Below are 115,343 nucleotides of genomic sequence, written 5' to 3' on the forward strand. Positions count from 1 at the left end.
AAAACGTATGCTTGGAAATCAGCAAACATTTGGTTATCATTTTGAGTTGATTTACTGTCAGTATAACCATCAGAATAAAACTTAAAGTTTTTTCAATTTTCAGGTTTACTAATTACATCAATTAAGGGGTTGTCAACCTTTTTGTTTTTGTCGTCAAAATAACCTAAATAATTATTTTGGAAAACCATTGATGAAAAATCAGTAAACACGTTAGTTAAAACTTGTCTACGTTTGTAGCTATCAGCTGTTCCACCATTCGGGTCAAAAAGGTCTGTTTGTCTTCTGATCTCAAAATTTCTTCTAAACTGATTTCTTAGTGAAGTGGTTTCACTTTCAAGTTTAGTTTCAGCATCCCTTTCTCAACCTCGATATTTTTGCACAATGCTGTTTGAAGCATTGTTGGTATATCAATCTGCTAATGAATTGGCAATTAAGAATCTAGCAAAATCATTGAAACCTTGATCAGTTTCTAATGAATTTTGCAAAACAGCATTAAATGAGCCTGCACTAGAGTTGCTAAAATTTTCGGGATGTTGTTTGGTTTTAAATAAACCCTCAACAACCGGATTATTAGCAGCGCTAGAACAACTACTAGCCACCATACTTACTACAGTTACACCGCTTAACAAAAAGGAAGCTGCAAGAATTTTGTGTTTTTTGTTTTTAAACATAAAACTAGTTATCTACATATACAAATAAATGAAGAAACGCTAAGGATTCTTCAACTATATGATTTTAATTATACTATAACACTTATTTTAAGTGGATTTATCAGCGTAAGCGTGATAAGTTAAAAAAGTTCTGTAAATAAGGCTCTGAGATCTTAATTAAAGCAATCACACAGATGATTAGAATTGCTAATCTTAAGGTCTCTTTGATCACTCTTGGAATTAAGTAAGCACTTAAGATAAAGTCTCTTGTTTTGGGCTTTTGGTGCACAACATTAATTAAGAATTCGTTAATCGAAATTGTTCCCAACACTAATGAATACAAGATTGATAAAGTAATCATCATTGTTGAAACATATAAGAACAATTTAATTGACTCTTTGGTCTTACGATGTTTTAGATATAGCAATCAACTAATCAGTTCAGCAAAGACAAAAAATAGTGCCATAAAGACCATACTTAAAGTTGTCCCAAAAGAATTGTTTCTAACTAAGAATCTATCTGTATCAGCATTGTTATACAAAGATAAGAAGATAAAACCAGAGATACAAAAACCAACAATTAAGATCTGTTGAAAAACAAAATCCCAAAAGTTTGAAGCATAGTTTTTTCTAATTCGGTAGATTGAACCAAATAAAGCAGCAGTAAAGATAATCAGTGGTTCTTGAACACCATACAGTCAATACCAAACACCCCCACCACCTAAAAAGAATGATAAAGTATCAGTTAAAAACCCAATCGGGATCGCTACCACTGGACCAAAGATTCAACCGATTAAAGCTAATCCTACTCAAGAGATTCCTAAACTAATTGTAGGTCCAATACGAACAACAAAAATCCCTAATACGATTTTAAGCGCAATAAAAAGCGCTAAAAAAGAGATTAGGTAAATGTTATATCTTAGTTTTAAAGGTCAGAACGGTAAAAAAACTTGATGATCGCTGATCTGTCAATTGACTTCTTTGTGACACCTAGTTGTTTTTGTAATCTTAATTTTTGCAAATCTAGAATACTCCTGATTTAGATGTATCTGTTGTGCTTGCGCGATCAAATAAAGAAGTGATTTCACCTGTTGCTGAATTAATGTATGAGATTGAAGTCACCACACTCGCAGCAATTAAAACCGCTGCTGATATGAAATTTGGTGTTGCAAAGATTGGATATGAATTTTTATCAAATTGCGATACAAATGTCGGTATTGCTTGTCTTTGAAACAATACGAAGTATCAGATCATTAAACTAGCGCCTAATAGTGTAAACAATTAGCTTATTTTGTTTTTGATTAACTAACCACAAAGACTCTAAGTCTTTTTAGGTTGATGTCTCTTCCTTTTTGAGGGCTATTTACCTCGTAGAAAGTTAATACGTCAAAGTAGTTATCATTTTCGTTAAAAGTTACTGTAGTTGAATAACCATATGAACCTCTATTTATGGTGTAAATTGGTTCAAGGGTTCTAGGATTATTTATATCAACTAGATAAATTTTTCCACCACGATTATCACTAGCTGAGAAAATTAATTTCTCTCCTAGTGCTTTAATGTTAAAGATAGTAGATCCAATAAATTGTCCTGTAAAAATCCCTCTTTTAGCGTTAAAGATTACTTTTCAGTTTTTTCCACCGTCTTCTGATTTAATAAGTGTGAAAACTCTTCCATCAGATCTTCTGGCAAGTCATCATAAATTACCTTTACTATCTTCACTTATAGATGATTCAGAAGCTCCAGGAGGAAGAAGTTTAAATGGATAATCTGCAAGTTCATATCAGGTTTTTCCACCATCTTTAGTTGCCATTAATTTAGAACGTTCTAGCTTTCTTTTGTTAGCAAAATAGAATGGGAAAACTGCTATAACATCTCCATTTGAATTACGTTGATGATTAAGTTGAATTCCGTTTCCAACACCATTTATGTATCATCTTTGATCTTTTCTATTTAAAAATGGAGATACGTTTCTTAAATTAGTTCAGGTTTTTCCACCATCGATACTTTCAACTTGGAAAGTTCATAAAATGTTATCAAAGTAGTATCTAGAATTTGCAAAGTAAGCATTTTTTTGCATTCTATTAAAAACAAAGTAATTTGGTCATCTTTGATCTCAAATTGAGTATTTTGATATATATTCTGAAATTTCTGATGATCTTGAATTTCTACCAGGCTCACCGAAAGTGCTAAAGATATTACTTGGAACTTTATCGTAGACATTTCCAGTTATAGTTCCGTTTTTCAATGAGTTATCAATTATTATATTAGCTTCGTCAAGCTGGGTTCTATCATCAATATCTTTTCATTGAACACGAGAACTATTTTTAACTTTAAATACTTTAAATCAGTTACTATCACCATCGACTGTAATAGGTTTTGCTACAAATTTTTGATTTAGATTTTCTTTATCAATAAATAGCATTCACTTATTGTTATTTACTAGCCCTGAAGTATTTCCATCACCTCTAATGGTTCATTCATCGTGAACTGTATGTAAGTAACTAGAAACTCCAAAAACATATAAAAGTTTATGCTTGTTAATGCTTTTATCAAATACCTCTAACATGGTTCCGTCAATTACTTGACCTTTATTTGCACCATCTTTGGTATTTTTAGCTGAAATTCTAACAATAGTTTGAGGATTTGATCAGGTTTTTCCACCATCTTCAGATACTCTTATGTCTTGTTCTAGATGCCCACGGTCATCTTTATTGTTAACCCTTTTATCAGCGTTAAAAATTAGTTTATTATCATGAGTTTTTATAACTCCAGGTATTCTTCAAGTATTTACATCTTTTGTATAGTAGACGAATTTATCACCTGGAGGAGACATGTTAAAGAATAAATATTTTCCGTTAACAAGCGGACTTTTATTAAATGAAAAGTCGGTATAAAATACTTCTACAGTTCTATCGACGGTATTTGCGATAGTTACTTTAACTGGAGCTTTATTTTGTTTAAAGCTTTGTAGGTATTTTCTTTGGGTTTCAGATGATGCTTTAGTAAAGGTATCTAAATTAGGTTTAGATATAACAACTTTATGTTTATCATCGTAGGTCATTCTAGTTAAGTAACCGCTTGATATTAAGTTGCTGTTATCTAAAAATGATTCAACGTTGTCAAAGGTTTGTGCTGTTTTATTAACGTAGTATCCTAGTTTAAAGTCTTGCCCTTTAACTACTAAATCATCAGGAACGTTATAGAATTGATCTAAAGTTTCAATACTGGTTGAAAAGTTTTGAACCTCTTCAAGGTTTTTAAAAATTTCTTTTGATTGAAGTTTTTTAAAGTCAATGTCATCAACATCACTGTATAAACTTGAAATTGAATTTATTTTTTTTAGTCATAGATTTAATTTTCCATTTAAGCTAAATGGATATAAGTTTCCGTAAAATACGTCATTAGCTGCCGGTATTTGTCATGTAATTTTATAATCCATTACATATGATGCGATAGTGAATTTAACAGGATTGCTTAGCGTAACTACAGCTCCGGTATATAAATTTAGCGGAACGTTATTTTTATCAAAAAAAGTTAAATTAAGCTTATCTTGAAGCTCTGATAGTGAAATATTATCTGCATTATTTAAAAAGCTTTCAAGATCTTCTCTAGTTTGAAACTCGCTAGTGAATTCTTTAGTGTTATTTTCAGGTTTAATTAAAAATGTTGTCACGTTAGGATCGAATAATTTAACTTGTGAGTTTTTAAATTCTAGTTTAAATAGTTTAACTGCATCTTGATATTTTTTAGCTACTTTAACATTAGGTTTTACTGAAGCTTGAACATAAACTCAACCAGTAATGTAATTAACTCCTGCTAGTTTTAAATTTAAATCATCAATTGAATATTGTTTGTTGTTAAAAAATGCATTAACAAACTCTGGAAGGTTATCACTATTTATCTCTGAGATAAATCTTGAACCATTTAAATCATCTTTAATATTAATTTCAAGATCCTCTTCTATATTAAGAGGAGCTCAAATTCATTTTAATGAAAGCGGAATTAAAAAAGAACTTATAATTGTTATGCTTCCGATTAAAAATGTAAAGGTAAATCAAAATCTCTTTTTAAATTGCGATTTTTTTTGTTGATCTTTTTGAGCTTTAGTTTTTTTCATTGTAATGACTTTTCTTAAGATGATTTGCTATTTAAACAAAAAACTGACATATAAATTTATATACATCAAATTAATAATCATAAGCTTTTTAGTAAAAATCTATTTACTTTTAGTTTTGAAAAATACAAAAAAAACATCAAACTAAATTCAAAAGAAAAAAAGTTTGTTATTTTTTTGATTTTTAATTATAAAGAAACGAAGTATTCTAGAACTCTAACTAATTGTGATACGTATGACATTTCGTTATCGTATCATGCGAATAGTTTGTATAATCTTCCGTCTTTTGATTCAACAAAGTTTGTTAGTTTTGAATCAAAAACTGATCCGTAGTGAGAGTTAACGATATCTGATGATACTATTTCATCGGTTTCAAATTTAAATGATTCATTAGCAGCTTTTTTAAAGGAAGCGTTAAGCTCTTCTACAGAAGGAGATTTTTCAAGTCTAACGCTTAAATCTATCAAAGATCCAGTTAAGGTTGGAACTATAATAGCAATACCATCTAAAACGTTAGATGCTTGAGGAACTACAAGGCCAATTGCTTTTGCAGCTCCAGTTGAAGTAGAAACGATATTCTCAGCAGCACGCGCTCTTCTTAAATCTTTATGTAGAGCATCTTGAAGTTTTTGATCAGCAGTATATTAGTTAACGGTCGTCATATATCCTGATTTTAGACCGAATTCTTCAACTAAAACTTTTACCACAGGCGCAAGGGGTTTGTAGTACATGATGCAGCAGAAATCACGATATCACTACTTTTTAGAGTTTTATGGTTTACGTTATAAACCACAGTAGGAAGATCGCTTCCTGCTGGCGCTGAAATTAAAACTTTTTTTATCAAAGATCTGATCTAATCCACCGTTGATATTTTCATTGGTAAACACTATCCGTGAAACTAAGTTCGGATTTTCTCGTTTAACTCATTGATCAAAAACGTATGCTTGGAAATCAGCAAACATTTGGTTATCATTTTGAGTTGATTTACTGTCAGTATAACCATCAGAATAAAACTTAAAGTTTTTTCAATTTTCAGGTTTACTAATTACATCAATTAAGGGGTTGTCAACCTTTTTGTTTTTGTCGTCAAAATAACCTAAATAATTATTTTGGAAAACCATTGATGAAAAATCAGTAAACGCGTTAGTTAAAACTTGTCTACGTTTGTAGCTATCAGCTGTTCCACCATTCGGGTCAAAAAGGTCTGTTTGTCTTCTGATCTCAAAATTTCTTCTAAACTGATTTCTTAGTGAAGTGGTTTCACTTTCAAGTTTAGTTTCAGCATCCCTTTCTCAATCTCGATATTTTTGCACAATGCTGTTTGAAGCATTGTTGGTATATCAATCTGCTAATGAATTGGCAATTAAGAATCTAGCAAAATCATTGAAACCTTGATCAGTTTCTAATGAATTTTGCAAAACAGCATTAAATGAGCCTGCACTAGAGTTGCTAAAATTTTCGGGATGTTGTTTGGTTTTAAATAAACCCTCAACAACCGGATTATTAGCAGCACTAGAGCAACTACTAGCCACCATACTTACTACAGTTACACCGCTTAATAAAAAGGAAGCTGCAAGAATTTTGTGTTTTTTGTTTTTAAACATAATTTAAACATAAAACTAGTTATCTACACATACAAATAAATGAAGAAACGCTAAGGATCCTTCAACTATATGCTTTTATTTATACTATAACACTTATTTTAAGTAGATTTATCAGCGTAAGCGTGATAAGTTAAAAAAGTTCTGTAAATAAGGCTCGGAGATCTTAATTAAAGCAATCGCACAGATGATTAGAATTGGTAATCTTAAGGTCTCTTTGATCACTCTTGGAATTAAGTAAGCACTTAAGATAAAGTCTCTTGTTTTGGGCTTTTGGTGCACAACATTAATTAAGAATTCGTTAATCGAAATTGTTCCCAACACTAATGAATACAAGATTGATAAAGTAATCATCATTGTTGAAACATATAAGAACAATTTAATCGACTCTTTGGTCTTACGATGTTTTAGATATAGCAATCAACTAATCAGTTCAGCAAAGACAAAAAATAGTGCCATAAAGACCATACTTAAAGTTGTCCCAAAAGAATTGTTTCTAACTAAGAATCTATCTGTATCAGCATTGTTATACAAAGATAAGAAGATAAAACCAGAGATACAAAAACCAACAATTAAGATCTGTTGAAAAACAAAATCCCAAAAGTTTGAAGCATAGTTTTTTCTAATTCGGTAGATTGAACCAAATAAAGCAGCAGTAAAGATAATCAGTGGTTCTTGAACAGCATACAGTCAATACCAAATACCCCCACCACCTAAAAAGAATGATAAAGTATCAGTTAAAAACCCAATCGGGATCGCTACCACTGGACCAAAGATTCAACCGATTAAAGCTAATCCTACTCAGGAGATTCCTAAACTAATTGTAGGTCCAATACGAACAACAAAAATCCCTAATACGATTTTAAGCGCAATAAAAAGCGCTAAGAAAGAGATTAGGTAAATGTTATATCTTAGTTTTAAAGGTCAGAACGGTAAAAAAAACTTGATGATCGCTGATCTGTCAATTGACTTCTTTGTGACACCTAGTTGTTTTTGTAATCTTAATTTTTGCAAATCTAGAATACTCCTGATTTAGATGTATCTGTTGTGCTTCCGCGATCAAATAAAGAAGTAATTTCACCTGTTGCTTTTTTGATCTCTTCAGCGTATTTATTAATTGTTTCTTCTAATCTTTCGTTATCAATTTTAGGTTTAAAGAAGAATGATACAACGATTAAAAACAGGATTACTAGAGGTAATGTCATTAATGAAATTCAGATAACTTCAGTAATTTTACTAACGATCTCTGGAGTGATCGTTGCATTAGTAACGAAATCAATTCGCGCAGGCACACTGTATAAGCTAATAATTCCTTGAAGTAGTGAACCACCTGCAAATGGTGTTAAAAACGGAGAAAAAGAATAAACTAATAAGAATAATATGAATAGTACTAAAGGTCTGATCTTAAAACTATACTTAAGGTTGTCGTTTATTTGAGGAACCTTAACTTCCTTATTCATATATGTGCTAATTAAAGCAACTGCATTCTGTGCTCTTTTAGGTGGTGTTTTACCTGTTGCTGAATTAATGTATGAGATTGAAGTCACCACACTCACAGCAATTAAAACCGCTGCCGATATGAAATTTGGTGTTGCAAAGATTGGATATGAATTTTTATCAAATTGCGATACAAATGTCGGTATTGCTTGTCTTTGAAACAATACGAAGTATCAGATCATTAAACTAGCGCCTAATAGTGCAAACAATAGGCTTATAACAAAAGCAAAATAGTTTAATAATGGCATTAATTTTAATTTTTCTTTATAAAGAAAAATCTTACCAATATCTAGTTCTGATTTAACTACGATACTAGCAAACTGACGATAATCAGGTTGGCCAATCGTTGTAAAGATCTTTTCTAAATTGTCTTTTAGATTAATAGGTGAGTTAATTCCACCATTAAAAGGAATTGATCTATTTGGTTTGATCTCATCCTCTTCAATATCTGAAACTGTTGGAGTCGCAGCTTCAACTTTATTCTCTACTGAACTTTTAGAATCAGTGTTCTTATCTGGTGTTTTATCGTCTTTAACAATTTCGTCAAAAGACAAGTTAAAGGTGTTTAAAATGAAGATGTCAAGATAACGAATGTCATCCATTGCATCGTCAATTTCAGTGTAAGTAGCCAATTCATCAGCAGTTCTCTTGTCAGATGAATGGTGGTTTAATCTTTCTAAAGCTACATCAACATACTCTAGGTTTTGTGATGAATTTTCAGCCTTAGTTGCTAAGTACTTATAAGCTGCTATTTGTTTGAATAAAACATCTCTAAAAGCTTTATTTTTAAGCTCGTGAGCAAATTTCTCACTATTAAAAATAGTGTTAAGCTTATATTTAATGTTATCTAACGTTGTATTAAGGTCTATTGACATATTAATTAACACCTTTTATGATAAAGAACTTCAGCGTTTGATACGAATCAGATAAGTTTCTTTTATTATTAATATCTAATTCTAACAAATTAACAATAAAATTTTTGATAACAGCTGCTGATTTCACGTAAAGATCTCTATAGGTATATTTTACCCAATAAAGATTGACTCCCATTTTTTTAGCTATTTCTTCATCAGATAATTTCATGCTTTTTCCCAACAACATTAAATAAATCTTGCTAAGCATAGTTATGAGCATCGAAATAATCTCTGTAGGTTGTCGTTTATTTTCAATTAAATCCTCATAGATAACTAAGATTTCTTCTACTTTGTTGTTAATAATTTCTTTGGCCAGGTTATAAATCTTTTTATCTGAATGATCAATAATGATCTTTTCTATTAATTCGCTATCGTATAAAGTTTCTTTATCAACGTATTGTAATTTTTGAATTTCGTTAGCTATTAATCTAGCATCTGAATTAGATTTATCGTTTATTAAGTAAATTAATCAATTAGGGTAGTCAGTAAATAAATTGTCCAGTTGCTTTTTAATAAAACCAATTTTGTAATCATTATTTTTATCTAACGATTTTATCTCATTTTTACCGGCTATTTTTAAAAATTTCTCTTTTTTTGAATCGTAATTTTTATTAACTAATAAATAAATATTTTTAGATGAATTGTTGATATTATTAATGATGATCTTACTTTCATTTAAGTTGAACTCTTTAGATAAAAAACTAGGGTTAATAATAACCAGATCTTTATTTGAATTAGTATCAAACAAACCAGAACTTAAATATGGAGCTAGATTAGTATTTTCATTGTAATTAACTCACACAACGTTTTCTGGATTTAGTTTTTGAGTTAAATAATCTTGGGATAAATAAAAGTCATCACAAATAATCAGATAATTCATTAATTAAACCTTTTGATTCACATATAGCTGATAAATAGATAATAAATTAATAAATAGTAATAAGGGATTCAAGTTGCTAATTGTTTGAAATTTATAAGAAACACATTTATTTGAAAAACTTTTATAACTCTTATGAATCCTTCGTGAATAAGTGCTAGAAATGGTCACAGTACACTAAAAGGAAACAAGAATAGGTTTATAAAATACATACCTATAATAATTGGACTTAGAATAATTGATCAAAATATCGTTAATAAATTGATTCTTCCATAGCCATTAATTATCAAGCCACTCAAAACAAAGTTAATAACAACACTAGCCAATATAGACTTTACAAAGTTGTTTAGTTTCTTGATCTGAAAAATTGCATAGATTACTAAAATGCTTAAATAACTCAAAATGTATGAATAATTATTAAAAGCATAAGGGTTCAGAAACAATAAAATGATTCCAGAACTAGCTATACTTATTAACTTATAATTCTTATTTTTGAAAAACCTTTTAAAGATTAAATTTAGAACTAAACATAATAAAACCCTAAGTACACCATAACTAAAATTTAAAAGGTAAGAATAAAATAATAAACACGAAAATGATACAAAATTACCGGTGATTTTGTAATTTTTAAAAATTCTCAAAATCAATAAATTGATTAGAGATAAATGTAACCCACTGATTACTAATAGGTGCGCAATTGATAAGTTTAGGATATGGTTATAGAGTAAACGATTATCGTTATTTTTGATATTAAATAACGTTAATAATAACAAACCTCTAGACTGCTTGTTTGGGTTGGTATTCAGATAGTCTATTATGACCATTCTTAAATCATATTGCTTGGGAATTTTATCTAATAGATTCTTAAAACTAATCCCTTCTAGTTGAAAGTATCCATAGACAAAATAATAGACTACAAAAAGCGAAAAGACCAAAATTATCGGTATGCTAATTTTGTAACTAAATAAAAACAAATGTATACCACAAAAGACAGCACTTAAAACTAATACTAAAATTAGTTGCTGCCTAATAAAAACATATCCCAATAGCCATATGGAAATTAAACAAAATAATAAGGCTAATCCATAATTTTGCTTAATACTTTCTTTTGAAGTCTGTTCCATATCCAAGATATGGCAAAAATTCTTATTTTAAAGAATTTAGTTTATCTTGTTTTAGTTTAAGTTCTTCTTGATAGTTGCTTAACTTCTTTAGTTCAGCTTCATATTTCTCTTTAGGAGCTTTCTTTTTAAAGTTCTCGTTATTAACGATATTTGAACTTCGTTCAACTTCTTTTTCAAGTTTAGCTATCTCCACAACTAACTTATCTACGATCTTAGTTTTATCTTGAGTATACACAACATAAAACTCATTATCTTCTGTTGCAATTAAGAATAGATCATTAAGTTTTTGATCAGATATCTTAATTAAATTTACATTCTCAGTTTTTAAATATTTAGTTAGATCCTTGATATAACTAACCTCATTTTTATAAAGTAGATCTAAAGTATCTTTATTCTTAAGATCAAAACTTTGCTTAAAGTTTCTAATCTTGATAATAAGATTAAAGATCTGATCAAAATGATCCAAGGCATTTTCAATCTTGATTAAACCTGGTCATTTTTCAAGAATAATTGAAGGTTTTGAATCACTAAACTCAAAAGTGTTATAGATCTGTTCGGTAATAAACGGAACAGAAGGGTGTAGCATGATCAAAAACTTTCTAAAGATATCGTTAGCTAACTCAAACTTAGCTTTTGATCATTGTGCCTTTTTATTTAACTCAATATAAACATTAGCAAAATCATCCCAAATAAAATCGCTTAATTGTTTATTTGATAAGGCAAAACGATATTCTTTTAATTTATCTTGAATTCCCGCATTAACTTCGTTAAAACGGTGAATAATTCAATGATCTAAACTATCTAATGGTTGATCTGTTAATTTGCTTTGATCGATCAACTTTAGATATCTAGCTAAGTTTCACAACTTATTTAAAAATGAAGCTGCAGCATTGATCTTTTCTACATTATATGAAACATCTTCACCTGGTGAGGTATTTGATGTTAAAAACAATCTTAAAGCATCAGCACCATACTGGTCAATAATCTGAATTGGATCAACCCCGTTGTTCAAGCTCTTTGACATCTTGCGGTTATGTTCATCTAAGATTAAACCGTGTAATAATAGATCATGAAATGGAATCGATTTTTTTAATAACCAAGACATGAAGATCATTCTTAAAACCCAGAAAAAGACGATATCATATGCTGTTACTAACAACGAGTTAGGGAAATTAGCATTAAACTCTTTTTGATCTAAACCATCATCAAAACAGATTAATGGTCAAAGTGCTGATGAAAACCAAGTATCAAGCACATCACTATCTCTATAATAATCATCACCTGGTGAATTAATACTTACTATCACTTCATCAGGATGATCTTTATGATACCAAGCAGGGATCTGATGACCCCAAACTAATTGTCGAGAGATACATCAATCTTGATTATGATCTAATCAGTTATTAATCGTATCTAAAAACCGCTTGGGATAGATCTTAATCTGATCTTCATTATTAACCAACTTTTTAATCTCATCAACAAACTTTGTCGTGATTAAAAACCATTGTTTTGATAACAATGGTTGAACTATCACATTAGATCGATCTGAGTAACCCACATTACTAGTAATCTCTTCAAATTTAACGTACTTATCTTCACTAATTAGCTTCTTAACTATTAACTCTCTAGCTTCATAGAGATCTAACCCACTAAACTCTAAAGCTAGCTCGTTTAAAGTTCCATCAAAGTTAATACAACTTAATTCTTCTAATTGGTATTTCTTTGATAAGGCATAGTCATTATGATCATGCCCAGGAGTACATTTCATAACAGCACTCCCAAACTCCATATCAATATATTCATCAACAAGGATTGGGATTAACTTATTATTTAATGGGTTAATCACCATCTGGTTGTGATACTTCAGATATCTTTGATCATTGGGATTAACAAAAACAGCAACGTCAGCATAAATCGTTTCAGGACGAGTAGTTGCGATCACTAAATAGTCATTACTATCTTTTAGATAGTATTTGATGTAATGTAGTTTTTGTGTTGTTTCTTTGTTAATTACCTCAATGTTTGAGATTGCGGTATTAAGTTTAGTATCCCAATTAACAAGGGTATATTTTTTAACAATATAACCTTGTTGATATAGTTTTACAAATACGTCTAGAACGTATTTGTTTGATTCTTGGGATAAAGTAAACTTTTCTTTCTTTCAATTAAGTGCTAAACCTAGTGATTTAGCTTGATTCTTAATTGTTTGCGAAGATTCTTGTGATCATTGATAGATATTATTAAAGTGCGTAGTTCGATCATCTTTTTTATAATTGATCTCTTTAGTTCTTTGAATTGATTCAAATTTAGTTTGGGTAGCAATACCTGCATGATCAGTTCCAGGGATCCAATTGATCTTACCCATTACCAATTTTTGATAACGAACGATTAGATCTTGAATTGATAGATTTCATGCATGCCCAATGTGCAAGATTCCCGTTAAATTGGGTGGGGGCATGATAATGCTAAAAGGTTTAGCATTAGGATCACAAAAATCTGAATCTTGGTTAGCATAATCAGTGGTTAACCAAAAATCCACTACCCCTTCACTAACAGTTTTATGATCGTATTTCTGATTTAGATCAATCTTTTTTAATCGCTTCATAATTTATAAAAAAATATTTAAGAAATCACATCAATTATCTTCAGCATTAAATTATTTAAGTTTTGTTTGTTCTTAGCACTAATTAAAAGAATTCTGTCTTCATTAACTTTAAGAGCATCCAAAATCTTTTCTTTATTATTGATATAAGCTGACTTGGGGTACTTATCAATCTTATTAAAAACGATATAGTACTCAACATCTAAAGTGGTTAGTAAGCGCACAATCTCAATATCTTGATCAGTAATCACCCCAAGATCTAAGATCAAAAAGATCCCAACTAAATTTTTGCGGTGATTTAAGTAATCACTTAAAAATAACGAGATCTCTTCTTTTTGCGATTTTTTAATCCGCGCATAACCATAACCAGGTAGATCAACAATTCGTTGATTGCTGATCTCATAAAAGTTCATCGTAACTGTTCTACCTGGTGTTTTTGATGTTTGAGCTATCTTTGCATTCGCTAGACCGTTGATAATTGTTGATTTACCAACGTTAGAACGACCGATTAAACATACCTCTTTTTTAGAATCGTTAATGCAGTCCTTTAAACTAGTTGCACTTTTAATAAAACGATTCATGCTCGTTATTTTGTTTCCTTAGTATAAGCACGCATCATTTGTTTTACTTGAGCTTCAGAAGGCTTACGTCCCATTTGAGCATATAAGCTACGGATCTGTGCTTCTGTAATCGGTGGGTTCTTACGCATCTGACGCTTGAACACTTTCATTGAGACAAAATAACCAACAAAAGCCCCAACAATTAAACATAAAGGAATACTTAAACCTAACGCTAATCCTAATACCATCTTTTTTTAACTCCCGATCATTATTTTAATTATTCAAATCAATTGTTGATTTGAAATTTCTTCTAGTTTTTTTGTTAGCAACTTTTTTAACAAAGTTAAAGAAAATTATTGTTTATCTTCTTTAGTTGCGTTAAGTTGCTTATTTGACTCATCAACTTTAGTTTTATTATCTAATGTTTTTATTTTATTATTACTTTTTTGTGCACGTCTTGGTTTCTTAATATAAGTCGTGTTTTCAGTTGATTTATGATCAACTTCTGGTTGGTTTTGTGACAAAACATAACCCCAAGCAACTTTATCTGCTCTTGAGATAAAATAGCTCGGTAGATTTTTTAGTAACACTGATTTAGAAACAGCATTAATCTGATCAAAATCAGTTAATGAGATTACTGAAACGATCCTTGCAGTAATCTTATTTTCTAAAAGCTGTTGCCTTAAATCTAACGCTTTAATTAGATCACTCCCTGCAGTGACAATGTTAACTGTAGCATAACTATCACCATACAGTTCATACCCGCCAAAATTGATCTTATCTGCTTGTATACTAATCAGATCATCTGATGAAGGTAAGATAATATATGTTTTATCTTTGTTCTTGGCCTTGAAGTTACAAAGCGAATATTTTAATTCTTCATTTGTACCTGGTTGAAGAACGATCCCATCTTTTTCTCGCGAGATCAGATCGATAACTTTGTTAACGTACTTTCTTGAAAGTTCTTTACAATTATCAACTAAATATAAGATCTGATCTTTCTTTTCTTCTAATTTTAAGTTTTGAATCGTTTTATCAATCAGATTAATATCAAGATTAATCACTGGTAAGTGAATCTTGTTGTCACTAATTGCATTAGCAATTATGATTGCCAACTCAATTCAGTTTCCTAATAAAACGATCCGGCTAGGATCGATTGCTTCAACTTCACGTTCGAATTCATCATCGTGATCACTTACATTTAAGAGAACGCTATTAGATTGGCACCTAATTAAATCAGCTTTTAATTTAGCCAACGATTGGTTGGCATCAATCTGATCTTCAGATAATGCTCAATCCTTAAAAGCTGATAAATAATTAGGAATTACAAGATTATTTTGTTTTAATTGATCAACTTGATCAGCAATCAACTCTTTTAATTTATTAACACGTTCTTTAATATTAGGATAAAGATCATTAGCAGTCTCATAAAGCACCATAAATTCTTCACCCGTGTATTCAAACCTTTTAGTTAATTGATCAAGTTGATCTTGAGTTAAAGAGCTTTTTATTACTTCTTTAGTTCCAGCTGAATCATAACCATGTCCTACGATCGTGTTGATATCAATAAATACAGGTTTTTTTGAATTAACTGCATAATGAAAACCAGCATCAAGCTTTTCGATATTATTCCCATTAAAGACATTGATATATTTAAAACCCATATCTTTAACTAATGAAGAAAAATCAGTAACCAAATAATCCTGGTTTTCACCTCGTTCTTCAAAATGATTATTATCATAGATAATAATCAGATTATTTAATTCTTGGTTAGCTGCAGTTTTAAGAGCTGCTAATCCATAGCTAGAATTCAGATCTGCAGCACTCACGATACAATAAATTTTATTGGTAATTGTATCGTGAGATTTTTGGTTTACCAACTTTGCATCGATCGCTAGACCAACTGCATAAGCTAAGTTATAACCTGGTTGGTAAGTTGAAAAATCATAAAGATTTCTTATCTGCTTTTCATGTGAAAAGCTCATTAGATCTTCAATCTTAATATCAGGATGTTTTAATAAATAAAAACATGCCCTGATATTTGATCCACCAAGTTGCTTTGATACCACCAACTTATCATTGTAATTGGCATCAAGATTATCCAGGTCCATAACAAAATAGTTACGGAATAAAACATAAAGATAACTAGCTGCACCAAACCCATATGCAGCTGAGCCAACAAAGTTATTGTTGACTGTATCAAACATTAAAAATCTAAAGTTATTAACGATTGAGTTCGAGTTTTTAGGAAAGGGTTTATTTTGATAAATCAACTTAATAACCATCTGTTTATAATTTAGTAATTATCTGAATAATCGTTTATTTTCACCGCTTTTTAGTTTTTCTCTAAGGTTATTAGGCACCTTAAAAATATAGTTAGAAGCCATATATTGGTTTCTTAACGGAATGATAATATTTTGCTCAAATTTCTCTCTTAAAGATGGAACTGAGCTGCGATATTCAATTCTTACTTGATCTATTATATTGGTAATTATACTAGATTTAAAATCGTTTAATCGGTCTTTAATGGGCACGTAATTGCTGAACCATTCCACCATTCTTGGGAATTGATGCAAGATATATCGATACTTAGCTTCTAAGAATTTAAAACGCTCAAAATCGTAGTAATTATCAGACTCAATGAAATTGATTGTTGGCTTTCATACGACTCTAAAGAAGTCACAGTTAGCTAACATATCATATTTAATATAGAAGTCTGGAATATATGGGTTTCTACCATAACGCATATCTAGAGCTTCAAAAAATGACTTTTTGATTAACATCCCTTGGGTGTAGAAAGAATTGCCAAAGATGTAATCGATTGAATTGCGATCTGAAATTTTCTTATCATTGGTTGGAATATCATACATCCCCTTCATTGGGTTAGCTGTATTCCCCACCATGTTTCTACCAATAACGATCTCAGTAAATTGCTCTACTACAGAAACCATGTTTTTAATCGCATCTTGATTTAAGGTATTAGGTGTTTCTAAAAACATAAAGAAGTGACCTGATGCATATTTGATCAACTGATCATAAACAAAACCCTTACCCCTTTGAATTGGGTTTCGATAGATTCTAATATTTTGTTCTAGTGTTTCAAAACGTTTCAATACTTGGTAAGAGTTATCGCTTGAACAATCATCAATACAGATAATCTCAACGTTTTTATAGCTTTGAAATAAAGCAGAACTAACAGTAATTTCTATATTCTTAGCATTATTATATATAGGAATAAGAATAGAAATTAAAGGATTTTTTACATGATAAAACTCAGAAGATCTAGAATTGGTTTCATTCATACCGCATTTTTTGGTGTGCTTATTGATTAATTATAAAAGCAATTTTGCCAGTTTAAAGGGCTGTTCTAAATAATTTTTCTAATAATTTAATATATATTTAAATTATTGTTTTTAATGGACAGAAAAACCATTTTTCATATCGATTTTGACGCCTTTTTTGCATCTGTCGAAGAAAATTTTAACCCTGAGTATAATAACAAACCGTTAGTGGTTGGATCCAAGTCTAATGGTTCTATCGTATCTAGTGCTAACTATATAGCTAGAAAATTTGGCGTTCGGTCTGCAATGCCTATTTTTCAAGCTAAAAAGTTATGTCCTTCTTTAATAATAGCTGAAGTTGACTACCCTAAATATGAAAGGGTGTCAGCTTATGTTTTTTCTTATTTAAGAGATTTTGTCTCTAATAAAATGGAAGTTGCTTCAATTGATGAATGCTATATGGACGTAACTGATATCTTAGAGAAGAATAGTGAGATATCTGCAAGCGATTTGGCTAAAAAGATCCAAAAACAAATTTATGAGTTAACTCAATTAACTGTATCAATTGGCATCAGCTCAAATTTATTTTTAGCTAAGATGGCTTCTGATCAGAACAAACCAAATGGAGTATATGAGATTTGACCTGATGAAATTGAAGAAAAATTATGACCACTTGAAATTAAAAAAATGTATTTAATAGGGTCTAAAAAAATACCTCTTCTAAATCAATTAAATATCAAAAACATCGGTAATTTTGCACAATTTGAGAATAAAGAATTATTAATTGATATTTTTAAAAATATGTATTGAGATCACTATAATCACGCTCATGGAAAAGGTAGTGATTTTGTAGATTATGAAAGAAATTCAAGAAAATCGATCTCTGTTTCAAAGAACATTAGACACAAAGTTAGTGATTATGAATCTTTATTAAAACTATTTAATGATTTATTTGATGACGTTTATTCAAGACTAAAAAACCATAATTTGTTAGCTAAAAACATATCGGTTTCAATAAGAACTGAAAAAGTTAGATCGTTATCATTTAGTTTTAAACAATATAGCGATAAAAAAACCTTGTTTTACAACAAGGCTATAGATTTATTCGAGAGATTGCATAATAACCAATTAGTTGCTAACATCAGTATTTCGTTTGGAAACATTACAAACAAATACAAATTTATGCCCAACATTAATATCTACGAAGAATTATCTAAAGAGCAAAAAGATACGATGTTACTAAAGAAAATTGTTAATCAAATTAATAAAGAATATAACAAAGAATTAGTTAATATTGCCGATGATTTTGATTATTTTAAATTTCAGAAATAAGCTTTTTTAACTCGTCAAAATTCTTTTTTAATAGATTCAAATACCTAAATAAACTTTTGTTATTACCATAAGGAATATTTAGTTTTTTACATAACTCTATACGCTTATTTTTAGTATTAAGATTTAAAGCTAAATATTCTTTTCATGTTAATGATTGATAACTATCATGCTCTGAACTAACTAAATTATTAAAAGCTGATAAAACAGCTTCATTGCTTGCTTCAGCTATTCCTTTTTTCTTAGAATCCTTCAGTTCACTTAAATCAATAAAAGCTTCCCTATATTCTTTTAATTCTTTAATCAGTTTTGCTCTTATCTTCTTACCTTGATAATCTGGGTCTAAAAATAAAATAACTCCTCTGGTTAAACTTAGTTCTTTAATCAAACTAATAGTTTGATCAGAGATCTCTGATCCATTAGTTTCAATCGTTTCACAGTCAAAAAGTGATTTAAGTTTAACTGTATCCGTTTTACCTTCAACAACAATAATTTCGTTTATTCTATTTCTTTTAGAATTTTCTTTAGGTTTGGTGATTTTACTCATTCTTGATAAATTGTATAAACATCACTGATAGAACCACCATTAATATATTTATCTAAAACTAAACTATAAAAGTGGTCTAATTTAACAACTTTAAATTGTGGTTTCTTTTCTAAATTCTTTTCAGTTTGATCAATAGTATCAGCTATATAAACTTTATTGATTTCTTTTTTCTTATAACATTCATCGAATAATTCGATGGCGTTTTTGTTGAATAAACCGTGTGTAGCCATTACTAGAACTGTCTTAGCTTTTTGTTTTTTTAGTAATTTAGCTGCTGAGATAATCGTTCCACCGGTATCGATCATATCATCAACAAGAATACAGCATTTATTCTTTACTTCACCAAGAATATTGATTGATTCAGCTACATTTGGTTTAGGTCTTCTCTTATCAATAATAGCTAAAGGAACATTAATTGATTCAGCAATCTTTCTAGCTCTTTTAACACCACCATAATCTGGTGATACAACTACTAAATCATCAATTTTATTATCCACTAATACGTGAGATAATAAAACAAAAGAAGCTTTTAGAATATCAACTGGGATATCAAAGAAACCTTGGGTTTGGTCGCTGTGAATATCAGTTAATGTTGCTCTAGTAACTCCTGCTTTAGTTAGTAAATCTGCAACTAGTTTCGAGGTAATTGGTTCTCTACCAGCCGATTTTCTATCCTGTCTTGCATAACCATAATATGGGATTAATGCAGTAATCGATTTTGCCGAGGCTCTTTTAGCAGAATCAATAGCAATTAACAATTCCATTAAATTATCATTTACTGGCGAGTTAGTCGATTGAATAAAAACAACATCTTTATTTCTCAGGGTACAATCAGGCCTAACAAAGATTTCGTCATCAGCAAATTTTTGAATCACGATTTCACCAGGTTTCATTGACAATCTTCTACAGATTGAATCAGTTAATTTTTTAGCGGCCGACAGCCCAAAGATAATATGATTAGATTTAACGTGCATGATAATTGATATTTTAACAACTTTAATCTTAATAAATTATCTTTTTTAGACGTTAAAAATAAGTTAAAAAGAATAACTTTTGGCTAAATCTTAATAAAAAATGAATAAGCATTAGCTTATTCATAATAAACTTCATATAAGTACAACCCACTAGCAGGAGCTTTAGTTATTGCTCTACCTTTTTTGGGATTATCTAATAACCACTTCAAGTGATTAAGATCATATTTCTTAATCCCAATATTATAAAGCGCACCTACAATCATTCTTACCATCGATCTTAAAAACCCATCACCCGTGATATAGATATAAACCTTATTATCTTCTTGTTTCAGATCAATCTTATGGATTGTTCTAAGACCCTTATCTTTATCAGCTGTTGAGAACGATCAAAAATTATGTGTTCCTTCAAGGATTGGGATCGCTTTTTCAATTAGATTAAAATCTAATTGAAAATTAACAATCCAAGCATGGTCATAAAATAAAGGATTGTTAGCACAATAATCGATTAGATAAAGGTATGTTTTAGCTTTAGCACTAAACCTAGCATGGAAATTACGATCAACTTCTTTGATTCATTTAATGTATCACTTATTTTGACCATAACGGTTTAAGATCTCTCTTAGTTTTTCTAAACTGATTCGATCATCAATATAAAAACTGATGTATTGATTGATCGCATGAACACCTTTATCCGTTCTACCACTAGCATTAACATAGATCTTGGATTCATAGATCCATGCTAGTGCATCCTGTAATTTGGATTGAACTGTTTCATAATCGTTTTGAACTGCATAACCATGGAACTTGGTTCCATGATAAGAAATGTTGATTAAAACGTTCTTATTTAACTTGGCCAACGTTTTGACCCAAACCGATCGCCATTCATTCTGGTGAACCAAATACACCAAATAAAACTCTTGAAGCTGCTACGTAGATGAAAAAACCTAATAGAACCATTAAGAAAGTATAAACAACAAGATCTAAAGCGTGAACTTTAAAAATGCGGTATCTAGTTCTAGCAAATCGTGGGTTGTAACTTCTTGCGTCCATCGCATTAGCCAATTCGCCCGCATTTCTAAATGCAATTGATACCATCGGAATAATCAATGAAACTAATGAACGCATTCTTTCGATCGTATTCCCATTTTTAAAGTCAATTCCTCTTGATGCTTGCGCATTAAGAATTCTTTGTGATTCTAATAATAATGAAGGCACAAAACGAATCGAAATACTGATCGTCATTGCTAATGAGTTAACCGGAACTTTAAGTAGTTTTAGTGGTGATAATAACTGTTCGATCCCAAAAGTTAACTCAATTGATGTACTTGATGATGTTAAGATTGTTGCCAATAAGATCATCATGAAGATCTTTAAAACAATTGATAAAGTGATGAATAATGTTTTAAAACTTAGTGCGTATCAACTAAACATTAAAACTGGTTTTAAAACTAAACTATTCGGATTAAACTCAAATTGTTTTAGTTCAGCACCTGCCACTTTAGGTACTGCAATCCGATAATATTCTTGTAACTGAATTGGGGTTAGGTCAGCTCTTTTTTGATGAACTAAACTTAGAAGGTCATCAAAAGTTATGAACATCTTAGTTTTTGTGTTGATAATCATTGGTGATTCAGTTTTAAAGAAGTTGTAATCATAAAGATTAGCCACTGAATGATCATTATAATCACCAATTAAGATGTAACTATGGTTATTGTTAGCTCAGACTGAGATATTTAAAAAACCAGGATTCCGATAGGTAAACCAGTTAATTAAAAACAAGAACAAGAACATGATAATGATCGTTTTTAAAGTCGATCAATAGATTCTAAACGGAAGTTTAGAGATCATGAAGATCAATGAGATTATTGCTAGTACAATCAACTGAAAAACTAAACCAGTTGGTAAGAAAATGATCACAACAAAAGCAATAAAAATGATCAATTTAATTGATGGATTAGTTTTATGGACAACTGAATTACTTAATATGTACCCATTAATTGCGTTTTTCATAGTTCTTGATTACTTCATTGATTACTTTTGCTAGATCTTTAACTGTTCTTGGTTCGTAGTCATACAGTTTTTTAAAGATCGGATTTCTTAATGACAAGTCATTAATGACTTGAACCACATGAGGCAGTGCAATTGATGTTGTTTGCATGATCTCAGGGTTAGTAAAGATCTGATATGGCGTGCCTGATGTTAAGATCTTACCTTTATCTAATAAGATTACCTCATCAGCAATCTCAAGCACTTTTTCCATCTGGTGGGTGATCACGATCACGGTTTTATTCTCTTTTTTTGATTCAAGAATTAGTTCTACCATCTCGCTTTCACCCTTAGGGTCTAATCCAGCGGTTGGTTCATCAAAGATGATAATCTCTGATTGGATTGCTAAGATCCCAGCAATCGCTACCCGTCTTTTTTGTCCACCTGATAGTTCAAACGGACTAACATCTAAATAAGAAGAATCAAGCCCCATCCGGTTAAGATAGAATTTAGCTAGTTTGGCTGCTTCTTCTTTATGAACACCAAGTGCTACTGGTCCAAACATAATATCTTTTTGGATCGTATCTTTAAATAATTGGTATTCAGGAAACTGAAATACCATTGAGATGATCTTTCTTAACCGTTTGAAATTTTTAATCTTTTTGGTATTAGGTGATATCACGATATCGTGATTGTTCTTAAAATCACGGATCGATAATGTGCCATATTTTGAGGTTAACAACCCATTAAAATGGGTTACTAACGTTGATTTACCACTACCAGAATTCCCAATAATACAGTAAATCTTATTCTTTTCAAAGGTAAAATCGATGCCGTTAAGCGCCCAAAATTCTTCAGGTGTTTTTTCATCAAAAACACATTTTAACCCTTGAGCACGTAAAACCTCATCACCTACTAAAGGAGTTGGTGCATACTTTAGTCTTTTTGATCAACTCTTGAACATATATTATCGATTAATTCATTATATCGTAAAGTCGAATTAATTTTCTCATCCAACTCATTTAATTGCATCGCTAGATCTAAACTAAAAGGCACATCTAAATTAATATCTCTTAAGAACTGCTTATCCTTAAAGATCTCATCAGGTCGACCTTGCTTGATTAAATTTCCGTGATCCATCACCAAAACGCGATCACAATTAACCACTTCTTCCATATCGTGGGTAATTGAAATCACTGTTTTACCTTGATTACGTAATTGAAGCATAAAGCTTTTAATATCTTTTTTACCCTTAGGATCTAACATTGATGTTGATTCATCAAATAAGATAATACTTGGGTTGATCGCTAAAACTGAAGCGATCGCTACTCGTTGTTTTTGCCCACCAGATAATTTGTGGGGTTCGAATTTTAATATATCTTTGATCCCAACTTTATCAGCAACAGAATCAATAATTCTTTTAATCTCTCCACGGGGAATCTTACGGTTTTCTAACCCAAAGGCAATATCATCTTCTGCTGTAATCCCAATGAACTGGTTATCTGGGTTTTGAAAAATAATCCCAACGTTGTCACGTAAGAACTTAATATTATCTCGTGAGATCGCATAACCAAATAAATAGATCGTACCTGCAAGTGGTTTTAAGATCCCTGTCAACAACTTAGACATTGTTGATTTTCCAGACCCATTATGACCCACAATACAAACGTATTCTTTTTCATAAATTTCATAAGATACGTTTTTTAGTACTTGTTTTTTAGAGTTATATGAAAACGATACGTTTTCAAATTTTATTACTGAATTTTTATTATCCATTTATCTAATTATAAAACCCAAACTAAAGAATCTGTTTAAAAAACAACTTAAATTAGTGGTTCTTGATCCATCTCTTCAGGAATTTGAATCTCTAGGTATTTTAGGATCGTTGGGGCAACGTTAGCTAAAATCCCTTCTTTTTTAGTAAATTTAACGTTTGGATCGGTGATACTAAAAGGCACAACGTTCGTTGTGTGCTTGGTTACCTTTTGGTTATTTTCATCGATCATCTCTTCGGCATTACCATGATCAGCCGTAAAGAAGACGGTAATATTATTCTTCTTAGCATCAGCTAATAATCTTCCAATCTCGTGGTCTAGTGCTTCAAGTCCTTTTAGGGTTGCTTCATAATTACCAGTATGACCAACCATATCAGGGTTAGCAAAATTTAACACGGTTAGATCGTATTTTGTATAAACTTTTAGTAACTGATCAACAATCGCTGCAGCCGACATTTCAGGTGCTAAGTCATAAGTCTTAACATCTTTTCTTGAAGGAACTAAAACTTTATCTTCGTTTTGATACTCAACTTCAACACCACCATCAAAAAAGAAGGTAACGTGTGCGTATTTTTCAGTTTCAGCAATTCTTAATTGCTTCTTATTAGCATTCTTTAACACTTCACCTAAAGTGTTCTTTTCAATCTTTGGGGGATAACAGATCGCTGAAGGATTAATTCCTTCGTATTGCATCATAATTACGAAGTAAAGGTTTTTTCTTCTTAATTGTGGATGATGATCATAATAATTCGAACCAAAGACATAATGACTTAATTGACGTGCTCGATCTGGTCTGAAATTAGCAAAAACAACACTATCATTATCTTGAATAGTGATCTCATCACTCTTGTAATTATTATTGTAAGCGGGAACAATGAATTCGTCTGTAATATTTTGTTGATACGAATCTTTTACATAAGTTTTCAGATCAGCAAAACTCTTACCTGTATTTGATAAAAGGTTGTTGTAAGCTAAATCAATTCGATCCCATCTTTGGTCACGATCCATCGCATAGAACCGACCAGAGATCGTACCGATCTTAGTTTTAGTTGTTTCTGCTTTTTTAATTAGTTGATCTAAATCAGCTAATAATTGGGTTGGTGGTACGTCTCTACCATCACCAAAGATATGTAAGATTGCAGGTACATTATGTTGATTAGCCAACTGCATGATCGCGTAGATATGGTTAATGTGTGAGTGCACGCCACCATTAGAGACCAATCCCAAGATATGTAGTTTACTATTATTTTTCTTGGCATGATCAATCGCATTTAGTAATGCTTGGTTAGTAAAAAACTTCTTGTTTTCGATCTCTTTATTAATTAAAGATAGACCCGTATAAATAATTCGGCCTGCTCCGATATTTAAGTGACCAACCTCAGAGTTACCAATCTGATTTTTAGGTAAACCCACAGCTTCACCACTAGCTTGAAGCATAATTGTGGGATTGTTGTTCATTAAGTTATCTAAATGAGGTGTTTTGGCATTTTTTACGGCATTACCGTGAGTAGTTGAACTGATTCCATAGCCATCAAGAATCATTAATAGTGCTTTTTTCATAGGTTATTTAGCTTCAATAAGTTGGATAAATTTGTGTGGGTCTAATGAAGCTCCACCCACTAGTGCTCCATTAATGTCTTTTTGTGCTAACAGTTCTGAAACATTATCAGGAGTAACTGATCCACCATATAAAATTGGTAACTCATTTGCGATCGTTTTTGATGATAATAAACCTAGAACAGTTCGAATATAAGCGATTGCATCTTGCGCAGTTTGACTTGAAGCAGTCTTACCTGTTCCGATCGCCCAAACTGGTTCATAAGCAATAATTAGATCTTTTAATAAAGAACTATCAATTTCTTTAAGATCTTTTTCTAACTGATCTTTAAGTACAGCTTTGGTCTTGTTAGCTTCGTATTCTTCTAACGTTTCACCAATACATAAAATTGGTCTCATCTTATTTTCTAATAGCGTTTTTACTTTCTGATTAATTAGTTCATCAGATTCATGAAATAATTTTCTTCGTTCAGAGTGACCAATTATTACGTAATTAACACCAATATCTTTTAATTGTTCATAACTAACGGTTCCCGTGTTAGCTTTATTCATTACATAATTAGCATCTTGAGCTAAAACTAAACATTCGTTTCTTTCTAATTGATTAGCCAAACCCAAATGTACGAATACTGGTGCAACACCAAAAACCACGTCTGGGTTTTTGGTTAACTTAGTTTGATTTAAAACACTAAAAAACTCTTTAACTTCTTGAGTAGTTTTATATGTTTTTCAATTTCCAAAGATGTATCTTTTCATACTGTTCATAAATTTCTTATTTTATAGATTTATTTAATTAAACTGATGTATCGCTTTAGCGTTTTTGTAATCTGATTAGCTTCTTCTTTTAATTGCTTTAGCGAATTACCATATAAATTATAATAAAATTTAAATTTCGGCTCTGTCCCTGACAGTCTGAATCTAATCCAAGAATCATCTTCTAAAATCCAGTCTAAACAATCCCCAGCTTGGTTTCATTTGATACTAACGATCTTACGATCATTAATATAAGGTTGGTCGTATCTTTTTAAGCGTTCCATCCAATCGTTGGCTTTCTTCTTCCAATCAAGATCGTTGATTAGTGTGGTGATCGTATCGTTGTGGATAAAACCAAATTGTGGGTAGATCTCTCGTTCTAAGAAATCAACCATCGTGATCTTTCTTTTTAAACACTCGTTATAGATCTCAAGTGCTAGTGCTGCTGTTTGAAATGAATCCTTATCAGAACCAATCGTTGTTGGTAAAGCACCGATTGCTTCTTCAAACCCTAAGATGAAATCTTCTTGATCTTTGTGATCAATCGCTTTATTCCCAATTCATTTAAAACCAGTTCCAACCCGATAAACAACACCGTTGTATTTAGCAATAATTCGATCAATCAAATTTGTTGATACGTATGATGAAACGATATATGGACGTTTAGTTAACTGCTTATACTTTAAGATGTAATAAGCAAAGATGATCCCCATCTCATTACCATTAAAGTATCTAAACTCATTATTATGTTTTACAGCCACTGCTAATCGATCAGCATCGGGATCAGTAGCTAACATAATATCAGCCCCATAGTGTTGGGCATATTTTAGGGCTAGATCCCAAGATTCTCTAGCTTCTGGATTAGGTGATTTTGTGTAAGTAAAGTTCTCATCATACTTACATTGTTCTTTAACTGGAATCACATTGTAGTTAAATCTTCTTAACATCTCTGGTAATCAATATGATGCAGCTCCATGTTGACCAGTAAAGATAACTTTAAAATCCTTAACTTCTTTATGATCGGTTGTATATAGATCGCGATAAATATCAGCAAAATAACGATCATAGATCTCATCAGGAATAAACTTAACCAAACGATCGTTTGGTTGATATTCTAGATTTAAGATCTCACAACTCTTAGGCATGAAATCAATGATCTTTTGCGCATCTTGATTTAATAGTTGTGCCCCTTTTTCATTGTAGGTCTTAAACCCATTATCAGTTTTACGATTATGAGATGCAGTTACATTAATCCCCCCATCAGCATTATATCTTGGGATTGCATAAGATAAGATTGGTGTTGAACTAATCTTATTATTATCAAATAAGTAAACCTCAATCCCCATTGAAGTTAAAACATCCGTAATAATCTTTGCAAAGTGAACACCGTTCTTACGGTTATCGTGCGCAATCACACATCTTGGTGAAAAACCAAATTTATCAATTAAAAAACGACCATAACCAAATGCCATCTGGGCATACGTAAAGTCATTTAAATATCGGTAACCAGGACCCATTTTTTGGCGAATACCAGCTGTGCCAAATCCTAATGGTTTTTCATTAAAAGCATATGCTAACTCTTGTTCTGACATTGCTTTTATCTGAGCTTTTAAGTCCTTGCTTACCTTTGGGTGAACTAATCAATATTTAACGGTATTATTCATAGTTGTTAATTCCTTCAAATTATTTAGCAGTCATTGCTTTGTGATTAAAACCTAATGGTAATAGTTGTTTAAATTGATAGGTCTTTTTTGTTTGATTTTTATAATAGATCGTTATTAAAGTGCTGTCATCACTAAACTCTCATAATGCTTGACGACACATGCCACACGGTGAGGCATTACTATCATTTGAATCGCTCATCAAGTGGATCTGCTTGATCACAGGTAGATGATCAGAATTGCTACTAGTAATCATCGTTCCAATCGCATTTCTTTCAGCACATAAAGTAATTGGGTATGACGCGAATTCAACATTAACGCCTTGATATTCTTTGTTCTGATCATCAACTAAGATACAAGCAACATGAAAGTTCGAATAAACACAATAAGCTTTATCTAATAGTCGCAATAATTCGTTATGTTTCATATCTAATTGTTTTATCTGCTTTATCAATAATTACTTGATCAATTGGTTTAGATGAATATAAGCTCATGATAGGTTCATCTAAGCTCACTTGATCATGATTTTTTTTATGTAAGTAGATCCCTGCTTGGAAATCAATTGGTTGATCTTTAATCATTCTGCCTGAGCCTAAACCTACTGAAACCATTGCTAGATCCACTGGTGAACTGTAACTGATCTTGCCGGCTTTTTTAGCTTTAAGTTGATACTCGTATTTTGGCTGAAAATATGAGTCATTAATAATCTCTTGTCAGTTCCCAATTTGGGATTTTATCCAACTAATAAACTTATCAAATGGTTTTGTTGTTTTTAGTAGTTGATCTAAGCTAATTAAAGCTTCTTTTTTAGTAGTAAACTGCTTGGTTTCAACTAAAATTTCAGCGACCAGATTATCCATTAAAATTTTAAATGAATTATTTTGAGATAACTGATTTTTTAAGTAAGCTATTGCTTCTTTAATTTCGATCGCATTACCAATACTGTTACCTAATACTTCATTCATATCATTGAGTTCGCACTTTAAATGACGATTGAACTTTTTAGCTAGATTTAACATCCGTTTTTTTAGTTCATTAGCTTCATCAATCGTTTTACAAAACGCTCCTAGACCATACTTAATATCAATAAAGATGTAATCTGAATTAATCGCAAATTTCTTGGAAATAATTGATGAAGCAATTAAATCTAAACAATCAGTTGTTGCAGTAACATCTCTTAATGCGTATAAGATCTTGTCCGCCAAAACTAAATCATTAGTTTGAGCAATAATAAACATATCATTGGTCTTAAGAATCTGTTTGGCTTGATCAAGACTAATAAAACAATCGACACCGATCGCTTCAAGTTTATCAATCGTTCCACCAGTGTGAGCTAACCCTCTTCCTGACATCTTAGCTACTTTGAAATTAAAGCAAGCTAAGATTGGTGCTAATGCGATTGATACCTTATCACCCACACCTCCGGTCGAATGTTTATCAATTAACTTTTTTTGATCTGATTCAAAGTTTAATGTTTTACCTGATTTGATCATGAAATCAGTTAAATAAAACAACTCATCATCGTTTAAGCCATTAAATCAGATCGCCATTAATAATGCGCTGATCTGATAATCTGGGATCGTTTTTTTGACACAACCATCAATGAAAAAACCGATCTCTTCTTTAGTTAAAATCTGCTTGGTTTTCTTCTTCTCAATGATATCAATAATGTTCATCGCTTTTTGATTATTTAGCTAAATCCATCGTTTTTAATTCTTGCATTAATTTAACTGAACGAGAAGTCCCAATCCGATCAGCACCAACTTTAACAAATTCGATTAATTCTCTAGCTGTTGAGATCCCCCCACTAGCCTTAATTAAGATCTTATTTTGACTGGCTTGTTGCATAATCTTAATATCATTTAAACTAGCACCACGAGTTGAAAACCCCGTTGAAGTTTTAATAAAATCAGCACCACCATCAATACATGCTAAGGTAGCTTTTCTAATCTGTTCTTCATTTAGTAATGCCGTTTCTACGATCACTTTTAAGATCTTTTCACCACAAACTTTTTTAACTTGTCTGATCTCATCAATTACACAAGCACAACCATTAATTAGTTCTGGGATATTGATTACCATATCAATCTCGTCAGCACCCATTTTAATTGAGGTTTTGGCTTCATAAACTTTTTGTTCACTAAAAGTTTCACCTAAAGGAAAACCCACCACAGTGCAAACTTTTACGGGGGATTTTAATAAGATTTTTTTTGCTGTTCTAATGTAAGCTGGATTAACACAAACACTAAAAAAGCCATACTCAATTGCTTCATGACATAATCTTTCGATCTCTTCGTATGTAGCATTAGCTTTTAAGTTAGTGTGGTCAATTAGTTTGTTGAAATTTAGAATGCTCATAGTGTTTATAGTTTATTAGCCACATTAAGTGCTAACTCCATCATATTTTTAAATGTTGTTTGGCGTTTCTCTGGACTCATTGATTCATGGGTAACTAATGAGTCAGAGACCGTTAGGATCGTCATTGCATGCTTTTTAGCTTTTTGTGCATTAGCATTCAAAGCAAAACCTTCCATCTCTACAGCAATCGCATTTCACTTTTCATTAGCTTGCTTGGGAGTGTATAAGGTTTGATAAAAAGCGTCTTCACAGATCACTAACCCTTCATGGTATTTGATCTTTAATTCATCAGCTGTTTTTCTTGATAACTCTAATAATTTAGCTGAAGGGTAATTAGTTTTATCCACCACATCAACTCCGATTAGCATTGCATAAGGTGATTCACTATAAGCCTTGCTTTCTAAGATCACATCACCTAAGTTAACATCTTTAACTAAAGCGCCACATGAACCAACACGAATAATATTTTCAACATCATAAAAATTATAAAGCTCGTGGGTGTAGATTCCAATTGAAGGATTACCCATCCCGTGACCCATAACTGTTACTAATTTGTTCTTATATTTACCTGTGTAAGCAAACATATTTCTTACTTCATTAACTAGTTTATAGTCTTCTAGAAATGTTTCTGCAATCCATTTTGCTCGTAATGGATCACCAGGCATAATTACTGTTTTAGCGATCTCTTCTTTTTTTGCTTTAATATGTGGAGTCATTATTTAATTACCTATTTTGAATTTGTTTATATATTTAATTATCTAACTTATAAAACTGATTGTTAAGATTATTTTTTTTCTACCTTAGTCCCTTATCAAAATGGTTACCGACATTTTTAGGACCAATTGAGAACTTACCAAGTAATAACATCGTTGCTAATGTTAGTGCGTATGGAATTGTTCTGACTAAAAAGATCTGTGATTGGTTAACGCTTGTAGTTGAAGTTGAATGAACTAATAGTGAACTAAATACCAAACCAATGATCGTAATTGGTAATAGTTTTCATCCACTTACGATCAGGATTGCTAACGCAATGAATCCAACTCCATCCACATCTCCAGCAAACGATCTACCTGATTGGTAATATCCAAATAAAGCACCACCAGATCCAGCCACAACACTAGCTAAGATAATCCCAATTCATTGGTACTTAGTAACATTAATTCCTTGTGAGTCAACAGCGTTAGGGTTTTCACCAACAGCTCGATATCTTAATCCGATCTTTGAAAAGTTCATCACGACATATAAGATGATGAAAAAGACAATAAATAAAACAAAGATAATAATTGCTTCAGTACTAACACTATTTGGTCTTAGTGTTCGATTATAAACATTATCAAGACTTGGTCGACCAAATAAAGTCGTAGCGCGGTCTGATAAGATTTGTCCAATCCCTCTGGCTAACAGATTGATTCCAGTCCCAGCTATCACATGATCGGCTTTTAATTTAATCGTGGCAACCCCAAATAAGATTCCCACGGGAACAGATAATAAAGCTGATAATAAGATCGAAGCTAAAAACGTCCAGTTATACGTGGTTGTTAACATCCCACCCATCGATCTGAAAAAGACATTTGAAAAGAGTACAAAAAACGTTGCTCCAAACGTCATTGTTCCATTAATGGCAATATTAACAATTCCCACTCGTTCAGATAAATAACCACCAAAAACACCAAGGATCAGTGCAGGGGCTAGAATTAATCATTGATCTAGTTGGGTTGGTGAAAACATTATCTAGCCTCCTTATTAATATTTAGATTACTAATCTTTTTGTTGATTGTTTTAATGTGTTTATTTACTTGCATCTTCATCTCGTCTTCTAATGTAGCAGCAAGTTTTTGAATGCGTCTTTCTTCTTTATTTCACTTACTTAATTTATGTAACAGTTTTTGGTTTTTAGAACTCTCACAGTCTTGAATTACTTTTTCAGTAGCAAGAATTGAGTTAAAGACACAGCTGTGATAAAACTCGTTAACGATGCTAACTCGTTCTTGTACGTATTCATTTTTATACGTATTAATCTGTTCTTTATATTCTTTTAAGAAAAGAATCTTAATTGGGTTGATCAAAACCATTAATGCAACTTTAAGCTTACTACCGTATTGTTCATTAAGTTGCTCGTTTAAATCTTTTTGAAGTTTCTTAACTTTAAATAGGTGCTTCTCAGATAAAGCAGCCATATTGTTCTCTAAGTTTTGATACTCCGTAATATTTTTATCGCCATAGATCTTGATGATGATTCAACGCCATGGTTTTAAGTAGTTCATTAAACCATAAATTGAGATGATGTACATCAACACCCCTAGAGTTAAAGATAATGTTTGTGGAGTTGGTAAGTTAGCAGGACCTTGTCCTACTGAGATTAGTGAGAACAACATTGATACGATCACAATCCCTCAAGGGTTGTTTAAGGCAATTAATGAGATCGCAATTCCATTAAATCCTTCAATAGGCACAGATGATAAACCAAATCTTCCCACTGAACTAAAATCAATTGCTTGAGAAGCTTGACCAGTATAAACAACAACACCCAAGATTCCAGCTAAAGCTCCTGAGATCGCAAATGAACTTAGTTGTAATAAGTTTTTATTATAACCAAAGTATTCAGCTGAACTACTTGATAACCCTGTTGTTTTTAGTTTGTGACCAAAAACGGTAAATCTTAATAAAACCCAGACAATCACAACTGAAACAGCAGTAACTGCAATCGTTCACACTCAACCAGTGTTACTAGTAAAGAAGGTTGGACCATTAACAACATAGAACGAATATTGATCCGGGAATTTCACTGATAAGAAGTTACCATTCAATCTTTGTGTACTATCAATGAAGTGATTGTTAATAATCGTTCCCACGATTAAAAGAATAATTCAGTTTAATAAGATTGCCGACACCACTTCATTGATCTTTAAGTAGATCTTAAACAGTCCGGTTAGTACTGAAACAAAGGCCGCCACAAACATCGATAAGATGATCGTAATTAACTGACCACCAACTGCTGGAGCAAAACCTGTTTTCGCTAAATAATGGGTAATAATAAAAGCAAAAGAAGCACCTGCAAGCATCTGGCCTGAGATCCCAATATTAAAGATTTTTACTTGCATAGCAAAACCAAATGATAGCCCTGCTAAAGTAAAGATCCCGATATTAGTAATGAAATCTTGTTGTTGTTTTTGATCTCGTAACCCTCTAGTAAATAAAGATAAAAACGCATAACGGTTAACGTTTGTTGCCACTAAGATCCCATAAATTACTAATAAAGCAATTAGGATCAAAACAATAATACTTAAAATTCTTCTTCTGGTAGACTTATGTTCTTTACGGTAAAAAAATCGATCAAAACCGATCAAAAAATTCGGATACTTTTTAAATTGATTCATTCATCGCTTCTCCTGCTAATAATTGACCGATTTTAGATCTTGTCATCTCTTCTTTAGACCCAATTCCGATGAAATTATTCCGACTGATCACTGCAATCGTATCAGCTAGTGCCATAATTTCATCTAGTTCATAAGAAACAAGTAAAACTGCTTTCCCTTGTTTTTTGGCTTCAATAATCTGACCGTGAATATATTCGATCGCTCCCACATCTAACCCTCTTGTTGGTTGGGCTAAAATTAACAACTCGTGTTTTTTACTCATCTCTCGACCAATGATTAACTTCTGTTGGTTCCCACCAGATAGTGATCTTGATAGTGCAGTTCCATTCGCCGTACCCCTAACGTCGAACTTGTCGATAATATCTTGGGCGTATTTAGCTATTTCAAACGGCACAATAAAACCTTTATCAGAGAAAGGTTTTTTATCAATTAAATTATTAACTGAATTTAGTCTTACGTTCTCATCCAAGGTTAAACCATGTTTATGACGGTCTTCTGGAACAAAAGAGATTCCTAATCTAGAGCGCTTTTTGATTGATAGTTTTGAGATATCTACTAGTTTGTTATTATCCCTAAAAAAGATCTTATTGGGTTCTGATTTTTTTAAACCAGAAATAATCTCGATTAGTTTGGATTGACCATTACCCTCTACACCAGCTACTGCAAAGATCTCTCCCTTTTTAATTTCGAAATTAATCTTGCTTTTATCACGATTAGAACTACTAAGCTTTTCTCATGTTTGTTTAGCTTTTTGTCAACCTTTAGTAAAAGTTGTTTTAGTTACTGAAGAAGCCTTATTCAATAATTCGTCATATTTTTCTTCAGCGGTCTTAGTATCTAAATTTAGATCTCTAACACTCAATACAACTTCATCACTAGTAACGGGTGAATCATTAATTGAAGAGATAATCGTTCTACCAACCATTAGTTCTGCCATCTCTTCAATTGAAGTTGTCTTTACATCAACAGAATCAACATACTCACCTTTTCTGATGATCGTTGCATTATCAGCAATCGCTTTGATCTCATGTAGTTTATGACTAATAATAAGGATCGTTTTATTTTTAGCTTTAAACTCTCTTAAGATCTCTAAAAAACTTTCAATCTCATTATCTGATAAAACTGCTGTTGGTTCATCAAAAATTAAGAGATCAGCATCACGATAAAGAACTTTTAAAATCTCAACTTTTTGCTGTTCACCAACAGTTAAAGAAGAAACCTTCGCATTTAAATCGATCTTAAAGTTATATTCATCGATAATCTTCTTTAATTTGTTGAAACTCTTCTTATAATGAATGATCCCAGCTTTAGTGGTTTCAGACCCCAAGATGATATTATCGATCACCTTAAAATTCTCAATCAACTTAAAGTGTTGGTGAACCATCCCAATCTTTGCTTTAGAAGCATCCTTTGAAGACTTAAAGTTAACTTCTTTACCCCAAACATAAATCTGACCTTCATCTTGTTTGTACAAGCCAAACAAGATTGACATAAGAGTTGATTTACCTGCTCCATTCTCACCTATAATGGCGTGTATTTCATTCCTCTTAACTGACAGATTAATTCCTGAGTTAGCTTTTATCTGGCCGTTATTAAAGGATTTATGGATATCAACCATTCGAAGTGCATATTCTTGTGTATCCAAACTAATATCCTTTCATTTTTATTTATTTTCTTATTTTAACTAATATAATATAAAGAAAAATTACCCATTAGACAGATTATTAATATTAGATTGTTGTTTTGGACAAATTCTTATAAATATATATTTATGATTCGTTGCTTTTCTAAGTAAAAAGAGGGGGAAACCAGCTTAACTTTCTTTGCAGGTTATTTTTTTTCTTGAACATACAATCTCTTTAAAGATCCCTTTTCTATTTTGTGACATACCTTTCTAATAAAGATATGTCTTTTTGTCTAAAAAAGAACAAAAAAAATGAAAAGTAAACATCAGCATGAAATTTAAAATTCAAGCTTTGTTTAACTTTTCATATCTTACTAATTTTATTTAACTAACTTACGCTTATCTATTTTTATTCAACAGTTTTTTACTTATCATCTTACATTGAAGGATTCATTAAAGTAAAGGTAATGTTACCAAAGTTTGGAGCATCTCCAGTACCATCTTTACCATTAACAATAATCTTATTTAATCCAGCTTTTAGATTTAGTGTTTTCTTACCTTTAGGGTTAAGTTTTGTGTTTTCTCTAGCTGTATCAAATGTTGCTAATTTTGTAGTTCAATTACCAGAAGCCACTTTTTCAGTGTTATTATTTCCTGGTGTTTCAACTTGTAAAACATTAGTTTCATCACCAGTTTTAAATTGCAGTCAACTGTTAGCTATCTCTGTATTTTGGGTTCCTGAGATATAAACACCGCTGATTGAATATGCCCCATCTTTTGGAGCGTTTACGTAGAAAATGTAATCGCGTTTATTTGTATCACTTACAGCTGGAGATTTCTGAACATTCATTGTTACATCACTTCCTCTATAAGTACGAGGGCTTTTACCACCCACATACCCTACTAAATAGAACTTTTCATTAGGTTTTTGCATATTATCTACCGTTAAATCGTTCCCTGCATATTGAGAGATAACTGTAGATCAATCAGATGCTAAACTATAACCTTTTAACATGTCAACAGTTACAGATGTTGCAGCTGCATCACTTGAACTATTAGTGTTTCCAAAAATTTGGTTATATACAGCTCCTTGGTTAGCTACATCTGAAGTAATATACATATTACCGATCATCGGAGCTACTTTATTCATTGGAACACTAAATTCGATTGTGTTTTCTCCAAAATTTAAATTTGCCAAATTAACTTTAGCTACATTAATATTGTCAACTGATGCAGCAGGTCCATTTGCATTTGCTTCAGCCCCAAAATTAAGTGCAACTGGATTATTGTTATTTAATTTATATTGCAACCCAACACTATCATCACTTTTAACTAACTTATATGGGAAGTATAAATAAGCCATAGAAGGCCCAAAATAATTAAATGTAAATGTATATTTTACATCTGTACCACTTAAACTATAGATTCATGATACATCTGTTAAAGGTGTGCCTTGTGAAGTTGCAGGTTGTTCAGTGTCTGCTTGTTGAGCTTGTACTTCAGCAGCAGGGGTTGGTGAAACTTCTTGTGTTTCAGAAGCTTGTTTCGGTGAAGAATCTCCTTGTTGTTGAGCAGGTTCTACTCCTTGAGGAGCGCTCATAGGCGGAGTTTCTGCTTGTGGAGTTTCTGTTTGTGATGCTAAAGGAGCCCTAGGAGCCCCACTACTTCAAACAATTCTTTGAGCAAAATTCCAGTTGGGAATAGTAGTTTGTCCACTTTGCATTCCAGTTACACCAACACTGTAGCCAACAAAACTGTAATTTTGAGGTTGCTTCATCATGTTTGTGCTCATGCCCATTATTTTTGTTTTATCTAATTTAAAGAATTGATAATTGGCAAAAGCATCAGCATTATCTTTTTTAGGTTTAAGTTGATTTTCACTTATTGCTTTATTAATTTCATCATTAACTTTTGTAATTGAAGCAGCAGTTGGAATAGCACCACTAACTGGATCTAGTGTACGAATAACAACTTCTTCACCTTGTGCATATATAGAGTTAATTTTATTCAAAATTGCGCTATATTTTGGTTGATTTAATAACACCACAGTAGCGTTTTTTTGACTTAAAGTTGTTTTCAACTCACTATAAGGCATTAATAAATCTTTGTGATCTTGTTCGAACTTTTGTTTATCGCTAGCAGCTTTATCAATTGCTGTTTGTAACTTTGATGTTGCTGTTTTAACTTGATCTAAAGTTGATGTTGAACTATCTGAAGTCGTTTTAGCAACTGTGTACGCAGAAGTCAAGTCAGCTTTAATTTTTGCATAATCAACGTATAATCCAACTTTTTCACTTTCGCTATTTGTTAAAGTGGTTAAAGCAGCTTTAGCGCTTGCTAATTCTTGTGCCGCAGTATCCATACCTGGATTAGTATTTCCATCATTCATACCACCACTAGGAGGGTTTGGCATTGGATCTGGTTTTGGTTCAGGGTTTGGTGTTGGGTTAGGTGTTGGTGCAGTTGCTGAAGTACAACTAGTAGCTGCTAACATCACAAACGAACCAATACCTAATAAACTAACAAACTTTAAAATGTTTTTTCTTTTCACTTAAAGTCGAATTGACGAATTTGTAAAACGAACAAGTTCATCAAGATAAGAATATATAAAGTTCAGTAAGTAATAAATCGTGTTTATTTTCGTCTATCAGACGAGTCCCAAACCTCTAAACTTCTAAGAACTTCTTCTTCTTCTTCTTCTTCTTCTTCTTCTTCTTCTAGAAATAAAAGGTTTTAGCGTTTTTTGTCATTAATTCAAAAAAAATAGTTATTAGTTTTTTTGCCACTTGATGAAACAAAAATAAAAAAAACACCAGATAAAATCTGATGTTTTAATAATTTTTATTTAACTAACTTAGCAGCCTTACATTAATTTATTATTGGATCATATTAATGTTTATTAACTAGAAGCACTATTGGCGATTGCACCAGTCTCATCGTTACTTGTCGTGCTAGTTTTTAAAGTAAAAGTCAAGTTACCAATGTATGGAGCGCTTTTACTATCTAAAGTATCACCTGCAATAATAATCTTATTTAAACCCTCTTTTAGTAATAAAGTGCGTGTATTTCCCTGAACAGTACCATCGTTGCCACTGGTCTTAGAAGTGTCAAATGTTCCTGCTGAAGTTCAATTACTTTTTCCTGTAACGTTAACTTTAACAACATTTGTATTTTGAGAAACAGCATCACCTGCTGTGAATTGCAATCCTCTTTGCTTAGATGTAATATATGAACCACTAATGTAATATTGACCTTCGACTGGAGCATTTACGTAAATTGTAATCGTTCTCGCGTTTCCTCAAGTATAAGGGAATAAAACCTTATTAGTTTTTGTATTGTTAGCAACACGCTCATTAGGACCGCCAATAAATCCAACTAAATACATTGTTTTTTGATCTGTTAATTTAGTAAACTGACCTATATATGTTGATCAACTAGACGCTAAACTGTATCCTGTTAATAAGTCAACCGTAACAGATTTTTTATTATCTATTATGTTTTGTTTATTACCAAAAATATCATCATAAACCTTATTAGTATTTTGATCATTTGAAGTAATATATATATATATTACCGATCATAAGCGCTACTTTTGCAGGATTTTCAGTAGGCACACTTAACTCAATTGTGTTAGAACCAAATTTTAATCCAGACAAACTAACTTTAGCTACATTAATATCGCTAACTGTTGGAGTTTTATTAGCTGTAGCCTCGACATTTTGTTGATTATCAGCTGCAAAAGTTATAGGTTGTTGTTCGCCACCATTTAACTTATATTGCAAGGCAACTAAAGATGAATCAGCAGACTTAACTAATTTATAAGGGAAGTATAGATAGACTGTTGATGGTCCATAGTAAATAAATTCTAGAGTATATTTAGTTGTTTCTCCAGATAAACTATAAATTCACGATACATCTGTTTTAGAAGTTGGAGATTCAACGATATCTGTAGAACCATTCTTTGTTTTTGTTTCAGATGTTCAAACTTTTCTTTGAGCAAAATTTCAAGTTGGTAAATTACTTGGTGGATTTCCTGCATTACCTGCAATTTTATGATCTAAATCATTACTAAAACCAACAAAACTATAGTTACCTGGTTGATTCTCTGTCTTGGTTGTTCCAGTAATCTTTGTTTTATTGATTACTTGCTTAACAAAACTATCAGCTAGTTTTGTTGCGTTTTCTTTTTGAGGATTTAATACTTCATCTTTAATTGCTTCAACAATCTTAGTATTAGCCATCATTACAGCAGATGCTGTAAGTGGATCTCCCTCAACTGGTTCTAACGTTTTAGTAGTAATGGCTTTACCTGCATCATATAGCCCACTTAAATGCATTTTAATTCCAGCATATTGCGAATCTGCATATGGAGCTAAAGTAGCAGTTTCATTACTTAAAGTCGTTTTTAATTCTTTATAAACTTTTACTAACTCGGCATGTTGTTCATCAAAGGTTTGTTTACTAGTAGCAGCTGTTCTAATTGCAGTTTCTAATCTAGTCTTAGCCTCATTAAGGTTTTGTGTTGTTGATGATGAATTATCAAGAACATTCTTAGCAGCATCATATGCTTTTGTTAGATTCTGTTGTGTTTTTTTGTAGCCAACATACAATCCAAGATTTTTAGCTTTAGAATCAAATACAGTAGTTAATCCCATTCTTGCAGCTTCTAATTCTTGAGATGCAGCATTCATCATATTTTGTCCACCACCTGGATTGGTATCTCCGCCATTCATACCACCACTAGGAGGATTTGGCATTGGATCTGGTTTTGGTTCAGGGTTTGGAGTTGGTGTAGTTGCTGAAGTACAACTAGCTGCAGCTAACATTACAAATGAACCAATACCTAATAAACTAACAAACTTTAAAATGTTTTTTCTTTTAACTTAAAGTTAAATTGATGAACTTAGATAAAAAAAAGATATTCATCAAGTAAAGAATATATAAAGTTCAATTAAGGAATAAATCGCGTTTATTTTCGCCGATCAGACCAGCCCCAAACCCCAGAACTCCTAAGAATTTCTTCTTCTTCGAAAATAAAAGGTTTCACTAATTTTTATAGCAAATTCAGAGAAATGTTTTTTAAAAAAAAATCCCAAAATAAAAAAACATCAAAATTCGAATTGATTTTGATGTTAAATGACAAACAAAATAACTTATATAAAATACTTAACTAACTCAGCTTGATTACATATATTTTCTATTACTAAGATGGATTTGAAACATTAGTAGTTTCAGGTTGGGTTTCATTAAGAATAAATTCTAAATATCCAAAATTTGGAGCACCAATATTTTCAGTAGTTCCACTAACTACTATCTTATTTAATCCTTCTACTAGAGTTAACGTCTTTTTATTAGTAGGATCAGTTGTAACTCGGGTAGATTCTGTTGTTGCAGAGGTATCAAAGGTTCTTAATGTAGTAGTTAAATTACCTGTAAACAATTGTTTTACAGTTACATTATTAGAAGACATATCTCCGGTACTGAATTTAAGATCACTATGAACTCCTGAAGCGAACACTCCTTTAATATAATAATCACCTGCTTTTGGAGCATTTACATAGAATACGTAGTTTCTATTACTTGTGTTGTTTGCTAATGGGAATTTTTGAACATTGTTCTTTGGAACCATCATATCATTACGAGCACCAGTTCCACCCACATACCCAATTAAATAGTATTTTTCATTAGGTTTTGCTTGGTCGTTTAATGTTAAACCTGCACCACTGTATTCAGCAATATATGTTGATCAATCTGAAGCTAAACTATAACCATTTAAAGCATCAACTGAAATTATTGTTCTATTATTTTCAGTTGTAACACTATTACCAAAAATATCATCATAGATCTTATTCCAGTTATTAGGACTAGAAGAAAGATACATATTACCGATCATCGGACTTACTTTTTCTGCTGGAACACTAAACTCAATTTTGTTTGAACCAAATTTTAAGTTAGCTAAAGTAACTTTAGCTACATTAATATCATTAACAGTTGGAGTTTTACCATTCATTGTTTGCTCACTACCAAAAGTGATCGCGCTTGGTTCAGTCGCATCATTTAATTTATATTCTAAACCTAGTTTCATTTGATCACTAGTATTAACTAACTTATAAGGGAAATATAAATAACCTGTTGATGGTCCATAATAAGTAAACTCTAAAGTGTATTTAGCACCAGTGCCAGCTAAACTATAAATTCAAGACACATTAGATAAAGGTTGTACCATAGTTTGACCATCAGCAGGAGTATTAGAAATGCTTCTAGGTTCATCACCGTTTGTGAAAATGGTTCTCTGAGCATAATCTCAGTTAGGAATACTTGTTTGTCCAGTAACAGTTCCAGTTATATCAACGCTGTAACCTACAAAACTGTAGTTAGCAGGTTGTGCTTTATTATGAGCTTCTTCAACTCCTGTAATTTTTTCTTTTACTAATACTTGCTTAACAAAACTATCAGCTAGTTTTGTTGCGTTTTCTTTTTGAGGATTTAATACTTCATCTTTAATTGCTTCAACAATCTTAGTATTAGCCATCATTACAACATCTGCTGTAAGTGGATCCCCTTCAACTGGCTCTAACGTTTTAGTAGTAATGGCTTTACCTGCATCATATAACCCACTTAAATGCATCTTAATTCCAGCATATTGTGCAGCTGCATATGGAGCTAAAGTAGCAGTTTCATTACTTAAAGTCGTTTTTAATTCTTCATAAACTTTTACTAACTCGGCATGTTGTTCATCAAAGGTTTGTTTACTAGTAGCAGCTGTTCTAATTGCAGTTTCTAATCTAGTCTTAGCCTCATTAAGATTTTGTGTTGTTGATGATGAATTATCAAGAACAGTCTTAGCAGCATCATATGCTTTTGTTAGAGTGTCCTGTGTTTTTTTGTAGTCAACATACAATCCAAGATTCTTAGCTTTAGAATCAAATACAGTAGTTAACCCCATTCTTGCAGCAGCTAATTCTTGAGATGCAGCATTCATCATACCTTGTCCATCACCTGGATTAGTATCTCCACCATTCATACCACCACTAGGAGGATTTGGATTAGGTGTTGGTGTAGTACAACTAGCTGCAGCTAACATTACAAACGAACCAATACCTAATAAACTAACAAACTTTAATATGTTTTTTCTCTTCACTTAAAGTTAAGCCAATAACTTACGTTAAACACGTCTATTATTAATATAAGAATATATAAAGTTCAGTAAGTAATAAATCTGCTTAATTTTCACTGATCAAACCAGCCCCAAACCCCAGAACTCCTAAGAACTTCTTCTTCTTCTTCTTCTTCTTCTTCTTCTTCTTCGAAAACAAAAGATTTTATCAGTTTTTATAGTTAAAACCATCACAACTCATAACTCTTAACTTACTGAACAAAAAACCAGAACGGTTTTATGGGTTCTGGACTAATAATTTTATTTAACTAACTTAGCGCTATTAAACTGTAAGTATTTTTTTTCTTATTTATAAGTTTTACATTTTGTTATTTAATAACATAACTATTTAAGCTGCTGCACCAGAAACGTTTTCTGGTGTAGAACTACTACCATCTGCACTGATTTTTAATGTAAATGATAGCTTACCAATATAAGGAGTATTAAGATCCTTATCTCCTCCAATAATAACTTTATTTAATCCTTTTTTAAGGTGTAGAGTCTTATTAGCACTTTGAGCGCTACTACCTTCTCGACCACTACCAGTTGAAGTAGTCTGTTCATTAATATTTTTATTAGTTTTTGTATCAAATGTTCCTAGTATAGTTCAACTATTTAAAGATTTCACATCTATAACAAGAGAAGAGTTCATGTTTGGCTCTGTACCTTGAGTTGTTGAGAATTTTAGATATCTTTTTGCCGTTGGTTGTCTACTTGTATTATCCCCATTTAGATACGACCCACTAATATAATAATCACCGTCTTGTGGAGCATTTACATAAATTGTAAATGTTCTACTATTACCTGTAAGATTAGGGCTTGTAGGTGTAGTTGGAACATTTTCAGCATCAGTACGACGTGCACTACCATTAATTAAACCAACCAAATAAACAGTTGGAGATTTTGTTGCAGAACCTTCTGCAGTCAAATCAGTAAATTGACGAATGTATTCAAAATAACTAGTTGCTAAACTATATCCTTTTAGTAAATCAACTGTAACAGTTGATTCATTATTTTGTTTAACTAATGTATTTCCAAAAAGATCATCATAAATCTTGTTTTTATTAGCATCAGTATCAGATGAAGTTAGATACATATTCCCGATCATCGGAGCAACTTTAGACATATCACTTCCTGTTGATTGAGGAACGCTGAAATCGATTGTGTTTTCACCAAACTTTAAACCTGTTAATTTAACTTTAGCTACATTGATGTCAGCAACTGTTGGCGCTTCGTTCATTGTAGCAGTAGCAGGCATTGCTTGATTAGTATCAGAGCCTTCTTGATTTGTTTGATTAGAATTCGCAGCAGTTTCTGTAGCTGCTCGTTCTGCAGGTGCAGGTGCTGCAGGTGGCTGAACCGGTGGAACAGTAGGAGCAGGCTTAAACTCTATCAATTTAGCATTAGCCCCATTTAATGAATACTGTAATTCTGCCCTATCATTAGTTTTAACTAACTTATAAGGAAAATATAAATAAGCTGTATCTGGCCCATAATAATTAAATGTTAAAGTATATTTAGCATTCATTCCACTTAAACTATAGATTCATGATACATCTGTTAAAGGAACTGAATTTTCAGTTTGATCAGCTAAAGGAAAATTTTTATTAGCTGTATTAGTCCAAACTATTCTTTGAGCAAAGTTTCAGCTAGGAAGATTATCACTTGAACTAGAAGTCTGAGAATTGTTTCCAGTACGAGTAGTTATAGTATTTAAATCGACACTATAACCTACAAAACTATAGTTTCCTGGTTGTTTCTCTGTATTGGTTGTTCCAGTAATCTTTGTTTTATTGATTACTTGTTTAACAAAACTATCAGCTAAGTTTGTTGCGTTTTGTGTTTGCTGTGTTAATGAATTTTCATTAGTTGCTTCTTGAAGTTTTGTATTAGCCTGAGTTACTTGATCAACATCTAACACAGCGCCATCGATTCCTTCTAATGGTTTAGCAGTAAGCATTTTGCCGGCGTTATACAATGTGACTAAATTTTCTTTAATTCTAGCAAACTTAGCATCTTCCACTTTTGCTAAAGTAGCAGATTCATTACCTACTGCAGTCTTAAGTTGGTTGTATGCTGTTACTAATGCATTATTTTGCTGATTAAACGTTTGTTTACTACTAGCAGCAGTAGAAATAGCTGCTTGTAGAGTAGTTTCAGCATCCTTAAGATTTTGTGTGGTTGAAGCAGAGTTATTAAGTGTAGCTTCAGCTGCATCGTATGCTTTTACTAAAGTATCTTGAATTTTTTCATAATCTGCATACAACTTAGTGTTCTGATCCTTAGAACCAATTAAAGAGGTTAAAGCAGCTTTTGCGTCTGCTAATTCTTTAGCAGCTGCATTCATCATGCCTTGCCCATCACTTGGGTTGGTGTTTCCACCATTCATGTTACCACCACTAGGAGGGTTTGGTTAAGGGTTTGGAGTTGGTGTTGGGTTAGGTGTTGGGTTAGGTGTTGGGTTGACCGGTGTAGTACAGCTTGCAGCTGCCAACATTACAAACGAACCAATACCTAATAAACTAACAAACTTTAAAATGTTTTTTCTTTTCACTTAAAGTTAAATTGATGAACTTAGATAAAAAGATATTCATCAAGAAAGAATATATAAAGTTCAGTAAGTAATAAATCGTGTTTATTTTCGTCGATCAGACGAGCCCCAAACCTCTAAACTTCTAAGAACTTCTTCTTCTTCTTCTTCTTCTTCTTCGCAAACAAAAGGTTTCATTCATTTTTGCAATTAATTCAGAAATAATTTATTAGACTTTTTAAATTAAAAAACACCAAGACCGTTTACGATCTTGGTGCTAATAATTTTATGTAACTAACTTAGCGCTTTACTCAAAGATAAAGATTTTTTTATTTGATTCATTATTATGTTGATTGACGAGTCTCACTTTCAGTATTACTTGACGGGTTATTATTTAAAGTAAATGTTAAATTACCAATATAAGGAGTATCACCGTTTGAAACTCCACTAATAACAACTTTGTTTAATCCTTTTTTAAGATGTAGGGTAGTATGAGCGTTTTGCATACCACTAGATAAATTAGAAGGATTAACGATATTTGTATTAGTTTGAGTGTTAAAGGCGTCTAATGTAGTTCAATTTCGTTTCCCTTGAATAGTTAATGTAACATTGTTCATAGAACTTGTACTATCACCTGTTGGTGAAGAGAACATTAGTTGTCTATTATCACTTGTTAGATACGACCCACTAATATAATAATCACCGTCTTGCGGAGCATTTACATAAATTGTAAATGTTCTTTTTTGACTATTTGTTTGCGGACTCTGAATTCTATTACTGTTGTTAACAAGCTGTCTTCTACCAGGACCACCAATAAATCCGACTAAATAACTTGACTTTCTTGTTTGTGAATCTGAAGATGCTCCCATCTGCGTGTCCATTAATTGTTTAAATTCACCGATATATGTTGATCAACCAGAAGCAAGACTATAACCTGTTAATAAATCAACAGTGACAGAAATTGAATTGTCACTTGAGTTACTAGTATTACCGAAGATTTCATTATAGATCTTTCCTTGGCTTCCAGAATTTGAAGTAAGATACATATTTCCAATCATTGGAGCTACCTTATTTGTTGGAACACTAAATTCAATTGTATTTTCTCCAAATGTCAGCCCAGATAAAGTAACTTTTGCAATATTAATGTCACTTACTGTTGGAGTAGGATTCATTTCATTATTAACAGCTGCAACTTCATCAGCAACTAAAACTTCAGAAGATGATCTACCTTCAGTAGTACTAGTAGTTGCTACTCCATTTTCACTTTGATCAGCGTTTGTAGAAACAGTTTCAGCTGGTTCAAAATTAATTAATTTCGAACTAGTTTTATTTAGACTGTATTGAAGGGCTACTGAACTTGAATCAGCTTGTTTAACTAACTTATAAGGGAAATACAAGAATGCAGTATCAGGACCATAATATTCAAAACTTAGGGTATATTTAGTTCCTTCTCCAGCTAAACTATAAATCCAAGAAACATCAGTTGCAGAAACAGGAGAAGAAACTAGAGCTGTTTTTCCGGTTTGTTGACCTTCACTAGTTCAAACCTTTCTTTGAGCAAAATTTCAGTTAGGTAGATTTTGCGAATTACCAGTAGATCCAGTTGTTAGATCAACACTATAACCTGCAAAACTTCAGTTTGCCGGTTGTTCTTGATTATGAGCTCTATCGTTTGTTGATTCTAATTTTTCTTTAGACAACGGTTTTTTCTCAAAATCGTTAAACTTATCTGCATTAGTTTTTCATTCCGTAAGTTTTGAAACAGCAGTCATTATATCTTCGTTCGCTTTAGTAACAGACATAACTTCAGGAACAGTTCCCATAGTAGGATCTAATGTTCTAGCTGCTATTGCACTACCTGCATCAAACAGTTTACTTAAGTGATTTTTAATACTACTATATTTATTTTCAGATAAACCTTCTAAACTAGTAGTTTTAGATTGTAGTGTAGTTTTTAATTGATTATATGCAGTTACTAAAGGTTGATTAGCACTATCAAATGTACGTTTATTACTAGCAGCTTTATCAATAGCTGCTTGTAGTGTAGTTGATGCAGATCTTAAATTATCTAAAGTTGCACTTGTATTTTCTGATGCAGTTTTAGCTGTCATATAAGCAGTGCTTAAAGTACTTTGAATTTTGGCATAATCAGCATATAAGGCAACATTGGTATTTTCTGTACCAAGTAGATCGGTTAGCGTTTTTCTAGCAGCTGCTAATTGTTGTTCTGGTGTGGTGTTCCCAGAATTAGGATTGTCGCCCATCATGCCACCATCATTCCCTGGATTAGTATCTCCGCCATTCATACCACCACTAGGAGGGTTTGGCATTGGATCTGGTTTTGGTTCAGGGTTTGGATTTGGCTTTGGTGCAGGGTTAGGTGTTTGGTTAGTTACTGAAGTACAACTAGCTGCTGCCAACATCACAAACGAACCAATACCTAATAAACTAACAAACTTTAAAATGTTTTTTCTCTTCACTTAAAGTTAAGCCAATAACTTACGTTCACCACGTCTATTATTGTCTAAAGAATATATAAAGTTCAGTAAGTAATAAATCGGGTTTATTTTCGCTGATCAGAGCATCCGCTAACTCCTAAACTTCTAAGAACTTCTTCTTCTTCTTCTTCTTCGATTTCTAAAGGATTTTAGCTATTTTATATATTAAATACAACAACTCAATTTGTCTTAACTAAACAAAAAAAAACACCAGAACCGCTTTAGCGATCCTGGGCTAATAATTTTATTTAACTAACTTAGCGCTTATATATTCTTTTCTGCAGTAGCAGAACTAGGCTCAACTTGTTCACTAATCGTTTGATTTCTTTCTAAACATGTTTTTGGTTTTATTATTAGTTTGAAGATGAACTTGTTCCAGTTGTTGGTGAGCTTTGAGCTTGTTGTGTTGATCCTGTTTCTGAACCTGCTGGTTCATTACTTTGACCTGATTGAGCTTCACTTGTTGAAGCTGTTCCTGATCTAGCATCTTGAGGTTGAGTTGCTTCTTCACCACCTTCTTTAGTTTGCTGTTGATCTGGAGTTTGTAATACGCTTATAGGTCTTACAAATTTAGTTAAAGGAATTCTAATTAAGAAAGTATTTAATCAACCTTCGCTGGTTACACCGTTAACTGCAAAATATACTGCGCTTGAGTCTCCATTAACTTGTTGTAAGAATACGCTGCTATCGTTTAAATTTCCTATTCTAAGTTCTTTAATGTTTTGAACTTTAGTTATAGCAACTCCGTCTTTTTCTGTTACAAGTTGAGCTTTAAATTTAGGGTCAAATTTGTTAACATAGTTAATTATTGCTTGTAATAATGAAGTTTGAGCGTTATCTCTTACTAATAATTCTTTGAATTTAGTGTTAAAGTTACCATCTACATTTGAGGTTCCGTTAATTGAAGTATTATTTTGAGATCCTACTTGAGGAAACTTTGCATCTAACTCAATATTTGGCCCGGTGTAGTTTAAATAAACATTAACTTTTGCTTTTACGTTAGCATCATCAACTTTTGAATTTTGTGGCGCTGCTGAAGATGAAGCTCCTTGTGTTGCAAATAAGTTTTTATTTGGATCTGCTTCTTTATATAGATTTCTAATAGTTAGTGTAACTGTTTGAGAAGAATCATCTGCTTTTTTATAGCCTTTTTTAGGAGTTAAGGTAAAAGTTACTTTTGGTGTCAAAATAGTTTTACTGTTCATGACTAATTCATCCCAAGAAATTTTAGGATCTGATAAAGTCATATTCTTGAACTTTTCTTCACCTAATTTTTTTGTCAGTTGCTCTGCTACAAGGCTTAGTTTATCTTGATTTTGATTAAATCATGTAGTTAATATTAATGCGTTTCTTTCTTTTCAAAAAGGATAGCTGCCAGTTGGAGATACATTATATTCTCTATTCCTTGGCACAACAGTAAGAGTTGTAGTTACAATTTTTGGCATAAACCCGTCTCAGTATAGTGTACGCCCAGCGTCAGCTTTATAGTAAGCAGTTTTGGTTGTAGGGTTATCGCCGTTAAGCGCATCAGTAGCTGCTTTTAAAGTATCGTTTAATGATTTTAGATAAGAAGCAGTTGATGCTAAATCAGCTGTTGTAGTTTGTGCTGCAGGAGCAGTTTGCATAGTTGAAGTTTCTTTTGTTCCTGTTGCAACTCTAACTATAGCTGATGCTGTCGCGCTAGGTGAAGTTTGCGTTATTATTGGAGTAGCTGCTTGAGCTGGAGCCATTACAAAGTTTTGTAGTTTGAATTCTGATTTGTCTCTAGCTTTGGTTCAAGCTCTAGGGTTTGGTAAAGCACCATTTGTTGCAGCAGGAACCATAATTGATTCAGCTGTTCATTGGAATGCTGGAAACACTGATGAAGCTTTAAGTAGCGCTGCATCGAAATCTGCTTTGTTATCTGCATCATAGTAGCTTCTTGGGTAGTCCACTTGCATTGCAAGACCTTTAGAAACTAGATCTTGAAGTGATGTTAGAGAATCTTTTAATGATGTTAGGTTTTCTAACATTGTTGTAGCTTGAGCAGCGTGATCTTTATCTAAAGCTGTAACTTGTCTTTGTAGTTCAACTTTTAAAGCTGAGTTAACAAGAGTATCTAGCGCTTCTACTGCTGATGCTGCGCTAGTTTTTGTTTTTTGGAAGTCAAGATCTGGTTTAACTGCTGCAACTGCTGCATCAAGATCTGTTTTTGAAGATTCTAATGAAGCTTTTGTTGTGTCTAAATTACTTGAAGCATCTAGATTTTTAAGTTTTGTTCCATCTTCTAGTAATGCCGTTGCTGCTGTTAATTTTGCTTCTAAAGTAGTTTTAAGATCTTGGCTTACATTTGTGTATTGTTCTTCAGATTGAAGTGTTTTAGCAGCAGTAACCGATCCGCTTAATGCTTTTACAGCTGAAACAAGAGCTTCTGCTTTAGTTTTTAAATCTCTTGCTGCAGGTCCTGTTGTAGTTGCATCAACTTGTCTTTTTAATGCTTCTTTAACTGAATCTGATAATTCTGCTGAAGCATTAATAACAACTTTAGCTTCTGTTTTAGCAGCTGCTAATTGCTTAGCAGAATTATCCATTCCTCTACCATTCCCTGGATTAGTATTTCCACCATTCATACCACCACTAGGAGGATTAGGTGTTGGTGTTGGGGTAGTTGCTTGGGTACAACTAGCAGCTGCTAACATCACAAACGAACCAATACCTAATAAACTAACAAACTTTAAAATGTTTTTTCTTTTCACTTAAAGTCGAATTGACGAATTTGTAAAACGAACAAGTTCATCAAGATAAGAATATATAAAGTTCAGTAAGTAATAAATCGGGTTTATTTTCGTCGAACAGACGAGCCCCAAACCTCTAAACTTCTAAGAACTTCTTCTTCTTCTTCTTCGAAAACAAAAGTTTTTATTCGTTTTTACAGTTGATTCAGAAATAATTTACCAGCCTTTTTAAATAAAAAACACCAAAACTGCTTATCGGTCTTGGTGCTAATAATTTTATGTAACTAACTTAGCGCTTTATTCAAAGATAAAGATTTTTTTATTTGATTCATTATTATGTTGATTCACGAGTCTCACTTTCAGTATTACTTAACGGATTATTATTTAAAGTGAATGTTAAATTACCAATATAAGGAGTATCATTAGTTCCACTAATAACTATCTTATTAAGACCTTGTTTAAGGTGTAATGTTCTTTTGGCCATATTGCCTGATACAACATTGTTAGTCGTATCACTTGTATCAAATGTTTCTAATGCAGTTCAAGCAGTTTTTGCTGTTACATTAATTGTTACAGAATTAGAATCATCACTCCCTGTTTGGAATTTTAATGATCTTTGTGTTCTATTTGTTGAAATATATGAACCACTAATTCCATACTGACCGTCAGATGGTGCATTTACATATATTGCAAGGGTTCTTCGTTGTCCTGCTATTTGCGGGTTTCTAATTATATTACTAACATTATTAACATTATTAACAGTTCTTTGTCAAGATCCTGCAATATATCCAACTAAATAACTTGGGGCACTTGTTTGTGAATCTGAAGCTGTTTGATTTGCTCCAGTTAGTCGTTTAAATTCTCCAACATATGTTGATCAACCAGAAGCAAGACTATAGCCTTTTAATAAATCAATGGTTACAGATCTAGAGTCAGTGCTTAAATTACTTGTATTGCCAAAGATTTGATTATAAATCTTTTCTTGACTTTCAGAATTTGAGCTAATAAACATATTACCAATCATCGGAGCTACTTTATTAGTTTGATCTGTTGGAACGCTAAACTCAATAGTGTTTTGTCCAAATGCTAAACCTGTTAAAGTCACTTTAGCTATATTAATACTATCCACTGTTGGAGTAGGATTCATTTCATTATTAGAAGTTGCAGCTTCATCAGCAACTAAAACTTCAGAAGATGATCTACTTTCACTGCTACCTGTAGTTGTAGTTTCATTAGTAGTTGAATCAGCATTTGCAGGTTCTGTTCTAACTGGTTGAAAATTAATTAATTTTGGGCTAGCTTTATTTAGACTGTATTGAAGCGCTACTGAATTTGAATCAGCTTGTTTAACTAACTTATAAGGGAAATATAAGAATGCAGTATCAGGACCATAATACTCAAAACTTAGGGTATATTTAGTTCCTTCTCCAGCTAAACTATAAATCCAAGACACGTCAGTTGAAGAAACAGGGGAAGAAACTAGAACTGTTCTTCCACCTTCTTGACCTTCACTAGTTCAAACCTTTCTTTGAGCAAAATTTCAGTTAGGTAGATTTTGCGAATTACTAGTTAGATCAACACTATAAGCTGCAAAACTTCAATTTGCTGGTTGTTCTTGATTATGAGCTGTATCGTTTGTTGATTCTAATTTCTCTTTAGACAACGGGTTTTTCTCAAAATCGTTAAATTTATCTGCATTAGTTTTTCATTTATTCAATGATTCAGAACTAATAGCCATTTTAATACCGTTGTTAGCTTCATTTACTTTCTCTAAAGTAGGTCTTTCACCACTAGTAGGATCTAATGTTCTAGCTGTTATTGCACTACCTGTATCAAACAGTTTACTTACGTGGTTTTTAATACCACTATATTTATTTTCAGATAATCCTTCTAAACTATTAGTTTTAGATTGTAGTGTAGTTGATGCAGATCTTAAATTATCTAAAGTTGCACTTGTATTTTCTGATGCAGTTTTAGCTGTCATATAAGCAGTGCTTAAAGTACTTTGAATTTTGGCATAATCAGCATATAAGGCAACATTGGTATTTTCTGTACCAAGTAGATCGGTTAGCGTTTTTCTAGCAGCTGCTAATTGTTGTTCTGGTGTGGTGTTCCCAGAATTAGGATTGTCGCCCATCATGCCACCACCATTCCCTGGATTGGTATTTCCATCAGACATACCTACACCACCGCCAGGATTTGGCATTGGATTTGGTTCAGGGTTCGGTGTTGGTGTTGGTGTTGGTGCTGGTGCTGAAGTACAGCTTGCAGCTGCCAACATTACAAACGAACCAATACCTAATAAACTAACAAACTTTAAAATGTTTTTTCTTTTCACTTAAAGTCGATCTGATAAATTTTTAAAAAATTAAAAAATTCACCAATTAAGAATATATAAAGTTCAGTAAGTAATAAATCGGGTTTATTTTGGCTCACTAGGCCAATCCAACACTCCTAAACTTCTAAGAACTTCTTCTTCTTCTTCTTCTTCTTCTTCGAAAACAAAAGCTTTCATTCGTTTTTACAGTTAATTCAGAAATAATTTACCAGCCTTTTTAAATAAAAAACATCAAAACCGTTTATCGGTCTTGATGCTAATAATTTTATGTAACTAACTTAGCGCTTATATATTCTTTTCTGCAGTAGCAGAACTAGGCTCAACTTGTTCACTAATCGTTTGATTGCTTTCTAAAGTAAATGTTAGATTACCTATAAATGGTGTATCGCCATTGTTTACTCCTGATACAACAATCTTGTTTAAACCTTGATTTAAGGTTAGAGTTCTTTTCATTGGTGTACCTGTTCCTGAAACAGTAGTGCTAGTCATCTTAGTATCAAAGTGACCTAATGTGGTTCAATTTTTTTGTTTTAAACCAGTGACTGTAACTTCATTATTACTGCCACTTGTACCGGTTGAGAATTTTAGACTTCTTGCTTGATTCGCTCCTTGTAAATATGCACCACTTATGTGATAGTTCCCGTTTACTGGTGCATTTGCATATATTGTGAATGTTCTTGTAGCGCCATTCATATTAGGAATATTTTTAATATTCATTGGACCGCTTGCAACTGTACGATTCTGGCTACCATCAATCAAACCAATTAAATAAACAAGGTCAGAGGTTTGTACACCATTACCTGTTAAACCAGTAAATTGACGAATATATGTGCTTCAACTAGTTGTAAGACTATATCCTTTTAATAGATCAACACTAACAGATGTTTGGCTAGCAGTTTGTGATGAAGTGTTTCCAAAAATACTATCGTAAATTTGCTTTTTATTTGCTTCATCATTAGATGAAGTAATATAGATATTACCAATCATTGGCGCAACTTTATTCATATTGTCTTGATCCATTGGAACACTAAATTCAATTGTGTTAGAACCAAACTTTAAATTAGATAAAGTCACTTTAGCAACATTAATAGTATTAACTGATGGCATTGGGTTAACTTTCTCATTAGCAGTTGTAGTTTCAGCTGATTCTTGTCTACCATCTGTTTCAGCTGGAGCTGAAGCAGTAGCAGCCGCTTCACTAAACTGAATCGCTACAGGATCTGCTTGATTTAATTTATATTGAAGCCCGACTTTATCACTTGTTTTAACCAACTTATAAGGAAAGTATAAATAACCAGTTTGTGGGCCATAATAATCAAATGTTAGTGTATATTTAGCTCCTGTCCCGCTTAAAGTGTAGATTCATGACACATCTGTTAAAGGAGCAGAGTTTTGTAAATTATTAGGTAAAGGGCTGGTTCAAGTTCTACTATCTGCTGTTCAAACTGTTCTTTGTGCAAAATTTCAGTTTGGACTTGCTATGTCACTAGCATAAGCTACAAAGCTATAATTTCCTGGTTGTTTCGTATTATTAGAACCTTCACTCATTAATTTAGTTCTATCCAATTTATACAATTGATAATTTGCAAACAGATCAGCATTACTTTTTTCTGAATTAATTTTTTCTTCTTTTATTGCTTCTAGGATTTTGGTGTTTTCAGCATTAAGTGTAGCTACAACTGGAAGATTACCATTCACTGGATTCAATGTTTGTTTAACGATTTCTTCAGCTGTTGAAGAAGCTGCATTAATTTCACTCAAAATTGCGCTATATTTTTCTTGATTTAATGACATTACTATAGCTTCTTTTTTATTAAGAGTGTCTTTTAAAACTTTGTATGCCATTAATAATTGGCTATTTTGTTGATCAAATTTTTCTTTGTCACTAGCAGCAGTATTAATAGCAGTTTGTAAAGTTGATGTTGCTGTTTTAACTTGATCTAAAGTTGATGTTGAACTATCTGAAGTCGTTTTAGCAACTGCGTACGCAGAAGTCAAGTCAGCTTTAATTTTTGCATAGTCTGCATATAATTCAACAGTCTTAGATTCTCCACCAATTAAATCACTTAAAGCTTTTTTAGCATTCACTAATTCCTGGTTAGTAGCATTCATCATGCCTTGTCCACCACCTGGATTAGTATCTACGCCATTCATACCACCACTAGGAGGATTATTCGTGTCACCACCACCAGGATTTGGCTTTGGTTCAGGGTTAGGTGTTGGGGTAGGAGTTGGGGTAGGAGTTGGAGTGCTAGCTTGAGTACAGCTAGCAGCTGCTAACATCACAAATGAACCAATACCTAATAAACTAACAAACTTTAAAATGTTTTTTCTTTTCACTTAAAGTTGAATCGATGAATTTGTATGAAAAATACATACTCATCAAGTAAGGAATATATAAAGTTCAATTAAGTAATAAATCGGGTTTATTTTCGCTGATCAAACCAACCCCAGACCACAGAACTCCTAAGAACTTCTTCTTCTTCTTCTTCTTCTTCGGAAAACAAAAGGTTTTATCGATATTTATATTAAAACCAAATCTACAATTGCATCTTTTTAATTAATAAAAAAACCAGAACCGTTTTATCGATCCTGGGCTAATAATTTTATATAACTAACTTAGCGCTTATTTATAATTTTTCAACAGTTATTTCTTAGCCTCCATCATTGTAGGACTCATTAAAGTGAATTTAAGATTACCAATATAAGGAGCACCCGGATATCTATTATTAATCATTACTGAACCTATAACAACCTTGTTTAAACCTTTATTTAATTTTATTGTCTTTGATTCGTTTGCCTGACCACTACTAGAAGAACCACTTGTTTCAATGTCGTTATTATTCGCTGTATTAAAAGTACCTAGCGTACTTCAATTATTTTTTCCTTTAACAGTAAATGTTATTGAATTATTTGCAGTAGCAGTTGTTGTAAATTTTAAGTTTCTATTATCTGATGTAAGATATGAACCTTTAATATAATATTGACCATCTTTAGGAACATTTACATAGATCGTTAGAGTTCTATCAGATGTTTGAAAAGAAGGACTAGCAACTTTATTATCAGCAGTAACAGAAGAATTTAGATTATTACGATTCCCACGACCACCAATAAATCCAACTAAATAAGTAGGGTTGCTTTCATTCATTCCGTTAGAACTTGAAAATTGATAAAAATATGTTGAGTGGTCAGCTGCTAGACTATAACCCTTTAATAAGTTAACAGTGACAGAAGTTGGTTCATCTTGTTTATCTAAAATATTACTAAAAATATCATTGTATACTAAATTATCATTTTTATCAGTTGAACTAATATACATATTACCTATCATTGGAGCTACTTTATCTTGACCTGTTGGCACGCTGAATTCAATGGTGTTTTGACCAAATTTTAATTCAGATAAGATAATTTTAGCTACTTTGATCTCATCAACGCTTGGCGCTGAGTTAACTGCGCTTCTAGAAACATCACTTGTAGAAGAAGCTTTCTCAGCTTTTACTTGAGATTTAGCACTACTATCATCAGCTGTTGTAGCCACCTCAGAACCATCAGCATCACTAGCACTTTCTTGAGATGGACTTATTGCTGAGTTATTAAAATCGATAGATACCGGACTAGCACCATTTAACTTATATTGTAATGCAACATTATCGCTTGATTTAACTGACTTGTATGGAAAATATAAGTATCCTGTAGTTGTGCCATAATTAGCAAAAGTAAAACTATATTTAGTTTCATTTCCAGCTAAACTATAAATTCATGATACGTCTGTTAAATCACCTTGATTTTCTAATGGCACATAGGTACTTGACCGACCTTCTTGTGGTTTTCAAACTACTCTTTTAGCAAAATTATAAGTAGGATTAGTTATATCTTGATTATATGCTACAAAACTGTAATTTGCAGGTTGTTGTAATTCCGCATTACTTGTTAATTGTTCTTTATCTAAGGTTTTCTTTAAAAAACTATCAGATAACATGTTTGCATTATTTTTTCATTGTTCAATATTACTATTTGCATTTGTAATAAAATTGTTTACTACTTTTACAGCATCAACTTTAGGAATCTCCCCTGATTCAGGATATAGCGTAGCTGTTAAAATATTCTTAGCTTTACCATAATAAGTAGTAAGGTTATCTTTTATGGCTGTATAATTTGCATCAGATAAACCTTCTAAATTAGTAGTTTCTGATTTAACAGCATCTTTTAATGATGTATATGCACTAACTAAATCAGCATTTTGGTTATTAAAATCATTTTTATCACTAACAGCTTTATCAATTGCTGTTTGTAGTGTAGTTGATGCAGATCTTAGATTTTCTAAAGTTGCATTTGTATTTTCTGATGCAGTTTTAGCTGTCATATAAGCAGTGCTTAAAGTGCTTTGAATTTTGGCATAATCAGCATATAAAGCAACGTTGGTATTTTCTGTACCAATTAGATCGGTTAGCGTTTTTCTAGCAGTTGCTAATTGTTGTTCTGGTGTGGTGTTCCCAGGATTAGGATTGTCGCCCATCATGCCACCACCATTCCCTGGATTAGTATCTCCACCATTCATACCACCACTAGGAGGGTTTGGCATTGGATGTGGTTTTGGTTCAGGGTTTGGAGTTGGTTTTGGGTTAGGTGTTGGGTTGACCGGTGTAGTACAGCTTGCAGCTGCCAACATTACAAACGAACCCATACCTAATAAACTAAGAAACTTTAAAATGTTTTTTCTTTTCACTTAAAGCTGAATTGACGAATTTGTATTTATTTCAAATTCATCGACTAGAAGAATATATAAAGTTCAGTAAGTAATAAATCGGGTTTATTTTCGCTGATCAAACCAACCCCTAGCTTCTAAACTTCTAAGAACTTCTTCTTCTTCTTCTTCTTCTTCTTCTTCTTAGAAAATAAAAGAATTCTATAAATATTTATATCTAAACCAGATCTACATTTGCATCTTTTAATTAATAAAAAACCAGAACCGTTCGTGGTCCTGGTACTAATAATTTTATTTAACTAACTTAGCTTCCAATGCTGATTGAACAATTTTATTTATCTTGAGTTGAATTACTAGAGCTATCTTGACTTGCATTTGTTGAAGAATTATTCAGAGTAAATGTTAAATTACCAATATAAGGAGCGTTAGTTCCATCTTGTCCTGAAGATCCACCCGATATAACTATCTTGTTTAAACCTTTTTGTAAAGTTAGCACTTTTTTGCCGCTTGTTTGGATCGAACCATCATTACCTTGGCTTTCATTATCCTTAGATGTGTCAAAATGTCCTAATGTATTTCAATTTGCTTGTTTTTTAACGGTTAACAAAACAGAGTTATCATTGTTTATTGATAATTTTAAGCCTCGTTGTACGTTTTGATTACTTGAAAAAAGATATGAACCACTAATATGATAATCACCAGCTTTAGGAGCATTTACATAGATTGTAAATGTTCTTTGATCATTCTGTGCTAAAGGATATCTAAGATTATTCTGAACTTGTAAATTTTGTGTAAAGTTTCTGTCCTGACTACCACCGATATACCCAACTAAATAAACAGGGTCTTGAATTCTTTGAGTTCCTTCCATCAAGTCTGTAAATCTTGCTAAATAGATCGATCAGTTAGTTGCAAGACTATAACCCTTTAATAGATCAACTGTGACAGCCTTATTTTGATCAGTTGAATTAGATACACTATTACCAAAAATATCATCATAGATCTGATTAACGTTTAAAGGGTTAGAAGTAATATACATATTACCAATCATTGGTGCAACCATACTATCACCCATTGGAACACTAAATTCAATGGTGTTTGCTCCAAAATTTAAATCAGATAGAGTTACACTAGCAACATTAATATCACTAACTGTTGGAGTCTTGTTCATTGATGAGGAACTCATGTCAGTTTGGGCTTGCGAACCTTCAGCACTATCAGAAACATCTGTTTCTGTTGCAGCAGCTCTAGGTGATTGAGGATCACTAGCATGAGCTGTTCCACCAGATGAAGGAGATTGTGCAGGAGCAAACTCAATTCTTTGTGCTGGTTTATTGTTTAATGTATATTGCAAACCTACGTTTTGCGCATCATCACTTTTAACTAATTTATAAGGGAAATATAAATGCCCTGTTGATGGACCATACCAATTAAATGTTAAGGTATATTTTGAATTAGCTCCACTTAAATTATAGATTCATGATACATCTGTTAATGCAGGAGAGTTGTTAGCATCTGAACTAGAGAAAGGACTAGTTCTACCACCACTTCCACTAACTCAAACTTTTCTTTGTGCAAAGTTTCAATTAGGTGTGTTACTTGCGGTACTAACCCCTGTATTTAAATCAACACTATAAGCTACAAAACTATAACTTCCTGGTTGAGGCTGATTATTTGTTTCATTAACTAAATTTGCATTATTTAATGTTTGCTTTACGAACCGGGTAGCTAAATTAGTTGCATTAGTTTTTCAATCCTCAATTTTTGAGGTTGCATTCACAATTGCTTCATTAGTTTGATTAACTACCATAGCTTGAGGACCATCTCCTGTTGTTGGGTCTAATGTTGCTGTTATGATATCTTTTCCTTGTTTGTAAAGATTTGATATATGATTTTTAATCGTTTCAAAATTAGCATCCATCAACTGATTTAATGACATTTCTTCAGAAGTAATCGTTTGTTTTAAAGCATCATATGCTTTGATTAATTCAGGATTTTTTTCACCAAAACTAGTTTTTGAATTTGCAGCATCTTTTATTGCAGTTTCTAATCTTGTTTTAGCATTATTTACTTCTTGTAAAGTTGCATGAGATTTATCTGAAATTTCTTTAGCTGCAATGTAAGCTTTTACTAAATCGTCTTTGATTTTTGCATAGTCATTATATAATCCGACCTTTTCAGTTTGACCATTTAATAAAGTAGTTAAAGCTGTTTTAGCAGCTGCTAATTGTTGAACAGCATTATCCATTCCTCCGCCATTTCCTGGATTAGTATCTCCACCATTCATGTTACCACCACTAGGAGGATTTGGCATTGGATCTGGTTTTGGTTCAGGATTTGGCTTTGGTTCAGGGTTAGGTGTTGGTGTAGTTGCTGAAGTACAACTAGCAGCTGCTAACATTACAAATGAACCAATACCTAATAAACTAACAAACTTTAAAATGTTTTTTCTCTTCACTTAAAGTTAAGCCAATAACTTACGTTAAACACGTCTATTATTGTTTAAGAATATATAAAGTTCAATAAGTAATAAATCGGCTTAATTTTCGCTCACTAGCTCAACCCGACACTCCTGAACTTCTAAGAACTTCTTCTTCTTCTTCTTCTTCTTCTTCTTGGTTTATAAACAAAGACTTTCGTCGGTTTTTTGACTAAATGTAAAATGATAACACCTAGTTAAATAACGTCTTTTGAACTAAAAAAAACATGAAATTTGACTAAAGCAAATTTCATGTTGATATTTAATTAAATTTGGTATTAAATTAGTTTAATTTCTTGAAGACAAATTGTTTGCCTGCTTGGCTTAATAAGGTACCTTCAGCTTGTTGGAATGAACCAGAAATGATTGCAGACTTATGACTTAAAGCTGTATTAGGATCAACGTCTGTTGTTAAAATTGGTAATAATTTAGCATCAGCTTCCACAGAAGTTTTGAACATTCTTAATTCATCACCTTTAATTTTTCAGTTTTCTCTACTAGCAGCTGGTAGTAAAGTAGAAGTTCCAGCTAAAATGTTAACGTACTGCATAATTACCATAGTTTTATTAGCTTCTGTTGTTGTAACTAAGTCGTTAGCAGAAATTTGTTTGTTAGTTGTTGTAGCAGCTGGTGTTGAAGATGTTGCTGGCATATTCAGTGCTGTAGAAGCCCCAGCTTCTGCCATCATCATACTCATAGCCATCATAGATTCAGTTCCACCATTAGCTTGACCGTTCATAGTTCCAGTCATCGCTGGAGTTCCAGATGATTGATCAGACATTTCTTGTCTTGGAGTAGTTTGATCTGCATTAGCAGGTATGCTAGTTTTAGTAAACAGATCAGTTAAGTTTGGTAAGTAAGCTAATCCTGCGCTTGATAATGAAACACCACCGTTAGCTAAAGTAGCTAAGTTATTTCATCCATATCCATAGAAGCCGTTTACTGGTTGACCTTTTTGAATTGCTTTTAAAGTTGAATCAACAGCAACATCTAAAGCTTTAACTGTTGAGAAAGCGATTGTCTTACCACCAGGAGCTCCTTGTAATGGTTGTGTTGTTGCTAAATTTTCTTGAGCTGTATCAACACCAATTAATTGTGCGTGGTGTGTGTTTCTATTAGAAAGAATCACGTTTTGACTAAGAGCTGTTTGTGGACCAGCAATCGGATAGATTAAAGATGCACCATTTTGTAACAATTGGTTAGTAATTGTTGTTGCTCTTTGTTCTGTCGCGTTAAATGAATCAGATTTATCAGCTGGTAAAGTATCACGATTACCATTGTTATCTGCTGCATTAGAGCTTACTCAAGAAAGTTTCTTAAATCCTTCTACTCTTGGTTGGATGTATTGATTAAAGAAGATCGCTCCCATTCTAAAACCGTTTAAGAAACTAATTGTTGATGGAATAGGTAAACCTACATAAGCACCAATACCATAAGTGTCTACATCACCAACTTTTGTTGTTTTAAAGAAATTGCTATTTTTATTTACCAAAACTCCAGCAGCGATCCCCGTTAAAAATGCAGCACTTTCAGTTTGGAAAGTTATTGCTGAAATATTAGTTCCATTTTTCTTAGTGATAACACCATCCACAAAGATGAAACCAAAATCTTTGAATTCGTTATATAAAGCTGTGTTATCAAGAATTCGGTTTAGTGCTGATTCTTGGTTGAAACCAGTAGCTACAGCAACAAATGATCCATCATTTTTAATCTGTCGATAAGTGTTAATTCTTGAATCATCAATTGTTCCAGGTCGTTTTCACACACCATTGTTAACTGATAAACTAGGGTCGTTAGCTAAAGGAAGAGTTTCTTTGTATACAGATTTGTAGAAATCTCTAATCCCGTTATATGAAGTTTCTGAGAATGATTGGTCAGCTAAAGTTGAACTATTATCTGAAACTACTAACTGAACAGAAGATTCATATGTTAGTGAAGAAGCAGCACCACAAGAAGCTAGTGCACCTCCTGCAATTGAGGTTACACCAGCAACACCTAAAGCAATCGAGATTTTTTTAACTTTAGTTTTATTCGTCATAAAATTTTTATCTACCTTACAAAATTAAAACTTAACCATAATTAAAGCTATAGAGGTATACAACTCAATTAGATTAATTCGAATATATTATGTAATATATTTCGTGTTTTGATCAAAAAATTATTAAATTAAGGTTAAATTTTTGGCTTACGCTTTTTTATCTTTTATTAGCTGTTTGTTTTCAAAAGCGCCTTTTAAACTAAAGGAATCAGCATAATCAATTGAAGAATTGTATGGTAAACCCATACCTAAACGATAGATTTTAAGATCAAAATCATCTAATAAAAAGCGTAAGTAATTTGCTGTTGTTTGCCCATCTTGAGTAAAATTAGTCGCAATAATTACCTTCTCAATTTTTTGTTTTTTAATCAGATCTAATAATAGATCAAAATTAATCTCTTCAATGATTCTTTTATTCTTTTTAGAGATCTCATGATTAAGAATAAAATACTTACCATGATAAGCTTGGGATTCTTCAATCACATTTAAATCATCAAAAAAACTAACAATACACAGTTCATTGTTATTTCTTGATTCATCTGAACAGATACTACAGATAGAACGATTTGATCAACCCTGACACATCTCGCAGATCTTGATTGATAATTTAGCTCGTTTTAAAACGTCAATCAGATCATAAACATAACGATCTGATTTAGTCATTAAGTATTGGGTAATCTTTTTGGCTTGTTTTTTACTAACACTTGGTAAGTCGCTAATCTGTTCTACTAGATTATTAAACTCATTCAGATCTAGATCTGATGTCATATTTACTAAAATCCAGGAAATTTAATTGGTGGGGTAATTGAGTTAGAGAGTTCATCTCTTTTCTTTTCAAGATCACCAAGCGCTTCATTAATCGCTTCAGTTACCATATCTTGTAAAGTATCTGGATCTTCTGGATCGATTAGATCTTTATTGATCTCAAGCTTAACAATTCTCAGATTGCCTTTAAGTGTTGTTTTAATTAACTTCTTGTATTCGTATTGATATTCTTTTTCTTCAAATTCTGCAAGCTTCTTTTCCATTTCGCGTTGCATCTTTTTCATTTGGTTAGCTAAATTTTGAAAATTCATATTTGTCCTTATTAAAGTTTTCTTAATTGATTTTTAAAGATTACTTGTCTAATAATTCACTTAAGATTTCGGCTTGAGTTTTTTGTTTCTTAATTGCTCTTAATTTATCAACATCAAGCGACTGATACAGATCATTATAATAGTTTATTATATCTAAATCTTTTATCTTTTGTGTTTGCTCAAAAATTGGTTTCATTACCTCTTTTGTTACTGCAAACACATAGATTTCTTTATCAAAGATATGGTTAATAGTATGAACTTTACTATTGTTATAGTTTTGTTCGTTGAGTAGTTCAGCGACGTTTTCATCTTCAAGAAGAACTATCGCGGCTTTATCAGTTACCGTCAAGACTTTTGATCCAGTTAAATATAGATCAACATTTTCATAAAAGGAATCTTCTTTATTATCGCCCTTTTTAAATTTCTCTTGAGCGTTTAAGAAGTTTTTTTGTAATTCCTTATTAATTAACTTGCTGTTTTTTCAAACACTGAAAATTATTGCCTTTAAATAATCTTTTGCTTTAGTTGGATCTAAACTAAGATCAAGTTGATCGTTAGTTGTTGATTTAGTTGAACTCTCGGTTTCTTCAGAAGGTAAGCTTCTTACTTTTTTGGCTTTTAGTTGTTCATTAGGTTGCTCAACTTTAACCACTTTTTCGTTTTCGTTTTTCTGTTTAATTTCTACTTGTGGTTTAGCTTCTTCTTTTTCTTGTATTTGCTCAGTTGTTTTAGTTTTTGGTTTAATTACAACTTCAACATTATTACCTACAACAGGTTGGGGATTTTGTTCTAAATAATCAAATACAGCTAATAATAAACTTTCTTTAATGTTAGTTTGCGAAACCCTTGTTGATAATAACCCATTAATCTTTTCAGATAAGCTTAAAAGCTTAATATTTTTTAAATTAATTGCTTTAACTTGTTCTTCGTCTAAAACTTTTAGTAAGCTAGAACTTTTGACCTTTTGATAAACTAAGAGATCAATCAAGATCGCTAATAGATCTTGAATAAATAAAACAAAATTAGTTCCTTTAGCTTCAATCTCATTTAAAAGCTTAACAAACTTTTCAAGATCGTGCTGATTAATTAACTCTAAAAACTCTAACTTGATTTCTAGATTAATTAAACCAAACGTTTCATTAATCTTTTCAACCGTGATCTTTTTATTTTTGTCATAAGCTAGTTGTTGCAAAATACTTAACCCATCACGAGCCGACCCAGAAGCAAAATCAGCAATCTTATCAATCGCTGAATCTTCAATCTTAATCTTTTCTTGCTTAACAACATTTTTTAAAACATCAACAAGATCATCTTTATCTAGTTTTTTAAAATTAAAACTTTGACAACGCGAAACTACTGTTAATGGGATCTTATGAAACTCTGTTGTCGCAAAGATAAATACAACATGTTTAGGTGGCTCTTCTAATGTTTTTAATAAAGCATTCCAAGCTCCATTACTTAACATATGTGCTTCATCTAAGATGTAGACCTTCTTAGATAAATTCATTGGGGCATAATTGATTGCATCAATGATCTTTCTAATCTCATCAACACCGTTATTAGTAGCAGCATCTAATTCATAAATATCCTGAGATTTATTTTCATTAATTAATTCACAAGCAGAACACTGATTACATACATCTCCATCTTTCTTATTTAAGCAGTTATAAGCTTTAGCTAAGATTTTAGAAATCGATGTCTTACCTATTCCTCTAGAACCTTGAAAGATATAAGCAGTAGCTAATTGATCATGAGCACTCGCTTTTAATAAGATGTTGGTAATATGAGATTGACCAATAATACTTGATAAATTAGTTGGCCGGTATTTTTGATAAAAATTTATCATATGATTTTGTTTTGTCTTTTTTATTAAGTGAACTAAGAATAATAATCTTTTATAACTATTTTTGCTTAAGAATTGTTAATTCTAGAACAAATAAGAAAATTAGCTTTAATTAAGCTAATTTTCCATATTTATTGATTATTTAAGTAATTTGATTGCTTTTGAAATTCTTGAAAGTAAAACTGGATAAGAGATTAAGCTAGCGATTTCAAAGAAAACACTGAATGATAAAGATGCTTTTAATGAATCGAAGTCATAACTATAAACTTTTTTATGTGATCCGATCTGACTACTTGCAAGCACACACGCTAGTGCTAAGAATCGATAGATTGAACTAACAATTACATAAACAATCACTACTGCAACAAGGATCGCATTAAATGTATCTAAGCTGATTTTTAAAGTTGTCGTAATATCTAAAACTTTAAAGTGGTGAAGAATATATAATACACCAAGACCTAATACTCCTAATCAAAGGATTAGTGAAAATAATCCAACAAAGATTGATCCAATCCCAAACTTCTTTAATCTGTTTAATCTTCAGATCTCATATTGGATATCAAATCTAGATACTTCATCATCTGGGATTGATTCTTCTTGAACGTTTTGTTGGTTTACAACTGTAACAGCTTTAGCTTCTTTTTCCTCATTTTGTTTTTGAAGTGTATTTTCATCCGCAAGCACTAAATTAGTTGCTTGTTTCTTGTGCATGAACTCTTCAAGCGTCATTCCACTAGGATGAATAGCAGCTTTTTTAGTTTGTTCAACTTTATTAGTAGGTTTTACTTCAGTTGTTGGTTCAGCTTGTGTGCTAGCAGCTGGTGGAACTTTAGTTGTAGTTGCTTGTTCAGCTGGAGTTTCCCCATTTAAACTTGAATTAAAGTCTCTTATACTTGTTCGTTGAGTTTGGTTATTTGAAAAATCACGCAGTGATGTGATTGGTGCTTCATTTTGTTCTTCTTCATCAACTGAACCTGTTTCATCTTGAGGAACAAAATCTCTTAATGAAGGTGATGGTTTTGGGTTAACTCTTGGAATATCTGGATTTTGTTTAGGTTCTAAATTATTAGGTTTAGGTTGATTTAAAGGTTGTTGGTTCTCACCCTGTGGATTTCTAGCTTGTCCTGGTTTTGGCCCTGTGTTTAACTTATTTAAGATGTTAAACGTATTATTCTGGTTAGGGTTAATTGTTCTATTGTTATTTAGGGGTTGAGTATTTAAATTCGGATTTGGCCTTTGATTTAAATTACGGTTTAAATTATTAGGATTTAAATTGCCAGGTTGGTTAGGTGCTTTGTTTTGAGGGTTCAAACCTGGTCTAGGATTATTAGGATTATTTAGGTTTGGAGCAACTTTAGCAGTAGGTTGTGGCTGTGGTTGATTTAAACCTGGACCAGGTTTAGCTGGCATCCTGTTTACAGCTGGCATCCCTTCTTTTTTAGCATTACTTCTAACAATTTGTGCCTGAGCTTGATAAATATTATTGTTATTCGGCCCAACCGCTTGCTTATTAGCTAAATTAACCGATGGCCTAATAACTTGTTGCAGATTATTATTCTTATCTAATACAGGGTTCGTCTTTTGATTCATATACTTAGAACAACTGATATTGTTATATTCTAAAATAATTAAAAAATAAGACAATTAGTATCTCTAATTATCTTTAAAATATTGGATTGCCTTTTGTGTTATCTGTCGACCCTTTGAGGTTTTCTTAATCAAGTTCATCTTGAGTAAATAAGGCTCGATCTTTGATTCAATTGTAAAACAATCAATTCCACTTATTAGTGAAAGTGATTTCAAACCAAGATAAAGTTTGGGATTATCATCAAACGATTTAAGGTATTCCAGATCTAGATTTGATAAACCATACTGATAGATATTTAATTTTTCAAGGATTGATTTAATCGTAATCTCTTGATCAAATAACTTAAAATCCATCACCCGTTTATAAATTCTTAAAGCATTACGTGGTGTTCCTTTAGAATGTTCTGCTATCTGCACCATCTCATCCTTGGTTAACTTAATCTTTTCTTTAGCATTAATTGATCTGATGATCTCAAAGATCTCATCATCTTGATAATAATCAAGTTGTAATAAGATTCCAAACCGCTCTTCTAACGGATCGATGATCCTGCCATACATTGTCGTTGCACCAATTAATGTGAACGGTGGTAATTTCATTCTAGTAAATTTAGAATTAAATTCTTTACCGATCAAAATATCAACAACGTAATCTTCCATAATTGGAAATAATAGTTCCATAATTGTGGGTGATAACGAATGGATTTCATCAATAAACAAAACGTCGTTTTTGGATAGTAATGAAAAAGCATTTAATAGATCTGCTGGTTTTTGAATTTGCGATGCTTGCAAGATCTTGATTTTTGATTTTAATTCATTAGCAATAATCTGTGCCAACGATGTTTTGCCAACACCTGGTGGTCCATAAAATAACACATGGTCTAATGCTTTATTCTGGCTAATTGAGGCATTAATAAAAGTTAATAACTTTTGTTTTAATTCATTTTTACCAATAAACTCATCGAAATTATTTGGTCTAGCTAACTTCACTTGTTCTTAAGCCTATTTGTTTAATGATTACTGCCACAAGATCAGCCGAATCATTAATTGATTCGTTTTTTAAATCAATTTCAGCTAACGCCGTTTTTATTTGCTCTTGTTTATATCCTAGACTGATTAAACAATCAATTGCTTCAATCACGATCTCTGATAATAATTCATCATCATTTAGGTCTTTGCTATCATCAATTTTCTCATCGTCATCTATTTGTGGTTCAACTTTATCGCTAACAACAATTTGGTTCTTCAGATAGTGCTTACTAGCAATATCTGAAGCTAACAACATTGTGGCAACTTTCTTATTAATGTTTTCTAATCTTAACAAGCCGTTTAAGTCATTGTTTTTAATTAAGGTTAGTACCTCTTCTTGTTTATTTACCATTACGTTCATGGCTGTTTTAGGGCCAATGCCATTGATCGTTAACAGTGCCTTGAACCATTCTTTTTCTTTTAAACTCTTAAAAGCATATAGTTCTTTATTAATAGCATTGTTCTGTGCTAAAAAGGTTAGTTCGTGTAAGAAAACAAGAACATTATTGTCAGTGCGACTAAAACCACTATTTGGTTTTACATTTACCCAATAACCTCAGTTATTGGCAACAAACAACATCTTTGTGTTTGTCACATATTCTATTTTTGCGTATACAGAAGTGATCATATCTTACTCCTGTAATAAGATATGTCAAAAAATTTAAGAAAGCACAATTTGATTTTGCTTAGCTGCTTGCTTCATCTTATTTAACAAGATGATCTGGTTAGTTAAACACTCTTCATACAAACCATTATCAAACAAGCGTTTTCTAAAATCAGAAACGAAGTTTTTGATCTCAACTGATTCATAAATGTATTTATGTAAGAACATAAATGTGTGTTCACATAACTCTTTCAAAGCAACTTGTTTGATACTGGTTTTCAGAGCTTCTAAAAAGTTTGCTTCCATCTTTTGGTGTAACTGATCAAACTTGTTAATATTCTCTTTATAGTTTTTATTCAGATTTTGTTCTAATTCAACTAACTGATTAATATTATCTGAGATTAGTTTGTACAGTTTGTCATTTTTTAGTTCGTTAGCTTGATAATAGTTTTTAATCATGACAAACTGTAGTTTTAGATTGTTTGTATTAAATAAGAAGTTTTCATAAGCAGCAATATTATCAAGAATTGTTTTAACTAAGACCTCTAAACTCTCATTTAATTTGGTTGCGTTATTAGCGATATTGCTGATTAAAAATAAGTAATCTTTATGACTTAACTTTTTTTGGTTTTCTTCATTAATTTCATTGATCATTAGTTTTAATTGATCAGATTTAAAACTTAGTTTTCTAATCTGTTCTAATAAGATATGATCTTTTTCAAAATTAACGATGAATATCGTTAATTTATCTTTCAGTTGTTCGAAGTTTTTTAAATAATGATCGATTCAGTATTTAAATGCTTGATAGATTACTGCAATCGTATTCTTAGATTTAGTTTCTAGTTCTAACTCGGTTTTAAGGGGCTCGATCAGATTAAACTTATCAGCTAGCAACATTTGAGCTTGCTTAAAGTTGCGTTGCATTAATAGTCGGTGAACTGTTTGTAGATCTTTATTCGTATATTTAATGATCGTGTTAATCTTTTGTTTCTTTTCTTCGGTAAAGTTTGGATCTTGAACTAACAAACCAAAAGAATAATAGATATCTTCAATAAAGTATTTTAATCTTACCCTTAATTTGTTTAGAACAAAGTAAGTCTTTGCCATCTTAATTAGTGCTGGTAAATTTTTTAACCAGTGCTCGATGATCGCAATTAGCCGGTTGTTTAGTAATTTCGTGGCAGACTCTTCTAAATGAAACAAACAACTTGAAAAACTATTAACCATTCTTAATAGTTCTTCATTATCAAATGTTGGTAAAATATATTTTTCTAAAAACTTAATCAGATTATCAAACAGTTCTTTAAAACTAACGATTAGTTCAGATGAGTGATTCTTATAACCTGAGATATCTCCTTTGATTTGGGTAAACGAACGATCCAACATCTCGATCTTATCCAGGTATAAATTAATCTGCTTAGTTGCTTGTTTAACGCACTTAAAATCAAAGTGATAATCAAAATTACATAACTCGTTAATCGGTTCATAAACCGAATTGATCTGTTCACGATAGTAATTATTGAACTTATTAACGTATTGAACAACGTGTTTTAACCCAGTTTGGTCATTAGCTAATTTTGCTAATCTTTGAATTGTTAAATTGTAGTTTTTTGCCGATAAAACATTATATTTTTCTCGAAACTTATAGTTTTTATTAACTGATCTTCGCACCTTAATAAAAATCACAAAATAGATAGCATACAAAACAACTACAACAGTAGCTATTACTGCTAACACAATAATTAAGATTGATTGTGTACTAAGTGATGATTGCGTACTAAGTGATTTTAATGTGTCCGGATTCATCTAATAAAATCTATCTATGTTTTTGAATTAAATCAGTCAATACTTTAATACTAACATTTGGGTTGGCTTGTCCGTTGGTTTTTTTCATCAACAAACCAATTAATAATTTTTCCACCCGTTCTTTTCGTTGATCATAATCTTTTAAGATCGCAAGATTCTCAAGCACGATTGGTTCTAATAACGCAATGATCTCTTGTTCATCTTTGATCTGTTTCATCTTTAAGCGATCTACAATCTCTGCAACCGTTTCATCAGTTTTAATAATCTCATCTAAAACCACTTTAGCTTGTTTTTGGTTTAAATCTTCACTTTTAACCAAAACTAAAAGGTCGGTTAAATTATCAAACCATTTGGGATTAATCAGTTCTAATTGCAACTTTTGCTTATTAATTCGACCCATAAATTCGATTAATAATCATTTACTAACAAAAGCTAGATCATTAATTCTTTGATTGATCTCATTAATCTTTTGGTATAAAAAGAAATTGTCTAATAGCAGTTCAACAAACTGTTGATCTACTCCTTCAGATAACAGTTTGCTTTCTAACTCTTTAATATTAAAAACTTGGATCTGATCAACTTCAGATAAGAACTGTTGATCAAGATTAATCCCAATAATGTTTGGTTCGAACATATAGCGATAATCAATCGCATTAGTTTTCTCACGCATGAAAACTGTTTGGTTTAATTGATCATCATAACGCATCGTTGCTTGCACAACCTTTTTGTTTGACAATAACAACTCTTGTTGGCGTGAGATCTCAAAATTAATTGCTTTTTCAACATTGTTGATTGAATTAATGTTTTTGATTTCAACTCTGGTTCCATAGTTTGGTGCACCCATTGGTCGAATTGAAACATTAACATCAACACGCATCGAACCTTCTTCTAATTTAGCATCACTAATATCATTAAAGATTAAGATTCTTCTTAGATTGGTGAGATATTCTTTAACTTCTTTCCCACTATCAAAAACTGGATCAGTAACGATCTCAATTAATGGTGAACCAGCACGGTTGTAATCTAATAAGATATGGTTATCTTCATTCAGTTGTTTAGCCGTATCTTCTTCAATATGAAAACGTTGGATCGGAACTCTTTTATTTGAGATATCAAGATACCCATTAGTAGCAATCGGGTGGTGCTGTTGGGTAATCTGATAACCTTTAGGTAGATCTTGATAAAAGTAGTTCTTTCGATCAAACCGTAGGTGATGATCAACGTTTTGCATATTTAAAGCTTTAGCTAACACTAAAGCTTTCTTTACAACAAACCCATTTGGTTCAGGCATCGTTCCGGGTAAACCTAGATCAATTGGGTGAACGTTAATATTAGGATCTGATCTGTGGGAGTTTGCTGATGGTGAAAACATTTTAGTTTTGGAATTGATCACAACATGAACTTCAATTCCAATGATTGGTTGAAAATTATGCATTAATGTTTCCTCCATTCTTATCTAATTCAGTTTCAATCAGATAAGCAGTTTTAATGATTAGATCATCATTAAACTGGTTTGAAACTAAATTTAATCCCACGGTTAGATTATCACGATTCTTAATCATTGGAATTGTGATTGAAGGGTGACCACCAAAGTTAGCTATTGATAAGAAATCATCAATTAAATTCGTATCAGCTAACCGTTGTTTGTAATCTTCAATTGCAGCTGCAAAATTACTAGCACCTAAACCAAAGACAACATCAACATCTTTCTTAGATTGTTCAAAATGATCAACGATCATTCTTCGCGCTTTTTGCGCTTTTTTAAATAGTGGTTCGTAGTTTTCAGCTAACGTGATGTAAGCTCCGATCGTAAACCGTCTTTTGATCTGGTTACCCAATAGTTTCGTTCTTGCATTAATCACTTTTTGTTCATAACTTTCACCCTCAACTTTTTCACCAAACGGAATACCTGTTAAGTTAGCATAACAACTGTTAGCTTCAGGAAAACTTAAGATCTGATAGGTTGGTAAAACAGCTTTTAATAATTCGATATCAAACTCAAGTTCGACAATCTCAAACTTATTAGTTTTATATAAGAAGTCAATTACCTTCTTCCATGCTGTTAAGATATCTTCATACATGTAAAGTTCTAAGTTCTTATAATAACCTAATCTGATCTTTTTCTGATTAAGGTCTGGTTCTAATAGGTGGTTTAATAAGCTCTTAGAACGCTTTTGTGAGGTAAAATCCTTGGGATCAAACTGACTTAGTGCGTCTGTGACAATTGCTACATCAGTAACGTTTCTAGTAAAGATAGCAACATGGTCCATTGATGGCGCATATGGATATACCCCATATCTTGAGATTGATCCATAAGTTGGTTTGAACCCAACGATTCCCACTAAACTAGCTGGACGACGAACAGAGTCACCTGTATCAGTAGCCACACTAAAAACAACCGAGTTATTAGCCACACTAATCGCGCTACCAGAAGATGAACCTCCAGGTGCATATTTCTTAGAGATCGGGTGGTGGGTATAACCAAACCCAGAATACAACCCAGTTCCACCTAACCCAAACTCATCCATATTAACTTTAGCAACCATCAACGCGTTTAGGTTTTCTAAAATCTTGTAAACGGTTGCATCATATGGGGGAATATAATGTTCAAGAAATCTTGAACCACCAGTAGTAGTAATCCCTTTAGTTGAGATATTATCTTTTAAACTATATGGAATATAAGCCAACAAGGAGTTATTAACTAAATTATGGTCAAAGTTATTAACTTTCTCATTGACTCTTTGTTCATTAACATATAAATAAGCGTTAGTTCAATGATACTTATTGATTAATTTAAGTGAATCTTTAACTAACTGATCAGGGGTAATTTCTTTTTTTCTTAGTTGCGTATTAAACTTTAAGATATCTGATTTCATAGTTTATACTTTCACGAAGTCTCCTAAAGTTTCCTTAGCGGTTTTTTGAGCGATCTTTTGATCAGCTTGATAAACGTCACGATCATCCCTTAACTTATTTGAACTATTCGAAATCGGATAGTTCATTGCTTTGACATTACTTGTATCAAGCTTTTCAATCTGCTTAAAGTTACTTAAAATATCTTCAAACTCAACTTGAAGTTTTTCTAGTTGTGCATCATCTAGTTCAAACATCACTAACCGTGATAGTTTTTTTAGATCGTCTTTATTGATTTTCATGTTGCCCCCTTCTTTTCTACTAGTTCAATGTTTAACAAATAATGGTGTATTAAGATCTTCAGTTAATTCATCCTCATAGTTATATTTCATGATTGGTTGGATGATCATAATTACGGGAAAGATCACGACGATATCAATCATGAATAATGCTGGATTAGCAATCAATCTGATTGAGATTCAAAACGCATAAGGTTGACCTGTAATCTCCTTATCAAAGATCGGTAAGAAGAATAAGTTAACCAACACCGCATTCACTCCAGCTAGTACAACTAATGAACTTAATGAAGAGTACCAATTTTGCTTAGCATCGATCGTAATAATATTCTTATGGTTGGAATGAATCTGGCGTTTGTGCACAAACCCACTTAATGAATAAGCATTATTAGGTGTGGTTAACTTATAGATTAAAAAAGTAATCCAGATAAATGCGATAATTCCGATCCCAAAACCTAGAATAATCCAAGTAAATACCACAGATGAGATCTTAGTTTGGCTCACCCCTGGGATTGATAGATCAAACCCACCATTTATTCTGATCTCAGGCATACTGGTAATTAAAAAGATCGTTAATAAAAAGCTAGCTATTACCAATAAACTTAAATAAACTGATAATGAGAAGTTGCGGTACTTCGAATATTTTGAAGTCGTAAGTAATGATCTAATCATTCCAGCTAACATCCCTGTTAGGATCGCAACTACGAAATATCCATAATGGAAAAATCCAGCTGATAGCGTTACGGCTAATAGATCAATAATGATCCCTGAGATCATCCCAATGATCGGTCCAAATAATAAACCTGAGATCTTAACTAAGATCGTTTCAATTGAAACTCTAGTCCCAGGATAAACCCTAAATAAGATTGAAGCTAAACCACCAGTTATCGCGCTAATTAATAAGATGATCGCTACTGCGATAGCAATTACCATCGCAATATTGGTCATACCGATTACTGAAAATCGGGGGATTGTGTAATAACGCTTTTTACGAAAGAGGTAGTAATACAGCTTCTTAGTTAAAGATAAAACAAGTACCAACCCAACAATGATTGCAAAAAGAACCATAGCAAACGAACTTGATGGTCGGATAAATGATTCTGTCATAACGCTTTTTTGTCTATTTGATATTATAAATTACATTATTTATTCTGCTTAACTCATTGTATGAGTTGTTCGTTCTTAGTTTTAAGCAGTTCGTTAATCAGATTAAAGTGGTTATTGTTAAAGAATTGTTTGGCACTAAAAAAGCTAGGATGAGCTGATTTTAGTACGTGTTTTAGTTGGTAAGGTTCTAAAAATCCTTGGGCTTTCTTTCCCCAAAGCACAAAGACTGGTTGAGTTTGGTTTTCTAACAACTTAAGAATCAAAAACTTGATTAATTCTTCCCAACCCAGATTTTGATCACTTAACGGATTTTGTTTTTTTACAGTTAAGATCGTGTTGATTAATAACACCCCTTGGTTAGCCCAGCTTTTTAACGAATAATCAAAATCATCAAGTTGTTGTTCATCTAACTTTAGGTTATTGATTAATTCCTTAATAATGTTTCTTAATGAGACAGGTGGATTATTATTATCAACCCCAAAAGCTAAGCCATTGGCTTTTTTAAGATCAGCATACGGATCTTGACCAATGATTACAACTTTAGTTTCTTGGTAATCAAAAAAGTTAAAGGCATTAAAAATTAACTCCTTTTTAGGAATTAATTCATTCTTTTCACTTCTATTTTTGATCAATTGATCTAATTGGTGATAAATTGTTTTGTGCGTAGCAAAAAATTGGTTAATTAGATCTTTCCAATTAGTTTGAATCTCACCAATAAGTTGTTCTAACATTAGGTTTAGTTAGTAGCTGGTGAAGTTGGCATTTCGTTATTAGTGCTACTAGCCATCTCACCGTTCATTTGACCATTCATATCACCAGTCATATTATTTGCCATACCAACGTTCATTTCGGTATTCATATCACTAGCTGGTGGAGTGGTTACCGCCTTAATCTCAGGATCATTATTAGGTACCACTAAATCGATCTTTGAATAGTTTTCAACTTGAGTCAACTTATTAAAATACCAATTATAATAAGTGGTTAAATTAGCACCAAACGCATTGTTATCAACAACGTCGTTTTGATTAATTATTCTAAAGTGAGTACTACTTAATAAATTAAAGAATAAACCAGTATTTTGACGGATATTACTAATCTGATTAGTTAGGGTATCTGTATTAACGTTTTCTGTGTTAGCATACTGATCAGCTGTCAAGATCTTAGATAGATCAACTAATTGGTTAGTTCATTCTTGTTTAAAACCAACTCTTTGATCTTTTAGATCACCCGATTGATAAACTAAATTATTCGGATTAGATAAGATTCCTAATGGAATAATACTATCAATCGCAGTTGGTCTAATTACATAATCAGCTGGATTAGTTGATTGGCTAGGGTTTGTTGTGTTGCTAGCTCTTTGTTCAACATTGTATCTCACAACCACACCAAGATCATTAAGTTTTAAATTAAATACTGGAGCAGTTAATTTGGTGTTGTAGATTGATTGAAATTTATTAGCTAACGCTTGGAATCTTACATCACTGGTTGATGTAATATAAGCATCCCTGGTTGGGGCAACATCACCATTTAATCCAACGATATAATAAGCAAATGAGATATTAATATTTGAAAGGACAAATAACTTCGTTAAGTAGTTTGAGGTATTTAATAAGTTATCAGTCATAATCTCATTTGCATTTAGTTGGTAATCAACATTGTAAGCTCTTGGATCATAAATCGCGCTTTTTGCACTTAATTCAGGGGTTAATTCCTTAAATTCAAACTTAAGATCAATCGGGGTAAAAATGTAATTATCTGTTTCATTACCAGTTAATAACCCGTTTGCCATCGATTCATAAAATGAACGAAGCACACCAGCTTGATTTGCTTCAGTTGGTAATAAATTAGTTGCTCAGTTATCTAATTTATTAACTTCTAGATAGTTATATAAGTTACTAGAATAATGGATAGCTGGTAAACTAATCGAGTTTAAAATCGATATGAAAGCTTGATTATAAAACAACTTAAATGTTAGATCGATTGAGCTATCATTGTTATTAACAAAGGTTGGGGTGTTATTACTATCATAAGATCCAACAGCATATGAGAAATTATTGAACAAGCTCTTTTGATTAGGGTTATTAGCTTGTTGGGTTGGTTGTCTGATTTCGTTTTGGTTCCAACCTAGATAAACAACTTCTTTAGCTGAAGTTTTGGGATTCTGTGGATCTTTTAAGATATCTAAAAACTTCGAATAAGTCATATTATTCCGTCTGAAAACAGCAGACGAACATGAACTTAATGCAACTGTACTAGCTAATACTAGCGTTGGAACTAATAGGATTTTTTTCTTCATTATTAATTTTGATCCTCTAAGAATTTAGAATGCTCTTTATCAAATACAAACTTAACTTGTCCAGTTGGCCCTGAACGGTTTTTAGCGATGTGCATGACCACATCGATTTTATTTTCCACTTCTTGGAAATCTTCTTCATTCTGTTTCTTATTTAATGTTGAAGAATGAATGAAGATAACGATATCAGCATCTTGTTCGATACTTCCACTTTCTCTTAAGTCTGATAAGATCGGAATTGAATCAGCGCCCTTGCGCTCTTCAATTCTTCTAGATAATTGCGCAAGCGCAATTACTGGAACATTATATTGTTTGGCAATTCGTTTTAAACTCCCAGAGATATAACCAATTGCTTCGTGTCGTGAACGGTTTTTACTACTATCTAAATCGTCTGTACTGATTAATTGTAAGTAGTCAACAACAATTAATCGAGGTAATTTTTTAATACTAGCTAAATAGTGTAAATCGTTATAAATTGTCTTAATTGATGTTTGGGGTGAAGAATTAATGAATAAAGGTAATTCTCTTAATTCATTAATTCCTTCAGCAAACTGCCTGTAGTTCTTTTGACGTTTAATATAAACTTCAAGCGCGTTTGATAATTTAAAACTAACAGTTGAATGCAAACTTCCCAACCGCGATAAGATCTCATCTGCATTCATTTCAATCGAATAGAACAAGCAGATCTCATCTTCTTTGTTAGTATCAAAATCTTCGTGATCAGCTTCTCTTTGAAGTTTCAAAGATTTTAATTCTTGAGCTAAATTGTATAAGATGTTGATTGCAAAAGCAGTTTTTCCACGTCCTGGACGTGCTGCTATTACTAATAAGTTTCCTGGCACCAAACCACTAAGATACTTATCTAAACCTGGATAACCGGTTGAATAAATATTATTATGTTTATTAATAACAAGGTTATTAATTTTTTCTAGAAAACTATCTGCAATCTTATCGATTGAATCTAGATCGGTTTGAATCGAACGATTAACGATCTCGTTAATCTGTTTTTCAAATTTAATTAATGGCATCAATGGGCCATTAAGATTTTTATTATCAAAATTAACTTCTTGAGTGAAGTCATAAGATAAATAAAATACCGATCTGAACTTGCTGTGTTCAACAAATGACTTTAAGTATTTTGCAAAGTTATCTGGACTGATATTTGAGTGTGCTCTGATATAAGAACACACTTCGTTTAATGAATCTAACTCTTTATTTTCTAAAGTGAAGTTTTCATTAATCCAAGATTGGATACTATCAATTGAACCATCAGTTTCACCTAGATATAGATCAGTAGTTAAACACTTAAAAATGTAACGATTAATCCCTGTAAAATCAGAACCATCTAAAATTCTTCTAGCCATCTCATAACCTTGAATTCGGTGTACAAGACAACTAAGAACTAGAAGTTCTAACCGGTAACATTTATAGAAAAATAGCTGATTTTTCTTATAAAGTTCGTTTTGAGCTGGATTAAAAGTAGCGATATTTTTACTATAAATATCGCTAAAGCTTTCAATCTCACTAGCAATAGCTAATTCTTCATCTTCTATAATGTCAGAATCATCATTACTGTCGTATTCAATTTCATCATCTAATGATTGGTTAAATTGATTGATCAACATGTATTATTGTGCTTTAGATACTTTCACTAAGATCGTTGCGTGAATCCCTTCAAAAATGTTGATTTTCACACGGTGTTCGCCAATATCTAGTTTCATTTTGCTATCAAGCATATCTTTAGTAACAAAAATGTGTTTTTTACTTAAATCATCAACGATCTGCTTGAAGCCAATTGTTCCAAACGCTTTATCTTCTTCGTTTGTACGAATATCATATTCTAAAACAACACCTTCAAGTTGTTTGGCTAAATTCTTAGCTTCTAAAGCTAATAAATCGTGTTGTTCATTGCGCTTAATAACTTTAAGATCTAAACGTTTTTGTCCTCTTTCAGTGTATGGTTCAGCTAATTTATTTTTAAATAAAAAGTTCTTTGCATAACCATTAGCTACATTAACTACACTATCGGCTTTACCTAAGCTAGGTACATCTTTAAGTAAGATAACTTTCATACTATATCACCTCGTAGTTTTATTTTATAAAATTAATCTTTAACAAAAGGAAGTAAAGCCATAATTCTAGCTTTTTTGATCGCGTTAGAAACGTGTCTTTGGTGTAAGTTACAGTTTCCTGATTGACGTCTTGAAACGATCTTAGCATAAGAGTTTAAGTTCTTTCTTAAAGTGTTAACGTCTTTGTAATCAACTTTTAAGATCCCTTTAGCACAGAAGTGGCAAAGTTTTCTTGAACGACTCTTGTAAAAAGTTTTTCTTTTAGCTCCTTCAACAGAAGACTTAGCACTAGCTTTTGCAACTTCTTTCTTGTCGTCGCTACTAATATTATTTGCTGGTTGTTTTGTAATATCACTCATGGTGTCTTATCCTTAAAAAATGTCTTGATAATATTTATTTATTTTCGTTCATCCAAGTATCCATATCAATCGTCATATCATCATCGTCTAATAGACTGTGATCTGGTTGGAAATTTGATGGTGTACTGAATTTGGCAAAATCTTTTGGTTCGATTTTTTGAATATCTTCAATATCGTAGTTTTCACGATAGCCTTTAATTTCAGTAGTTGCAGGTGGATCAAATGAGTCATCATTAGAGTAAGCGTTGTTGTAATTACTATAAGAAGGCGTGCTCATTCGGTTAAATCTGTTTTCTTTAGGTAATGATCTATATCCCGATTTATTGAATGATAAAGGGATCTTTCTGATTCGTTCAGTTACGATTGATAATCGTAAATATTCACGACCGTTTTGACTTACTTGTAATTCAGATTTAAGGTATCCTTCGATTGAAACTAAATCACCTTTTTCTAAACCATTTAATGCATAATCAGCGTTTTTGTTTCAGACATTAATGCTGAAATGATATGGTTCTTTTGGATACATTTGTTGTGAAAAATCTGCTTGATGGATTATTAACTTTAATTCACAACCATAGTTGTCACGATAATCAATCCTAGAAGGATTATCAGTTAATATTCCAATGAGAATTACTTTATTCATTGCTCTTTACTCTAAGCTTGTTTTTCTACTTTTTGCTTATTTTCTGATGATTTATTAGGAGTAGGTTTTCTTGTTAAATTAACTTTTCTAAGAACTGGAATCTTTTGTTCTGGTAAATCCTCACCAAATTTTTCTCTTAACATTCAAACTTCTTTAGCTCCAGCTTTTTCAACTCTAGAGTTACGTTTACTTCCTTTAATTTGGAAGTAACCGTTCTCTTGAACTTGTTTCATGATGTCGTTGTATCTTGCTTGTTTTTGTTTAGCAAGTGCAACTTTCTTTGCATTTTGGCTAGCTCTATAACCAAATTCTTTTTCAGTGTTAAGAATTAATATTCTTAAAACGTCAGTTCTAATACTAGCTAAACGTTTGTATTCATGAACTGACTTACCATCGCTAGTTAAAAATAAATTAAAGTAATGAGCTGTTACTTCTTTTTTAATAGGGTACTCTAAAGTTTTTTGCCCTAAATATTCTTCTGTAATTTCAGTTTTACCAAACACTGCTTTTAATTCATCATTTACAGCTTGTGCTTGATTTTGGTTAAGCTGACCGCTTACCATTAGCATAATTTCATATTTTGCCATTTGTTATTTTAATCCTTGGGTATGAAAATTTTGACTTATTTATTTTCTGATTAATTAATTAAATTTTAATTACATTAGACAAAGCAAATATGTCTTGTATATTTTACCATCTTTATGTAATTTTAGAGATAGTAAAAATTTTTTATAAAATTATTTAAACCTTTAAATAATAAAGATTAATTATGAAAAAATTAACATTGCTAGAAACAGAATTAGCCATTAAATATATTAAGGATCTGTTTCAAAACGCTTTATCAAAAGAACTAAATTTACTAAGAGTGAGCGCTCCTTTGATTATCGCTCCTGACTCAGGGTTAAATGACAACCTTAATGGTTGAGAAGCTCCGGTTTCATTTAAATCAAAAACTAATGGTGTTAGTTCGCAAGTTGTTCAATCTTTAGCAAAATGAAAAAGATATTCAATTGCTAGATATGAAATTCCTCTATATCAAGGTTTATACACTGATATGAACGCAATCAGAATGGATGAAACTCTTGATGCTACACACTCAATGTACGTGGATCAATGAGATTGAGAATTAAGAATCAGTGAAAATGATCGTAACGTCGAGTTTTTAAAGAACACTGTTAATAAAATTTACAAAGTTCTTAAAGAAGCACAACTAAAAGTTAACGAAAAATACGGTATTTTTGAACAAAAAGACTTGTTACCTGAACATATTCACTTTGTAACTACTCAAGAATTATTAGATCAATATCCTGATAAAAATCCATCTGAAAGAGAACAACTTGTATGTGAGAAATACAAAGCAGTGTTTGTAATGCAAGTAGGTAAAAAACTATCTAACAATCAAGTACATGACGGTAGATCTCCAGACTATGACGACTGATCACTAAATGGTGATATTATGGTTTACAACCCTAGATCTAAAAAAGCATTAGAATTATCATCAATGGGAATTCGCGTAAATAAAGAAGTTTTACTTAAACAATTAGAAGAATCTAAACAAAATGAGCGTTTAGAACTAATGTTCCACAAGAAATTAGTTAATGGTGAATTGCATCAAACTATTGGCGGTGGAATCGGCCAATCAAGATTATGTTACTTCTTGTTACAAAAAGATCATATTGGTGAAGTACAAGCTTCGCACTGAAGTGATGAAATTGTTGTTGAAGCTAAAGCAAAAGGGATTAAGTTACTTTAATAGATTCTAACTAAATCTTCGCTAAAGAATCGTCCAGTTAAAGACTCCTTGGACTGATCAGTCTTTGGGGTTTTTTTAATATTAAATCACTCAAATTTACCGTCGATTTCTTTTTCTATGGCTGTTAACTTGATAACAAATCCTAGCGTATCTCTAGTTGATGCTTGGTATGTAGTAGCACCTACACCAAAAACAATGTTGTTAGACGCATATTTTTGTCTTTCTAATTCAGCTAAAATCATTTCACTTCTTGTTAAAGTTATGGCATCACCATATATGATTCCCACTTTTTTATTAAGTTCTTTATAACCCTTAGAGTTAACAGTGCTACCAAAGTGATGATCTAAATAATGGATTGTTCCTCAAGTCGATTTATCTTCAGGATTGTAGTTTTTTCCACAAATAACTTCAATAGGATCACCACTATCAGGTCTTACAACTAATTTTCCGTTTCTAGAAAGGATTTTATCCTTAAATCTTGGCAAAATGTTGTCTAAGACATTTCAAATATCCCAAGAGTCAATAACTAAAGATAAAATTCCTTCTTTGAATTGATTTAATAATCGTTCATAAGTTTCAGCTTCATGATCTTGTCCATCAGCACACATAACACTGTGTTCAGAAGCAATAACTGATACCGCGTTATTTCCACCTAAAATTGAGTCACTTCCATCAAAATATTGAAGGTGCGCATTTGCTGAATAGATTGCTGACTTAAATGAGCTCATTCCTCGCATAGAAAAATCATGACATTGGTATTTTAAAAACTCATTAGAATCGGTGGTTTTTACCGCATATTTAGCACATAAATCATAAAATTCTCGTGCAATTGTTAATGATGTTTGATATTGTCAAATATTTTGTAAAAGTATGGTTTCAAAATAGTTAATTAATCAAACGTATTTTTTATCAATTCCTTCTTCACCATAAATAGTTAATAAAGGTTCATTGAATTTAATGTATTGATCAGATTTTCTAACTGAAATAACTAATGGTAATCTATCGTGCTCAATAGCATATTCAGCCATATCTATTAATGCATTGGTAAAATCTTCACTAAATTCTTTATTACCAAATACAGAAAATAGTTTGTTTCTGACCAAATTTTTAATTTCACCGTCTTTTTCATTATGTAATTCAATTAATGAATAAACAAAACGATCCATGATATCGCATACAACTTTAGTTGTTAAATCAGAGTTTCATGCATGAGTTGTAATATTTTTTAGTGATGTTTTTCTTGCTGTTAGTGTTGAGAATAGATTAGTAGTATTTTTTGGGTACATTAATCTATGACACAATTTATAAGCATCAACCGGAATTAGGTTGATTAAATGCTCATTAATTTCATCAGAAACCAACACGCGTTTTTCGTGCTTCGACATATCAATTTTTATCTGCTATTATATATTATAATAAGTTTGATTTTTATGAACAAAACGATCAAAGGTGTCGATCTTAATCATTTGAAGGTCATCAAAAAAAGCAACAAAAATGCCGAAGTTGATTTGATTTTTTGTCATGGAATTGCTACTGAACCTGGATTACATTACAAAATCATTAAACAGATAAAAAATGTTAATCACTATGACTTAGGTTTTCCTGCTCATTATAAGACTGAAGAAAAATTTAAGTACAAACATTTAAACATTCAGTATTTTGCCAAATTATTAGTTATTTTTCTTCGTGAAAACCCTGATTTAAAAAATATCGTATTAGCAGGACACTCTATGGGGTGTGCTGTTATTATGATTGCTCTTAATCTCATGAATAAAGAAGAGCGCAACAGAATTAAGCAGATTCTTTTAGGCGCTCCACTCACAATAAATACCATTTTTACCGCATGAAACTTCACAAAATACTTTACTGCTGACGCACATAAAGCGGATGAAAAAGTGATTAAAAAATTCTTTAAAGATCTCTTTTATGATTACCAAAAATTCGTTGAAGATTTTGATAAATGATTTAGCTTAGAGTTCTATAAAAAAACTCAAAATGACCAAAAAAAATTGGCCTTATCAATCATGAGTCCAATCTCAGTTAAAAACATTTTGAAATCATACCATTCTTTTAAAGAATATGAAAAAGTAACAATAATTACTGCTGATAAAGATACCCTAGTCCCTTTTACGATAATCAGATCTTATATCAAACGCTACTTAAAAGGTGCTAGACACATCGAAATCAAAAAGGCAGGTCATGCCTTTATCCTTGAACACAAAAAAGAATACATTGAAATCCTAAAAGGAATTATTGAAAGTGCAAAAGAAGTTAAATAGATACATCACTAATCTAAAAGAGATCCTATCTGAAATCAATTTAGAAAAACTAATTAATAACTATAACCTAATCTTTGAAAACTCAACCCATACAAGAATCATGTATGATGATGATGATTATGAAGAAATTGATTTCTTTGAAAAAAGCATTGAAGGTGAGCTTAATTACGTTAAGAATAAACTAATCCAAGAAGTCAATGATCATATTGAAGATCTCTTAAAAACTAAGTATGATGACGATAAAAAATTAGCGATATTGCACGATCAATTTTACAATTTGACTCAAGCAATAGCGCTAACTAAAAATATCAGTATTAAGCGGTTAAATAAGTTATTAGAGAGCGAATAATTCGATCGCATCAGCAACTACATCTGATGCTTTAACATCAAGAACATTAGTTGCATTATTTTGCACTTCTCTGTGCGATGATTCTAAAGTAACACTTACTCCGGTAACTTTAAACATCGGGATATCATTAAATGAATCACCGATACTAAGTGTTTTAGCTAGATCTTTTTTTAGAATCTTATTTAGTTCTAAGACTGCATTTCCTTTGTTGCAATCTGCTGAATTTAATTCGAACGACATTGGTGAAACCACAACACAGTCATTTGTATCAATCTTAGTTAATTTAATGAACTTAGCTAAGTAATCAGTGATATCTTCAGTCATCGAACTTCTGTTGTAAAAGAAGATCAATTTAATTAGATCATCACGTTCGTTTAAATCATCAATGTAAATATAATTATTTGATGAGAACGAACCTTCATAAAACGTTAGTTCTTTTAGAAGACTTTCGTTAGGTTTTTTATTAGGATCATAAAGATAGATGTTGTTATTAATATCATAAGAAAATAACAAGAAATCTTGTGTCATCTCTTTGAATGCATCAACATGTTTCATCACAGCTGTTTTAACTTTTTTAGTTAAATAGCTGTTTTGAATGATCTTTTCTTCTTCAATATCATAGATCACTGCTCCATTACAAGCAATGATATAACGAACCATTCCACTAAGATTATATGTCTTAATTAAATTAACTACATCTGATTGTTTACGTCCAGTAGCAATCGTAAAAGTAATATCACGAGAAGCTAATTTTTCAATCGCATGGATAGCTGCTGGTTCAACGATGTGTTGATTATTTTCATAACGAATAAGCGTACCGTCTAGGTCGCTGATTACTCATTCTATATTGTTTCTCATATTTTATGCTACAGCTTGGCAAGCAGTAATGATAGCAACTGAGTAAATTTCGTGAGCATTAGCACCACGACTTAGATCGTTTACAGGTTTAGCTAAACCAGTAAGTACTGGACCGATTGCGTCATAGCCACCTAAGCGTTGAGCAATCTTGTAACCAATGTTCCCAGCATCAATATTAGGGAAGATGAATACATTAGCACCTTTTTCTCAGTCTAATTTAGGCGCTTTTTGTTTTCTTACTTCTTCAACATAAGCCGCATCAAATTGCATAGGACCACAGATTGAAGCTAATTTACCCACGTCAGATTCTTCTACTAATTTAGTTACTGCTTTAACTTTATCAACAGATTCACCTACACCTGAGTTAAGGGTTGAATAGCTTAACATTGCTAAATTGATCTTTTCAATTTGTAAAACATCTTTAGCAAACTTAATTGTTGATTTAGTAATCTCAGCTAACTCTTCAGCTGTTGGATATACATTAATTGCACAGTCAGCAAAAACTAAACGTTCTTGGTTTTTTTCAAGAACCATTACTGAAGAAACAATTTTAGCAGTTTCTGAAGTCTTAATAATTTGTAAAGCTGGTTTTAGTGTCTCTTTAGTTGTGTATTCCTTACCACATACTTCACCATCAACTTCATCAAGTTTTACTAATAAAGAAGCTAACACATTAGGCTTTTGCACTTCTTGTTGAGCTACTTCTAGTGTCATTCCCTTCTTTTCACGTAATTTAAATAAGTATGTCGCATACTTAGATAAATCCATTTTTTCAATTACGTAACGTTTGATTCTCGGATCAAAATCAGCTGGAATTTCGTCCATTGTTCTAAACATTAAAACTGGTTTAACCAATTTTTCTGCAACTAGTTGTTTAGCAGCTTCTTGTACGCAAGCATTTCATCCTTCTACTAAAAGGATCTGAGGAACTTTTTTAGAATTCTTGATCTTATTTTTTAATTCTTCTATTAATGTACTCATATTTTCACCATTGATAATTTATAAAAAAATTAATTTTTTTCGTAATTTACTTTAGCTATTTTAGCTAACGAGATATCTTGATAAAAATTCATGTAAGTAGCGTTTAAATCTATCGCGTTATTCTTATTTAAAAAACCCTTCTTATGAGCATATTGTTCAATGAACTCATGAAATTGTTCGGGTATTATCTCTTGCTTAGCTCACTCAAGAAGTTGGTTATGATAATATTGGTTTAAATAGCTATAAGCAAAGCTTAAAACTTCTTGCATCGGGATCACTTCAAGGTTTATCACGTTTAATAAACTTAGTTTAGCGCCTAAGATAAAATCATCAATTCTCTTATACAACACCCCGGGGGTGTCGTATAAGGTGAAGTTTTTATTTAACTTAACAAAAGTTTGACGTTTTGTTACCCCAGCTTTGTTTTCTACCTTATTATGGTTCTTTTTAATTAACTTGTTAATTAAAGATGATTTACCAATATTGGGTAAACCAATCACCATAATGTTGAAATGAGGTGTAACAAGACCCTTAGCTTGCAATCTCTTGATCTTGTCACTTAAGATCTGATGCAATTTATTTAATAAAAAATTACTAAACTGATGATCTCTAATGTTGGTAACGATCGTCTCTGGATCATACTGATAACTTAAATCAGCTAAATCTGATTTAAGTGCAACATTAATAATCTTTTTTTGTTTAAAAATCTCTAATAAATCGGGATTAGAGGTTAAATTAATTGCCCTAGCATCTAAGACTTGGATCACTAAATCAATATGTTTTTTGATCTTATTGATATCATCCAAAGTCTTTTTCATATGACCTGGGAATCAATTAATTTTGGAATGGTTCATTCTAGTTATTAATTATTCTTCAGTAATATAGATATAACCATCAATTCCCTTGATCTGACTGATCGTAATGAAACAGTCCTTATCAACTGATCTAATTAACCGAATAATTCTTGGGATCTCAACGAACAATGTTGTTGTTGTAATCATCTCACGTTCAGTTCTTTTAAATCCACCAGTGATCTTAGAGATTGACATTGTGTGAGAGTGGTGATCAGATAATAAGGTTTGTCTGATCTTTTCACAGTCTGCTGAGTAGATTTCTACTTTAGCCATCTTATATCTTGGGAACAAGGCATCTAAGAAAGCAGAGACCACTATCGCTGAAACGATTGAACCAATGAAGTTAGGTGAGAATAATAATGAAACGTTTCAAGATAGATCCTTGAAATGAATATTAGAATTTGGGATCATGATCTCTTGAGGGATCTCATTTAAAACAACTGAAGCTGGAACGTATGAACCGATCGTAACTGAAACTAATAAGGTGATAATGTTCGTATAAAAAATGATTGAAGCAATCGATCGACGTTTAGTTTTAGCCACATATTGAGAGATAAAATCCATCCCTCCAGTTGAAGCACCGATTACGAATAAAACTGTGTAAACTAATGAAGATAATGCCCCAGCTATACTTGCATATAAGAATAATGAGATAATCTTATTTACTTCGCTGTTATTTTCCCAAATTAATGGAATATAAGCAATCTTTTGAGCTAGATCAGTAAACTTACCATCTGGGGTAAAAAAGAGGTTATAGATCTGTGGATCACTATCCTTAAATCTGGTTACTTCATAGATAATTGTGCTATTTTCAGTCGTATTGATCGTAAATAAACCGATATTTTGCACTCCAGGAATCAACCCGATTAAAAACCCAACGACATTAGCCATTACAACATAAACTGTTGTTAAGATTGAAAACCGTTTACCGACTTTGATATATGCAAAAATGATCAAAGGAATGTTGATCACAATATACAAGATCCAAAAGGTCAGATCAAAGATCAGTGTTTTTGGTAAATGAGCAGGTAAGAAAACAAAAAGCGTTCTTGCTAACCCTTGGGTTATCGAAGAGACGCCTAAATTATACAAACCTGAGTTACGAATGAAAAATAAACTGATGGCACCTTGAATTACTGAAATTACAGCAATTAAAGCGATGCGGATTCACATCTTTTTTGGGCCATATAAACCAACAAAAATTAATAATGAAGTACGTAGCTTGGTTCTTGTTACCGTGATTTCATTAAGTGATTTACTAAACTTTGCTAGTTTATCTTTTGAGTTTCTTAAGGACATAAAATAACTCTGATTAAATTAAAAGTTAACTACTTAGTATTAACAACTTTTTCTTTAATACGAGCAGATTTACCTGAACGTTCTCTCATATAAGAGATGTACGCTCTTCTAACTTTACCCTTACGTTTAAGTTCGATCTCAATGTTAGGGTTGTGAACGTGGAAGTTCTTTTCAACACCCACACCACTAGATTCTTTTCGCACGATAAAAGTTTCAGATAATCCTGAACCTTTTCTTCTTAAAACTAAACCATCGAACTTTTGAATTCTGGTTCTTTTTTCATCAGCGATCTTAATTGATACTGAAACTGTGTCACCCACTTGGAAGTTAGGTACAGATTTTTTTAATTGTAGGTTATTAACGTGGTTAATAATATTTTGTTTGTTTAACTTATTCATAATTCTACTTAAGGTTTGATTTGTATTTTAGATACAGATCTGGTCGTTTCATCTTTGTGTTATTAATTGCTTCTTGTTGATTGAATGCTGCAATCGCTTGGTGATTGCCACTTAATAAAACATCAGGAACTTTATAACCTTCAAAATCGTAAGGTTTAGTGTACATTGGGTAATCTAAGAGGTAATTATTAAACGATTCGTTTGATAAACTATCCTTATTAATTACATTAGGTAACAACCTAACGATGCTATCCACCACAATTAGTGCAGCTAATTCTCCGCCAGTAATCACGAAATCACCAACAGAAAGCGCACCATCAACATAGTGATAAATGCGTTCGTCAAACCCTTCGTACCGTCCTGCAATCAAAATTAGATCATGATCTGATTGGGATAAAGCAACTGCTTTATTCTGATCATACACTTCACCTTGAGGTGATAGTAGATAAGTTCTAATTTTGTTGGGGTCTTTAAATTGGTTTTGTTTGATATCTCTTAAACAGTTAACTAATGGTTCTAGTTTTAATAGCATTCCAGCAGATCCACCATAGATCGTATCGTCTACAGTTTTATGCTTATCATTAGCATACTGTCTAAAATTAATTACTTCTAGTTCAACAGCTTTTTTATCCAAAGCGTTTCTGATAATCGAAAAATCATAATAAGATCTGACAAAATCATCAAATAACGTGAGTACAACAATTTTCATTTACTAATACTAAGCTTTTTTTGAAGCTGCGTATTGTTTTCAGATCCCTTCTTTAGAAAGAATTGATTTAACTGTATCAGTTGGTTGGGCACCTTTTTTTAATCATTCGATTGCTAGTGCACCGTTTAGTTTGTTAGCGCCATTAATTGGGTCGATATGACCGATTAATTCGATATAACTTCCGTCTCTTTTAACTCTAGAGTCAACCACTACCATACGATATGACGGTAACTTGTGTCGACCTAGACGCATTAATCTAATTTTTACCAAGTTATTTGTCCTTAAATTTTTCTAACTGAAATATTATAACATATCGTTAAGTAAAATTACTTAACTGATTGTTCAGTGCCAGCAGCTGGTTTAGTTGATTTAACTTCAACTTTTGGTGTTGATGTTTTTTCTACTTTTTTAGCTTTTTTAACAGCAAATTTTGGTACTTTGTCAACAAATTGTAAAATTGCCATTTCAGTAGCATCACCCATTCTAGCACCTAATTTAATTACTCTAGTATAACCACCATGACGGTCTTTAAATACTGGAGCCACTTTGCTAAATAAGTGAGCTACTAACTGATCAGCTGTACCCACTTGGGTGTTTAAAAGTTGGGCTTTAGCTCTTCTTTTGTTAACAATTGTGTTATCCTTAGCACTTGTAATTAATTTTTCTAAGTGTTTTTGGGTTTCTTTTGCTTTAGTTAAAGTTGTTATGATTTCGTTATAACTTAAGCAATCACTAAGTTGTTGACGAATGATCATCAAACGAGTTGATGTAGTTTTCCCTTTTTTATTAACGTATGACATAGCTTTAATTAGTTATTCTTAAGTTTTAAATCGTACAGTTCGCTTAGTTTCTTATTAATTTCACGAACAGACTTCTTTCCTAGATTACGAATATTTTCAATTTCAGATTTTGAACGAGTAACTAGCTCTTCAACTGTTTGAATCCCATGTCTTTTTAAACAATTATAAGAACGAACAGTTAGATCAAGTTGTTCAATTGGAATTGATAATTTCTTGTTTTTTTCTTCAACATTTTTTTCATTCAACACTTGGATATCGTGCAATGATTTATTAATGTCGATTAATGGTTTTAAGTGGTCAGATAAAATCTTAGAAGCAATTGCGATTGCATCACCTGATTTAATCAGACCATTAGTTCCCACTTCAATGATTAATTTATCAGTAATTACATCTGAAGTTTCTTCTTCAACGTGATAACCAACTTTAATAATCGGATTAAAGTTTGAATCGATCGGAATGATTGATAATGAACCGATCTCTGAACGGTTTTCAGCTGCAGTTTTAAACCCACGACCTCTAGTTGCATAAATATCGATCGCAACTTCAGCATCTTCAGACAACGTACAGATTTCTAAATCTTTATTGAAAACTTCAAAACCTAATGGACACTCAATATCACCAGCTTTAATGATTCCTGCTTTGTTAGCACGAATCGTCATTACAGGTCATTTTTCAATTGGTGTCTCTGATAATGTTTCATCTGTGATCATATTATCACTAATCCAAACAACTAGGTTTTTAATATTTAAGATGATCTGAGTTACGTCTTCTTTAACACCAGGAATAAACCCGAATTCGTGTGAGATGCCTTTGATCTTTAAAGCAAACACTGACGAACCAGGAAGATGACTTAACATTACTCTTCTAAGTGCATTACCTAGGGTGATTCCAAACCCTTTTTCTAATGGTTTAACGATGTATTTACCATAGTTCTTGTCGTTATCTTCTTTAATAACGTTAATGTTGTATCGCAAAAATTGTTGCATGTATTGCTCCTGGAAAATTAACGAGGTTTTTTGGGAGGACGACAACCGTTATGTGGAATCGGTGTTACATCGTGAATTTCAGTAATAGTTAAACCACAAGCAGCTAATGATCTGATTGCAGTTTCCTTACCACGACCAACACCATTAACATAAATCTTAATCGTTGATAATCCCATTGCCATAGCTTCTTTAGCAGCTTTTTCAGCAGCTACGCCAGCTGAGTAAGGTGTTTTTTTCTTAGCACCTTTATACCCAATTGCTCCTGAAGATGATCAAGTTATAGCATTACCATTTATGTCGGTAATTGTGATAATTGAGTTGTTTGAAGTTGCATGAATGTGTGCAATACCATTGCTGGCAACTGTTTTTTTCTTCTTAGCCATATTTTCTTATTACTTACTTTCAATTTTCTTGTTAGCAACGGTTTTTCTTGGACCCTTACGAGTTCTTGCGTTTGATTTAGTTCTTTGACCTCTTACAGGTAAACCTCTTCTGTGACGTAAACCAGCATATGAACCTACTTCCATTAAACGTTTAATGTTTAATGCAACATCACGTCTTAAGTCACCTTCAAGCACGTAAGTACTAGCAACTGAACGAATTAAAGCTAATTCTTCATCGCTTAAGTCTTTTACTCTTTTGTTGAAGTCAATCTTTGCTTTTCTTAAAATTTCTTGAGCACGAGGCTTGCCAATTCCATAAATGTAGGTTAATGAAATTTCAACGCGCTTATTATTTGGGATGTCAATACCTAAAATACGAGCCATATTCTATCCTTGTCTTTGATTGTGCTTAGGGGTTTTGCAGATAACTCTTACAACCCTTTGGCGTCTAATAACTTTGCAATCTTTGCAAATTGGTTTTACTGATGATCTTACTTTCATTGTTTATTGTTGATTAATGACGATAAATAATTCGCCCTTTTGTTAGATCATAAGGGCTGAATTCTACTTCCACACTATCACCAGGTAAGATGCGGATCTTGTGCATCCGAATCTTTCCTGATACGTGTGCTTCAATTAAAAGATTATTTTCTAGCAATACTTTAAATTTATCACCTTTAATAATCTCTTTCACAACACCTTTAATACTGAGGTTTGTTTCTTTCATCTATAGTTTTTGTTTAATTATCCTTAAGAAAATTCAGCTGTTTAAATAAGTGCGTAATTTTTATTTGGATATGTATAAGCAATCTTTAAAAATTGCCTAAACATTTTCAAATACATCATAATTAAATCTTATATTGATGAAGGTAATCAATATTTAAACAACCATTATTAATTCTATCACGAAATTGCTAATCTTTAGCAATAAAAATAGCCTAGAAAACATCTAGGCTAAAAATATTTTTTAGAGACTTTTATGAAAATAGTTAACGAAATGCTCCTTGAGAACTGAATAGAATCCGACCAACAATTTTTAAGTTATCAATTTGCTTTTATGGGTTTAACTTTTCTTGTTGGGTTTTAATTGTTTCACCGTTATATGTAACAGGTGTATATCGTGTTAGTGTATTAATATACTCCATAGAAAGGAGGTAATCCACCCCCACGTTCTCGTAGGGGTACCTTGTTACGACTTAACTCCAATCACCGGCCCTACCCTAGACATGCGCTTCCTTGCGGTTAGCAACACGGTTTTAGATATTACCAGCTCTCATAGTTTGACGGGCGGTGTGTACAAGACCCGAGAACGTATTCACCGCGACATGGCTGATTCGCGATTACTAGTGATTCCGACTTCATGAGGGCGAATTGCAGCCCTCAATCCGAACTGAGACCAACTTTACAGATTAGCTCCACCTTACGGATTTGCAACTGTTTGTATTGGCCATTGTAGCACGTTTGCAGCCCTAGACATAAGGGGCATGATGATTTGACGTCATCCCCACCTTCCTCCAACTTACGTTGGCAGTCTCGTCAGACAAAGTAACTAACGATAAGGGTTGAGCTCGTTGCGGGACTTAACCCAACATCTCACGACACGAGCTGACGACAACCATGCACCACCTGTCATTGGGTTGACCTCCACTATATTTCTATAGCTTCGCCCAAGATGTCAAGTCTAGGTAAGGTTTTTCGTGTACCGTCGAATTAAGCAACATGCTCCACCACTTGTGCGGGTCCCCGTCAATTCCGTTTGAGTTTCATTCTTGCGAATGTACTACTCAGGCAGGATGTTTAATGTGTTAACTGCAGCACCGAAGTATTCGCTCCGACACTTAACATCCATCGTTTACAGTGTGGACTACTAGGGTATCTAATCCTATTTGCTCCCCACACTTTCAAGCCTAAGCGTCAGTATTGGCCCAAGTCCTCGCCTTCGCCTCTGGTGTTCTTCCATATATCTACGCATTTCACCGCTCCACATGGAGTTCCAGGACTCTCTACCAAACTCTAGACTAGAAGTTTCCAATGCATACAATCGTTAAGCAATTGCTTTTAACACCAGACTTTCTAATCCGCCTGCGCTTGTTTTACGCCCAATAAATCCGGATAACGCTTGCAACCTATGTATTACCGCGACTGCTGGCACATAGTTAGTCGTTACTTATTCAAATGGTACAGTCAAATTAATAGCTTTCCACTCTATTAACTGTTCTTCCCAAATAAAAGAACTTTACAATCTAAAAAGACCTTCATCGTTCACGCGGCATTGCTCCATCAGACTTTCGTCCATTGTGAAAAATTCCCTACTGCTGCCTCCCGTAGGAGTATGGGCCGTGTCTCAGTCCCATTGTGGTTATTCTACCTCTCAGCATAACTACACGTCATCGCCTTGGTGGGCCATTACCCTCACCAACTAGCTGATATGCCGCACCCTCATCTTATAGCGAAGCAGTTGCTTCTTTAAAGTTATTCTCATGCGATAGTTAACTTGTTATGCGGTATTAGCTAATCTTTCGACTAGTTATCCCCCACTATAAGGCAGATTGGATACGTGTTACTCACCCGTTCGCCTCTAATGTATTGCTACATCCGATCGACTTGCATGTATTAGGCATGCCGCCAGCGTTAATCCTGAGCCAGGATCAAACTCTCAGAAAATAACAGATTCTATTCAGTTTTCAAGAAGCATTTCTTGTTACCACGCAACCAGTGATGAAGCGACTATTTATTTACTTCATTATGAGTCGATTATAAAAATTTAACCAACTTAAAATTTGGTGATAACCTCAAATATTCTAACACAAAAAATTAATTTGAAAAAAATTATTTCAACAATTCTTTTAATTCGTTTTTAGGAATGAAACCAATTCTTTTGTCAGCCATCTTTCCATCTTGGAAAAAGATTACCGTTGGAATTGATCTGATTTCGTATTCAGATGAGATCTCATTTGCTTGATCAACATCTACTTTAACAAATGTTCAGTCCTTTTTGTCTTGAGCTACTTCTTCAAAGATCGGACCTAAAATTTTGCAAGGACCACATCAGTTAGCATAAAAATCAACAACAACTTTCTTGTTGGTGCTTAATAATTGGTCTAGTTCTGCTTTATTAGTTATGTGTTTCATTATTCTTAAATTTATTTAAAAAATTGTGTTTCCACCTTATAACTATAATTTAAAAGCTAAATTATTGTTGAATCTCGAATTGTCTCGTCTTTTTCAGGTTCTAGACTTTTTGTGTACTTACATTTAGGGAAATTAGAACAACCTAAAAAGGTGTTATCCTTATTTCGCCCTTTTTTCTTAGCCACTCTACGAATAAGTTTTGCGTGACATAATTCACACTTAACCCCTTCTTCATAAACGATCTCTTTTGCTTTTTGTTCAGACTTCTCAATAAATTTACATTTCGGGAAATTAGAACAACCCACAAACGGACCATATCGACCTTCTCGTCTTACTAACTGTGAACTACAGTTAGGACAGTTTTTGCCTTCGATGTATTCAACTTTTTTAACGATATTAGTTTTAGCTTCATTTAAAACTTCAGAGAAATCGTTTCAAAACGCTTGAAGATAGCTAACATCATTAACCGTTCCTTGTGCGATCTCATCTAAAGTTGTTTCCATGTTTTTAGTAAATTCTTTATTGATGATCGTTGGGAAATTCTTATCTAGTTCAAATGCTAACTTTTGACCTAAATCCGTGGTTTTATAATACCGACCGTTTACTAATTCGGCATAGTTTCTTTTTAAAACGATATCAAGGATCGTTGAATACGTACTAGGACGACCGATCCCTTCAGTTTCAAGCGCTTCAATTAAAGTAGCTTGGGTAAATCTTGCTGGTGGTTTGGTTTGGTGTTCGTTTAGTAAAACATCCTTAGCTTCAAATTCTTTGTCAATAGCAAAGTGATTTAAATCTAACTTTCTTAGATGATCCTTATCATCGTAATGGGTATAAATCTTTTTATAACCATCAAACTTTAAGGTATTGTTCACCGCATAGAACTTATTGTTGTTATTAATAAAACGAATATTAACAAGTTCATAAACAGCAGCTGCCATATAATGAGCTACAGTTCTAGTTCAGATCAGTTTGTACAAACTGTATTGATCACTACTAATCTTGTTTTTAACAGAATCTGGGGTGATTGAAATATCAATTGGGTGGATCGCTTCATGTGCATCTTGCACTTTGGCTTTTTGCTTTTTATTTGCTTTAGTTTCACCATTTAGTTGTGATTGAGTTGCTACGTAATCTTTACCATACGTTTTGGCAACAAAATCTAAAACAGTCTTACCATATTCTGGACTAAGACGGGTACTATCAGTTCTTGGGTAAGAGATTAAAGCAATCTGTTCATCATCAATAGTTACCCCTTCATATAGCTCTTGAGCTACAGAAGTAATCTTCATTGATCTTCACTTTAATTTATTAATTGCATCTTGTTGTAAAGTTGATGTCTTATAAACTTCTTTTGGGTATGAACTTTTTAGTTTAGGCGTATCAATCGCATAAACACGATACTTATCAGATAAGTGTTGTTTAACTAGCTCAGCATCTTCTTTAGTATTGAAATCGATCCCACTGACTTCTTCAAGTTCTTTGAATCCTAACTTATCTTTAAGTTTCTCATCAATCTTACGTAACATCAGTTCTGTGCCATCTTTAAGAATCACATCTAAAGTTCATCAAAATCGTGGTACGAACTTATTAATTAATTCTTCACGCTCAGTAATAAACTTAAGCGCAATCGATTGCACTCTTCCAGCAGAATCAGCATTAATCTTAGATTTCATTAAACTTGATAGTTTAAACCCAATTAAACGATCAAGTCTTCTTCTAGTAATTTGCGAACTAACTCAATCTTTTTGGATCTCTCTGGGATTGGCAATCGCATTTTTTACTGCTTTTTCACTAATTTCATTAAAGATAATCCGTTTACACTTATTAACGTTAACACCTTTTTCTTTTAAGACATCATATACGTGTCAAGAGATCGCCTCACCTTCACGATCAGGGTCGGTTGCTAAATAAATTTCGTCGGCTTTTTTAGCTTTATCTACCAATTCATCGATGATCTCTTTTTTGTTCTTAACAGCTTTTTTAACAGTTTTAGCTTTTTTAGTTGCACTTACTCCTTTAGCTGGTTTTTTTTCTTGAATGATCTCTCATTTCGGAACAAAGTCTTCTGTGTTAAATCCTAATGTGTATTTTGGTAAATCGCGAATATGACCAACTGTTGCAACAATTTCATAGTCGTCAGTTAAATACTTCTTGATCGTTTTTACCTTATTTGGTGACTCGATCACTAAAATCTTTGAGCTATGATTCGTCATGGATTATCCTTAATTATTATTAGTAGCAATACCTTAATTATTTTAATCTTAAAAACAATAAAGCAAGTAATTAGCTTTATTTATATATATATATATAAAGATATGTTTGTTTTTGGTAAAAGAAAGAATTTTATTAACTAAAAGCGCGAATCTTTTCAAGCATCTCTAACTTACTTTGATCTGATAACTGATAAAAGTAAGAACCTGAAACAAAACCAGAGACTAAACCTTTTAGTTCAATCGCTTTTTCTAAGTTAATTCCACCATCGATCTCAATCTCAAGTTTGGGATTAAACTTGATTAATTTGGCAATATTGCGATACACTAAAGGGTTAAAAGCTTGACCTCCAGCTCCTGGTTCAACTGACATTAATGTGACATAATCAACTAATTTAATCTGATCTAAATAATCATTAACGTCTGTATTAAATTTAAAGGCCAAACCTGCTTTTTTATTGTTCGTTTTAATATAAGCTAAATACTTATTGATTAGTTGCTTATTATTAGCCAATGGCTCAACGTGAAAACTAATCTGATCACATCTGGTTTTGGCATAAACCAAGATGTGATTAGCCACCTTATTAACCATTAAATGAACATTGATCTGATAACCTAAATCTTTTAGATTATCAACATAGCGTTCATCAAACGCTTTGTTGTTAACAAACTCATCCATTACATCGTAATGGATCTTATTCAAGCCTAACTGCTTGTAACTAGCTAATTTATTTTGATCATAGTCATTAAGCATTGGCAAGATCGAAAATAATAAATCGCTCATTATTCTTTATAGTAATTTAAACATTCTTTGTTTGTAATTCTCAACCCCTGGTTGGTTATAAGGATCATGACCTAATAGTAGTGCTGATACTGAAGTTGCTACACACAACCAGAAGTAAAGATAACCAAAGCCATAAGCACTATTTTCTTTAACATCGATCTCAATAATGGGAACACCAGCAGAAGCGTGAGCTTGCTTGGTTGCTTCACATGCAACATAGTTAAGTTGGTTAACTGATTTCTTGGTTAGATAATCTAGTTGGTCATCATTATTAAACTCTGAGTTTTTTAACTTTAGTTTGTTCTTATTAGCTTTTTCAAATGAGAACACTGTTTCAAAAAAGATCTTCTTACCATCTTGATATAGTTGACCCATTGAGTGTAAATCAGTCGTAAACACAGAGTATGTTGGGAATAATGAATTTAATGATTTACCTTCACTTTCACCAAACAGTTGGCGGTGTTGCAACATTAAGTATTCGTGTTGTTCTTCATAAGTGATTGCAATCTCAACATCTTTTTTCATCTCTGTGTAAAGATAATGTCTTAGTGCAGCATAAGTATAAGCTGAGTTCTTCTTTAGTTCACTAGAAGCAAATAGATCAGCTTTGGCTTTTTTAGCCCCTTCGATTAGTTGCTTATAATCAGCCCCTACAAGACCAGCAACTAATAATCCACTTGGTGTGATCGTTGAAAATCTACCCCCGATATCAGAGTAAATTGGCAACATCTCATATTTATTTTTAACCGCTATATCGTGAAGCACACCTTTTTTAGGATCAGTAATCGCAACAATTCTTTTTTGTGCTTGTTCCCCATATTGTTTGTATAAAGCTTCACGGAACAGTTTAAAACCAACTGAAGGTTCTAAAGTTGTTCCTGATTTAGAGATCACAACAATTCCCCAGTTTTTATCCTTAACTTCCTCTAATATTTTTAAGAATGAATTTTCACTTAAACTGCGAATAAAGTGAATCTGTCTTTTTTGTTCACTAGGTAAATAAGCAACAACATCTAAGATCGCTTTAATCCCTGTAAACGATCCACCGATCCCAATAACAACAACATCTGTTACTTTTAATTTATCTCATTCAGTAATCTTATTATCAATACTCTTATAGATCTTGGTGTGGTCTTGATCAACATAATCGATCCAACCTAACATATTAGCACTTGGTGTCTTTTTATTTTTTAATTGACTAAAAATTTCATCAAGTTTAGCTTGATAGTTTTTATCTAATTTTTTATAGTCTAAACCTTTAATAAGGTTGAAGGTTAATTTAATCATAATCGCTTTGTAAGTTGTTTTACTTTAATTCTAAATTATGGACTTTATCACACTTAAATATATTTGATAGATTAATGAATTAATCTTTTTCTTAAGATAACAATCAGCACTATTTTCAAGGTGTAAACAGTCGTTAAATTTACATTTAGTTTGGTATTGAGCAAACTCAATTAAGCCACAACTTAGTTGTTGTTTAGTTAGGTTTAAGTCGTAGATGGAAAAACCTGGAGAATCAACAAGATAACCGTCTAAAAACTTATAAAGTTTTGTTGCAGTTGTCGTGTTTTTGCCTCGTTTTAGTTTGGCTGAAACGGCTTGAGTTCAGATATCAAGCGAGTTATCTAACCGTTTAAGTAAGGTAGATTTACCCACCCCACTATGACCACAAAAGATTGTTACCTTATTGAATAATAAGTTTTTTAAGCGCAAAAAATCATCTGGTTCATTTAATTTGAACACTTGATAGTTTATCTGTTCTAAGGCCTCAACGATCTTTTTAAATTCGTTTTGATCGTGATCTAAATCTAGTTTAGAGAACACGATCAGTGGTTTGAATCCCAATTGTGATTCAAAATAAACCATGAACTTAAACAGTTGCTTTAAATTTAGTTGGGGATCTTTAATCGAAAAAACTAAAACAACATGATCAAGGTTGGCCACCTTAGGTCGATTTAAATAATTCTTACGTTCAATTAACTTAATGATCTCACCTTGATCATTAAGTTCTAATAGATCATTAGGTGCTAAATTGATCTTTTGGTGTTTTCATCTCCCCGGAGCGTGAAGTTTTTTTAATTCATGATTAACTTCACAAAAAAGATCATTAGCATTAATACTTAAAATTCTTGCAATCATTACTTAACGACGCCTGAAAAATTAAAAATAATTAAACCTAAAGTTAATAGCACAATCAAAATAACTAATGCAGTAATTGTTCAAAACGTTCAGTACTTAAAAATAATTGGTTCTTTATCAACCGCAATCTCAGTTGGCATAAACTGACGATCTTTTTGCAAAACCCGTTTTTCTAACGGTTTTAATAAAGGTTGATCCTTATCAACTTTATCAAGATCTGCTAATATTTCTTCACACGAGTGATAACGATACTTTCGGTCCTCTTTTTTTGATGCCATACATCGAAAAACGATATTTTCCACGGAATTGGGTACATCAAAACCCATCGCTTTCATCAACGGCACGTCAAACTTATTAGGTAAATTAATAATATCTTGAGGGCGCTCTAACTTCTTATCATCGATCTTTTTATTAAACGGTTTTTGCCCAGTTAACATCTCAAATAAGATCACCCCAAATGCATAAAAATCGTATTGCACCGTTGGCGCTTTTCACCGCATTAATGGGGTATTAGTCTTGGGATTAATAACTGGTTTATTATTCTCATCTAAAACTGGTTCTTTTTGTAATGCATCTGGACACATGTATTCATGTGTCCCATATAGGGCTTTTTCATTTGTTAAAACTTTTAATACTGATTCTGTGCTAATCGAAGTCGAGATCCCAAAATCAATGATCTTTAACTCTCGATAATCTTTTGATAACATCAGATTCTCAGGTTTTAGATCCCGGTGAATAATCTGGTGGGAATAATTATGTAACTTCTGAATCCCTTCAACCATTCTTCTAAAGTAGTATAGTGCTTCTTTAACTGAAAGGTTACCTTTACTAATAATATAGTTACGTAATGTCGTCCCTTGGACGTATTCCATTACGATTACAAGAACATCATTGATTCTGATCATTCTGTTATTTCGTTCGATCAGAATCCCCTTATCATCAGTTTCATAAGTGGCAATCAGATTAGGGTGACTAATCCGTGAAGAGGTAATTAGTTCTTGTTGTAACTTAGCCCACTTATCGTTGGTATCTTCTGGAGATCGTTTAACCAGCTTAATCACAACCGTGCTTTTTTTGGAATCATTCAGTTTGGTTGAATCTGCCGTAATGTTTTTGGCAGTATAGATCACTGAATTCATTCCCCCTGTGGTTAGTTTATTTAAAATGACATACCGATTAAACAGTTTGTCATTCACCATTAAATAGCCTTCAGAGTTTGATTTATTTTTCTTCTTATTAACTTGCTGGTTGTTATTAGCCATTAATAACCTCAGTTAGTTTGACCACCACAACACTTAAGTTATCATTAGACATCGCATTCATTCCGTTTTGAATTAGATTGTCTGCTACTTTTTGCATATCATCAGTAAGACTTAATAGGTCGTGAAACTGTTCAGGCATAACGAAGTTATAAAACCCATCTGATGATAATAATAGGTATTCATCACCCTTATTAATAAAATCAAATGAGGTGTCAAACTCAACTTTAGACGTATCTCTAGATACGATGTTAGTTAAGGCTAATAGTTCTTTTTCATTAGCTTTAAAAGTAACATCTGAAGCATTAATCTTTTTTAGGTAATTATAAAGATTATGGTCGTTAGTTATTTGGTTAACAGTTTTGTCTTTAGCAATTAAATAAGCTCGTGAGTCTCCCACTCAGAACGTGTAGATCTTTTCATTGGCAATGATCGATAATACGATCGTTGTTGCCATCTGTTTTAATGAAACGTTATCATGTTCTTTTTGGAATTGTTTATCGTATTCATCGATGTATTTGGCAATTTGCTTCTTACATTTAAGTAAAACTTTTTTGAACCATTCTTCCATCTTTTCATCACTAAGTTTATTAAAATTAGTTGATAAAAAGTTATCACGGATCAGATCGCGTGTTAAAGTACTAGCAATTGCTCCACCTTTATAACCACCCAAACCATCGCACACTAATGCGATGATATTATGATACTGGTTTGTGCCAACAAAAACAGCATCCTGATTTTCTTCACGGACAATCCCTACATGGGTCGAACTTGCATATATCTTTTTCATTATTGATTATACTTAAGAATTAGTTGTTTAATATCTTGGATCGTTTTTTCTAGATCATCATTAATGATCGTATGATCATAAAGTTCTCTATGGGCATATTCTTTAACGGCTTGTTTTAAGCGGTATTTAATTACTTCGTCGTTCTCAGTTCCCCGCTTTTTTAGTCGTGCAACTAACTCATCTTCAGAAGGGGGAAGCACAAAGATACTTAGTGTTCTAAAACCTTTTTTTAAGACTTGAATCACCCCTTGGTATTCAATCTCTAAAATTAGGTTTTCGTTTTTATCAAGGATCTCTTTAACTAATGAAAGCGGTGTTCCATAATAGTTATTAACGTAGTTAGCATACTCTAATAATTGGTTGTTGGCAATCATTTGTTCAAACTCTTCTTTAGTTTTGAAAAAATAATGCACGCCTTCAACTTCAGATGCTCGCTTTTTTCTTGTTGTGGCTGAAATTGAAACGTTTAGTTTTAAGTTGTTGTCAGACAAAAGCCTACTAACTATCGTGCCCTTACCAACCCCACTAGGACCAGATATTAAGATAATTAAACCCTGCTTGTTACTCATAATATATATAACTACCATTTAGGGTAGTCGTTATTATTCAATTTTACTTTTTAATATTTTAATATTTATATTTGATAAGAACATTTTTATAATGAAAAGTAAATTAAAACCCACTAATGACTGATTAGTAACTGATGATAATCCCAAGATGCGTGAAGTATGTTCTGAGGTAAAATTTCCTTTAAGTCAAGAAGTGTTAGATATCATCGATAAGATGTTAGCTTATGTTGATGAAAGCTTTGATGATAATGCCGAAAGGTATGATATTCGTCCAGGGATTGGGATAGCTGCTAACCAATTAGGTTTAAATCAAAGATTTTTTTACGTTCATTTTATTGATTTCTGTCAAAAAGAACATCGATATTTGCTTATCAATCCTGAATGGATTGATAAGAGTCTTAACAAAGCTTACTTAGCTGTTGGTGAGGGTTGTTTATCAGTTCCCAAAGATAAAGATGGTTATGTAATTCGAAGTGAAACCGTTAAACTTAAAGGGTTCGATTACTTAACACAAAAAGATGTTGAGATCAGTGCCCATGGATTATTAGCCATGTGCTTACAACATGAGATGGATCATTTAGAAGGTAAGTTTTATTATGATTCAATCAACATGATGAAACCATACTTTAAAAAAGATGAGTGAGTTAGTATTGATCAAAAAGTGTGTGATCAATGTAAATAATTGATATAAATAAAAAAAAATTAGGGATTAACATTTGTTGATCCCTAATTTTTATCTTATATTTTATTGATTATTTAAAGATATCACCTTTGTAGAAGTTGTATGACATGAATGGTCATTTATCAGTTAAAGGAACTCATTCACCGTTTACAATACGTCCTGATTTAGGTAGTACTAAAGCGATTAATACAAATACCATTGAGATTATTACATAAACTGCAAATGCAGTGATGCTAGCTGGGTTTATTGAATCAACATAGCTCTTGTTTGCAAATGAAGGTGACTCAACAATTACAGATAATAGGATGTCTGATGCTGTATATAGCATGTAACCTACACCTCAGATAATACCGAATTGTGTACCAACTTTAGAAGGTGAAGCTCCTTTGAATTCGTGAGGAATTAATAAGAACACACCTTGTAGACCTCATAAGAATATTCCAGCTAAGAATGAAGCAATGATTTCACCGATTGCTAAACCTATATTTTTGTTGGCACCAACAAAACCTAATACGAAGGCAACAACAACAAAGAACATACCTAATGAGTATTGCGTCATTAAGAATCGACTTCGATCATATCTTGTCTTACCAAAAGGAGCTATCACAAATAGACCAGCTACTAGGCCTAATACGAATGCAATCTTAGACGTATTTCCTACTCAAAATAATTTTCCGCCTACATTATATGGAGATGTACCAATTACAGAATTAGAATATGTACCAGTTAAGATTCAAACTACAGCTACTAATCATGCCCCGTACATTAGACACATCTTTATCACGTTTTTGTTCTTGAGCGTGGACATGATTGTGACCTCAGGCTCCATTCTTGTATGTTTTTCTTTTGGTAGAACTGTTTCTTTACCAAAAATGAAGTATAAGATGAATGTTGCAAAAATAATTAGTATGAAAGCAGCACAAACAACGTATCAACTCTTAACGGCTTCCATTTTAATAGTCATACTATATGTAAATAGACCTAATGAGAAAGCTGCACCAATGTTAAATCCAAATGAGTTAATAACACTTAGTGTTGTCTTCGTTTTCATTGTAGAAAATTTTGCAATAACAGGTTGTGTGTAACTAATTAAAGCAGTTCCACCAACAGCTAATAAAGTTCTAAAGATAATGAATAAGCTGTAACCTAAAGCTGTTAATTTAGTTAAGCTTCCACCGCTAATAAGGTCACCTTGTTTTTGGTAAAAGATTTGACTATTTGATAAAACAAGTGCGTTATTACCGCCAAATGGATATGCAACAACGATGAACGGGAATGACAATGCCATTAACCCCAACATTGTTAAAACTGTTTTCTTATGACCCAGTCTACCAATGAATCAGCCAGCAACAAATGAACCAATACCACGGAAGAAAGTAATTGTTCAGTTAGTTGCTGCTGTAGTAATAGAACCAGGGTTCTTGAAGAAGAACGACTGAGATCAACCAGCTCATGTAAGGCTCGTTTCAGCATTCGGATTGTAGGTAAAGTTACCAGCAACTTGGTCAATCAAAAACCAGTTAACAACGAACAAGAAATACCCAAATAAAATAATTATCCAAGTAATAAATAGTTCTTTATCAGTTAGTTTGCTAATTTTTTCAAGTTTCTGCTCACGCGTCAATCCTGATTTTAAACTAAGTTTCATATTTAAATTTTAATCATTAAATTAGCTTCCTAATCAAGTCTTGTTTACGACGTAATTAGCTAATAAAAACGTTTCAAATTTTAACCTATTTATTTTTATAGATATAAACATAATCTTGCAAAGATAATTCTATACTTATAAATATTAATTAATCAAAACGATTTAAATCTAAGCGCTTAATATTTTAATGGTTAGTATTCCTTAACATAGAAATATTAAACTCATATATTTTATAAATTTATAAAGTCGATTATCAATTTTCTTAAAAATATTAAGTTATTTTTATAATTAAATTTCTGACTTTATTTAACTAAAATACCCATGAATAAATTTATTGTAGTAGGAGCAGGCCATGCTGGCTTAGAAGCTGCGTTCATACTTTCAAAGCTAAATAATAAGGTTTATCTTTGTGTTTTGGATAGAAAATACGTAGCTAACTGTCCATGTAATCCGTCTGTTGGGGGGCCAGCTAAAGGGATTGTTACAAGAGAAATAGACGCGCTAGGTGGAATTCAAGCATTAGCTGCTGATAGCACTGCTCTTCAAAGAAAGATCTTAAATTCTTCAAAAGGACCTGGAGTTCAATGTTTAAGATTTCAAATCGATAAGGTTTATTACAAGAAGTGATTCTTAGAACAAATTGATAATAATGAAAATATTGAACTAGTTGAAGGTGAAGTAACAGAAGTAATTAAGAACGGTGATACTGCTACTGGAGTGATGATTGATGGCGTAAAAAAATTAGAGGCTGGCGCGGTAATAATTACTACAGGTACTTATTTAAAATCATTGACATTTAGCGGTAAAGACGTAAAAAATGAAGGTCCAGAAGGTTTTAAGAACTCTAATAATTTATCTGAATGATTTAAAGTAAATGGGTTTGAATTAATTAGATTAAAAACAGGTACCCCTCCTAGGATTAAAAAAGATTCAATTGATTATTCAAATTTACAAATAGAGCCAGGAAATGGAACAGAGTTATATTTTTCTCACTGGTCTAAAAATAAATACATCGATTATGAATTGCCTTGTTATTTAATCCATACAACAGAAGAAATTCATAAGATAATCAACGATAATTTACATTTATCAGCGATGTATTCAGGAAATATCACGGGTGTAGGTCCTAGGTATTGTCCTAGTATTGAAGATAAGATTATTAGATTCTCTAATAAGCCAAGACATCAAATTTTTCTTGAACCGGAATCTTTAGAACTTGATACTGTTTATTTAGGTGGTTTTTCAACTTCTTTAGATATCTCTGTTCAAGATAAAATTATTCGACTTTTACCTGGGCTAAAAAAAGCTGAAGTTATCAAATACGGATATGCAATTGAATATGATGCAATTAACCCGATACAACTATACCCTTCTTTAGAATCTAAATTAGTAAAAAATCTATTTTTTGCCGGACAAATTAACGGAACTAGTGGTTATGAAGAAGCTGCGGGACAAGGTTTAATTGCTGGCATAAATGCAAACCAAAAAATTAAAAATAAAGAGCCTTTAATCTTATCTAGGGATGAAGCATATATTGGGGTGATGATTGACGATATTGTAACTAAAGGAGCAACAGATCCTTATCGCTTATTAACATCTCGAGCCGAATATAGATTATTGTTAAGAAATGATAATGTTTTGGATCGATTAATACAAAAAGGTTATGAAATTGGCACAATATCTAAGGAACAAATAGATTTGTATAACCAAAACTTAGAAAGGAAAAATAAACTTATTGAATTTTTAAAGGATAAAAAAGTAGGTATGTATACGTTATTAAGAGCACATACAAACAATACAAATTTCTCACTTTATGAATTCTTAAAACGACCAGAAATCAAATTAATTGAACTGTTAAAATTAATTGAATTTGATTATAGTAATTACGATCTAGAACTATTAAAAAATATCGAAATTACCGTAAAATATGAAGGTTATATTAAAAAAGAGAGTAGAATTGTTAACTCTTTAAAGAACTTGGAAAGTATTAAAATTCCTCAAGATCTTATTTATGATAAAGTGCAAAATCTTTCAATTGAAGCAATCGATAAGTTAAACAAAATAAAGCCTCTTAATTTAGCACAGGCTCAGCGTATTAGTGGAATCAATTTAGCTGACATTATTTCTCTGAAAACTCATTTAGAACAAAATGCTTAAACTAATAAAAGATTCTTTAGGTAAATTTAACCTTACGTTAACTGATAAGCAAATTGAAGATATTGCCTTCTTTTTAGAGGAAATTTATCATAGTAATCAACTCTTCAATTTAACGGGCTATAAGACCAAAGAATTGATTGCTGAAATGTTAGGCGTTAAAACCATATTACTAGCTCAAAGTTTAAGTTACATATTTTCTAATCAATCATTAAATGTTATTGATATAGGAACGGGTGCAGGAATCCCAGGATTAATCATTAAAATAATTTATCCTCAGCTTAATGTTTATTTAGTAGATTCAAATGCCAAGAAGATTACTTTTATTAACGAAGTGATAAAAAAGTTAAATTTTACCGGTGTTTTTGCAATTTTATCAAGAGTCGAAGATAACTTTTTTTTGAAAAAATACCACGGTTGTTTTGATTATGTTTTTTCTCAAGCAGTATCAAAAATTGCTGTTTTAAACGAACTAGGAACTCAATTATTAAAAATAAATGGGCAAATAATTCATTTTAAATCTAGAGACTATCAAGAAGAAATTGAGTTTGCAAAAAAACATTTATCAGACCTTGGTTTGGCTTTCAACAATTTGTATCACTATCAATTTAATAGCTATTTTTTAGTTAATGTTTTTTATAATAAAAAAGCTATTGCTCCACAAAAATATCCTAGAGAGTGAAGCAAGATTAAAAGAGAGCTCATTGATGATGCAAAACACTAAGTTTATAACGATTACTTCGACTATTAAACATTCAGCTAAAACATCTACCGCAATCGGATTAGTTATTTCTTTAGTTACCGAAGGTTATAAAGTCTTATATTTAGGTTTTGACAACAAATATAATGCCTTGCCTAATTTTGAGGATGATGCAGATCTAGTTAAAGACTATATTCTAGAAAAGATTATTCTAGAAAGAGCTATCAGGCATTTTTACTCTTTTTATCCATTTGATATGCTTAACATCAATGCTGATTTAGTTAAGCTATTTAAAAACGCAACAGACAAACAACAAGCTAGGATTATTAGCAAACTATTTAAAGATATTAAAGCAGAACGTTACCATTACGTGGTAATCGATCTAAACTACAAAGACAAACCAGTTCATAACACGATTGTTAAATTAAGCGATCACTGCTTTTACACAATTAATGTAAAACGTTATGAAGAAGAAAAGAACCATCTAGATATCAATTCTTTTTTAACCGTAGTTCCTAAAAAAGAACATGTTAAACTACTAGTTGTTCAATTTAATCGCTTCATGGTAGACCATCATAAGTTTATAGAAAACTTAAAATATATATACGGTGATTTTGTCTTTGATTATCAAATTGATAGTTCGCGAACAATGCGCAATCGAATTGATCACGCTTATAACTATCTTAGAGTTAACAAGTTGTGTACACCGATTAAGAAATACATTATAGAAAGTAAATAAAAATCAGATAGATAAACAATCTACCTGATTTTTATTTGTCTTCTGTTTTAATCAGCTCTTTCGAACTATTTTCAACTTTTTGATTAGGTGTATTCTTTAGATCATTAATATTGATCTCAGATTTTTTCTTAACTAAATCAGTTTGTAATTCCACCCAAATTTCCCCAGCTTTTTTAAGAATCCTAAAATAAGCCAACAGCCCAATTAGTGGTAGATAACCACCGATTCTTAAGATCTTATTAAGACGACTAAACTTATCTGGATAAAATTCGTTTAATTCCTGGTTTTTTTGATAAAAAAGATGAGTCAAAATAACCTTAATTAAAAACAAGATAAGATTAATTGTGCTTATCAAAATAATCGCAATAATTAAGAATAATTTTTGGTTTTCTACAACTTCTTTAGTCACCATACCCTTATCAAAATCTACCATCTTTTGTTGGTACTGAACTGCAGAAATTATTACTGCAAAAATTAAACAAAGATTGAAGATAATTCAAATTAATGAATAAGCTGATAAGAACTTCGTTCTTCTTCTTAAACTTTTGATTTTTCTTGAAACAATATCAAATTTTGTATCGTTAATTCCCATATTATGGAATCTATATAGAACATCTTAAACTGAAAGTTTAAGTTGCTTCTTATTAAGCTTAACGCTTACTAGTTTACCTAGAATCTGAACATCAACAATATATTCGTCGTTATCAATAATTCTAGAGATCTGACCACTAAGACCTGAGTAATCGCCAGAGTTGATATCAACCATATGACCAACTTTTAGTTCGATCGCTTCATCAACTTGTTCTTTTTCAGTTGACATATCTCCATATTTGTCAGCTGAATCAGATTTTTTCTTATGAACGATCGTTTTAGCTGCATTTTCATCAAGAATTAACTCACCACGTTCATTAAACAGATTGCGATCCATTTCAATAATCGCATTTGGTGTAATTACAATTCGGTAATTTTGATCAAATGATTCCCCATTTAATAGATCTAATTCTTCTGAAGATGAGATCGGGATCGGTTTAGCTCCCTTACCAGATGAACCTACGATCCCAGTAATATTAACTGTGTTTCTTACTGCAAACCAAGCTGCTTCATTCATCTCCATCTTAATGTAGATGTATCCAGGGTATTTATTTGTATCTGTAATCTTATACTTCTTATAAACCCCATTATCAACAGTTACCCATTTAATGTAGGTACTATTACGCATTGTTGCGGGGATATTGTGGGTGGGATTGTTACTATCAAAGATAGTTTCTTCCACACTTCGAAACTTAATTACTTTACAATCTAAGATCTGATCTTCAAAGTGAAGTGCTCTAACTTTAGCTTTTAAGGTTTTAATAACAGAATCTTCATTTCCGTTAGTTGTAGTCGCAATATATCATTGCGCGGTAGATTTTTTACTCATGATTTAATATCTCTTGCTCAAATTATTTTAAGATCCCGATCGCACTAAAGATTTGGTCAATACCAAATAATAAACCGGTTAAAAAAGCCACAATCGCAATTACGATTAAAAAGTTGGTAATCAACAATTTAGGAGTACATCAAGTAATTCTTCTTGATTCTTTTTCCATCCCAAATCATCAGCGTTTTAAACGAAGTCCTAATGAACCTTTATTTTTCTTTTCTCTTTGAAGTTGTTCGCGATATTCTTGTTCTTCGCGCTCTTCTTTAAATTTCTTTTGTTCTAGAGCTTCTTCTTTAATCTTTTGTTGTTCTTTTTTAATGTTATCGTCTTGATAACTTTCAAGAATAACCTTTGGATTTTTTCTTAGATTAATATTTTTATTCTTGTGATCCATAATCTTACCCAATTTGTTAGTGCGATTCTTTATGAACGGTCTTTTGATTACAACTAGAACAATATTTATTAAGAACTAATCTTGTTGTTTCAAGTTTAGATCTTGTTGTTGTGTAATTACGATTTAAGCAATGCTCACAAATCAAAATAATCTTTTTACGCATTATGGCAAATATTAAAAAAATGCTTTTAATAAAGCACTTATAATTATTATATATCAATTAATTATCTTCTTTGTTGATATTATTTTAAATCAAATTTTTAGTTAACTTTTACTTAAATTAATCGTGTGTTTTTTTTCCTCTAATTGTTAGAGGTAGATAATTATGTGTAAAAAACTAATCTATTCGTAAAGTTAAGCTAAAATAAACTTAATCTGGTGATTAAGAAGATGGGTAAGAGAGATAATAAAGCAAACCAAACTAACGAATTCTTGGTTGAATACGTGAAGCAATTTTATTATGACAACACGAATGCTTTGTTAAATTTAACAGACAGTATTGCTAGACCTGTTTTGCAAACTTTAGTTCTAATTGAGCATAAAGCAAAACTGGCTTTGTTAAAAGAAACCATCAAAGATCAAAAGGTGTATCAAAATGGTTTGTATACTAGGAAAGTTAAATGGGGTGATAAATCTTTCCCAATTAAGATCAGTCGACTTAGGTATAAAAACCAAAGCTCTAAGATTGTGGTTAAGTACCAAAGATCTTTTGATACTAAATTTATCTTTGACATTATCTCTTTAGCTTCAAACGATCTTTCAGATAACGAGATATCTAACCAACTAACTAATTTATATGGTTTTCAATTAAGTGAAGAGCTTTTTTTAGAATACCTAAAACAACTTAGACCAGACACAAAAAAATGACATTCAAAATCGCTTCATAACAACTATAAAACCTTGCTTTTTGATCTAAAACCATTCAAAATTAAAATCAATGAAGATCAAAACGTTAAGTTTAAAAACAAGGTTCTTTATCTTGTTGTGGCAATAAATCATCAGAACAAGAGTGAGCTTATCTCTTTTTACGTAAATAATAAAGAAACTGAACAGAACTGAAGCCACGTTCTTGAAAAACTGAAAAAACGCGGATTAAGTGAACCTGAACTTGTTGTTTATAAGAAGTCACAACTATTAAAAGAACCTCTAGATAAGATCTATCCAAAAGCTAAACAAATCGTTTGCGCTGATCAGATCATAAATGATCTGTAAAAGAACTTGATCATAACTTCACTTCAAACTCAGATAATTAAAAATAAACAGATAATTAGTTTTAAGCTCTTGCACCATTAAAATCTTAAGATTGGTTTTTACTAAGAACAAAATTCAAACCAATCTAAAATCTACCTATTGATATATAAAGATCCCTATATTAAAATACTTATAAGGATAGTTGTATTTTTTAATAGTTATTAAACCTAAAATACTGATTAATAAGCGTTTTAGGGGGTAACGAAGCTAATTTTGTGTAATTGGATTTTTTCGAACTTTTAGTTTTTCTTAAGTAAGTTCGGAAATACATCCATTAACTCTTCATATATTCTATATTAATTTCTCACTCTATTACTTTTCTGATTTAGTTTTTTATATCTTGGATTGTAACCAAAATGTACATATAGGTCTAATAACAGCTGGTTTATGTTATTAAAAGACTTTTTAGCAGCTAGGAAACTCCCAATTACTGAATTATAGTTTTCAACTATGTTGCTGGTATAAACTAATGTCCGTAAAGCTTTAGAAAAGCTAAAGAGTTTTTCTATGTTGTCCATCGCTCTTTCCACAACTTCAACTGCGCGCTTGTTAGAACCGCCTCACTTATTTTTTAAATATTCAAAGTTGTGTTTTGCACTTTCTCAATTGTCTGCTCCATATATGTTTTTTAAGTCTCTTAAAAAATCGGACTTCATAGAATGAGATACATATTTTGCAGCATTTCTAATCATATGAACCGTGCAAGTAATATGCATTGCTTTTGGATAAACGTTTTCAATCGCTTCTTTCAAACCCTTTAAACCATCTGAAACAATAATATATGTTTCAGACAAGCCGCGTTCTTTCAAATTATCAAGAATGTTAATTCATTCTGTAGCAGATTCGGTGTTGCTTACGTATAGCGCTATAAGCTCTTTTTGACCATCCGCATTGATTCCTACCACGACATAAAGCGTTTTATTTACGTACTTTGACCGTCCGCTTTCTTCAGTTTTGATCTTAAAGACTTTACCGTCAATCATTATGATTGGGTAGTTGTTTTCTAGCGGTCTTTCGTGCCAATCGCGCATCTCATCTTGAACAGTTTGGATACAATTTGAAATTACGCTAGGACTTACTTTGAATCCATATATTGACGTTATTTGATCAGCGATTTCATTGTTTGACAAACGAGTAGAAGCTAAAGAAAGAACATCTAAGATAAACTTATCATGGATAATTCTTTGATATTTCGGGATAATTTGAGAGTCTTGATTTTCACCACGAATTCTTTTCATTTTTATGGGAATTTCTTCTTGCCCTCACTTAACATTTCTAGTGTATGAGCCGTTTTGATACACATTCTCATCATTATCAGCATTTTCTCTCAATAATTCTAGTTTGCCAACATGTTCACCATCAACCAGAGCCTGTAAAACAGGCTTAGCAATATAATCAGTGATGTTTAATAGTTGTTTTCCACTACTAGGACCAAATTGTTTTACAAATTCAACAATTAATTTTTGAATCTGTTTCATTTGTTCGTCTTTTGAATTCATTTTTATTACCGTTTATAAAATTATATTAACCTTTCTTTTTTTGAGTTAATTAATTGTTTTACACAAAATTGAATTCGGTGCCTTTTAGGGTTACATAATTATTATTTTTTGTTATAACTTATCAATATAAACTATAAATGCTGATAAGCCTATATTTATTAGCTGGGTAAGATCTAGTTTCTCATTAAAATGTGAAGATTGATCACGTTGAGCTTATTAGGAATATATAAATGTCTGTTAAAAAATTATCAATTAATTTGGATAAATTTAAAAGATTATTTAAGATACCAAACAATAACATATTTTACGAACTAAAATCTGAAGTTGTTTCGATAAAACAGAACGCTAAACTCGTTTTGTTTTATCGTTTATTAATCTTTTCAATCTTATTTTCATTTAGTGTTGGTTTTATAATGGAACCTGCCAGGTTATTTTTGGTCAACTTAGTTCCCCAAAGAGATGCAGCAGGCAATATGATGCAACAAGCTGCTATTGATCCCAACCGGTTTCCAATAACAGCTCTGTTCCAATTCCAAAACCCAACTTTTCAAAGTATTAATTTCTATATCCTATTAAGATTAATAGGTTTATATTTAGTTTTTATTACTTCACTATGATGAAACTACCAAAATATTAGTTCGATCAATCACCGAATTAAACGTTACTGAATTTGATTCATCATCTACATTAGTTTAAGTATTATTAGTGGAGCACTACTTTTAGGATGAACAAACAACCAAAGCAGTTTAGTAACTGTTTTAGGTATTTGTTCATTAAATGTCATCTTAGTGGTTCTTAACTATACTTATTGATTAATTAGCTACTTTTTAAATAAGAAGATCCAACCAATTAGTAATAAAAACCTTTTTATTATCCTAATTTCTTACTCAGCTAAAGTAATTAGTTGGATCATCTTATTTATCTTTTTAGATCAACTAATTAAAGGTGGTCAAGATGATCTGATCATCTTTAACAACAATAAGGTAATCGATTTTATTAACTCATTAACAACTGGTTTATCACCTGCTAGAGTTGTTTTATTGTTCGTTTTAATTACCTTATCAATCTCATTATTCATCTTATCTAACCTATACACTTTATTAAACCTAAAGCTGTTCTTTGTGAAATTAATTAATGATGATTTGAAAAACAAAGCTTATGGAACAATCGGTTTTTCTTTTATCATCTTAACAACTTTAGTGTTTGGTATCATCAGGGTTCTAGCTGAAGGTAAATACCCAGATAATAGCCTGATTAATACGAACAATGTTGATCTAGTTACTAACTGGTTCTGAATCCTGGGAACATTGTTGTTCTTAACTTACTGGTTAATTTACTTCTTTGTAATTAGAAGAAACAAAACACCAGTGATCAACAATATCTATCACTCAGGTTCTTTATTATTAATCTGATCAACCTTCATTGCTTCGGATTTTAACCGTACTAACTTTGATACGGCTAATGGTTATATCAGCTTATTAATCATCACCTTAATCACTTTATTTGTGATCCTAACTTATATTGTTAGTGCTAACAAACAATCAGCTGGAATCATCATCAGCTTAAGTTTGGTATCAGTATTTATCGTGGCAAGTGTGTTCTTAATCACATTTAATAACACCTTAATTAATAACCAAAACTTCTCATTGAAGTCATTAAACTCTGATCTATCAATCAATCAGATCTTATATGCTTTACTTGCGATCATCTTAAGTCTTAACTTTATCTATGTCGTTTTAAGTATTTACTTTATCTACTTCTTTATTAATAAGAACAAGATCTTTAATTTTAAAAAGATTAAGATCGTTCAACACCAAGAAGAAACTAACCAAAAAGATAGTGGTCAAACTAATCAAGAATTAAATAATCAGTCAGGAGTTAATTCATAATGAAAAACAAAAATAAAAACAATACTGTACAAGAAGAAATTATTGAAACAAGTTATCCTTCTCTAGTTCAACACGAAGACTTTGTTGAATTTTCTCAACTATTTAACACGGCTTTATTGCAAACCAATACTGGTGAAAGTTCACCTCAAGCCAAGTTGTTTATTGAAAAGCTTAAGCAAGCTGTAGCTAACCACTTACAGATCGTTTTTGATAGCTTTATTATTTCTTGAACTAAGAACATCCGTTTTTCTTTCACGAAATTAATTCCTGCAGTAACCACTGTAGAATCTTCGCAAACTGACGGGGTTAATTTAAGATCAGATTTAACTGAGAACAAACATTTAAAGCTCTTAGCTGAACGATTCAACTTGTTGATGAATCACCAGTTATTTGACGAACACAAGATTGTCGAAGTTGTTGATGGAATTATAGTTTACCGTTCTAAAGAAACCAACCAATTAAAGGTTGTGTTTTCTAAAGAGATCATTAACGCGTAATTTCTTATGGACATCAAAAAACTTGAGCGTAAACAAGCTAGTTTAAAAAACATTTACACCCTAGTAAGTTCAAAGCGTGATATTGCTTTAATTAAAATCTTTAAATTATCTAAGCGGTTTGAATACTTTTATAAAAGAGCGATCAATTCTAAAACCTTATTAGATATCTTGCACAAGAAATTTAATTTAAAGAACCCTTTTTATGAAGAAAGTTCGTTGTTGGCAAACAACAAACTAATCAACCTTACCCTTGATAAGGTCGAAAACATGTTCTTTGTTAGCAAAAAGCGCTTATGAATCTACGTAACAGAAACCCAGAATGCTGCTGCTGATAACTATTCAAGATATGATCGCGCAATCTTAAAACAAGAAAATGTTAAAGAAGATCAGTTCATCACGATTGGTGAACATGCTAAAAACTTCTGTCTTAAAAACAAATTAGAAGTTGTTAAGCACTACCCAGAAAACGATTACGACGAGCTTAGCAAAATGATCCCTGAGATCATTCGCTTAAAGATCGAATCAGGTGATATTATTGATATCAACTTCGTAATTAATTCAAACAAGATTAAAAACAAGTTCTTAAAGATCTTACCAATCAAGCATTTCGAATTAGATACTTCTTATTATGAAAAAGCTGATACGATCGTTGAGAACATTGAAAAATACAAGTTGTATAACAACTTACAAGAGTTCATTGTTAATGAGATTAACTCTTATCTAAGAAACGTTGTTACCTCGTTACTAG

General features: G+C 32.0%; 96 protein-coding genes, 1 rRNA gene and 4 pseudogenes (2 of these 101 only partly in view). 12 read left to right on the forward strand and 89 right to left on the reverse strand.

Annotated features, from left to right (window positions below; translation table 4 throughout):
• The 15 genes and pseudogenes from D2833_RS03100 to D2833_RS03170 all read right to left on the reverse strand — a co-directional run.
• Nucleotides 1-671: the beginning of a DUF3713 domain-containing protein gene (locus D2833_RS03100; RefSeq protein WP_117274074.1), read on the reverse strand. It extends 2,782 nt beyond the left edge of the window; only the first 671 of its 3,453 coding nucleotides appear in the window; the start codon lies at nucleotides 669-671; the stop codon falls past the left edge of the window.
• A 97-nt stretch (nucleotides 672-768) separates the two neighbouring features.
• Nucleotides 769-1,737 (reverse strand): ECF transporter S component family protein, encoded by a 969-nt coding sequence (locus D2833_RS03105; protein WP_231992406.1) that lies wholly within the window; start codon nucleotides 1,735-1,737, stop codon nucleotides 769-771.
• Nucleotides 1,673-1,930: a hypothetical protein gene (locus D2833_RS03110; protein ID WP_011113817.1), complete on the reverse strand. Its 258-nt coding sequence runs from the start codon at nucleotides 1,928-1,930 to the stop codon at nucleotides 1,673-1,675. The genes D2833_RS03105 and D2833_RS03110 overlap by 65 nt, the downstream gene beginning before the upstream one ends.
• Before the next feature lie 20 nt (nucleotides 1,931-1,950).
• Nucleotides 1,951-4,767 carry a sialidase family protein gene (locus D2833_RS03115; protein WP_027333306.1) on the reverse strand — a complete coding sequence of 939 codons (2,817 nt, stop codon included), beginning with the start codon at nucleotides 4,765-4,767 and terminating at the stop codon, nucleotides 1,951-1,953.
• A gap of 185 nt (nucleotides 4,768-4,952) precedes the next feature.
• Nucleotides 4,953-5,602: pseudogene (locus D2833_RS03120) on the reverse strand (type I glyceraldehyde-3-phosphate dehydrogenase); the annotation flags it as partial.
• The gene (locus D2833_RS03125) at nucleotides 5,547-6,368 is read right to left on the reverse strand and encodes a DUF3713 domain-containing protein (RefSeq protein ID WP_011113820.1); all 822 of its coding nucleotides are present in this window, start codon (nucleotides 6,366-6,368) and stop codon (nucleotides 5,547-5,549) included. The gene D2833_RS03125 and the pseudogene D2833_RS03120, both read right to left, overlap by 56 nt.
• A 108-nt stretch (nucleotides 6,369-6,476) precedes the next feature.
• Complete coding sequence (locus tag D2833_RS03130; RefSeq protein ID WP_011113821.1) at nucleotides 6,477-7,379, reverse strand: ECF transporter S component family protein; 903 nt, start codon at nucleotides 7,377-7,379, stop codon at nucleotides 6,477-6,479.
• Nucleotides 7,380-7,381: 2 nt separating this feature from the next.
• Nucleotides 7,382-8,737, reverse strand: coding sequence for a hypothetical protein (locus D2833_RS03135; protein ID WP_231992407.1), 1,356 nt, complete (start codon nucleotides 8,735-8,737; stop codon nucleotides 7,382-7,384).
• Nucleotide 8,738: 1 nt separating this feature from the next.
• Nucleotides 8,739-9,656, reverse strand: coding sequence for a DNA polymerase III subunit delta (gene holA, locus D2833_RS03140; RefSeq protein ID WP_011113823.1), 918 nt, complete (start codon nucleotides 9,654-9,656; stop codon nucleotides 8,739-8,741).
• Nucleotides 9,656-10,777, reverse strand: coding sequence for a ComEC/Rec2 family competence protein (locus tag D2833_RS03145; protein WP_318023751.1), 1,122 nt, complete (start codon nucleotides 10,775-10,777; stop codon nucleotides 9,656-9,658). The genes holA and D2833_RS03145 overlap by 1 nt, the downstream gene beginning before the upstream one ends.
• 22 nt (nucleotides 10,778-10,799) lie before the next feature.
• Nucleotides 10,800-13,382, reverse strand: a complete 2,583-nt coding sequence (gene valS / locus D2833_RS03150) for a valine--tRNA ligase (RefSeq protein WP_027333237.1) — start codon at nucleotides 13,380-13,382, stop codon at nucleotides 10,800-10,802.
• Nucleotides 13,383-13,399: 17 nt separating this feature from the next.
• Entirely contained in the window at nucleotides 13,400-13,960 is a 561-nt protein-coding gene (gene yihA / locus D2833_RS03155) for a ribosome biogenesis GTP-binding protein YihA/YsxC (protein ID WP_011113826.1), read from the reverse strand.
• 5 nt (nucleotides 13,961-13,965) lie between these two features.
• Nucleotides 13,966-14,187 carry a YneF family protein gene (locus tag D2833_RS03160; RefSeq protein ID WP_011113827.1) on the reverse strand — a complete coding sequence of 74 codons (222 nt, stop codon included), beginning with the start codon at nucleotides 14,185-14,187 and terminating at the stop codon, nucleotides 13,966-13,968.
• 105 nt (nucleotides 14,188-14,292) lie between these two features.
• Nucleotides 14,293-16,224: a thiamine pyrophosphate-dependent enzyme gene (locus tag D2833_RS03165; RefSeq protein ID WP_027333238.1), complete on the reverse strand. Its 1,932-nt coding sequence runs from the start codon at nucleotides 16,222-16,224 to the stop codon at nucleotides 14,293-14,295.
• 18 nt (nucleotides 16,225-16,242) lie between these two features.
• Nucleotides 16,243-17,241, reverse strand: coding sequence for a glycosyltransferase family 2 protein (locus tag D2833_RS03170; RefSeq protein ID WP_011113829.1), 999 nt, complete (start codon nucleotides 17,239-17,241; stop codon nucleotides 16,243-16,245).
• Nucleotides 17,242-17,346: 105 nt separating this feature from the next.
• Here D2833_RS03170 and D2833_RS03175 point away from each other — a divergent pair, with 105 nt between their 5' ends.
• Entirely contained in the window at nucleotides 17,347-18,552 is a 1,206-nt protein-coding gene (locus D2833_RS03175; RefSeq protein WP_011113830.1) for a Y-family DNA polymerase, read from the forward strand.
• Here the strand turns inward: D2833_RS03175 and rnmV are convergent.
• The 45 genes and pseudogenes from rnmV to rpsF form a co-directional block, all read right to left on the reverse strand.
• Entirely contained in the window at nucleotides 18,536-19,096 is a 561-nt protein-coding gene (rnmV, locus tag D2833_RS03180; protein WP_011113831.1) for a ribonuclease M5, read from the reverse strand. The genes D2833_RS03175 and rnmV overlap by 17 nt on opposite strands.
• Complete coding sequence (locus tag D2833_RS03185; RefSeq protein ID WP_011113832.1) at nucleotides 19,048-20,070, reverse strand: ribose-phosphate diphosphokinase; 1,023 nt, start codon at nucleotides 20,068-20,070, stop codon at nucleotides 19,048-19,050. Before D2833_RS03185 ends, rnmV begins: the two co-directional genes overlap by 49 nt.
• A gap of 116 nt (nucleotides 20,071-20,186) precedes the next feature.
• Nucleotides 20,187-20,978, reverse strand: a complete 792-nt coding sequence (truA, locus tag D2833_RS03190; protein WP_011113833.1) for a tRNA pseudouridine(38-40) synthase TruA — start codon at nucleotides 20,976-20,978, stop codon at nucleotides 20,187-20,189.
• On the reverse strand, nucleotides 20,911-22,080 hold the full coding sequence (locus D2833_RS03195) for an energy-coupling factor transporter transmembrane component T (protein WP_027333239.1): 1,170 nt from the start codon (nucleotides 22,078-22,080) through the stop codon (nucleotides 20,911-20,913). The genes truA and D2833_RS03195 overlap by 68 nt, the downstream gene beginning before the upstream one ends.
• Entirely contained in the window at nucleotides 22,064-23,020 is a 957-nt protein-coding gene (locus D2833_RS03200) for an ATP-binding cassette domain-containing protein (protein WP_011113835.1), read from the reverse strand. Before D2833_RS03200 ends, D2833_RS03195 begins: the two co-directional genes overlap by 17 nt.
• A complete protein-coding gene (locus tag D2833_RS03205) occupies nucleotides 22,993-23,832 on the reverse strand; it encodes an energy-coupling factor transporter ATPase (protein WP_011113836.1) in 840 nt (279 codons plus the stop codon). The genes D2833_RS03200 and D2833_RS03205 overlap by 28 nt, the downstream gene beginning before the upstream one ends.
• 47 nt (nucleotides 23,833-23,879) lie before the next feature.
• Complete coding sequence (gene gpmI, locus D2833_RS03210; RefSeq protein ID WP_027333240.1) at nucleotides 23,880-25,391, reverse strand: 2,3-bisphosphoglycerate-independent phosphoglycerate mutase; 1,512 nt, start codon at nucleotides 25,389-25,391, stop codon at nucleotides 23,880-23,882.
• Nucleotides 25,392-25,394: 3 nt separating this feature from the next.
• Complete coding sequence (gene tpiA, locus D2833_RS03215; protein ID WP_027333241.1) at nucleotides 25,395-26,153, reverse strand: triose-phosphate isomerase; 759 nt, start codon at nucleotides 26,151-26,153, stop codon at nucleotides 25,395-25,397.
• A 20-nt stretch (nucleotides 26,154-26,173) separates the two neighbouring features.
• The gene (locus D2833_RS03220) at nucleotides 26,174-27,805 is read right to left on the reverse strand and encodes a phospho-sugar mutase (RefSeq protein WP_036447400.1); all 1,632 of its coding nucleotides are present in this window, start codon (nucleotides 27,803-27,805) and stop codon (nucleotides 26,174-26,176) included.
• Between the two features lie 19 nt (nucleotides 27,806-27,824).
• Nucleotides 27,825-28,229 carry a cytidine deaminase gene (gene cdd / locus D2833_RS03225; RefSeq protein ID WP_231992410.1) on the reverse strand — a complete coding sequence of 135 codons (405 nt, stop codon included), beginning with the start codon at nucleotides 28,227-28,229 and terminating at the stop codon, nucleotides 27,825-27,827.
• The gene (locus D2833_RS03230) at nucleotides 28,219-29,478 is read right to left on the reverse strand and encodes a thymidine phosphorylase (RefSeq protein WP_011113841.1); all 1,260 of its coding nucleotides are present in this window, start codon (nucleotides 29,476-29,478) and stop codon (nucleotides 28,219-28,221) included. The genes cdd and D2833_RS03230 overlap by 11 nt, the downstream gene beginning before the upstream one ends.
• Nucleotides 29,479-29,488: 10 nt before the next feature.
• Nucleotides 29,489-30,160, reverse strand: coding sequence for a deoxyribose-phosphate aldolase (gene deoC, locus D2833_RS03235; RefSeq protein ID WP_117274087.1), 672 nt, complete (start codon nucleotides 30,158-30,160; stop codon nucleotides 29,489-29,491).
• A gap of 5 nt (nucleotides 30,161-30,165) precedes the next feature.
• The gene (gene deoD / locus D2833_RS03240) at nucleotides 30,166-30,876 is read right to left on the reverse strand and encodes a purine-nucleoside phosphorylase (RefSeq protein WP_011113843.1); all 711 of its coding nucleotides are present in this window, start codon (nucleotides 30,874-30,876) and stop codon (nucleotides 30,166-30,168) included.
• Nucleotides 30,877-30,955: 79 nt separating this feature from the next.
• Nucleotides 30,956-31,888 (reverse strand): ABC transporter permease, encoded by a 933-nt coding sequence (locus D2833_RS03245; protein ID WP_027333242.1) that lies wholly within the window; start codon nucleotides 31,886-31,888, stop codon nucleotides 30,956-30,958.
• Nucleotides 31,888-33,537, reverse strand: a complete 1,650-nt coding sequence (locus D2833_RS03250) for an ABC transporter permease subunit (protein ID WP_014574343.1) — start codon at nucleotides 33,535-33,537, stop codon at nucleotides 31,888-31,890. The genes D2833_RS03245 and D2833_RS03250 overlap by 1 nt, the downstream gene beginning before the upstream one ends.
• On the reverse strand, nucleotides 33,524-35,182 hold the full coding sequence (locus D2833_RS03255) for an ABC transporter ATP-binding protein (protein ID WP_011113846.1): 1,659 nt from the start codon (nucleotides 35,180-35,182) through the stop codon (nucleotides 33,524-33,526). Before D2833_RS03255 ends, D2833_RS03250 begins: the two co-directional genes overlap by 14 nt.
• 415 nt (nucleotides 35,183-35,597) lie before the next feature.
• Entirely contained in the window at nucleotides 35,598-37,712 is a 2,115-nt protein-coding gene (locus D2833_RS03260; protein ID WP_027333243.1) for an FIVAR domain-containing protein, read from the reverse strand.
• Nucleotides 37,713-38,060: 348 nt separating this feature from the next.
• A pseudogene (locus tag D2833_RS03265) lies at nucleotides 38,061-39,987 on the reverse strand (hypothetical protein).
• Nucleotides 39,988-40,364: 377 nt separating this feature from the next.
• Nucleotides 40,365-42,302 carry an FIVAR domain-containing protein gene (locus D2833_RS03270; protein WP_117274090.1) on the reverse strand — a complete coding sequence of 646 codons (1,938 nt, stop codon included), beginning with the start codon at nucleotides 42,300-42,302 and terminating at the stop codon, nucleotides 40,365-40,367.
• Between the two features lie 364 nt (nucleotides 42,303-42,666).
• Nucleotides 42,667-44,871, reverse strand: a pseudogene (locus D2833_RS03275) (hypothetical protein).
• Nucleotides 44,872-45,191: 320 nt separating this feature from the next.
• On the reverse strand, nucleotides 45,192-47,327 hold the full coding sequence (locus D2833_RS03280) for an FIVAR domain-containing protein (protein WP_117274093.1): 2,136 nt from the start codon (nucleotides 47,325-47,327) through the stop codon (nucleotides 45,192-45,194).
• Between the two features lie 371 nt (nucleotides 47,328-47,698).
• On the reverse strand, nucleotides 47,699-50,080 hold the full coding sequence (locus D2833_RS03285) for a GA module-containing protein (RefSeq protein ID WP_117274096.1): 2,382 nt from the start codon (nucleotides 50,078-50,080) through the stop codon (nucleotides 47,699-47,701).
• 313 nt (nucleotides 50,081-50,393) lie between these two features.
• Nucleotides 50,394-52,397, reverse strand: coding sequence for an FIVAR domain-containing protein (locus D2833_RS03290; RefSeq protein WP_117274098.1), 2,004 nt, complete (start codon nucleotides 52,395-52,397; stop codon nucleotides 50,394-50,396).
• A gap of 285 nt (nucleotides 52,398-52,682) precedes the next feature.
• Complete coding sequence (locus D2833_RS03295) at nucleotides 52,683-54,737, reverse strand: FIVAR domain-containing protein (protein ID WP_117274101.1); 2,055 nt, start codon at nucleotides 54,735-54,737, stop codon at nucleotides 52,683-52,685.
• Nucleotides 54,738-55,044: 307 nt separating this feature from the next.
• A complete protein-coding gene (locus D2833_RS03300; RefSeq protein WP_117274104.1) occupies nucleotides 55,045-57,123 on the reverse strand; it encodes an FIVAR domain-containing protein in 2,079 nt (692 codons plus the stop codon).
• A 310-nt stretch (nucleotides 57,124-57,433) separates the two neighbouring features.
• Nucleotides 57,434-59,557 (reverse strand): FIVAR domain-containing protein, encoded by a 2,124-nt coding sequence (locus D2833_RS03305; protein ID WP_027333226.1) that lies wholly within the window; start codon nucleotides 59,555-59,557, stop codon nucleotides 57,434-57,436.
• A gap of 37 nt (nucleotides 59,558-59,594) precedes the next feature.
• Complete coding sequence (locus tag D2833_RS04365) at nucleotides 59,595-59,729, reverse strand: hypothetical protein (protein WP_265736589.1); 135 nt, start codon at nucleotides 59,727-59,729, stop codon at nucleotides 59,595-59,597.
• A 132-nt stretch (nucleotides 59,730-59,861) separates the two neighbouring features.
• Nucleotides 59,862-61,616 carry a BMP family lipoprotein gene (locus D2833_RS03310; RefSeq protein ID WP_011113857.1) on the reverse strand — a complete coding sequence of 585 codons (1,755 nt, stop codon included), beginning with the start codon at nucleotides 61,614-61,616 and terminating at the stop codon, nucleotides 59,862-59,864.
• Nucleotides 61,617-61,763: 147 nt separating this feature from the next.
• Complete coding sequence (locus D2833_RS03315) at nucleotides 61,764-62,384, reverse strand: toprim domain-containing protein (RefSeq protein WP_011113858.1); 621 nt, start codon at nucleotides 62,382-62,384, stop codon at nucleotides 61,764-61,766.
• A gap of 5 nt (nucleotides 62,385-62,389) precedes the next feature.
• Nucleotides 62,390-62,692, reverse strand: a complete 303-nt coding sequence (locus tag D2833_RS03320; protein WP_011113859.1) for a YbaB/EbfC family nucleoid-associated protein — start codon at nucleotides 62,690-62,692, stop codon at nucleotides 62,390-62,392.
• Between the two features lie 40 nt (nucleotides 62,693-62,732).
• Nucleotides 62,733-64,538, reverse strand: a complete 1,806-nt coding sequence (gene dnaX, locus D2833_RS03325) for a DNA polymerase III subunit gamma/tau (RefSeq protein WP_011113860.1) — start codon at nucleotides 64,536-64,538, stop codon at nucleotides 62,733-62,735.
• A 135-nt stretch (nucleotides 64,539-64,673) separates the two neighbouring features.
• Nucleotides 64,674-66,179, reverse strand: a complete 1,506-nt coding sequence (locus D2833_RS03330; protein WP_011113861.1) for a hypothetical protein — start codon at nucleotides 66,177-66,179, stop codon at nucleotides 64,674-64,676.
• A gap of 9 nt (nucleotides 66,180-66,188) precedes the next feature.
• The gene (gene ruvB / locus D2833_RS03335) at nucleotides 66,189-67,109 is read right to left on the reverse strand and encodes a Holliday junction branch migration DNA helicase RuvB (protein WP_011113862.1); all 921 of its coding nucleotides are present in this window, start codon (nucleotides 67,107-67,109) and stop codon (nucleotides 66,189-66,191) included.
• The gene (ruvA, locus tag D2833_RS03340) at nucleotides 67,096-67,743 is read right to left on the reverse strand and encodes a Holliday junction branch migration protein RuvA (protein ID WP_231111923.1); all 648 of its coding nucleotides are present in this window, start codon (nucleotides 67,741-67,743) and stop codon (nucleotides 67,096-67,098) included. Before ruvA ends, ruvB begins: the two co-directional genes overlap by 14 nt.
• A 66-nt stretch (nucleotides 67,744-67,809) precedes the next feature.
• The gene (locus D2833_RS03345) at nucleotides 67,810-69,558 is read right to left on the reverse strand and encodes a hypothetical protein (RefSeq protein ID WP_011113864.1); all 1,749 of its coding nucleotides are present in this window, start codon (nucleotides 69,556-69,558) and stop codon (nucleotides 67,810-67,812) included.
• A gap of 10 nt (nucleotides 69,559-69,568) precedes the next feature.
• Nucleotides 69,569-71,008 carry an Asp-tRNA(Asn)/Glu-tRNA(Gln) amidotransferase subunit GatB gene (gatB, locus tag D2833_RS03350; protein ID WP_011113865.1) on the reverse strand — a complete coding sequence of 480 codons (1,440 nt, stop codon included), beginning with the start codon at nucleotides 71,006-71,008 and terminating at the stop codon, nucleotides 69,569-69,571.
• Nucleotides 70,986-72,434, reverse strand: coding sequence for an amidase family protein (locus D2833_RS03355; RefSeq protein WP_011113866.1), 1,449 nt, complete (start codon nucleotides 72,432-72,434; stop codon nucleotides 70,986-70,988). Before D2833_RS03355 ends, gatB begins: the two co-directional genes overlap by 23 nt.
• Nucleotides 72,435-72,437: 3 nt before the next feature.
• Nucleotides 72,438-73,814, reverse strand: a complete 1,377-nt coding sequence (gene gatC / locus D2833_RS03360; RefSeq protein ID WP_011113867.1) for an Asp-tRNA(Asn)/Glu-tRNA(Gln) amidotransferase subunit GatC — start codon at nucleotides 73,812-73,814, stop codon at nucleotides 72,438-72,440.
• A 35-nt stretch (nucleotides 73,815-73,849) separates the two neighbouring features.
• A complete protein-coding gene (locus D2833_RS03365) occupies nucleotides 73,850-74,545 on the reverse strand; it encodes a uracil-DNA glycosylase (protein WP_011113868.1) in 696 nt (231 codons plus the stop codon).
• Nucleotides 74,546-74,550: 5 nt separating this feature from the next.
• Nucleotides 74,551-76,110 carry a hypothetical protein gene (locus tag D2833_RS03370; protein WP_011113869.1) on the reverse strand — a complete coding sequence of 520 codons (1,560 nt, stop codon included), beginning with the start codon at nucleotides 76,108-76,110 and terminating at the stop codon, nucleotides 74,551-74,553.
• 2 nt (nucleotides 76,111-76,112) lie between these two features.
• Complete coding sequence (locus D2833_RS03375) at nucleotides 76,113-77,732, reverse strand: DnaB-like helicase C-terminal domain-containing protein (RefSeq protein WP_011113870.1); 1,620 nt, start codon at nucleotides 77,730-77,732, stop codon at nucleotides 76,113-76,115.
• Nucleotides 77,733-77,735: 3 nt separating this feature from the next.
• On the reverse strand, nucleotides 77,736-78,179 hold the full coding sequence (gene rplI / locus D2833_RS03380) for a 50S ribosomal protein L9 (protein WP_011113871.1): 444 nt from the start codon (nucleotides 78,177-78,179) through the stop codon (nucleotides 77,736-77,738).
• A gap of 32 nt (nucleotides 78,180-78,211) precedes the next feature.
• A complete protein-coding gene (gene rpsR / locus D2833_RS03385; RefSeq protein ID WP_011113872.1) occupies nucleotides 78,212-78,538 on the reverse strand; it encodes a 30S ribosomal protein S18 in 327 nt (108 codons plus the stop codon).
• 34 nt (nucleotides 78,539-78,572) lie between these two features.
• A complete protein-coding gene (locus D2833_RS03390; RefSeq protein WP_011113873.1) occupies nucleotides 78,573-79,181 on the reverse strand; it encodes a single-stranded DNA-binding protein in 609 nt (202 codons plus the stop codon).
• Between the two features lie 11 nt (nucleotides 79,182-79,192).
• Nucleotides 79,193-79,768, reverse strand: coding sequence for a 30S ribosomal protein S6 (gene rpsF / locus D2833_RS03395; RefSeq protein ID WP_011113874.1), 576 nt, complete (start codon nucleotides 79,766-79,768; stop codon nucleotides 79,193-79,195).
• A gap of 182 nt (nucleotides 79,769-79,950) precedes the next feature.
• On the opposite strand from rpsF, the gene asnA reads away from it, so the two are divergent.
• Nucleotides 79,951-80,934 carry an aspartate--ammonia ligase gene (gene asnA / locus D2833_RS03400; protein WP_011113875.1) on the forward strand — a complete coding sequence of 328 codons (984 nt, stop codon included), beginning with the start codon at nucleotides 79,951-79,953 and terminating at the stop codon, nucleotides 80,932-80,934.
• Here asnA and D2833_RS03405 read toward each other — a convergent pair.
• Nucleotides 80,931-82,319 (reverse strand): nicotinate phosphoribosyltransferase, encoded by a 1,389-nt coding sequence (locus D2833_RS03405; RefSeq protein WP_011113876.1) that lies wholly within the window; start codon nucleotides 82,317-82,319, stop codon nucleotides 80,931-80,933. The genes asnA and D2833_RS03405 overlap by 4 nt on opposite strands.
• Nucleotides 82,320-82,364: 45 nt before the next feature.
• Here D2833_RS03405 and D2833_RS03410 point away from each other — a divergent pair, with 45 nt between their 5' ends.
• Together D2833_RS03410 and D2833_RS03415 are read left to right on the forward strand one after the other, a co-directional pair.
• A complete protein-coding gene (locus D2833_RS03410; protein WP_231992412.1) occupies nucleotides 82,365-83,213 on the forward strand; it encodes an alpha/beta fold hydrolase in 849 nt (282 codons plus the stop codon).
• Complete coding sequence (locus D2833_RS03415; RefSeq protein WP_231992414.1) at nucleotides 83,194-83,562, forward strand: MG296/MPN423 family protein; 369 nt, start codon at nucleotides 83,194-83,196, stop codon at nucleotides 83,560-83,562. The genes D2833_RS03410 and D2833_RS03415 overlap by 20 nt, the downstream gene beginning before the upstream one ends.
• On the opposite strand, the gene D2833_RS03420 is transcribed toward D2833_RS03415, so the two are convergent.
• The 22 genes and pseudogenes from D2833_RS03420 to gmk all read right to left on the reverse strand — a co-directional run bounded on the left by D2833_RS03420 (nucleotide 83,548) and on the right by gmk (nucleotide 101,737).
• On the reverse strand, nucleotides 83,548-84,420 hold the full coding sequence (locus D2833_RS03420; RefSeq protein WP_027333225.1) for a Cof-type HAD-IIB family hydrolase: 873 nt from the start codon (nucleotides 84,418-84,420) through the stop codon (nucleotides 83,548-83,550). The genes D2833_RS03415 and D2833_RS03420 overlap by 15 nt on opposite strands.
• Before the next feature lie 3 nt (nucleotides 84,421-84,423).
• Complete coding sequence (gene pta, locus D2833_RS03425; protein WP_027333224.1) at nucleotides 84,424-85,401, reverse strand: phosphate acetyltransferase; 978 nt, start codon at nucleotides 85,399-85,401, stop codon at nucleotides 84,424-84,426.
• Nucleotides 85,402-85,430: 29 nt separating this feature from the next.
• Nucleotides 85,431-86,255: a ribosome biogenesis GTPase YlqF gene (ylqF, locus tag D2833_RS03430; protein ID WP_011113881.1), complete on the reverse strand. Its 825-nt coding sequence runs from the start codon at nucleotides 86,253-86,255 to the stop codon at nucleotides 85,431-85,433.
• Between the two features lie 12 nt (nucleotides 86,256-86,267).
• On the reverse strand, nucleotides 86,268-87,554 hold the full coding sequence (locus tag D2833_RS03435) for a YitT family protein (RefSeq protein WP_014574761.1): 1,287 nt from the start codon (nucleotides 87,552-87,554) through the stop codon (nucleotides 86,268-86,270).
• Between the two features lie 29 nt (nucleotides 87,555-87,583).
• Nucleotides 87,584-87,952 carry a 50S ribosomal protein L19 gene (gene rplS, locus D2833_RS03440; RefSeq protein WP_011113883.1) on the reverse strand — a complete coding sequence of 123 codons (369 nt, stop codon included), beginning with the start codon at nucleotides 87,950-87,952 and terminating at the stop codon, nucleotides 87,584-87,586.
• A 4-nt stretch (nucleotides 87,953-87,956) separates the two neighbouring features.
• A complete protein-coding gene (trmD, locus tag D2833_RS03445) occupies nucleotides 87,957-88,661 on the reverse strand; it encodes a tRNA (guanosine(37)-N1)-methyltransferase TrmD (RefSeq protein WP_014574762.1) in 705 nt (234 codons plus the stop codon).
• Between the two features lie 9 nt (nucleotides 88,662-88,670).
• Nucleotides 88,671-88,931, reverse strand: coding sequence for a 30S ribosomal protein S16 (gene rpsP / locus D2833_RS03450; protein WP_014574763.1), 261 nt, complete (start codon nucleotides 88,929-88,931; stop codon nucleotides 88,671-88,673).
• Between the two features lie 170 nt (nucleotides 88,932-89,101).
• Nucleotides 89,102-89,461, reverse strand: a pseudogene (gene rplQ, locus D2833_RS03455) (50S ribosomal protein L17); the annotation flags it as partial.
• 8 nt (nucleotides 89,462-89,469) lie between these two features.
• Nucleotides 89,470-90,447: a DNA-directed RNA polymerase subunit alpha gene (locus D2833_RS03460; RefSeq protein ID WP_011883401.1), complete on the reverse strand. Its 978-nt coding sequence runs from the start codon at nucleotides 90,445-90,447 to the stop codon at nucleotides 89,470-89,472.
• A gap of 17 nt (nucleotides 90,448-90,464) precedes the next feature.
• Nucleotides 90,465-90,830, reverse strand: a complete 366-nt coding sequence (rpsK, locus tag D2833_RS03465; protein ID WP_011113888.1) for a 30S ribosomal protein S11 — start codon at nucleotides 90,828-90,830, stop codon at nucleotides 90,465-90,467.
• A gap of 9 nt (nucleotides 90,831-90,839) precedes the next feature.
• Nucleotides 90,840-91,214: a 30S ribosomal protein S13 gene (gene rpsM, locus D2833_RS03470; RefSeq protein WP_011113889.1), complete on the reverse strand. Its 375-nt coding sequence runs from the start codon at nucleotides 91,212-91,214 to the stop codon at nucleotides 90,840-90,842.
• Between the two features lie 3 nt (nucleotides 91,215-91,217).
• Nucleotides 91,218-91,331, reverse strand: a complete 114-nt coding sequence (gene rpmJ, locus D2833_RS03475) for a 50S ribosomal protein L36 (RefSeq protein ID WP_117274108.1) — start codon at nucleotides 91,329-91,331, stop codon at nucleotides 91,218-91,220.
• A 13-nt stretch (nucleotides 91,332-91,344) separates the two neighbouring features.
• Nucleotides 91,345-91,557, reverse strand: a complete 213-nt coding sequence (gene infA / locus D2833_RS03480; RefSeq protein WP_011113891.1) for a translation initiation factor IF-1 — start codon at nucleotides 91,555-91,557, stop codon at nucleotides 91,345-91,347.
• Nucleotides 91,558-91,977: 420 nt separating this feature from the next.
• Nucleotides 91,978-93,494: ribosomal RNA gene (locus tag D2833_RS03485) — 16S ribosomal RNA — on the reverse strand.
• 165 nt (nucleotides 93,495-93,659) lie between these two features.
• The gene (gene trxA / locus D2833_RS03490) at nucleotides 93,660-93,962 is read right to left on the reverse strand and encodes a thioredoxin (RefSeq protein ID WP_011113892.1); all 303 of its coding nucleotides are present in this window, start codon (nucleotides 93,960-93,962) and stop codon (nucleotides 93,660-93,662) included.
• 56 nt (nucleotides 93,963-94,018) lie between these two features.
• Nucleotides 94,019-96,178 carry a type I DNA topoisomerase gene (gene topA / locus D2833_RS03495; RefSeq protein ID WP_011113893.1) on the reverse strand — a complete coding sequence of 720 codons (2,160 nt, stop codon included), beginning with the start codon at nucleotides 96,176-96,178 and terminating at the stop codon, nucleotides 94,019-94,021.
• A gap of 133 nt (nucleotides 96,179-96,311) precedes the next feature.
• A complete protein-coding gene (locus tag D2833_RS03505) occupies nucleotides 96,312-96,959 on the reverse strand; it encodes a ribulose-phosphate 3-epimerase (RefSeq protein ID WP_014574765.1) in 648 nt (215 codons plus the stop codon).
• A 6-nt stretch (nucleotides 96,960-96,965) separates the two neighbouring features.
• Nucleotides 96,966-98,246 carry a glucose-6-phosphate isomerase gene (locus D2833_RS03510; RefSeq protein ID WP_011113896.1) on the reverse strand — a complete coding sequence of 427 codons (1,281 nt, stop codon included), beginning with the start codon at nucleotides 98,244-98,246 and terminating at the stop codon, nucleotides 96,966-96,968.
• Nucleotides 98,247-98,276: 30 nt separating this feature from the next.
• Nucleotides 98,277-99,101, reverse strand: a complete 825-nt coding sequence (gene rsgA, locus D2833_RS03515) for a ribosome small subunit-dependent GTPase A (protein ID WP_011113897.1) — start codon at nucleotides 99,099-99,101, stop codon at nucleotides 98,277-98,279.
• Nucleotides 99,101-100,363, reverse strand: coding sequence for a serine/threonine protein kinase (locus D2833_RS03520; protein WP_011113898.1), 1,263 nt, complete (start codon nucleotides 100,361-100,363; stop codon nucleotides 99,101-99,103). Before D2833_RS03520 ends, rsgA begins: the two co-directional genes overlap by 1 nt.
• On the reverse strand, nucleotides 100,356-101,150 hold the full coding sequence (locus D2833_RS03525; protein WP_014574766.1) for a PP2C family serine/threonine-protein phosphatase: 795 nt from the start codon (nucleotides 101,148-101,150) through the stop codon (nucleotides 100,356-100,358). The genes D2833_RS03520 and D2833_RS03525 overlap by 8 nt, the downstream gene beginning before the upstream one ends.
• Nucleotides 101,150-101,737, reverse strand: a complete 588-nt coding sequence (gmk, locus tag D2833_RS03530) for a guanylate kinase (RefSeq protein ID WP_014574767.1) — start codon at nucleotides 101,735-101,737, stop codon at nucleotides 101,150-101,152. The genes D2833_RS03525 and gmk overlap by 1 nt, the downstream gene beginning before the upstream one ends.
• Before the next feature lie 73 nt (nucleotides 101,738-101,810).
• Between gmk and def the strand changes: the two genes are divergently transcribed.
• Nucleotides 101,811-102,401 (forward strand): peptide deformylase, encoded by a 591-nt coding sequence (def, locus tag D2833_RS03535; protein ID WP_027333290.1) that lies wholly within the window; start codon nucleotides 101,811-101,813, stop codon nucleotides 102,399-102,401.
• Between the two features lie 70 nt (nucleotides 102,402-102,471).
• Here def and D2833_RS03540 read toward each other — a convergent pair whose 3' ends face one another.
• Nucleotides 102,472-104,049, reverse strand: coding sequence for an MFS transporter (locus tag D2833_RS03540; RefSeq protein WP_014574769.1), 1,578 nt, complete (start codon nucleotides 104,047-104,049; stop codon nucleotides 102,472-102,474).
• A 321-nt stretch (nucleotides 104,050-104,370) separates the two neighbouring features.
• Here D2833_RS03540 and mnmG point away from each other — a divergent pair, with 321 nt between their 5' ends.
• From mnmG to D2833_RS03555, 3 genes are read left to right on the forward strand one after another with little or no spacing between them, the layout of a single operon-like run.
• Nucleotides 104,371-106,206 (forward strand): tRNA uridine-5-carboxymethylaminomethyl(34) synthesis enzyme MnmG, encoded by a 1,836-nt coding sequence (gene mnmG, locus D2833_RS03545; protein ID WP_027333289.1) that lies wholly within the window; start codon nucleotides 104,371-104,373, stop codon nucleotides 106,204-106,206.
• The gene (gene rsmG / locus D2833_RS03550; RefSeq protein WP_014574771.1) at nucleotides 106,199-106,927 is read left to right on the forward strand and encodes a 16S rRNA (guanine(527)-N(7))-methyltransferase RsmG; all 729 of its coding nucleotides are present in this window, start codon (nucleotides 106,199-106,201) and stop codon (nucleotides 106,925-106,927) included. The genes mnmG and rsmG overlap by 8 nt, the downstream gene beginning before the upstream one ends.
• Entirely contained in the window at nucleotides 106,911-107,642 is a 732-nt protein-coding gene (locus tag D2833_RS03555) for an AAA family ATPase (RefSeq protein ID WP_143823018.1), read from the forward strand. The genes rsmG and D2833_RS03555 overlap by 17 nt, the downstream gene beginning before the upstream one ends.
• 31 nt (nucleotides 107,643-107,673) lie before the next feature.
• On the opposite strand, the gene D2833_RS03560 is transcribed toward D2833_RS03555, so the two are convergent.
• Genes D2833_RS03560 through rpmG form a run of 4 tightly spaced genes read right to left on the reverse strand, consistent with a single transcriptional unit; the run spans nucleotide 107,674 to nucleotide 109,622 of the window.
• Complete coding sequence (locus tag D2833_RS03560) at nucleotides 107,674-108,234, reverse strand: hypothetical protein (RefSeq protein ID WP_014574772.1); 561 nt, start codon at nucleotides 108,232-108,234, stop codon at nucleotides 107,674-107,676.
• Nucleotides 108,235-108,258: 24 nt separating this feature from the next.
• Nucleotides 108,259-109,062, reverse strand: coding sequence for a transcription termination/antitermination protein NusG (gene nusG, locus D2833_RS03565; protein WP_011113907.1), 804 nt, complete (start codon nucleotides 109,060-109,062; stop codon nucleotides 108,259-108,261).
• Nucleotides 109,063-109,084: 22 nt separating this feature from the next.
• Complete coding sequence (secE, locus tag D2833_RS03570) at nucleotides 109,085-109,459, reverse strand: preprotein translocase subunit SecE (RefSeq protein WP_231992416.1); 375 nt, start codon at nucleotides 109,457-109,459, stop codon at nucleotides 109,085-109,087.
• 16 nt (nucleotides 109,460-109,475) lie between these two features.
• Nucleotides 109,476-109,622 (reverse strand): 50S ribosomal protein L33, encoded by a 147-nt coding sequence (rpmG, locus tag D2833_RS03575; RefSeq protein WP_011113909.1) that lies wholly within the window; start codon nucleotides 109,620-109,622, stop codon nucleotides 109,476-109,478.
• Between the two features lie 227 nt (nucleotides 109,623-109,849).
• Here rpmG and D2833_RS03580 point away from each other — a divergent pair, with 227 nt between their 5' ends.
• Nucleotides 109,850-110,671, forward strand: a complete 822-nt coding sequence (locus tag D2833_RS03580) for a transposase (RefSeq protein ID WP_225306633.1) — start codon at nucleotides 109,850-109,852, stop codon at nucleotides 110,669-110,671.
• A 335-nt stretch (nucleotides 110,672-111,006) separates the two neighbouring features.
• Here D2833_RS03580 and D2833_RS03590 read toward each other — a convergent pair whose 3' ends face one another.
• Nucleotides 111,007-112,209: an IS256 family transposase gene (locus D2833_RS03590; protein ID WP_117274111.1), complete on the reverse strand. Its 1,203-nt coding sequence runs from the start codon at nucleotides 112,207-112,209 to the stop codon at nucleotides 111,007-111,009.
• Nucleotides 112,210-112,622: 413 nt separating this feature from the next.
• Between D2833_RS03590 and D2833_RS03595 the strand changes: the two genes are divergently transcribed.
• The 3 genes in view from D2833_RS03595 to D2833_RS03605 are tightly spaced (at most 6 nt apart) and all read left to right on the forward strand, a layout consistent with a single transcriptional unit that may run on beyond the window.
• On the forward strand, nucleotides 112,623-114,098 hold the full coding sequence (locus tag D2833_RS03595; RefSeq protein ID WP_231992418.1) for an MSC_0624 family F1-like ATPase-associated membrane protein: 1,476 nt from the start codon (nucleotides 112,623-112,625) through the stop codon (nucleotides 114,096-114,098).
• On the forward strand, nucleotides 114,098-114,595 hold the full coding sequence (locus tag D2833_RS03600; protein WP_027333337.1) for a DUF2714 domain-containing protein: 498 nt from the start codon (nucleotides 114,098-114,100) through the stop codon (nucleotides 114,593-114,595). Before D2833_RS03595 ends, D2833_RS03600 begins: the two co-directional genes overlap by 1 nt.
• Before the next feature lie 6 nt (nucleotides 114,596-114,601).
• Nucleotides 114,602-115,343: the 5' portion of an MSC_0622 family F1-like ATPase gamma subunit gene (locus D2833_RS03605; RefSeq protein WP_027333336.1), read on the forward strand. 203 nt of this gene lie beyond the right edge of the window; the window shows 742 of its 945 coding nt (coding positions 1-742); it begins with the start codon at nucleotides 114,602-114,604; the stop codon falls past the right edge of the window.

The sequence above is a fragment of the Mycoplasmoides gallisepticum genome (assembly GCF_900476085.1).
Taxonomy (GTDB): domain Bacteria; phylum Bacillota_I; class Bacilli_A; order Mycoplasmatales; family Mycoplasmoidaceae; genus Mycoplasmoides; species Mycoplasmoides gallisepticum.